This is a genomic window from Actinacidiphila sp. bgisy160 (genome assembly GCF_057707815.1).
Window position 1 is genome coordinate 57,672 of sequence record NZ_JBYIQW010000003.1, and the last position, 108,399, is coordinate 166,070.

Below are 108,399 nucleotides of genomic sequence, written 5' to 3' on the forward strand. Positions count from 1 at the left end.
TCGCCTACCCCGAACGCCTGCGGCCCGCGGTGATGGCCGCCTTCGCCGCGTCCTGGGTGCTGCCGTCCATCGTCGGGCCGCTCGTGGCCGGCACGGTCACCGAGCAGTTCGGCTGGCGCTGGGTCTTCCTCGCCATCCCCGTGCTCGTCGTCCTCCCGCTCCTCATCGGCCTGCCCGCACTGCGCCGCACCTCCCTTCAGCGTCCGCCGGACGACCGCGCGGCCCCCGACGGCCGCCGGCTGCGCCTCGCGCTCGCCGTCTCCGCCGGCGCCGGACTGCTCCAGTACGCCGGGCAGGACCTGCGACCGCTGTCCCTGGTCCTCGCGGCGGCCGGTGCCGCGCTCGTCGTCCCGGCCGCGCTGCGGCTGCTGCCCCGGGGCACCTTCCGCGCGGCCCGCGGCCTGCCATCCGTGGTGCTGCTGCGCGGTGTGGCCTCCGGCACGTTCCTCGGCGCCGAGAGCTTCGTGCCGCTCATGCTCGTCACGCAGCGGCACATGTCGCCGACCCTCGCCGGGCTCTCCCTGGCCGGCGGCGGCGTCACCTGGGGCATCGGCTCCTGGATCCAGGGCCGCCCCCGCCTCGAACGCCACCGCGAACGCCTCGTCGTCCTCGGCATGTTCCTCATGGCCGCCGCGATCGCCGGCGCCGCCCTGCCGTTGCTGGACGCCGCCCCCGCGTGGAGCACGGCCGCCGCCTGGGCCGTGGGCGGCCTCGGCGCGGGCCTGGTCATCTCCTCCCTGAGCGTCATCCTCTTCAAGCTCTCGCCGCCCTCCGAGGCCGGCGCCAACTCCGCCGCGCTCCAGGTCTCGGACGCCCTGTCCAGCGTCGTCCTCGTCGCCGCCGCGGGCACCGTCTTCGCGGCCCTCGGCGGAGCGGGCGGAGCCTTCACGGCCGTCCTCCTCCCCATGGCCGCCATTTCCCTCGCGGGCGTGGGCGCCGCGGCCCGGCTCCGCCCGAAAACCGGGTGAGGCGGCCGCGGCGGGGAGTTACCGTCCCGGTGTGAAAGAGCTGACCGTCGTCTTCACCGACACCGAGTGGGAGTCCCTGAGCGACCTCGCCGACGCGCACGGCGTGCCGGTCGCGGAGTTCGTGCGCACCGCGGTGCGGGCGTACGAGGCGGCCGAGGCCGCGCGCGTGCGCGCCGCGGGGGAGGCGTACACCGTCGCCCACGCGGACCTGCTGCGCAGGCTGGGGGAGTGAGGTGACCGTGCGCCACCTGACCCTCGACGAGGTCACGGAGCTCGCCCGCCTGGCCGCCCGCGGCGAACGGCCCGCGGTGCGCGAGCCCGGGCTGCTCGCGTCGGCCGTGCACCGGCCGCGGGCGCGGATGTTCGGCGTCGAGGCATACGGGGACGTGTACGAGCGGGCGGGGGCGCTGCTGCACGCGATCGCGGCGAACCACCCCCTGGTCGACGGGAACAAGCGGACGGCGTGGCTGGCGGCGGCGGTGTTCCTGGGGCTGAACGGGGTCGACCTGCGGTCGGCCGACCAGGACGCGGCGTACGACCTGGTCGTGTCGGTGGCGGCGGGAACCGTTTCCGCCCCCGAGGCGATCGGGCAGGCCCTGTCCCGCCTCGCCGCCGCCTGAACGGGGCTCCTCCCGGCTCCTTCGGCCCGAAACAGCCGGTACGGCCACCGTCCCCGCCACGCCGCAGGCGCAACGCGCCCGCACACGGCAACCGGCCCTCACAGACGCGCCCCCGATCGCGCCGCAGGCGGGGGCACGCGCCGCGCGCCAGTAGGCTGTGACGGTTGTCGTACCCGACCCGTCACCGGAGACCGTGACTACCACCGCCCCGCACAGCGCCAGCAACTCGCACTCGCACCACCTGTCGCCCGCCTTCCCCGGCCGCGCCCCCTGGGGCACGGCCGGCAAGCTGCGCGCCTGGCAGCAGGCTGCCCTGGACCGGTACATCGCGACGCAGCCGCGTGACTTCCTGGCCGTCGCGACCCCCGGAGCGGGCAAGACGACCTTCGCGCTCACCCTGGCCTCGTATCTGCTCCACAACCACCTCGTGCAGCAGATCACCGTCGTGGCCCCCACCGAGCACCTGAAGAAGCAGTGGGCGGAGGCCGCGGCCCGGATAGGCATCAAACTGGACCCGGAGTACAGCGCGGGGCCGGTCGGCAAGGAGTACCACGGGGTCGCGGTGACCTACGCGGGCGTCGGTGTGCGCCCGATGCTGCACCGCAACCGCTGCGAGCAGCGCAAGACGCTGGTGATCCTGGACGAGATCCACCACGCGGGCGACAGCCGGTCCTGGGGCGAGGCGTGCCTGGAGGCGTTCGAGCCGGCGACGCGGCGCCTGGCGCTGACCGGGACGCCGTTCCGGTCGGACACGAACCCGATCCCGTTCGTGACGTACGAGGAGGGCAACGACGGCATCCGCCGGTCGTCCGCCGACTACACCTACGGCTACGGCAACGCGCTCGCCGACCACGTCGTGCGCCCTGTGATCTTCCTCTCCTACAGCGGCAACATGCGCTGGCGCACGAAGGCCGGCGACGAGATCTCCGCGCGGCTCGGCGAGCCGATGACCAAGGACGCGATCGGCCAGGCCTGGCGGACCGCGCTGGCGCCGACCGGCGAGTGGATCCCGAACGTGCTGCGCGCCGCCGACCAGCGGCTGACGGAGGTCCGCAAGTCCATCCCGGACGCCGGTGCCCTGGTGATCGCCACCGACCAGGACACGGCCCGGGCGTACGCCAAGCTGATCCGGGAGATCACGGGGCACAAGGCGACCGTGGTGCTCTCCGACGACACCGGGGCGTCCTCGCGGATCGAGGAGTTCAGCGCGAGCGACGACCGCTGGATGGTCGCGGTCCGCATGGTGTCGGAGGGCGTGGACGTCCCGCGGCTGGCCGTCGGGGTCTACGCGACGACGATCTCCACGCCGCTGTTCTTCGCGCAGGCGGTCGGCCGCTTCGTGCGGTCGCGCAGGCGCGGCGAGACGGCCTCGGTCTTCCTGCCGACCATCCCCACGCTGCTGGAATTCGCCGGCGAGATGGAGGTGGAGCGCGACCACGCCCTCGACAAGCCCAAGAAGGAGGGCGAGGAGGACCCGTACGCGGAGTCCGAGAAGGAGCTGGAGGAGGCCGAGAAGCAGCAGGACGAGGACACCGGCGAGCAGGACATGCTGCCCTTCGAGGCGCTGGAGTCCGACGCCGTCTTCGACCGGGTGCTGTACGACGGCGCCGAGTTCGGCATGCAGGCGCACCCGGGGAGCGCGGAGGAGCAGGACTACCTGGGTATTCCGGGCCTTCTGGAGCCGGACCAGGTGCAGTTGCTGCTGCAGAAGCGGCAGGCCCGGCAGATCGCGCACAGCCGGAAGAAGCCGGACAGCGAGGCGGACCTGCTGGAACTGCCCGCCGAGCGGCGGCCGATCGTCACGCACAAGGAGCTGCTGGAGCTGCGCAAGCGGCTGAACACGATGGTCGCCGCGTACAACCACCAGAGCGGCAAGCCGCACGGTGTCATCCACAACGAGCTGCGCCGCGTGTGCGGCGGGCCGCCGAGCGCGGAGGCGACGGCGGGGCAGCTCCACGAGCGCATCAAGAAGGTCCAGGAGTGGGCCACCCGGATGCGCTGAGCGGCGGCCGGACTCGCAGCCGGGATGTCCGGGACGTCTGCTGATGGTGCGTCAGGAGAGCTGTGAATCTTGCGGCGTGAGAGGTGATTCGACGCAAGATTTACGTCGGGCGCCCCAGCTGCCCCGGTCACGTGACCGGATTGTGGACGAAGTCTTCCGCTGAGCGGTACGCGTCGCTACCGTTCCGGTCACGCAACGCGCCGTGGCAGAGCAGCCTCGGGGCGCCAGCCGGTACCGCCAGACCGGTGGCCTCTCCGCGCTCTGCCGCGGGACCGGCAGGTGCTCCCGCCGTGAGAGATGAGCCGCCACTCACACGAGAAGGGGGCGTCGTGACCGCGGAGACCTCTCAGACGCTCGATAGGGGCCTGCGGGTCCTGAAGCTGTTGGCCGACACCGACCACGGACTGACCGTCACGGAACTGGCGGCGAAGCTGGGCGTCAACCGAACGGTGGTCTACCGCCTCCTGGCCACACTGGAGCAGCACTCCCTGGTCCGCCGCGACCTCGGCGGACGTGCCCGGGTCGGCCTCGGCGTACTGCGGCTGGCGCACCAGGTGCACCCGCTGCTGCGCGAGGCCGCGCTTCCCGCCCTGCGTTCCCTCGCCGAGGACATCGGCGCCACCGCGCACCTCACCCTGGTCGACGGCACCGAGGCGCTCGCCGTGGCCGTCGTCGAGCCGAGCTGGACCGACTACCACGTCGCCTACCGCACCGGTTTCCGGCACTCCCTGGACCGCGGCGCCGCGGGCCGGGCGATCCTCGCCGGGCGCAGCGTGCAGCCGTACGAGCCCGATCCGCGCTGCTCCGAGGGCCCCGGCTACGTGCTCACCCACGGTGAGCTGGAGGCCGGGGCGAGCGGCGCGGCGGCCCCGCTGGTGGGCGTGCCGGGCATCGAGGGCAGTGTCGGTGTGGTGATGCTCGCCGACGTGATACCCGAACGGGTGGGTCCCCGGGTGGTCGAGGCGGCGCTGGAGGTCGCCGACGCCCTGCGCTAGCGGCCGTGCCGGGGCCGGGGTGCCCCGGGCCCCGGCACGCCGGGGCGCCGCCGTGAACTACATTCACCCCATGCCTTTCGCCTCCGCCCGGAACCGGATCCTCGTCGTCTGCGCCGCGCTCGTGGCCGCGCTGCTGGCGGTGGCCCTGTTCGCGCCGCTGCCGATCTCGATCGTCGTGCCCGGGCTGACGGCGGATGTCCTCGGCGCCGACCGGGGCAGGCCAGTGATCACGATCACCGGCACCGAGACCCGCGACACCTCGGGGCAGCTGCGGATGACGACCATCGCGGCGACCAACCCGGACGCGACCGTCCGCTTCGGTGACGTCCTCACGGCCTGGTTCGCCACGGACCAGGCCGTGATGCCGCGCGACGCGGTCTACCCGACCGGCGGCACGGTCAAGGAGATCGAGCAGCACAACCGGGCGGAGATGACCGAGTCCCAGCAGGACGCCACCACCGCGGCCCTCCGGCAGCTGCGGCTGTCCCCCTCGGACGTCAAGGTCACCCTCCACCTCGCGGACGTCGGCGGGCCCAGCGCGGGGCTGATGTTCAGCCTGGGCATCATCGACAAGATCGAGGGCAACGGGCGCGGCGGCGACCTCACCGGCGGCCGAAGGATCGCCGGTACGGGGACGATCACCGCCGGCGGCAAGGTCGGCCCGGTCGGCGGCGTCCCGCTCAAGGAGCAGGCCGCCCGGCGCGACGGCGCGACCGTCTTCCTCGTTCCCAAGGCCGAGTGCACCGACGCCAAGGCCGAACTCCCCAAGGGGCTGCGGCTGGTGCCCGTCACCACCCTCGACGGCGCGATCGACGCCCTGGACGCCCTCGACCGCGGGGGCGAGGTCCCCGCCTGCTAGGGCGTGTTTCGAAAGTCCCGCCTGTCCCGCGACGCCTGGCACGGCACCCCGCTGCGTTGTCGAATCGTCCGAGTAGCCCACTACGAGGACGACTCTCCGCCTTGCGATGCACCGCACCAGACGCCGCGGGACCCGCCCTTCGGGCGGCCGGCGCTACTTTCGAAACACGCCCTAGTGGCTCGGCTCGGATGGCCGACCCGGTGATCGATCGACTGTCGGTCTCCGGGAGGGCCGTAGCACGCGTTCGTCGCACACGCGTTCCATCCCGGATCGCGGAGCCTGACGGCTCGTCCTAGCCTGATAAGGGGTGCTTCAGCGCCGGCGTGGAACGAGCCGAGGCATTCTTGGCCGACACCGATTGCCGAGGCGGTCCTTGACGCCATCGCGGGTTTCCCGCACGGATCCGTTGGACCACGGTCCTGAGCCGCGCCGTCGTGATGACGTCCTGTCACCCGTTTTCGTCTACTCCCACAACAAGGTTGGGAAGCCATGAACGCAAAGCGACTCGCTGTCCTTCTCGTTGCCCCAGTGGCCGCCACCGTACTCGTTCTTCCTCAAGCCGCCACGTCGCACGCCCTGACCGCAGGACCGGCTCCGGCGGCCGGGCAGCCTCGGTCTCCGAGCGCCACCCCCTACGACCAGGGATACCAGGACGGATACCGGAACGGCCTGGTCTACGCCCGCGACTGACATTCGCGGCGACAGCCGTGGGCGCACGGGACGGACCGGATACTCTGCCGAGTACAACCGCGGCTACGTCGCCGGGATCATCGCTGCCTATCAGTACGGCCACCGGACCTACTGCGGGTTCGGGCCCGCGTGATGGCTCCACCCCCGGTGTCCAGCGCGTCAACCGCCGCTCGTCGAAGGCGTGGCTGACATCGCGCACGTAATCCGCGCTGACCTGTGACAACGAGACGATGTCCGTCACCGACCGGCCCTGGGCGGACAGCATCACCACGATGGCCCGCCGCAGCCTGACCGGGTCCTTCGAGGACCGACCGATCCGCTGCAGACGCCGGCCCTCCTCCATGGTCACCGGCCGGACGAACACTCCCGCGGACGACGCCCCACAACCACCTCCGAGATCAAGTCCTGGCGGCAGCCTGCCCGGAGACCGACAGTCGGCCAATTGGCCAGGTCGACCATCCGAGCCGAGCCGCCGGCCGGAGCTCAGGCGTCCCGCCGGGCGTCCATGCGGCGCCAGGAGGGGAAGACCAGGGGGCTCAGCGTGGCCAGGAAGTACGTCCCGCCGATCAGCAGCAGCGCGCCGGTCAGGCCGATGCCGTCCACCAGGTAGCCTGCGGCGAGCCCGCCCACGGGGGTGGTGAGCAGCACTCCGGCGCCCAGGGTGCCCAGGGCGCGGGTGCGCAGCTCGTCGGGCACGTGCTCGAAGGTCACTGTCGCCAGGATCGGGTTGAGCGCCCCCGCCGCGATGCCGCCGGCCACCATGGTCACCGCCAGGGCGCCCCATCCGGGCACCCACGCGGCGACCAGGAACCGGGGCGCGCCGCACAGCAGGAAGCACAGCGTGTAGACCGGCCACCGCGGCATGCGGTGGCCCACCGCGCCGTACAGCAGCGCCCCGGCGAGCGCGCCGGCCCCGAAGAGGCCGGAGAGCAGGCCGAGCTGGACAGCGCCGCCGAGCTCCCGCTCGGCGTGCACGGGCAGCAGCACCGAACTCCAGCCCGCGTCCAGGCCGTTGGTGACCATGACCATGAGGGTGATGGCGAGCAGCAGCCGGTTGCGGATCAGGAAGGCGTAGCCCTCGCGCAGTTCGGCCCGGTAGGTGCGCAGGGAGACCGGTGCCGCGTCCTTCGCCGGTTCGGTGCCCGGCAGTCCGCGGACGCCGAACGCGATCAGGGCCGCGGAGACGCCGAAGGTGGCGGCGTCCAGCAGCAGCACCGCCTCCGCGCCCAGGACGGCGATGAGCACGCCCCCGGCTGAGGCGCCGAGCATCCGGGCGCCGCGCGAGGCGCCGTCGAAGTAGCCGGCGGCGCGCCCCAGCGGCGTCCCGGCCCGCTCCGCCAGTACGGGCAGCAGCACCTCGCGCGCGGTCTCACCGGGGGCGTGGAAGAGCCCGCTGACGGCCATCAGCGCGCACAGCTGCCAGAACCGCAGCACGCCCGCGAAATGGAGCAGCGGGATCGCCACGACGGCCACCGCGCACACCGCGTCCGACAGGACCGACGACCTGCGCCGTCCGAAGCGGTCGATGACCGGCCCGCCGACGAGTGCGGAGACCACGACCGGCAGCGTCGCGCAGAAGGCCACCAGGCCCGCGCGGGCGGCGCTGCCGGTGGTCTGCAGCACGAACCACGGGACGGCCAGCACGGTGAGCGAGTTGCCGCTGATCGACACGACGTTGGCGGCGAGGACCAGGCGCAGCGGCCGCGGATCGGGTGGCCGCGGGCCTGGCGCGGTGACCGCCGTGCCGTCGGATATGCCGGTCCCGGTGTCCATGTGGGTTCCCCCGTGGTGGTCGGTGCGGTCAGTCGGCGGCGCGCGGAAAGGCGTGCAGATGGACGCGGACGTGCGCGGCGTCCTCGGCGGACCCGGGCTCGCCGCCCTCCTGGGCCCGGTAGCGCTCCAGCACGGCGTGGAGTTCCTCGCACAGGGCGCGGGTCCGGGCGGGGGTGAGCCGCAGGGCGAAGTTGCTGAGGTCGAAGCTGTCGCGCCACTCCTCGGACCAGTCGCCGACGGTGGCGAGCCAGGTCTCCAGTTCCGCGGTGTGGATCGCGGCGATCTCCCGGCCGAACAGCCCGACCGCCGCCCGCACTTCGGGGTCGTCGTGGGCCAGGAGGCTCCCGGCGTCGAAGCGGGTGCCCCGGTGCGCGGCCTTCCACCAGCGCTCGCGGGCGGTGCCGCGGCCCGGGTCCTCCTCCACGAAGCCGTACGCCGCCAGCTGTCGCAGGTGGTAGCTGGTGGCGCCGCTGGACTCGCCGAGCCGGGCCGCCAGGCCCGAGGCGGTGGCAGGCCCGTACTCGCGCAGGGCGGCGAGCAGCCGGATGCGCAGGGGGTGGGCGAGTCCGCGCAGGGTGCGCGGGTCGAGGCTGATGACGCCGGGGTCGGGTGCGCCGGCGGCGGGTTCGTCAGGCACGGGTTCACCGTAGAGCGCGCAAAGGTTCCTTTGCAATGCTTTCTTTGCATGAATCGCGGCGGCGCTCCGGTGGCACTCCGGCGGCACTCCGGGGCTACGTGTCCGCGTCCTGTGCCGCCTGCTCGACCAGCGGGATGATCCGCAGCGGGACCGGGTTCTCCATGACGATCGCCGTGGAGGCCCGCACGATGCCATCGAAGCCCACAACCCGGTCGATCACACGTTGGAGATCGGCGTTGGAGCGGGCCACCAGCCGGCACAGCATGTCGCCCTGCCCGGTCGTGGTGTGCAGTTCCAGCACCTCCGGGACGCCGGCCAAGTGGGCCCGTACGTCCGGACCTTGCCCCTGCTTGATCTCCAGCGTCGCGAAGGCCGTCACCGGGTAGCCCAGCGCGGCCGGGTCCACCTGCGGCCCGAAGCCCCGGATCACCCCATTGGCCTGAAGCCGGTCCAGCCGTGCCTGCACGGTGCCGCGCGCCACCCCCAGGCGGCGCGAGGCCTCCAGCACGCCGATCCGGGGCTCCTCGGCGAGCAGCTTGATCAGCCGTCCGTCCAGCGCGTCGATCCCCATGCCACCCCAGTCCCTCCTGTGTCGGTGGTCACCATGCACAGAATGCCGCCCATTTTCCGTGAACTGCTGTACAGAGTGCTCAGCCGTTCCGGAAACTATTGCGCACCTTGAGCTGCCGGGCGAGGCTGCTGCCATGACTGAGACCCTGGATCACACTTCCCCCACCCCCGGCGACGCGGACCCGTTCCCGGTCAAGGGAATGGACGCGGTCGTCTTCGCGGTGGGCAACGCCAAGCAGGCCGCCCACTACTACTCGACCGCGTTCGGCATGAAGCGCGTGGCCTACTCCGGACCGGAGAACGGCAGCCGCGAGACCGCGTCCTACGTCCTGGAGTCCGGGAGCGCCCGCTTCGTCTTCACCTCCGTCGTCAAGGCCGCCACCGACCGCGGCCGGTTCCTGGAGGAGCACGTCGCCGCCCACGGCGACGGCGTCGTGGACCTCGCCCTGGAGGTGCCGGACGTCCGCGCCGCCTACGACTACGCCCTCGCGCACGGCGCCACCGGCCTGGAGGAGCCGCACGAGGTCGGCGACGAGTACGGCACCGTCGTGCTGGCCGCCATCGCCACCTACGGCCAGACCCGCCACACCCTGGTCGAACGCGGCGCCTACAAGGGCCCGTACCTGCCCGGCTACGTCGCCGCCGAGCCGATCGTGGAGCCGCCGGCCAAGCGCTTCTTCCAGGCGATCGACCACTGCGTCGGCAACGTCGAACTCGGCAAGATGAACGACTGGGTGACCTTCTACAACCGCGTCATGGGCTTCACCAACATGAAGGAGTTCGTCGGTGACGACATCGCCACCGAGTACTCGGCCCTGATGTCCAAGGTCGTCGCGGACGGCACGCTGAAGGTCAAGTTCCCCATCAACGAGCCCGCGATCGCCAAGAAGAAGTCCCAGATCGACGAGTACCTGGAGTTCTACGGCGGCCCGGGCGTCCAGCACATCGCCCTCGCCACCAACGACATCGTCGCCTCGGTCCGCGCCATGCGCGCCGCGGGCGTCGAGTTCCTCGACACCCCCGACTCCTACTACGACACCCTCGGCGAGTGGGTCGGCGACACCCGCGTCCCGATCGACACCCTGCGGGAGTTGAAGATCCTGGCAGACCGGGACGAAGACGGCTACCTGTTGCAGATCTTCACCAAGCCTGTCCAGGATCGCCCGACCGTCTTCTTCGAAATGATCGAGCGGCACGGTTCGATGGGCTTCGGCAAGGGCAACTTCAAGGCGCTCTTCGAAGCGATCGAGCGCGAGCAGGAGCGTCGCGGCAACCTCTGATCGCCACCACCGCGGACCCCGGCGCCGGACCATGCCTCCACGGGGGAGGGGCGTGGACCGGCGCCGGCCCGCGGGTCAGAAGACGATCCGGAAGTCCCGGAGGGCCATCGCGAGCGTCCAGGCCCCGAACGCCCACAGCGCCAGCGCCCCCAGCACCATTCCTGTCGCGGCCCACAGCCCCGTGCGCGGCGGCCGCCGCAGCGCCCCGGCCAGAGCGCCGGTCACCGCCCCCGCCACCGGCAGGCCCACGATGAGCAGGGCGGCATTCTCCAAAGCCACCTTGGTGCGGTGGTTGCCCATCCAGTCCGTGGGGCTCTTGTGCTGCGCGGCGTCCGCCGCGCCCATGACCCACAGCACCACCGGCGGGGCGAGCAGCACGACCGCCCACACGCAGCGCACCGCGACCCTGCGCCCGTCGTGCCGCCGCGCCTGTGCCGCGCTGCCCGCGTCCGTCGTATCCGTCACGGCCGTCATCCTCGCCGCGCCCCCGCCCGCGCCACCATCCGTACGGATACTCAGACGGCCGCGAGCCGCGCGATGACGTGATCTTCCCCGGGCGGCCGCGCGGTGCGAAGCTGGACGCATGGGCGATCTCATCGACCGGCTGCTCGCCGGACTCCCCGGCGAGGCCATCCTCGCCGATCCCGACGTCACCGCCTCGTACGCCAACGACATGGCCGGCTTCTGCCCGGCCGGGGCGCCCGCGGTGGTCGTCCTGCCGCGCACCGTGGAGCAGGTCCGCCACGTCATGCGGACCGCCACGGCGCTGCGGGTGCCCGTCGTGCCGCAAGGGGCCCGTACCGGCCTGTCGGGCGCCGCCAACGCCTCCGACGGCTGCATCGTGCTCTCCCTGACCAAGATGGACCGCATCCTGGAGATCGACCCCGTCGACCGCGTCGCCGTCGTCGAACCGGGCGTCGTCAACGCCGTTCTCTCCCGCGCCGTCGCCGAGCGGGGCCTGTACTACCCGCCGGACCCCTCCAGCTGGGAGCAGTGCACCATCGGCGGCAACATCGGCACCGGCTCCGGCGGCCTGTGCTGCGTGAAGTACGGGGTCACCGCCGAGTACGTGCTCGGCCTGGAGGTCGTCCTGGCCGACGGACGGCTGCTGCGCACCGGCCGGCGCACCGCCAAGGGCGTCGCCGGGTACGACCTGACCCGGCTGATCGTCGGCTCCGAGGGCAGCCTCGGCATCGTGGTGCGGGCCGTGCTGGCGCTCAAGCCCGCACCGCCCGCCCAGTTGGCGCTGGTGGCGGAGTTCCCCTCGGCCGAGGCGGCCTGCGCGGCGGTCTGCGACATCATGGCCGGCGGCCATGTGCCCTCGCTGCTGGAGCTGATGGACGGCACGACCGTGCGCGCGGTCAACGACATGACCAGCATGGGACTGCCCGAGTCGACCGAGGCCCTGCTGCTGGCCGCCTTCGACACCCCCGACCCGGCCGCCGACCTGGCCGCGGTGGGGGAGCTGTGCGCGGCCGCCGGGGCGACGCAGGTGGTGCCCGCCGAGGACGCGGCGGAGTCCGAAATGCTGCTCCAGGCACGGCGGATGGCGCTGCCGGCACTGGAGCGGGTCTCCACGGCCACGATGATCGACGACGTGTGCGTGCCGCGCGGCAGACTCGCCGCGATGCTCGACGGGGTCGCGGCGATCGCCCGCAAGCACGACCTCACCATCGGCGTGTGTGCGCACGCCGGGGACGGCAACACCCACCCCGTGGTGTGTTTCGACGCCGCCGACCCCGAGGAGTCCGGCCGGGCCCGCGAGTCCTTCGACGAGATCATGGCGCTCGGCCTGGAGCTCGGCGGCACGATCACCGGCGAGCACGGCGTGGGGGTCCTGAAGAAGGAGTGGCTGGCGCGCGAACTCGGTCCGGTGGGCGTGGAGATGCAGCGCGGCATCAAGGCCGTCTTCGACCCGCTCGGCATCCTCAACCCGGGCAAGGTGTTCTGAGCACCCGGGCCCCGGCCGCCGGGCTCGCGGGCCGTCGCCCTACGCGTCCGGCGACTCGTCGGAGCCGTGCCAGGGGTCGCGCGTGCGGCGCTCGTCGCGCGCGGCGCCCTCGCCGGCGGCCGGGGCCAGCAGCTCGTCCAGCCGCTCGTCCATGGCCAGGTGGTCCAGCTCCGTCCCCGGCGGCACCGCCCGCAGGGTGCGCTCCAGCCACGCCGCCACCGGGTGCGAGGACGCCTCCAGCAGTGCGGTGCCGTCCGGCGAGCTGAGGGCCATGCAGATCACGCTCCGCCCGTCCGTCTTGGTCGGCCAGATCCGTACGTCACCGTGCCCGCTCGGCCGGAACACCCCCTCGACCAGCAGCTCCCGGGCGAAGGTCCAGCTGACGGGGCGATTGGAACCGATGTGGAAGGTGATGTGCACGGCGAAGGGATCCTGCGCCCGGTAGGCCAGCCTGGCCGGGACGGCGACGCTGCGCTCGGGCGACAGCACCAGGTGCATCTCCAGCTCGCGTTCGACCACGGTGTGCATCTCGTCGTCCTTTCCTCGGCGCGAAGGACCCTGGCGGTGCTGCGCGGCGGGTGCCGCGGGGGGCCCGCACCGGGAGAGAGAGCGCATACGGCCTTCACCATTACGCGGGTTCCGGCGATCGGGAGGACTTTTCCCGAAGGGCCGGCACACGCGAGATGGATGCGGTACACACGGAACGTCGCCGTCCGCCCCCGCCTGAGGTCGTCCGGCCGTGCGACGGCCCTCCCGTTCCCGCCCCGCCGCGCCCACGGTTCCGCGGCGCGCACGTCCCCGTCCGTCCGATGCGGTGTCAGTTCGGAAGCGTATCGGTTCGGTCGCCGGGATTTGCCCCGGAATGCCGATCCTCGCCCATGGATCGTTTCTTTCGTCCGCCCGCCGCGTTCTTCGTTAGTGTCCTCCTTGCACGCCGGGGACGGCGGGCTGGTCGAGCGTGTCGGTCGTGAGGGGAGTTGTCACGGATGACCTCCGGTAGCAGCGACGGGAGTCTGCCCGGTCCCGGGTATTACCCGGACCCGTCCATCCCGGGCTACATCCGGTACTGGAACGGGTCCTCGTGGGTGCCCGGCACGAGCCGCCCCGCGCCGCGGCCGGGGGAGGACCTCGCGCCGCCCTCCGGCGCGGCCGTGGCCGCGGCCGGGCCCGCGCTGGCGCCGCCGCCCGCGCCCCCCGTGCCGCAGGCCCCGGAGGCGGTGGCGACGCCGCGGACCCCCGCGCTGGAGGAGTCCGGGCCGATGTTCCTGGACGAGGACCCGCGGGCGCCGCGGGCCGAACGCGGACCCGAGACCGTCACCGGGCCGCAGGCGCAGCCGCAGCAGCCGCGGCAGGGGTCCCCGGGGCCCGCTCCGGAGCGGGCGTGGGCCGCCGACCCGGCCCGGCAGGACCCCTCGCCCCGCGTCTCGTGGGGCACCCCCGAGCGCGCGGAGCAGCCCGCCGCGCCCGCCCGGGCCCAGGCCCCCGCTCCGGCCTCCACGCCGACGACCGCCCCCGCCGCCGCTCCTTCGCCGGCCCCGGCACCCGCGCGTGCGGCCGCCACGTCCGCGGCAGGGGCCACGGCGTCCGCGCCGACCGAGAGCGCCGTGCCCGTGCAGCAGCCCGCTCCCGTCCCATGGGCACAGCAGGTGCACGACCTGGCCCGCCAGGTCCCGTCCCAGGGCGGGGAGGGCGCCGCCCCCACGCCGTGGCGGCCGGTGGCCGACGACCCGTTCGCCTCGGCGCAGGAGCAGGCGCGCCCCGCGTCGCCGGGGAAGCGGCTGGTGGCCCGGTTGATCGACACCGTGGTGGTGGGCGCGGTCGTCGCGGCCGCCGCGGTGCCGCTGGGAACGTCCGCGTACGAGCACCTGCGCGACAAGGTGGACGCCGCCCGGCTGACCGGCGAGGAGATGACGGTCTGGCTGATCGACGGCACGACGGGCGTGCAGCTGGGCATCGTCGCCGCCGTCGCGCTCGTCACCGGGCTGCTGTACGAGGTGCTGCCCACCGCCAAGTGGGGCCGCACCCTGGGCAAGAAGCTGCTCGGCCTGCGCGTGCTGGACATCGAGAGCCAGTACGAGCCCGGCTTCGGGCAGGCGCTGCGCCGCTGGCTCACCCACACGGTGCTGGACGCGCTCGTGATCGGCTTCCTCGGCCTGGCGTGGTGCCTCTTCGACCGGCCGTGGCGGCAGTGCTGGCACGACAAGGCGGCGCGCACCTTCGTGGCCCGGGAGCGCTGACACCCGAACGGCCCCCGCCGGAGGCGCGGCCGAATCGTCCGGGTTTCACTCGGGGCATGAGCACCGACGAGCCCGAGGACCCGTTCGCCAAGCCGCCCCGGGAGCCGTCCGGGCCCGCGCAGCCGCCGCCCGGGCAGTCACCGCCGCCCGGGCCGCAGCCCCCGGGTCAGCAGCCCCCGGGTCAGCAGCCGTACCCGCCGCCCCCGTACCGGCAACCACCCGGCGGCTCGCCCTACGACCAGCCGCCCCCGGGCTACGGCCGCGGCGACCCGTACGCGAGCGGTCCGTACGGCGTGGGCGAGCCCGATCCCCTGGCCGGGATGCCGCCGCTGGCCAACCGCGGGCGCAGGCTGGTCGCCCGTATCGTCGACGCGCTGATCATCGGCATCCCGGTCTACGGCCTCACCGGGCTGATCTGGAACTACGACTACAACGCCACCGGGGCGGTGTTCTCCCAGGGCGTGATCTACGCCGTGGTCTACCTGGCCTACCAGGTGTTCATGCTCACCCGGTCCGGGCAGAGCCTCGGCAAGAAGCTGCTCAGGGTGCGCGTGGGCATGCTCGCTGACGGCGCCAACCCGACGACCCCGGCGGCACTGAAGCGGGAGTCGGTCTACTCGCTGGTGCCGATCATCCCGTGCTGCGGGGAGATCTTCTGGATCATCGAAGTGCTCTGGTGTACCTGGGACAAGCCGTACCGTCAGTGTCTGCACGACAAAGCGGGGCAAACAGTGGTGGTTGCGGTGGACTGAGGCACACTGTGGGGTGATCGTCGCAGGGCCGTGACCATTCTCGTCTATGCGCTGTCATGCCCGGCTGATTTACTCACTCCATGAGTTCGAATCAACCGCCCGGCTACGGTTACCCGCAGGGCGGCTCGGGGGGCCAGGACCCGTACGGGCAGAACCCGTACGGACAGCAGCCGCACCCCCAGGGCCAGAACCCTTACGACCAGCAGCCGTTCCCGCAGCAGCAGCAGCCCTACGCCTATCCGCAGCAGGCGCCCGGCTACGGTCAGATGCCGACGGACCCGGCCCTGGCGGGCATGCCCCCGCTGGCCGGCAGCGGCCAGCGCTTCGTCGCGCGCCTCATCGACGGCGGCATCTTCCTCGTCGTGCTCATCGTGCTGATGGCGGCGACGAGCACCTCCTTCACGGACACCGGGGCGTTCCTCGGCATCGAGCTGCTCGTCTTCGCGGGCGCGTTCGTGTACGAGGGCCTGATGCTCCAGTCCACGGGTCAGACCATCGGCAAGAAGGTCATGAAGATCCGCGTCGCCAAGCTGGCCGACGGCAGCCCGCCCGGCGGTGCCGCCTGGGGTCGCGCCGCGGTGTACTCCTTCGTCGGCGTCGTGCCCTGCGTGGGCTTCATCCTGTCGCTGCTGAACGTCCTGTGGCACCTGTGGGACAAGCCGTACCGCCAGTGCTGGCACGACAAGGCGGCCAAGACCGTGGTCGTCCAGGCCTGACACGCACCCTGAACGTGAACGACGGCCCCGGAGCGGACGCTCCGGGGCCGTCGTCGTGTTCAGCGGGAGGCGCGGCGGTCAGCGCCGCAGCGAGTGCTCGCCCAGCCGGGCCTCGGCGGTGCCGCGGACGCGGGGCCGCGGGACCGGCTGCCGGGCGACGGGCAGTTCGCGCTTCGTGCGACGCGTGCCGGCCGGGATCGCCGCCGTCACGGCGACCAGGACGCCGAGCGCGAGTCCCGCTGCGGCGATGACCGCCACAGCGACCCCCGATCTCGCCTCCGAGAGCAGCAGCATCGCGAGGGTGGAGAGCATCACGGTCGCGGAACCGTAGGTCAGCTGGGCGGGGGTGGGACGTGGCATGGCTGATCCGTCCTCATATGCGTCGATTGTGGCGGAGCTTCGGCCAGGGCCGTCTTCCGGGTGGTTCAGACGTGGCACGCCAACCACCGACTCTACGGTCCGAGATGCCCGCACGGAACGCCCGGTAAGCGTGACCTAACCCACGGTGCGGAAGCACGGGGGGCGCACGGGGTCGCATCGCGATCTCCCCGGAGGCCAACGAATCGACGGTCACGGGAACTTGGGCGCGTCGATGTGTCCGCTATGCGCAACGGACCGGTCGCTCACCGTACTTGTCGGTCATGGCCAAGTCAAGACCTGTCTTTTCATGCGTCACTCCGGTGCAATGGCTTCACCCTAGGGAGGTCAATACATCGTGATAAGCCAACGACGGACCATCAGATCCGCCGCTCTGGCCGTGGCGATCGCCGCAATAGGCGCCACCGCCTTCCCCGTCGCGGCAGCCCAGGCCGACTCGCAGGCCAGTCGTGTCGTGCGGCACGACCCGGCGAAGGCGGAGCGTGTCGAGCACGATCTGAAGGGCCCGCTGAGCGAGCGTCAGTCCGCACAGCGCCAGCAGGCGATCGAGCAGGTCATCTCCGGCAAGTCCAAGGTCGAGAACCGCGGCGCCTCGGACGTGGTGAAGCTCGGCCGGAACAAGTACGTCGAGCTCGCGCGCGAGAAGACCGACAAGATCTTCGTGATCCTCGCCGAGTTCGGGGACAAGACCGACCCCGCGTACGGCGGCACGGCCGGTCCCGCGCACAACCAGATAGCCAAGCCCGACCGCGGCAAGGACAACAGCACGGAGTGGCAGGCGGACTACAACCGCCAGCACTTCCAGGACCTGTACTTCTCGAAGGCCAAGGGCACGGAGTCCATGGCCAAGTACTACGAGAGGCAGTCCTCCGGCCGCTACTCGGTCGCCGGCGAGGTCGCCGACTGGGTCAAGGTCGACTGGAACGAGGCCCGGTACGGCAGCAACAAGTGCGACACCTGCACCTGGAACCTCGTCGCGGACGCGGTGAACAAGTGGGTCGACGCGCGCAAGGCCGCCGGTGACAGCGCCGCCACGATCAAGGCGAAGCTGGCCGAGTACGACCAGTGGGACCGCTACGACTACGACGGCGACGGCAACTTCAACGAGCCCGACGGCTACATCGACCACTTCCAGATCGTGCACGCCGGTGAGGACGAGTCCGCCGGCGGCGGCGCGCAGGGCGAGGACGCGATCTGGGCCCACCGCTGGTACGCGTTCGGCACCGACGCCGGGGCCACCGGCCCGGAGGGCAATCTGCTCGGCGGCACCCAGATCGGCGACACCGGCGTCTGGGTCGGCGACTACACCGTCCAGCCGGAGAACGGCGGCCTCGGCGTCTTCGCCCACGAGTTCGGCCACGACCTCGGTCTGCCGGACCACTACGACACCACCAACACCGCCGAGAACTCCACCGGCTTCTGGACGCTGATGTCGTCCGGTTCGTGGCTCGGCACCGGCAAGGACGCCATCGGCGACCTGCCCGGCGACATGACGGCCTGGGACAAGCTGCAGCTGGGCTGGCTGAACTACGCCACCGCCAAGGCCGGCAAGACCTCGGTCAGCACCCTGGGTGTCGCGGAGTACAACACCGCGAAGAAGCAGGGCCTGGTCGTCACGCTCCCGAAGAAGACCGTGACCACCGAGCTGGCGACCCCCGCCGAGGGCGTGAAGCAGTGGTGGAGCAACAAGGGCAACAACCTGAGCAACACGCTCACCCGTGACGTCGACCTCACCGGGAAGACCTCGGCGAGCCTGTCCCTCAAGGCCTGGTACGACATCGAGCGCAGCTACGACTACCTCTACACGGAGGCGTCCACCGACGGCGGCGCGACCTGGACGCCGCTCGACGGCACCATCGGCGGTGCCCCGCTCCCGCGCGACGCCAGCGACAAGCCGGCCCTGACCGGCAGCGCGACCACCTACCAGGACATGGTCGTCCCGCTGGACGCCTACGCGGGCAAGTCGTTCAAGCTGCGCTTCCGCTACCAGACCGACGGCGGACTGGCGATGAAGGGCTTCCTCGCCGACGCGATCACCGTGACCGCGGACGGGACGACCCTGCTCAGCGACGGCGCCGAGGCCGGTGACAACGGCTGGACCGCGAACGGGTTCTCGATCAAGGGCTCCACGTTCTCCGAGGACTACGCGCAGTACTACATCGCGGAGAACCGGCAGTACGTCTCGTACGACAAGACCCTGAAGGTCGGCCCCTACAACTTCGGCTTCGTCGCGCCCAAGGACAACTGGGTCGAGCACTACGCGTACCAGAACGGCCTGCTGATCTGGCTGTGGGACACCTCGCAGGACGACAACAACGTCAGTGAGCACGCAGGTTCCGGCCGGGTCCTGCCGATCGACGCCCACCCCAAGGCGCTGAAGTGGAAGGACGGCACGCTGATGCGCAACCGCGTGCAGTCCTACGACTCCACGTTCACCACGGGCCGGACCGACGCCGTCACCCTGCACAAGGCGGGTGTCGCCACCCGGATCCCGAGCCTGCCCGGCAACCCGGTCTTCGACGACAAGTACTCGTACTGGTCCTCGGAGAATCCCACGGGCAGCGTGAAGGTCAGCCCGACCAACACCCGCATCACGATCCTCCACGAGGCCCGGGACGGCAGCACGGTCACCATCAAGATTGGCCCGTCCAAGAAGTGATGAAGTGATCACGCACCGCGTGAAGTGACCTGATCGGCCCCCGTCCCCTGGTGGACGGGGGCCGATCTGCCGATCATGTGCTTATGGCCAGCGGCGGTTTCACCAGGCTTCCGAGCGGCGTCGTCGTCGTCGCGCTCCGACTGCCCTCGCCCGGCGGGTTCCCGGACGAATACATCAGGGTGCTCGTCGTCGCGGTCAACCGTCAGCGCGCGCTGACCCGGCTGCGGAACCTCGGCTTCCGTACCGTCCGCCTCGTCGGCAACATGGAGCCGCCCACGTCGGACGAGATCAACGCCGTCCTCCACCACCCCGACGGCCTCGTCTGGCGCCGCATCCCCTCGGCCCCGGCCGCCCCCTGGCAGTCCATCGCGGCCCTGCTGGGCCCGACCGTCCGCCGCTGAACCCGGGCACGGCCCGGCCGTCAGGCCTGTTCGCGAACGACCGGCTTCCCGGACAGTTCGGCTCCGGCCGCGCGCAGCTCCTCCAGCGCCCGCTCGGTCGTCGCCGGCATGACGCCCGCCGTCAGGTCGAGCAGCACCCGGGTACGGAAGCCCTCCCGCACGGCGTCCAGCGCGGTCGCCCGTACGCAGTGGTCGGTGGCGATGCCGACCACGTCGACCTCCGCCACGCCGCGCTCGCGCAGCCACTGGGCCAGTCCGGTGCCGTTCTCGTCGGCGCCCTCGAAACCGCTGTACGCGCCCGCGTACGCGCCCTTGTCGAAGACCGCCTCCACCGCGCCGGAGGCGACCGCCGGCGCGAAGTTGGGGTGGAAACCGGCGCCCTCGGTGCCCGCGACGCAGTGCGGGGGCCAGGTGTGGACGAAGTCGGGGTGCTCGGCGAAGTGGCCGCCGGGGGAGACGTGGTGGTCGCGGGTGGCCACGACGTGCCGGTAGCCGGCGGTGGCGTCCCCCACGAGGTCGGTGATGGCGGCGGCGACCTCGGCGCCGCCGGCGACCGGCAGGCTGCCGCCCTCGCAGAAGTCGTTCTGCACGTCCACGACGATCAGTGCGCGGTGCATGGCGGTCGGTCCCTTCCGGTCGCTTCGCTTGTCGACTGTAGTGAGCGGCGCCCCGCCGCGGCAGGGGCCCCGGCAGATCAGTGGGTGATGTACTCGGTGGGCAGCACCGGTTCGCCGCGCGACAGCTGCGTCGCGGACAGCGGCAGCCCGGCGCGTGCCTCGATGTGGCGGGTGCGGGCGGCGTCCAGCGGCTCCCGGTGCACGATCTCGCCGCCCAGCACCAGCGGCACCAGCAGCTGCCGGTCCGCCAGCGGCCCCGGGACCGGCCCGGCGCCGATCACCTCGGCCTCGGCGATCCCGTCGGCGTCCAGCCGCCGGGCCGCCCACTTGCGCCCGCCGACGCTGGTCTTGCCGCCCATGGACTTCTTGGCGACCGGCACCAGGGGCGCGCGGGGATCGTCGGAGGTGGCGCGGGCGACCAGCTTGTAGACCATCGAGCAGGTCGGCTGCCCGCTGCCGGTCACCAGGGACGTGCCGACCCCGTACGCGTCGACCGGCGCCGCGGCCAGCGAGGCGATCGCGTACTCGTCCAGGTCCGAGGTCACCACGATCCGGGTGTTCTTCGCCCCCAGGTCGTCCAGCTGCTGCCGCACCCGGTGGGCGAGCAGCAGCAGGTCCCCGGAGTCGATGCGCACCGCCCCGAGCTCGGGGCCGGCGATCTCCACGGCGGCCCGGACGGCCGAGGCCAAGTCGTAGGTGTCGACCAGCAGCGTGGTGCCGCGGCCGAGGGACTCGACCTGGGCGGTGAAGGCGTCCCGCTCGTCGTCGTGGAGCAGGGTGAAGGCGTGCGCGCTGGTGCCGATGGTCGGCAGGCCGTAGCGGAAGCCGGCGGCGAGGTTGCTGGAGGAGGCGAAGCCCCCGACGTAGGCGGCGCGCGAGGCCGCCACCGCAGCCAGCTCGTGGGTGCGTCGGGCACCCATCTCCATCAGCGGCCGTCCCGAGGCGGCCACGGCCATCCGGGAGGCGGCGGCCGCGATCGCCGAGTCGTGGTTGAGGATCGACAGCACCACCGTCTCCAGCAGCACCGCCTCGGCGAAGGTGCCCTCGACCCGCATGATCGGCGAGCCGGGGAAGTACACCTCGCCCTCGGGGTAGCCGAGGACGTCGCCGCGGAAGCGGTAGCCGGCCAGCCATTCCAGGGTGGGCGCGTCCACCATCCGCTCGCGTTCCAGGAAGGACAGGATGCCGTCGTCGAAGCGGAAGTTCTCCACGGCGTCCAGCACCCGGCCGGTGCCGCACACCACCCCGTACCGGCGCCCCTCGGGGAGCCGGCGGGTGAACACCTCGAACACGCAGCGGCGGTGGGCGGCGCCGCTGCGCAGCGCGGCCTGCAGCATCGTCAGCTCGTACCGGTCGGTGAACAGCGCGGTGGAGGGGACCGTGACGGGCAGCCCCAGGTCTGCAGTGCTCATGTCTGAGGATGCTACCCCCAAATCTCGTCAGAGTGACGATTTCTCGGAGGGCCGGTTTCCCTGTCGGCACGGTGTGGTGACAGCATGGGTCACGTGAGTGTCGCCCCCGCAGAGATCGAACGGACCGAGTCGCGCGAGGCCCCCTTCGAGGTGCCGTCCCCGGACGTTCCCTGGGTGACCGTCGTTCACAACGACCCGGTCAATCTGATGAGCTACGTCACCTACGTCTTCCAGGCGTACTTCGGCTACCCGAAGGACAAGGCCACCAAGCTCATGCTCGACGTGCACCACAAGGGCCGGGCCGTGGTGTCCAGCGGCACGCGCGAGGAGATGGAGCGCGACGTGCAGGCCATGCACGGCTACGGGCTGTGGGCCACTCTGACGCAGGACCGCTGAGGCCGCGAGACCACACCGAGACCACCGAGCCCCTGAGGGACGGCTGATACAGACATGCCCGGGTATTTCCAGACCGCGTCCGGAGGCGGCGCCGCCGTCGCGCTCGACGAGGTCGAGATCTCCATCCTGCGCAGCCTGGCCGTGCAGCTCCTGGAGCTGATCGGCCCCGGCGACGCCACCGTCGGCGGCGAACCGGCCGACCCGCTGGCCGGGCTGTTCGCCGAGGGGCCCACCCGGCCCCCGCAGGACCCGGCGCTCGCCCGGCTCTTCCCGGACGCCTACGAAGAGGAGGCGGACTCCTCGGAGTTCCGCCGCTACACCGAGATCGACCTGCGCGCCCGCAAGCGCGACGACGCGCTCGCCGTCGTCCGCAGCCTCGACGCGCTGACCCCCGGCGGCGACGGGGGAGCGGTGCTGACCCTCGACCCCGAGCAGGCGCGCCAGTGGCTCGGCACCCTCAACGACCTGCGGCTGACCATGGGGACCCGGCTGGAGGTCAGCGAGGACGAGGACAGCGAGCTGTACCGGCTGCCGGACTCCGACCCGCGCAAGCCGCTCGTCATGGCCTACCTCTGGCTCGGGGCGCTCCAGGAGAGCCTCGTGGAGACCCTCATGCCGTGATCCGGAGGGCGTCCATTCGCTCAGACGACGCTCAATTCCGGATAACGATCACGTCACCCGAGCGGACCGCATTCCCATTCGGCGCACCTTTTGTCCGCTTCTCCCTGTGCTGTGTGCCACATTTGCGCTGCGTGCCCGACGCACACCCCGTGATACGAATCCTCGACCACCGGCCGTGACGCCACCCCTGTCGCGGTCGGTCGCGTGGCCGGCCGACCCCGGCGTGCACCTCCACCATCCGGGGGGATCGGAACCCGATCCGGGCCGTTGCGGCCGGACGGGCATGGAGAAAGGCACAGCACCATGACCTCGACGCAGGTCGAACAGTACGAATCCGGCGGCGGCGCCACGGGGACCGCGCCGGAGGAGGGCTACAAGCGCGGACTCACCGCCCGCCAGGTCCAGATGATCGCCATCGGCGGAGCCATCGGCACCGGCCTGTTCTACGGGTCCAGCAAGGGCATCGCCGCCATCGGGCCCAGCCTGATCGCCTGCTACGCGGCCGCCGGCATCGTGATCTTCTTCATCATGCGGGCCCTCGGCGAACTCCTCACCTACCGCCCCACCTCCGGCAGCTTCGCCGACTACGCCCGCGAGTTCTTCGGGCCGTTCGCCGGCTTCGCCACCGGCTGGTCGTACTGGGCCCTGTGGGTCACCGCCTGCATGTCCGAGGTCACCGTCGCGGGCGCCTACATCAACTTCTGGTGGCCGTCGGTCCCGGTCTGGTCCACCGCCGCCGTCGCCCTGGTGGTGCTCTTCGGCGCCAACCTCGTCTCGGTCAAGATCTTCGGCGAGCTGGAGTTCTGGTTCTCCACGATCAAGGTCACCGCGATCGTCGCGATGATCGTCATCGGCGTCGGCATCCTGACCTTCGGCTTCTCCTCCGCAGGCGACACCGCCTCCGTCGCCCACCTGTGGTCCGACGGCGGCTTCGCCCCCAACGGCGCCTGGCAGGCCATGCTCGCCATGCAGGGCGTGATCTTCGCCTACCTCGGTGTCGAGCTGGTCGGCATCACCGCGGGCGAGGCGGAGAACCCCAAGCAGACCCTGCGCAAGGCGATCAACACCCTCCCGGTCCGCATCGGCATCTTCTACGTCGGCACGCTCATCGTCCTGCTGTCGGTCTTCTCCTGGACCAAGTACGACCCGGGAGTGAGCCCCTTCGTCGAGGTCTTCGTCCGGGTCGGCATCCCCGGCGCCGCCGGGATCATGAACTTCGTGGTCCTCACCGCCGCCCTGTCCTCCTGCAACTCCGGCATCTACTCCACCGGCCGCATGCTGCGCGGCCTGGCCGTCAACGGCGAGGCTCCCAAGGCCGTCGCCAGGCTCAGCGACCGGCAACTCCCGCTGCCCGCGCTCGTCATGTCCAGCCTCGTCATGGGCATCGGCGTGATCGTCAACGTCGTCTCCCCGGACAAGGCGTTCGTCTACATCACCTCCGTCGCGACCTGCGCCGGCCTGTGGACCTGGATCATGATCCTCGCTGCGCACCTGCGCTACCGCGCCAAGGTCCGCGCCGGCCTGCTGCCCCCCTCCGACTTCCGGATGCCGGGCGCCCCGGTCACCAACTGGATCGCCATCGTGGCGCTGCTGTCCGTCGTCGTCCTCATGGCGACCGACGCGGACACCCGGCTCGGCCTGTACGTCTGGCTCGTCTGGTCGGCCCTGCTCTGCGCCGGCTATCCGGCACTCAAGCGCCGCACCCCGGCCGACGCGACGCCGGCGCTCGCCCAGGAGTAACCCCGGGACCCCGTCACCCCGTCTCGACAGGTGGCTGCCGTACACCCCGTACGGCGGCCACCATCCTCGCAACGGGTGCCGCGCCGACTCCCCTTTATCCTGACGACCATGCTGACCATCACCCGTGCCCTGCACGACGCGCTCGTCGCCCACGCGCGCGCCGACCACCCGGACGAGGCCTGCGGCGTGATCGCGGGACCGGCCGGCACCGACCGGCCCGAGCGGCACATCCCGATGCTCAACGCGGCCCGCTCGCCCACGTTCTACGAGTTCGACTCCACCGACCTGCTGAAGCTCTACCGCGAACTCGACGACCGCGACGAGGAACCGGTGGTCGTCTACCACTCGCACACCGCCACCGAGGCCTACCCCTCGCGCACCGACATCTCCTACGCCAACGAGCCCGGCGCCCACTACGTGCTGGTCTCCACCGCCGACACCGACGACGCCGGCCCCTTCCAGTTCCGCTCGTTCCGCATCGTGGACGGCGAGGTCACCGAGGAGCCCGTCGAGATCGTCGACTCCTACATCTGAGACGCGACGGTCCGCATCCTGGGACACCCGTCTCTGGGGCCCCGGGGGAATCGATACGATGACCCCATGGTTTCCCACGACGTGAGCGACAAGGCGCCGGGCACGCTGCTCGTGGCGCGGCTGCACGTCGACCTGTGCCGCCTCGCCAGCGCGGCATGTCCGTGCGCCTGAGCACCGTCAGCCCGCGCATCCCCGCCTTCCCGCCGTACTCACGCACCCACTGGAGCCGACGCATGGCCATCGAGGTCCGCATCCCGACCATCCTCCGCACCTACACCGGCGGCGCCAAGGCCGTCGAAGGCAGCGGCAGCACCCTCGGCGAACTCTTCGCCGACCTCGACACCCGCCACACAGGCATCCGCGAGCGCATCGTCGACGGCGGTGAGCTGCGGCGCTTCGTGAACGTCTACCTCAACGACGAGGACGTCCGCTTCCTCGACGGCATCACCACCAAGCTCACCGACGGCGACAGCGTGACGATCCTCCCGGCCGTCGCCGGCGGCAGCGGCCTGCCGGCCGGCCGCGTCGGCGTGCGCTGATGCGGTACGACAGCCCGCTGGCAGCCGTCGGCAACACCCCGCTGGTACGGCTGCCGCGCCTGTCCCCCTCCACCGAGGTCTCCGTCTGGGCCAAGCTGGAGGACCGCAACCCCACGGGCTCGGTCAAGGACCGCCCGGCCCTGCACATGATCGAGCAGGCCGAGCGCGCCGGACGGCTCACCCCCGGCTGCACGATCCTCGAACCCACCTCCGGCAACACCGGCATCTCGCTCGCCATGGCGGCCCGGCTCAAGGGCTACCGCATGGTCTGCGTCATGCCCGAGAACACCTCGTCCGAGCGGCGCGAGCTGCTCACGATGTGGGGCGCCGAGATCATCCCCTCCCCGGCCGCCGGCGGCTCCAACACCGCCGTCCGCGCCGCCAAGGAACTGGCCGAGCAGCACCCCGACTGGGTGATGCTCTACCAGTACGGCAACCCGGACAACGCCGGCGCCCACTACGCCGGCACCGGACCCGAGATCCTCGCCGACCTCCCCTCCGTCACCCACTTCGTCGCCGGTCTCGGTACCACCGGCACCCTCATGGGCGTCGGCCGCTACCTGCGCGAGAAGGTCCCCGGCGTACAGATCGTCGCCGCCGAGCCCCGCTACGACGACCTCGTCTACGGACTGCGCAACCTCGACGAGGGCTTCATCCCCGAGCTGTACGACGAGTCCGTCCTCACCACCCGCTTCTCCGTCGGCTCCGTGGACGCGGTCCGCCGCACCCGCGAACTGCTCCAGCAGGAGGGCATCTTCGCCGGCGTCTCCACCGGAGCCGCCCTGCACGCCGCCCTCGGCGTGGCCCGCAAGGCCGAACGCGCCGGAGAACGCGCCGACATCGTGTTCGTCGTCGCCGACGGCGGCTGGAAGTACCTGTCGACCGGCATCTACACCGCCGAGTCCACCGAGGCGGCCGTCGCCGCCCTGCACGGCCAGCTCTGGGCCTGATCCGCACCCCACGGCGCCCTCGTCCCGTCGGACTTCCGGCGGCGAGGGCGCCGTACTGGTGATTCCGCCCACAACGGGGCTCCGCGAAGGAGCACGCGCACGCCGTGCGCCTTACGCTCAAGAACACATGGCGAGTCGCTCCCGCCCCCTCCCCCCTCCCCCTGCGGAGCGGGGGCGCCGTGGCGCGCCATCGCAAGACCCCCGGAACAATCCACGGAGGTTTCTGCACATGAAGCTCACCGTCGTCGGCTGCTCGGGGTCGTTTCCGTCCGCGGAATCGGCCTGCTCGAGCTACCTCATCGAGGCCGACGGCTTCAGGCTGCTCCTCGACATGGGCAACGGCGCCCTCGGCGAGATGCAGCGCCACTGTGGTCTGTACGACCTCGACGCCATCCTGCTCAGCCATCTGCACGCCGACCACTGCATCGACATGTGCGGGTACTTCGTCGCGCGCTACTACCGGCACGAGGGCGGCCCCGCCCACGCCATCCCCGTCTACGGGCCCGAGGGCACCGAGCGGCGGCTGGCCAGCGCGTACGGGGACGTGCCCGACGAGAAGTGCATGAGCGAGGTCTTCGACTTCCGCACCCTCGAACCCGGCACCTTCCGTCTCGGCCCCTTCACCGTCACCGCGGACGTCGTCAGCCACCCCGTCGAGGCATTCGGCTTCCGTGTCGAGCACGCCGGTCGCGCCATCACCTATTCGGGGGACACCGGCCCCTGCGACGCGCTGCTGAACCTCACCGAGGGCACCGACCTCTTCCTGTGCGAGGCCTCCTTCACGTACGGCAAGGAGGACATCCCCGAGCTGCACCTCAATGGCCGCGAGGCCGGCCAGTACGCGGACCGCGCGGGGGCCGGGCGGCTGGTGCTCACCCACATCCCGCCGTGGACCGACCCGCAGACCGCCCTCGAGCACGCCCGCGAGGTCTACGACGGCCCGGTCGAGGTGGCGAAGGCCGGCGCGGTCTACGAGGTCTGACCGTCCTCACGCCCTCCCCGAGCAGCACGAGGCCCCCGGAACCAGGCGGTTCCGGGGGCTTCGTCGTGTGTCGCGCCGGGCGTTACGCCTTGGCGGCGTCCTCGAGCTCGTCGTCTGGCTCGCGGCCAGGAGTGGGGAGGTTGAACTTGGTGATCGCGAAGCGGAAGACCACGTAGTAGATCACCGCGAACACCAGGCCGATGGGGATGATCAGCCAGGGTTTCGTTGCGAACGTCCAGTTCATGCCGTAGTCGATGGCACCAGCCGAGAACGTGAAGCCGTGATGCACACCGAATCCCCAGGTGATCGCCATGGACAGCGCCGTGAGTACGGCGTGGACGGCGAACAGCAACGGGGCGATGAACATGAACGAGAACTCGATCGGCTCGGTGATGCCGGTCAGGAACGAGGTAAGCGCCAGCGACATCATCATGCCGAGCACGGCTTTCCGGCGCTCGGGCCGGGCGGAGTGTGCGATGGCGAGGGCGGCGGCCGGCAGGCCGAACATCATGATCGGGAAGAAGCCGGACATGAACTGCCCGGCAGTCGGGTCGTGGTCAAAGAAGCGGGTGAGGTCACCGTGGACGACCTCGCCGGCGCTGTTGGTGAAGTCGCCGAGCTGGAACCAGGCCACCGAGTTGACGAACTGGTGCATGCCGATCGGGATCAGCCCTCGGTTGATCAGGCCGAAGAGGCCGGCGCCCACGCTGCCGAGACCGGTCATCCACTCGCCGAAGTCACTGATGACCTCACCGATGGGTTCCCAGACCAGACCGAAGAAGATGCCCACGAGCGTGCCGACGAAGGCCATGATGATGGGCACGAGACGGCGGCCGTTGAAGAAGCCCAGCCAGTCCTTGAGCCGCGTGCGGTGGAACCGCTGCCAGAGGACGGCCGAGAGCAGCCCCATCAAGATGCCGCCGAGGACGCCCGGATTGTTGTAGGTCGCGGGGATGTCCGCGCCTGCCTGGATCTTGGCCTCGGTGACCGGGAAGGCCTTCAGGACGTTGCTGTAGACCAGGAAGCCGACGAGGGCCGCCAGTGCGGTGGAGCCGTCCGCCTTCTTGGCGAAACCGATCGCCACGCCGATGCAGAAGAGCAACGGCAAATTGTCGAAGACCGCGCCGCCGGCCGTTCCGAAGATCTCGACCAGCTTGGTCGGGAAGTGCCACTTCTCGTGCACGTCGGGCTGGCCGAGACGCAGCAGAATGCCCGCCGCCGGCAGGACGGCGATCGGCAGCTGCAGGCTGCGGCCGACCTTCTGCAGGCCCTGGAAAAGGCCGGAGCCCCGCTTCTTCGCTGCGGGGGCCGCCGATGCGGTGGCGGTTGTCATGGGGGGGGTTCCTCCTGGTCTAAACCACCGAGTGGTGTAGACCAGTATTAACATGTAAGCGGCGCGTCAAGGAAAGGCTCCTCCGATGTGGTCTAGACCACACTCCCGAGCGTGGTGCTCTCGCTACGCCCTGACGTTGCCCCGCTCCATCTCCTCCGCGATCTCCTCCGGCTCACGCCCCGGTGTCGCCAGGTCGAACCTGGTGATCACGAAGCGGAAGAGCGTGTAGTACACCGCCGCGAAGACCAGCCCGATCGGGACGATCAACCACGGCTTCGTCGCGAGGTTCCAGTTGATGACGTAGTCGATCAGCCCCGCCGAGAACGTGAAGCCGTCGTGCACCCCCAGGCCCCATGTCACCGCCATGGACACCCCGGTCAGCACCGCGTGGATCGCGTACAGCGCCGGCGCGATGAACAGGAACGAGTACTCGATCGGCTCGGTGATGCCCGTCACGAACGAGGTCAGCGCCACCGACAGCATCAGGCCCCCCACCTCCTTGCGGCGGGCCGGACGGGCGCAGTGCGTGATCGCCAGCGCGGCGGCCGGCAGCGCGAACATCATGATCGGGAAGAACCCGGAGGTGAACTGCCCGGCCGTCGGGTCGCCCTGCAGGAAGCGCGTGATGTCCCCGTGCACCACCGTCCCGTCCGGCTTGGTGAAACTGCCGAACTGGAACCACACGAAGACGTTGAGGAACTGGTGCAGCCCCACCGTCAGCAACGCCCGGTTCGCCACACCGAAGATCCCCGCCCCGTACGAGCCCAGGTCCGTGAGCCACTGACTGAACGCGGTGAGTCCGGAGCCGACCGGCGGCCAGACGAACACGCACAGCACCGCGAAGACGATCCCGACGAACGCCATGATGATCGGTACGAGCCGGCGCCCGTTGAAGAAGCCCAGCCAGTCCACCAGCCTCGTCCGGTGGTAGCGCTGCCAGAAGAACGCGGTCAGCAGCCCGATCACGATGCCGCCGAACACCCCCGGGTTCTGGTACGCCGCCGGAGCCGCCGCTGACGGCGTCCCCGGCGGGATGCACGCCCCGCTGATGGTGCTCGTCGCCAGGAACGCCGTCCCCCGCGGACAGTCCTGCGGGAACTGGTGCAGCACCCCGTAGTAGACGAGGAAACCCGCCACCGCCGCCAGCGCCGTCGAGCCGTCCGCCTTCTTCGCCATGCCGATGGCCACGCCCACCGCGAACAGCAGCGGCAGCCCCAGCGAACCGTCCAGCAGCGCGCCGCCCGCGCCGTTGAACACCTTGGCCACTCCGTCCCAGCCCAGCCCCTCCGGGCCGAAGACGTCGTCCTGCCCCAGCCGGTTCAAGATGCCCGCCGCCGGCAGCACAGCGATCGGCAACTGCAGACTGCGCCCCATCTTCTGCAGCCCCTGGAACAGCACGGAGCCCCACTTCCGGCTCGGACGCGGGGCGGCTGCGGCGGCGTCCGGACCCATGGGACTACCTCCCGGCAGGTAATGTGGTGTAGACCAGTTGCGGCACGGCTGCGTCACCCATGCATCCCCGCAAATACGGTCCACCACTGCATTACGGTGTGAAATCGGACCGAACGGCCGAGACCAACCAGGAGTACAGATGGCCAGCAAGGCAGAGAAGATCGTCGCCGGGCTCGGCGGGCTCGACAACATCGAGGAAGTCGAGGGCTGCATCACCCGTCTCCGCACGGAGGTCAAGGACGCCTCGCTCGTCGACGAGGCCGCGCTCAAGGCCGCCGGAGCCCACGGCGTCGTCAAGATGGGCACCGCCATCCAGGTCGTCATCGGCACCGACGCCGACCCCATCGCCGCCGACATCGAGGACATGATGTGACCCGGCACTGACCGCCGGGCCACCCCACCTCACCCGCAAGGGGCCCGTTCCCGGACCGGCACGGGCCCCGGGCCGCGCTACGACTAGGCTCGACGCCATGTCTCGTATCGACGGCCGCACCCCCGAAGAGCTCCGCCCCGTCACCATCCACCGCGGCTGGAGCAAGCACGCCGAAGGATCCGTCCTCGTCTCCTTCGGCGACACCAAGGTCCTCTGCACCGCCTCCGTCACCGAGGGCGTCCCCCGCTGGCGCAAGGGCAGCGGCGAAGGCTGGGTCACCGCCGAATACGCCATGCTGCCCCGCGCCACCAACACCCGCGGCGACCGCGAGTCCGTCCGCGGCAAGATCGGCGGCCGCACCCACGAGATCAGCCGCCTCATCGGCCGCTCCCTGCGCGCCGTCATCGACTACAAGGCACTCGGCGAGAACACCGTCGTCCTCGACTGCGACGTCCTCCAGGCCGACGGCGGCACCCGCACCGCCGCCATCACCGGCGCCTACGTCGCCCTCGCCGACGCCGTCACCTGGATGCACGGCCGCAAGCTCGTCCGCCCCAAGGCCCAGCCCCTCAGCGGCACCGTCAGCGCCGTCAGCGTCGGCATCATCGACGGCGTCCCCATGCTCGACCTCTGCTACGAGGAGGACGTCCGCGCCGAGACCGACATGAACGTCGTCTGCACCGGCGACGGCCGCTTCGTCGAGGTCCAGGGCACCGCCGAGGGCCAGCCCTTCGACCGCAAGGAACTCAACAGCCTCCTCGACCTCGCCGTCGCCGGCTGCACCGAACTCGACGCGCTCCAGCGCGCCGCCCTCACCGAACTCGAACAGATCACCAAGGGCTGACAAAGAGAAGGTCTGGAAAACGCAACCCGAGGACGGCGCGGTGCGTATGTAAAGGTATGCACCCACGCACCCGCCGCCTCGCAGCGCTCGCCACCGCGGCCGCCCTCGGCACCACCGCCCTCGTCGGCTGCAGCGCCGTGGACGCCGTCGACAAAGCCCTCGACTGCGCCAACGTCGCAACCCAGGTCGCCACCGACGTCCAGAACCTGCAGAACGCCGTCAGCAACGCCGGCAACAGCCCACAGGACGCCGCCAACGCCCTCGACCAGATCGCCGACGACCTCGCCGAACTCGGCGACAAGACCGGCAACGCCGACGTCGACACCGCCGTGGGCGACCTCCAAAAAGCCGTCGAGAACGCACAGAAGGCCGCCGAGAACGGCGAAGTCCCCGACATCACCCCCGTCGCCGACGCCGCATCCGAACTCTCCAAGGTCTGCACCCCCGGCTGACGGGATAATCGGACCATGCCGCACACCCGCCTGGTCCTCGCCACCCGCAACGCCCACAAGGTCGCCGAACTCCACGCCATCCTGGCCGACGCCGGACTCGGCGTGGAGCTCGTCGGCGCCGACGCCTACCCCGAGATCCCCGACGTCCGCGAGACCGGCGTCACCTTCGCGGAGAACGCCCTCCTCAAGGCCCACGCCCTCGCCCAGGCCACCGGCCACCCCGCCGTCGCCGACGACTCCGGCCTCTGCGTCGACGTCCTCGGCGGCGCCCCCGGCATCTTCTCCGCCCGCTGGGCCGGCAAGCACGGCGACGACCGCGCCAACCTCGAGCTCCTCCTCGCCCAGCTCTCCGACATCGACGCCCCCCACCGCGCCGCCCACTTCGCGTGCGCCGCCGCCCTCGCCCTCCCCGACGGCACCGAACGCGTCGTCGAGGGCCGCCTCCTCGGCACGCTGCGCTTCGAGCCCCACGGCGCGGGCGGGTTCGGCTACGACCCGATCCTCCAGCCGCTCGGCGAGTCCCGGACCTGCGCCGAGCTCACCGCGGAGGAGAAGAACGCCATCAGCCACCGCGGTCAGGCCTTCCGGGCGCTGGTGCCGGTGGTGGGGGAACTGCTGGGGTGAGAGCGTTGCGGCCTGCGCACCCAATTCGTGGATTCGCAGGCCGCAAGGGGTGCGGCGGAAGGGATTCGAACCCTCAAGCCCGATCAAGGGCCACAGATCCTAAGTCTGCTGCGTCACCTCTGCGCCACCGCCGCTAGCCGCCACCCATGGTAACGGGTGGCGGCTGCGGAATCGTAGGTGGTTTACCTGACTGCCGGGCGTCTGCCCCCACGGCACCAGGTGTCGGTGACGGCATGACAGTTCGGACACAACAGCCGCAGATTCTCCGCTCGGTCGTCCAGCGGGTCGCCGTTGATATGATCCACTTCCAGCGTCATCGGCCTGCCGAGCCAGCGCTCGCCGGTGCCGCATTGTGCGCACTGGGACGGCACGCCGATCTCGGCGAGGGCCCTTCGCAGGAGTACCGCTTTGGTGCGGTAGCCGTCGCTGCGCGCGACGAGGATGGCGGCTGCGGGCTTCCTGCCCCTGGTGCTGTTCCGGTTGCCGTGTGCCTGCCCGAGGAAGTGCCCGGTATCCAGTCCGTCCTCGGCCAGCCAAGCACGGAACAGCGCGCGGGTGCGCGTGTTGTCGGGCCTGCTCAGTCGACGGAGGGTCTCGGCCACCGACACGGAAAGCGCCACGGCCTCGCGGAGTTCTGTGGGCGTGGGTCGAGGGCGCTTGCGGCCTGCGCCGTAAGTGAGCCCGCGGAAATGGGAGATGTCGATGCCGAAGTCACCGAACCGCTTGTACAGGTAGCGGTGCAGCTTTTCGTAGGGAACCCTGTCGAGAAACGCCACGACCTCCTTCATGGAATGGCATCGAGCCGCCGCTTCCTCGAGCAGTTCGCGGGTGTACGGGGTCCCGGCGCTCACTGGGTGGTGCTCCGGTCGTGCCGCTTGCCCCGGCCCCGGTACGTATCGGTCGTCGCGTGGCAGTTCGGGCACAGCAGACGGAGATTGCGGAGGCGGTTGTCCCGCCAGTTGCCGTCGATGTGGTCGACCTCCAAGGGCAGCGGCCGGCCGCACCACACGGGCTCCGTACCGCAGAGCGCGCAGCACTCGGCGACGCCCTTCGCCAGCAGCGCGCTCTTGAGCCGGTCACTGTGAACGCGACGGGCCGTCCCTGCTTCCTGCCTGACCAGGAGTTCGTCATGCGACCGTCGGCCCTTGCTTCGCGCTCTGGTCACGAAATGCGAGATGTCGATGCCGAACCCGCGGATGCGTCGACTGATGTGCGTGTGCTGGCCGCCGACGGCGTCCACCCCCAGGTGGCTGAGTACCTCATACATGTTTGTCGACGCGGCGACCGCCTCGGTGAGCAGTTCGCGTGTCCAACGACCGCCTTCTCGTTCGAAATGCGATGTGTCCACGTGCAACCGTCTCATCCGCTCACGGAGGTAGCCCCTGGTCGGGCTCTTCGGGTCCAGCCCGAGCTTGATCATCGCCTCGGTGAGCGTACGCGACGACGCGACGGCGTCGGACAAGAGATCGCGGGTGTAGGGGCTTGCGCGCACTGATTTCCCCCGTGCGGTCGTGTGTTGCACTTTCGCACGCTTTAACGACGCACTTGTACGACGGTTACGCCGTCCGGATGCGGCGAGGGCGCCCGGCGTGTCGTGCCGGGCGCCCTTCGGCGGGGGGTTGGGGGGCTACGCGTCCTTGAGGACCTGGCGCTGGTGGCCGAGCCCGTCGATCTCGAGCTCGACGACGTCGCCGGCCCGGAGGTAGGGCTTGGGCTCGGGGCGGCCGAGGGCGACGCCGGCCGGGGTGCCGGTGTTGATGACGTCGCCGGGGTAGAGCGTCATGAACTGGCTGACGTAGCGGACGACTTCGGCGACCGGGAAGATCTGCTCGGCGGTGCTGCCGTCCTGCTTGAGGTCGCCGTTGACCCACAGCCGCAGGCCCAGCGCCTGGGGGTCGGGGACCTCGTCGGCGGTGACGAGCCAGGGGCCGAGGGGGTTGAAGGTCTCGCAGTTCTTGCCCTTGTCCCATTGGCCGCCGCGCTCGATCTGGAAGGCGCGTTCGGAGACGTCGTGGGAGACGGCGTAGCCGGCCACGGCGGCGAGGGCCTCCGATTCGCCGGCCGCGTAGCGCAGTTCGGCGCCGATGACGACGGCGAGTTCGACCTCCCAGTCGGTCTTGAGGCTGCCGCGGGGGACGAGGACGGTGTCGTCGGGGCCGACGACGGTGTCGGGGGCCTTCATGAAGAGGATGGGCTCGTCGGGGACGGCGGCGCCGGTCTCGCGGGCGTGGTCGTGGTAGTTGAGGCCGATGCAGACGATCTTGCCGATGCGGCTGAGCGGCGGGCCGACGCGCAGGTCGTCGGGGTCGAGGGCGGGGAGGGTGCCGTCGGCGGCCGCGGCGCGGATGCGGGCGAGGGTGTCCGCGTCGGCGAGCAGGGGGCCGTCGATGTCGGGGGTGAGGGAGGACAGGTCGCGCAGGGTGCCGTCCTGGTCGAGCAGGGCCGGGCGTTCGGCTCCGGCGGGGCCGACTCGCAGCAGCTTCACAAGACTCTCCGGGTGTGGTCGGGGGTGGTGGTCATGTCGGTGGTCGTGTCCGGGGTCATGTCCGATGGGGGCGGTCATCGGAGGTCTTGGTTGATCCTCCAGCCGCGGGGGCGGCGTCCGCAACCCCTTGCCCACGGCGTGGCCTGTGCAGATAGGCGCGTTCGGCGACGGTCCAGGCGGCGGAGGTGGCGATGTAGAGCCCGGCGGCCGGGGGGACGACGGCGGCGGTGACCAGGGTGCCGAAGGAGAGCAGCGGGAGGTGCTTGGCGAGGCCCTGGGCGTCGGGGGAGGCCTTGCGGGCGCGGCGGTAGGACCAGTAGGCGACGGCGGCGACCACGACGAGGATCGCGACGTGCAGGGCGCCGGTCCGGTCGTCGGCGATCCGGGCGGTGGAGGAGGCGTGGTAGAGCACGAAGAAGGCGGGCAGTTGGAGGAGGGTCGGGAGCATGCCGGCGAAGGGGGAGGCGCCCTGCTGGGTGTAGAGGCCGTTGAGGGCGCGCTGGAGTTCCTGGGGGTCGCGTGCGTGCTTGCGGCGCAGTTCGGCGACGCGTGGGGCGAGTGCGGTGCGGGCCTTCTCGCCGCGGGCGGCGGCGCGGGCGAGGGGGTGGAGGGCGAGTCGTACCAGGAGGGTGACGAGGACGATCGCGGCGGCGGGTGCGGCGGCGCGTCCGGTGAGGGGGGCGAGGTTGTCGGTGAGGGTGAGCAGGGCGTGCGTGAACACGGACATGGGGGTGGGACCCTCCGCGGGTGTCGTCGTGCCGGTCGGTCGGGTGGGCGCGGCGTGACGGGGCGCGGTGGGGCAGCGGGTGCCGTGTGGTGCGGTGGCGGTGGCGTTGCCCCTAGGCGGCCGTCGGGAGGGGGCGGCCGGGAGCCCTGGGGCGTGGGCGGCCGGAGGCGTCGGGGTCGCGCTGGGGGAGGAAGGCGGTGCGGCGTTCCCGGTCGCGCAGCGCGGTGCGGACGCGTCCGCGGGGTACGGAGGGTGCGGTGGCCGAGAGGCGGAGGGCGCTGCCGAGCAGGAGGGCGAGCGTGGCGGTGGTCGCGGCGGCGGCGACGGTGGTGGTGAGGCCGCTGTGGGTGAGCAGGAGGCCTGTGAGGAGGAGCAGGAGGGCGGCGCCGTGCACGCGTGCGGCTGCGGCGGTGCTTCGCATCATGGGGACTCCTCCTTCCGTTCGTTCCGCAGGGGATGACGTACGGGGGGTCGGCGTGGTTCCGCTGCGGCGAGTCGCCCCAGTGGTGTGGGTGATGTGGTGGCCGGGTCCGGTCATGTGGCGGCGGGGGTGGACGGTGTTGCGGGCGTCGGCGCCGCCGGCTGCGGGGTCGGCTCCTGGGTGCGGTGCCGCCGGCTGGTGCGGATTCATCCGATGTCTTGGGGGTGGGGGTGTCGGAGGGGCCGGTGTGGTCCCGTTGCCGCTCCAGGGTGGTGACCCGGTGCGCGCCGCCGCCTGGGCCACGTGACGGGACGGCGCCGAGGGCGAGGGCGGTTTCGCCGGGGCCCGGCAGCGCGCGTCCCTGCCGGCGTGGCGGAACGTGGGGCGGGTGGCCATGCCGGCCGGGCAGGTGACGTGGCGTCAGTTTCCTGGTTCCGTGGCCTCCCCGCTTCACGCCACCGCCCCGCTACCCCGTCAGAAGCCGTGACACGGTGTAGATGACCAGCCCCGCCAGGGAGCCGACGACGGTGCCGTTGATCCGGATGAACTGCAGGTCCCTGCCGACGTTCGCCTCGATCTTGCGGGTGGTCTGCTCGGGGTCCCACCCGGCGATGGTGTCGGTGATCAGCGCGGTGATCTCGTCGCGGTAGGTGGTGACCACGTACGTGGCGGCGTCCTCCAGCCAGCCGTCGATCTTGGCGGTGAGCCGGGGGTCCTCGGTCATCCGCGCGCCCAGCGACAGCAGCGAGGCCCGGGCCCGCAGCCGCAGTTCGCTGCGCTCGTCCTCGGCGGCGGCGACGATCATGCCGCGGACCGAGCCCCACGCGGACTCGATGAGGTCCTGGACCTCGTCGCGGGCGATCAGGTCCTTCTTGAGCCGTTCGACGCGGGTCCGGGTGTCGGGGTCGGACTGCAGTTCACGGGCGAAGTCGGCCAGGAAGCGGTCGATGGCGCCGCGGGCGGGGTGCTCGGGCATGTCCCGCATCTCGGCGGTGAAGCGCACGAGTTCCTTGTAGACGCGTTCGCCGACCCGGCGGTCCACGAAGCGCGGGGTCCAGCCGGGGGCGCCCTCCTGGACGGCGTGCATCACCGAGTCGGAGTGCTCGACCAGCCAGTCGTGCGCCCGGACGCAGACCAGGTCGACCACTCGCCGGTGCCCGCCGTCGGCGACGACGCGCTCCAGCATCTTCCCGATCCCCGGGGCGATCTCCTGGGCGTCGGCGCGCCGGGTGATGGCCTCGCCGACCACCGCCTGGACGTCGGAGTCGCGCAGCACGGTCAGGGCGCCGCGCAGGGCGGCGGCGCCCTGTTCGGTGACGCGGTCGGCGTGGTCGGGGTGTTCCAGCCAGGCGCCGAGCCGCCGGGCGATGCCGACCTTGCGCAGCCGGGTGCGGACGACCTGCGGGGACAGGAAGTTCTCGCCGACGAAGTCGCCGAGGGTGCGGCCGAGCGCGTCCTTCTTGGTGGGGATGATCGCGGTGTGCGGGATGGGCAGGCCGAGCGGTCTGCGGAAGAGCGCGGTCACCGCGAACCAGTCGGCGAGGGCGCCGACCATGCCCGCCTCGGCGGCGGCCGCGACGTAGCCGGACCACGCGCCGACCCCCGCCGACTCGGCCCACTTGGCCAGCCCGTACACGGCTGTTGCCACCAGCAGCAGGCCGGTGGCGATCACCTTCATGCGTCGTACGCCGCGCCGCCTGCCCTCGTCGGCGGGGCTGTACGAGAACGCCGGAGTCGGGTCTTGGTCCGATCCGGTCACCGCAGCCGTTTCCATCCGCCGCATCCACTCCTTCCGCGTATCGTCCACACCACACTCTTCGAGTGGAACGAACAACGAGTTCCCGGCGTCCGACAATGCAGACGGGCAGGCCCGACGCCTCCATGGGATCATGGCGGCAGCGGATCGCGCCGGTTTCCCGCCCTTTGATCCCAGGAGTGAAGCGCCGCATGGCCAGATCGACGGGTTATGCACTGCTCGCCGGAATTGTCGCGCTGGTCGCGGTTCTCTCCGCCGCGATCTTCGTCACCGCCGGCCGCGGCGACTCCTCCGGCCGTTCCGGGAGGCCCGCGGTGGCGGCCGGACTGCCCGGTGTCCCCAACCAGGCCGCGCCCGCGGCGTCCGGTTCTTGGGTGGGCACCTGGTCGGCATCCCCGGTCGGGGGCGAGCCGAACGTGCCCAAGGGCTACGCGGGGTGGTCGATCCGCAACGTGGTGCACACCAGTGTCGGCGGCACCTCGGTGCGCATCCACCTCTCCAACCTCTTCGGCCGGACGCCGCTGCTGATCGGCCGGGCGACGGTCGCCGTCGCGGCGGCCGAGGGGTCGCCGGCCGCGGCGCGCGGCACGATGCGGTCGCTGACCTTCGGCGGGCGGACGCAGGTGCGGATCCCCGCGGGCGGCGGCGTCGTCAGCGATCCCGTGCAACTGGCCGTGCCGCAGGCGGCGGACCTCCTGGTGACGACGTACACGCCGCAGGCCTCGGGCCCGGTGACGTACCACCCGCGGGCGCGGCAGACCTCGTTCATGGCGCTCGGCGAGCGCACCGCGCGGACCGACGGCGCCGCTTACACCGCGCGGACCCCCTACTGGCGCTATGTGACGGGGGTGGACGTCTTCACGCGGCAGGCGGCCGGGTCGGTGGTGCTGTTCGGTGACTCGATCACCGACGGCATCACCTCCACGTCCGGCGCGAACCACCGCTGGCCGGACCGCCTGGCGGCGCGGCTGCGCGGCTCCGGTGACCGGGGATTGCGGCTCGGCGTCCTCAATCAGGGGATCAGCGGCAACCGGGTGCTGCGCGACGGCGAGAACGGCGGCAATCCCAGCGGCCTGAGCCGCCTCGAGCGCGACGCGCTCTCCCAGACCGGCGTCCGCACGCTCGTCGTCGAGCTGGGCATCAATGACGTGATCAGGCCGCCGCAGCGGACCGGTGCGCGCGAGATCCTCTCCGGGTTGCGGGAGATCGTGGCGCGCGGCCACGAGCGCGGGCTGCGGGTGCTGGGCGCCACGCTGATGCCCAGCGGGGGCCATGCGGGCTTCAACGCGCACACCGAGGCGGTGCGGCAGCAGGTGAACGCCGCGATCCGGGCGGGCACGGTGTACGACGACGTGATCGACTTCGACCGGGCGCTGCGCGACCCGCGCCGTCCCTCCGCGCTGCTGCCCGCCTACGACTCCGGCGACCATCTGCACCCCAGTGACGCCGGCTACCTGCGCATGGCGGAGACTGTGCGGTTGTCGCTGCTCAAGGGCGGCGCGGCGGCCAAGGTGTGACGAGTACGGACGGACGGCGAGACCCATGACGGACCACACGGGCGGTCTGCCCGGCTACGCCGGGCACTTCAGCGAGCCCGAGGGCTACCTGGACTTCGCACGCTACGGCCCGCCCTCGCGGGACGTCCTGGACGCTACAGCGGCCGCCCTGGCGGCGTCGGCCGAGGCCGACCACACCACCGTCAACGAGCTGATGCGGGCTGAGCCGCGCGCCCGGGCCGCGGCGGCCCGGCTGGCGGGGACGGACACCGGGCACGTGGCGCTGCTGCCCAACGCCTCCACCGGGCTCTTCCACGCCGCTTTCGGTGTGCCCGCAGGCGCCGTCCTGGTGCCGTCGGCCGACTTCCCCGCCAACCACTACCCGTGGCGGCGTACGGCCGCTCTGGGCCGGGCGGTCCCGCGCTGGCTGGACGGCGCGCCGACCCCGGACGCGGTGCGCGCTGCGCTGACGGACGACGTGGTGGCGGTCTCGGTCAGCGCCGTGGACTTCCGCACCGGGTACCGGGCCGACCTCGCCGCGCTGCGCGAGGTCGTCGGCGACCGGCTGCTCGTGGTGGACGCGATGCAGGGCTTCGGCGTCGTCGAGCTGCCGTGGCAGGCGGCGGACGTGGTCGTGGCGGGCGGCCAGAAGTGGCTGCGGGCGAGCTGGGCGACCGGTTTCGCGGCGCTGTCGGACCGGGCCCTGGAGCGGCTGGAGCCCACGCTGACGGGGTGGACCGGGGTGGAGGACGTCGCCGTCTTCGACGACACCGAGCACCCGGTCGCGCCGGACGCGCTGCGCTGGAGCATCACCAATCTGAGCCCGGTGACGGCCGCGGCCTTCGCGGTGGCGCTGGAGCTGGTCGAGGGCGTCGGGGTGGCCGCGATCGAGGCGCATGTCGCGCGCCGGGTCGACGAGCTGATCGACGTGGTCCGTTCGGCGGGCGGGCAGGTGCTGTCCCCGGTGGCGCGTGCCGAGCGGGCGGGCATCGTGTCCTTCGCGGTGCCGGACGTGGACCCGGCCCAGGTCGCCAAGGCACTGCACGCGCACGGGGTGACCCCGTCGGTGCGGACGGACTCCGTCCGGCTGTCGGCGCACGCGTCGACCACGGCGGGCGCGGTGGAGCGGGTACGGGCGGCGCTGACCTCGCTGCGCTGACCCCCGGGCGGGACGACGCGGTCCGGCCCGCGCTCCCGGTCGGGAACGTCCCCGTGCCGGGGAGGACTCCGTCGATTGCGGCCCCCGTCCTCATGGCGGCCCGGGGTGCCCACGCGCTCTGCGGGGCCCAACGAGCCTGCCGGGCAAGTACGGACCGGGGTCGGGGAGCTCGCCGCAGATGACCCGCGGCGCCGGTCGCCGGTACGCCCGTGGGTGGCGCCGGCGGTCGGGAAGGGTGCCGGTGCGGGGGCGAGCGGGCCGGGCCCGTGACGATCGCGTCGGGGTGGGCTGCCGGACGGTGGTGCGGCCGTTGTCGGGCCGGTCACGTGATGGCCGCACATCGTGCCCATCGCGCAGTCGGGGGCGGTTTGCCCAAGTCTTCCCGCAGGGCCGGCCCGGCGGTCGTGGACGCCGTGGGCCGGTCGCCGGTACGCCCGTGGGTGGCGTCGGCGGTCGGGGAGGGTGCCGGTGCGGGGGCGAGCGGGCCGGGCCCGCGACGATCGGGGCCCGGGCACCCGTTCCGGGCGCGTCGCCGGCCGGCTCGGCACGCACACCGGCCCCCGCCCCCGTGGCACCGTCGGGGCGGCTGCGGTCCGTCAGGCCGGGGCGGTGCTGCTCGCGGTGTACATGCGGGCGATGACGTCCTCGATGGTCGGTTCGCGCACCGACAGGTCGACGACGCCGTGCCGCGCGGTGAGTTCGGCGACCAGGGGCGCCGCGCTGGCGGCCGCGGGGAAGGCGATCCACTGCCGGGGTCCTTCGACGCGCTCGCAGCGGGCGCCCGGGAGTTCCACGGGCGGCAGTTCCCGTTCGAAGTCGACGACGAGGGTGCGTTCGCTCTCGCCCGCGGCGTGCAGCCCGTCGAGCCCCCCGTCGTACACCAGGCGGCCGTGGTCGATCACCATGACGCGGCCGCACAGCTGCTCGATGTCGGTGAGGTCGTGGGTGGTGAGCAGGACGGTGGTGCCCTGCTCGGTGTTGACGGCCCGCAGGAACGAGCGCACCTTCGCCTTGCTGACGACGTCCAGCCCGATGGTGGGCTCGTCGAGGTAGAGCACCTCGGGGTCGTGGAGGAGCGCCGCGGCGATGTCGCCGCGCATGCGCTGGCCGAGCGAGAGCTGCCGTACGGGGACGTCCAGGAGCGGTGCGAGGTCGAGCAGGCCGACGCAGCGGTCGAGGTTGCGGCGGTAGCGGGCGGCGTCGACGCGGTACATGCGGCGCACGAGTTCGTAGGAGTCCCGCAGCGGCAGGTCCCACCACAAGGTGGTGCGCTGCCCGAAGACGACGCCGACGCGGCGGGCGAGCCGGGTGCGCTCGCGGGAGGGGTCGATGCCGGCGACGCGCAGCCGGCCGCCGCTGGGGGTGAGGATGCCGGTGAGCATCTTGACGGTGGTGGACTTGCCGGCGCCGTTGGGCCCGATGTACCCGACCACCTGGCCGGCGGGGACGGTGAAGGAGAGGCCGTCCACGGCGCGTACCCGGCGGCGTTCGCGGCGCAGCAGGCCGGCGCGGCGGCGTACGTCGAAGACCTTCTCGACGCCGTCGAGTTCGATGAGGGAGGTCATGTCGGGCATCAGCTCCCGGTGCTCCGGTACGAACGCAGGCCCGCCCGCCAGGCGGCGCCGGCCAGGGCGCAGCAGGCGACGGCGACCAGCGGTGGGGCGAAGTCCACCCAGCCGGGCAGGCCGAGGGGGTCCTGGCGGCCGAGGATGCGCAGCGCGGGCAGCCAGTTGACGAAGGCGAGCGGCACCACGAAGGTGACGCCGCGTACGAGGTCCTTGGCGAAGACCGACGGCGGGAACTGCAGCAGGGTGGCGCCGCCGTAGGTGAAGGAGTTCTGCACCTCCGAGGCGTCGCCGGCCCAGAACTGGAAGGCCGCGCCGGCGACGAAGACCGCGCCGAAGATCCCGGCGCCGCTGAGCAGCATCACCGGCAGCAGCACCAGGTCCAGGGCGGTCCAGTGCAGTTCCAGGCGGGTCACCGACCAGCCCAGGACGAGCAGTCCCTGGACGATACGGCCGATCCGGCGCAGGGCGAAGCGGTCGGCGGCGACCTGGGCGAGCACGGGCACGGGCCGCACCAGGAGGGTGTCGAGCGTGCCGTCGCGGACCCGGTCGCCGAGCCGCTCCATGCTGCCCAGGGCGAGGTCGGCCATGCCGAAGGCGATGCCGGCGGTGCCGTAGAGGAAGGCGACCTCGGGCAGGGAGAAGCCGCCGAGCCGGTCGATCTGGGAGAACATCAGCAGGATCGTGAGGAAGTCCAGCCCGGTGGCGGCGAAGTTGACGGCCGCGGTCATCGCGAACGACGCCCGGTACGCCATGGTCGAGCGGGTCCACATCCACACGATCAGCCCGTAGGCGCGCAGTGCCTCAGCCACCCTGGACCACCACCTTGCGGGTGGCCGCGGACTGCAGCAGCCGCCCCGCGCCGAGCAGGAGCACCGCCCAGACGGCCTGGAAGCCCAGGGCGGCGGCGAGGGCGGCGCCGGTGTGCCGGCCGAGCAGGATGTCGGCGGGGACCTGGAGCAGTGCTGACCAGGGCAGCAGCAGGGTGATCGCGGCCAGCTCGCCGGGGAAGGCGTTGAGGGGCAGCAGCATGCCGGAGAAGAAGAGCGTGGACAGGCCGGAGACAGCCACGATCCCGGTGCCGTCCATGAGCCAGAAGACGCTGAGGACGACGAGATAGCGCAGGGCGAAGCTGACGACGACCCCGAGGGCGACCGACAGCAGGAAGCAGGCCCAGGTGGCGGGGGAGGCCGGGAGGGCGAGGTCGAAGGCGAGGGCGCCGCAGGCCATGGGCACCACGCCGCGGGCGATCAGCTGGTAGCCGGCCCGTCCGAGGTCGGCGGCGAGCCACCAGGCCTGCAGGTCGGCGGGGCGGTGGAGGTCGACGGCGATGTCGCCGCTGCGGACGCGCTCGATCAGCTCGTCCTGGAACCCGCCGCCCATGAGGGAGGAGGTCGCGAACAGTGCCTGCCCGATCCAGACGTACGTCAACGCCATGGACTGGTCGTAGCCCCCCAGGTGGGGCCGTTCGTGCCAGAGGGCGATGTAGGTGTATGCGGTGATGAAGCCGAAGACCGTGTTGGTGAATACGCCGGCCGCGGTGGCCACCCGGTACGTGGCGTGGCGCCGGAAGCCGCTCGCCGCCACGGTCGCGTACAGGTGCATGGTCCCTCCTCCCGGTGATGGGGAACGGGTCCGCCCGTTCGCGCGCAAGCGCCCGACCTTACTCGTGGTGACCTCCCGATGCCATGGAGTTTTCACCCGGCGGGGTGGTGGGTGTCACGCTTTCGGCCTGTCACAGGCTTGTCACGGATGCGCAGCGATGACCCGTTTTGTCCTGATGGTGGGAGGGTGTCCGGCGGGTCGTACGGCACGATTGACCCAAGATGTTCCGCCGCGGCACAACCCTCGGCGGCCGCGGAGGAGTCAGTACAGACATGAGCAGCAGCAACGCTTCCCCCGGCGGCTGGGAGAACCGGCCCTCCGGCAAGAAGCCGAAGCGCACCGGTGCCCGCAGACTCATCCCGAGCTGGCGCGGGGTGCTCGGCGCGTTCCTGTTGGTCGTGCTGGCGTGCGCGGGGGCGTTCATCATCGGTTACCAACTGGTCGACATCCCCAAGGCGAACGCGGGCGCGGTCGCGCAGAGCAACGTCTACCTGTACTCCGACGGCACCCAGCTCGCCCGCGACGGCGCGGTCAACCGCGAGAACGTGGGCCTGGACCAGGTGTCCGAGGTCGCCCAGCACGCCACCCTGGCCGCCGAGGACCGGAACTTCTACCACGAGTCCGCGGTCAGCCCGAAGGCGATGCTGCGCGCGGCGTGGAACACGGTCACCGGCAAGGGCAAGCAGTCCGGTTCGACCATCACCCAGCAGTACGTCAAGAACTACTACCTCAACCAGGAGCAGACGGCGGTCCGCAAGGCCAAGGAGTTCTTCATCGCGATCAAGCTGGACCGCGAGAAGACCAAGGAGGAGATCCTCGAGGGGTATCTCAACACCAGCTACTACGGCCGCAACGCCTACGGCATCCAGGCCGCCGCCCAGGCCTACTTCGGCAAGGACGCCGACGAGCTCGACGCCGCCGAGGGCGCGTACCTGGCGACCCTGCTCAACGCGCCCAGCGAGTACGACATCGTGGCCCATCCGGAGAACAAGGCCAAGGCGCGGGCCCGCTGGGACTACGTGCTGGACGGCATGGTCAAGGAGGGCTGGCTGAGCGCGGGCGAGCGCGCCGGGCTGAAGTTCCCGGAGCCGCACAAGGCCAAGGCCGCCACCGGGATGTCCGGCCAGCGCGGCTACCTGGTCGAGGCCGTCAAGGACTACCTGTACGGGGCGAAGATCCTGGACGAGGAGACCCTGCGCTCCGGCGGTTACCGCATCACCACCACCATCGACCGCAAGAAGGAGAAGGCCTTCGTCAAGGCGGCCGAGAAGCGGCTGCTGGACAAGCTCGACCCCAAGGCGCACCCGGCCGACAGGTTCGTGCGGGTCGGCGGGGCGTCCATCGACCCGGCCAGCGGCAAGGTCGTCGCGATGTACGGCGGCGTCGACTTCACCAAGCAGTACGTCAACAACGCGACCCGCTCCGACTACCAGGTGGGTTCCACCTTCAAGCCGTTCATCTTCGCCTCCGCCGTGCAGAACGACGCCACCACCCAGAACGACCGGCGCATCACCCCGTACACCGTCTACGACGGCCGGAACAAGCGCGAGGTCATCGGTCCGGACGGCCCCACCGGCTACGCCCCGGAGAACGAGGACGGCGTCTCCTACGGTCCGATCACGGTCACCAAGGCCATGGACAAGTCCGTGAACTCGGTCTACGCCCAGATGGCGCAGGACGTCGGGGCGGGCGAGGTCAACGACACGGTGCGGGCCCTGGGCATGCCGGAGAAGGTGAAGCTGGTGACCACCCCGGCGATGGCGCTCGGCACGATGACGGCGAGCCCGCTGGACATGGCGCAGGCCTACGCGACGCTCGCCAACCACGGCCGGTACGTCCCGTACACCATGGTGGTGAAGATCACCAAGAACGGGCAGGAGGTGCAGCTGCCCGTGCGCCGGCCCACGCAGGCCGTGCACCGGGAGGCCGCCGACACCACGACGTCCATCCTGCGCTCGGTGGTTCGCGGCGGTACCGCGACCGCCGCGCAGGCCTCCGGCCGGCCCGCCGCGGGCAAGACCGGCACGGCGGAGGAGGACCGGGCCGCCTGGTTCGCCGGCTACACCCCGGACCTGGCCACCGTCGTCGCCGTCATGGGCCAGGACCCCGAGCCGCCGTACGGCCAGAAGAAGCTGTACAACGTCACGGGACTGCCCCGGGTCAACGGCGGCGGCTACCCCACGCAGATCTGGGCCCAGTACACGGCCGACGCGCTGGAGGGGAAGCCGGTGAAGAACTTCAAGCTGCGGCTGGCGCCCGGCGCCCAGGCCCCGCCGACCACCGCCCCGCCGGCCAGCTCCGCGCCGCCCACCACGGCCCCGCCGACCGCCCCGGCCCCGCCGCAGACGTCCGAGCCGCCCGGCACGGAGGAACCGCCGGTCAGCGAGGAGCCGACCGAACCCGGCGGCCCGTCCAGCCCCGGCACGGACGGCGGCCCCGAGGGCGGCGGACTGCCCATCGGCGGCCTGGACGGCGACCCCGGTGGCGGGGACGACTTCCCGTAGGCCGGACCGGGCGCCGCCGGGGGTCTCCGGCGGCGCCCGGAGCGGGCCCGGTGCCTCAGTGCCCCGAGGTCGCCTTCAGGCCGACCACGGACACCAGCAGCAGGCAGATGAAGAAGATCCGGGCGGCGGTCGCCGGCTCACCCAGCACGACGATGCCGAGCACCGCCGCGCCGGCCGCGCCGATACCCACCCACACCCCGTAGGCGGTGCCGATCGGCAGCGTCCTGGCCGCGTACGACAGCAGCAGCATGCTCGCCACGATGCCGAGCCCCGTGCCGACGCTGGGCCACAGCCGGGTGAAGCCGTCGGTGTACTTCATGCCGACCGACCAGCCGACCTCGAGCAGGCCGGCGGCACACAACAGGACCCATGCCATGACGGGCACCTCCACGATCCTCGAGGGGTTCAGGGGGTGCGTCGTCTTTGCATGGGCCCTGGTACGGCGCGTCTCGTCAGGGGGACGAAGCCGACGATAACAAATCAGAGGTAGAGGCCGGTGGAGTCCTCCGAGCCCTGCAGCCGCTCCGCGGCCACCGCGTGCAGGTCCCGCTCCCGCATCAGCACGTACGCCGTGCCGCGCACCTCGACCTCGGCCCGCTCCTCCGGGTCGAAGAGCACCCGGTCGCCGACCTCCACGGTCCGTACGTTCTGTCCCACCGCGACCACCTCGGCCCAGGCGAGCCGCTTGCCGACGGCGGCCGTGGCGGGGATCAGGATGCCGCCGCCGGAGCGCCGCTCGCCCTCGGGGACGTCGGAGCGCACCAGCACGCGGTCGTGCAGCATGCGGATGGGAAGCTTGTCATGCGTATTCGAACTCACAGGTACGACGTTACCGGCGACGCCGGCGCAGTGAGAGCCCGGCCACCACGGCGACCAGCGCCACCGCCGCCACCGCGACCGGCACGATGCGCTCCACGCGCGGCGCGCCGTCCTCCGACACGAAGTGGCCCCGCAGCTCGGTCACACCGCGGTTCACCGCGACGTAGGCACGGCCCGCGGTGCGGTCCACCGCCGAGGCGACCTTCGCCTTGGCGTCGGCCGCGATCGTGCTGGGGTGCACCCGCACCGCGATCTCGTCCAGCGTCGCGGCCAGCGCCTGCCGCTTGAGGGCGATGTCCGCCTCGATCTGAGCAGGGCTCCTGCCATCCGACACTGCTCCGCCTCCATCGTCCTAGTCGACCGGTACCGTGCAGACAGTCTGTCAGCCCGTCCGTGCCGATGCCCGTCGGCACCCCGAATCGGAGAACTGCACCATGAGCGAGCGCCTCCAGCCCGGCGACACCGCCCCCGCCTTCACCCTTCCCGACGCCGACGGCAACGAGGTCTCCCTCGCCGGCCACGCGGGCCGCAAGGTCGTCGTGTACTTCTACCCGGCCGCCCTCACGCCCGGGTGCACCAAGCAGGCCTGCGACTTCACCGACAACCTCGACCTGCTCGCGGGCGCCGGCTACGACGTCATCGGGATCTCGCCCGACAAGCCGGAGAAACTGGCCAAGTTCCGCGAGAAGGAGTCCCTGAAGGTCGCCCTGCTCGCCGACCCCGACAAGTCGGTGCTGAGCGCGTACGGCGCCTTCGGCGAGAAGAAGCTGTACGGCAAGGTGGTGACGGGGGTGATCCGCTCCACCGTCGTCGTCGACGAGCAGGGCAACGTCGAGCACGCCTGGTACAACGTCAAGGCCACCGGCCACGTGGCCAAGCTCATCCGCGACCTCGGAATCTGACACCCCGTCGGGCCTGTGCCGGTCATGCCCGGGTGTGCGAGCCGGTCAGCGCCGCGTACACCACGACGTTAGCCGAGTAGGACTGGGTGGCGTGGTCGAAGGTGCCGCCGCAGGTGATCAGCCGTAGCTCGGGGCGGACCCCCGAGCCGTACACCCGGTCCGGGCGGAAGCCCGTCTTGTCGACGATCTCCACGCCCTCGACGGCGAACTCGGCGATCGAGCCGTCGGAGCGGGTGACCTCCACCAGGTCGCCCTGCCCGACCGTGCTCAGGGCGTAGAACACCGCCGCCTTGGTGCGGGTGTCGACGTGCCCGACGATCAGCGCCGCCCCCGCGTCGCCGGGGGCGGGACCGCGCCCGTACCAGCCCGCCACGTCCGGGGTGCTGAACGGCGGCGGGTCCACCGCGCCGTCGGCGGTGAGCCCGCGCTCCACCAGCTTGGCGTGGATGCCGGCCGAGGGGATGTCGATCCGCAGCGGGCGCGCCGGGGGCAGCGGCGTGTGCGCCGCGTACACCTGGGCGGGCCGCCCGGCGGCCCCCGCGGTCGCGGCGGGCGCGGGGGCGCCCAGTCCGGAGCCCGGCTGGCCCGGGTGGATGTACCCCTTCAGCCACGCCGCGCAGAGCACCACGGCGGCCGCGAGGGCCGCGACGGTACGTCCCTGCACCGGGTCAGTCCCTGGTGCGGCGGCGGTGCACGACCAGCCCCGCCGCCCCTGCCACGGCCAGCACCCCGGCCGCCACGACGCCCGGCACACCCGCCGGCCGCTGCTCCGCGGCGGCCTGGTGGGCCGCCATGGCGCCGCCGCCCGCGGGGACCGGCGCGGACGGGAAGCCGGGGACGGCCTCGGTGACCTCCAGCGTGCCCTCCTGGGACTTGCCGTCGCAGGTGACGGCGACCCGGTAGGAGCCCGGGGTCAGCCCGGAGCGGACCACCGCGGAGGCGTACATCCCGCCGTCGCTCGCCGGGGCGAGCGTGACCGGAGTGACGAACGCCGAGGAGCTGACGGTGCCGGTCTTGGCGCGGTCGCACTGGTCGGTGCGGACGTCCACGTCGCCGCCGGGGCCGGCCGTGCCCGGGGTGATCTTCACCGGGCCGCTGCCCACGCCACCCACGCCCCCGGTGCCGCCGACCCCGCCGACGCCACCGACGCCGCCGCCGTTGTCGTCCGGACTGTTGTCAGGGCCGTCGCCGGGGCCGCTGTCCTGGCGGTTGTCGTCGTCCTGCCCGGAGTTGTCGCGGCCGCTGTTGTCACGGCCGGAGTCCTCGTGGTCGTCGTCGTTGTTGTTCTGCCGGCCGTTGTCGCGCCCGTTGTCATCCTCGCCGTCATCGTCGCTGTCGACGTTCTGCCGGCCGTTGTCCTGGCGGTCGTCGTCGCCCTTCGAGCCGAACTGCAGGAGGGGGTTGTTGCCACCGCCGTCCTCGTCCCCGTCACCCCCTCCGCCGCCTCCGCCGAAATGGAACGTGGTCCCGCTGGATTCGTCCGACCCGTCGTCGGCCAGGGCGGCGGGACCGCAGAACACGATCAGCGTGGCCGCGGCGGCGGCGCACAGGGGAACGCGGGCGGCTCCCATGACAGAGCCCATGATCACAACCTCCACTCAACCGGGCTCAGGTCATCGGATTGGTCGGCCCCGGTGTTTCGAAGGTCCCTTCCCTCGCGGGCCCTCGCATGCGGTGGTGCTCCGGACGGGTCGGGAGGTCGCCCGGACCGGGGAACCAGGGGCGGACCCCGCCCGCGTGTGCACAGCTCACCCGCCCGGACTAGAGTCCGCAGCCATGACAGCGCGCAAGCCCATCGAATCCTGGCTCACCGACATGGACGGCGTCCTCATGCACGAGGGCATCCCGGTGCCCGGCGCGGACGCCTTTATCAAGCGGCTGCGGGACTCGGGCCGCCCGTTCCTCGTCCTGACGAACAACTCGATCTACACCCCCCGCGACCTGGCGGCGCGGCTCAGCCGTATCGGCCTGGACGTGCCGGCGGAGAACATCTGGACCTCGGCGCTGGCCACGGCCCGCTTCCTGGACGACCAGCACCCGGGCGGGACGGCGTACGTCATCGGCGAGGCCGGCCTCACCACGGCCCTGCACGACGCGGGCTACGTGCTGACCGACCACGAGCCCGATTTCGTGATCCTGGGCGAGACCCGGACCTACTCCTTCGAGGCCCTCACAAAGGCCATACGCCTGATCAACGCGGGGTCCCGGTTCATCGCCACCAACCCCGACAACACCGGGCCCTCGCCCGAGGGCGCGCTGCCGGCCACCGGCTCGGTGGCCGCCCTGATCACGAAGGCGACGGGGAAGGACCCGTACTTCGTCGGCAAGCCCAACCCGCTGATGATGCGCACCGGCCTCAACACCATCGGCGCGCACTCGGAGACCTCCGCCATGATCGGCGACCGCATGGACACCGACGTGCTGGCGGGCCTGGAGGCCGGGATGCAGACCTTCCTGGTGCTGACCGGCCTGACCGAGAAGGGCGACATCGACCGCTTCCCGTACCGGCCGACCACCGTCGTGGACTCCATCGCGGACCTCGTCGACCTGGTCTGACGACGGTGCGCCCCCGGCCGCCACACGCCGGGGGCCTTTCACGGTCCCGGGCGGTGCGGCGGCGCCGCGCCGTGAGACGTTCACCGGACGCCCGTCTCGCGGGCCGCGGGAGCCGGTGACCGCGGCGACCTCAGGCATCCCCAGGGGCGGCGGTCCCGCACCGGTTCACCCTCGGCGGCTGAACCGCAGGGCCGCACCGCCCATGACCAGCAGCACCCCGGCGCCCGTGAGCATCAGCGCGGGCGCCCGGTGCCGGTCGCCCGTGGCGGCCAGTCGGGGTGCGGTGCCCGGGGCGGCCTCGTCGCCCTTGCCCGGTACCGTGCCCGGGTCTGTGCCCGGTCCAACATCCGCGGAGGAGTCCGGTGCCGGGGACCCGCCCGGTCGTGCCCCCGGTCCGGTGCCGTCGCCGTCCCCGCCCTCGCCGCCTTCCTGCCGTCCGTGCTCACCGGTCCGGCCGGGGCGCGGGGACTGCGGCCGGGGCGTGGCGTTCCGGGGCGGGACGATGTCGAAGTCGTAGCCGACGGACTCCCCGACCCAGTCGCCGTCCGTGCCGCGGCGCTCCATGATCGTGGCCGACGCCGTGACCGGCCCGGCGGGCGTGGGCGCGGTGAAGCGCAGCCGCAGCGCGATCGTCACCTTGCGGTGCGCGGGCAGCGTGGTTCCGGGCCCGTTCTTGCCGCCCACCACGGCGATGTTCTCGTCGTTGTCCGTGCGCTCGACGGCCACCGGCCGCCACGAGCGGTCCCGGGTGCCCGCGGCTCCCGCGATCGGGGCCGTGGTCCGGTACTCCAGGCGGATCTGATCGGGCGCCAGCTTCCGTGCCCGGTCGACGAAGACGAGGACCGGGTGCACGTCACGCAGCGGCGCGCGCGCGGTGTTCTCCAGTTCCACCCGGAACTCCCGGGGGCCGGCCCCGGCCGCGTAGGTGTGGGGGCCGCCCAGCAGCAGGGCGGTGACCGGGAAGGGTTCCGCGGCCGCCTGGGGGGCCGCCGCCACGACCGCGGCGGCCGCGACGGCCAGAGCGCTGCACCACCTCATGGACAGCGAAGCTCTCACGGTCATCCGCTGATATCACCGCGCGACGCGGCGGCGGCCGGTCCCCGTACCCGTACGGGCGGCTAGCGCACCGCCGTCTGGCCGAAGAGCGGCGCCAGCGCCAGCAGCGCGGCCCCCTCGGCGACCACGCGCCGCCCGGCAGGGGCGACGGTGACGGGCACCGTGCGGCCGGCCGCGCGCAGGGTGCGCGGGTCCATGGCGGCGGCCACCTCGCGCGCGAACAGCGCGGGCTCCGCCAGCACCGTACGGCCACCGAGCACGACCCGGTCGATGTCCAGCAGGGAGACCAGGTTGGCGGCGCCGACCCCGAGCAGCCGCGCGGCCCCCACCGTGTCGCCGCGGCCGACGGCGGCCAGGCACAGCGCCTCCAGGCAGCCCCGGTTGCCGCAGGCGCACACCGGGCCGTCCAGGGCGACCGCCTGGTGGCCGAACTCCCCGGCGCCGGTACGGGCGCCGCGGTGCAGCGCGCCGCCGAGCACGAGGCCCGCGCCGAGCCCGGTCCCCAGGTGCAGATAGCCGAACGAGTCCCCGGCGTCCGCGGCCGGTCCGGCGCCGGCGGCCGCGCCCCCGTCGCCGTCCCCGCCGGGCCGGAGCACGGCGAGCGCCGCCGCGTTGGTGTCCTTGTCCAGCACGACCGGCAGCCCGAGGCGCCCGGCCAGCGCCTCGCGCAACGGGTAGCCGTCCCATCCCGGCAGGCCCGTTACGCGGTGCAGCACCCCCGCGGTGTGGTCGAGCGGGCCCGGGCAGGCGAGCCCTGCGCCGAGCACCGCCCCGTCCGCGCCGGGGGTCGCGCCGACGGTCTCCCGGACCAGTCCCGCCACGGCCTCCAGCACCTCCCCGGCCGGGCGGCGCAGGTCCAGGGGAACCGTCCTGGCGTCCACCACGCCGCCCGCCAGGTCGGCGAGCACCACGGTCAGCTCGTCGCGGTCCAGGTGCACCCCGGCGGCGTACCGGGCGCGGCGCGCCAGCCGCAGCAGGGTGCGGGGCTTGCCGCCGGTGGGGGCGCCGCGGCCGGCCTCGTCGACCAGGCCGTCGGCCCGCAGCCGCGCGGTGATCTTGCTGACGGCCTGAGGGGTGAGCCCGGTGCGCTCGGCCAGTTCGAGACGGCTGATGCCCGCGCCCCCGCCCACCGTCGCCGTCCGCAGCAGACCCAGGACGAGGGCGGCGTTGTGGCTGCGCAGCGCGGGCAGGTTGGCCCCGGAGATTCCCCTGTTCACATCTCCCATTGTCAGGCTCGCTTGCGCTTTGGCAACAGCGTTGCTTAAGTGTGTCCCATGGCTCCCGCACCCCTTCGCGTCGGACTGGTCGGCTACGGTCTGGCCGGCTCGGTCTTCCACGCCCCGCTGATCGCCACCACCGACGGCCTCGTCCTGGACACCGTCGTCACCAGCAACCCGGAGCGCCAGGCGCAGGCCCGCGCCGAGCACCCGGACGTCCGCCTGGCCGACCACGCGGACGAGCTGTGGAAGCGCGCCGGCGAGCTCGACCTGATCGTCGTGGCCTCGCCGAACAAGACCCACGTCCCGTTCGCGACCGCCGCCCTGGAGGCCGGGCTCGCGGTCGTCGTCGACAAGCCGGTGGCCGGCACCGCGGCCGGGGCGCACGCCCTCGCGGACCTCGCCGACGAACGCGGCCTGCTGCTCTCGGTCTTCCAGAACCGCCGCTGGGACAACGACTTCCTCACCCTGCGCGGGCTGCTGGAGCGCGGCGAACTGGGCGAGGTGGGGCGCTTCGAGTCCCGCTTCGAGCGGTGGCGGCCGAGCCTGAAGGGCGGCTGGCGCGAGTCCGGAGACCCCGCCGAGATCGGCGGCCTGCTCTACGACCTCGGCAGCCACCTCGTCGACCAGGCCCTCACCCTCTTCGGGCCCGCCGTCTCCGTGTACGGCGAGCTGGACGCGCGCCGGCCCGGTGCCCAGGTGGACGACGACGCCTTCGTGGCCGTCACCCACGCCGGGGGTGTCCGCTCCCACCTGTGGATGAGTGCCACCACCGGGCAGCTCGGCCCCCGTTTCCGGGTGCTCGGCAGCGCCGCCGGATACGTCAAGCACGGCCTGGACCCGCAGGAGGCCGCGCTGCGCGACGGCGCCCGCCCCGCGCCCGGCACCGCGTGGGGCACCGAGCCGGAGACCGGGTGGGGCGTCCTGGGCGCCGGCGACGACGTACGCCCCGTGCCGACCCTCCCGGGCGACTACCCCGCGTACTACGCCGCCGTCGCCGCCGCCCTGCGCGACGGCACCGCGCCGCCGGTCACCGCGCGCGAGGCCGCAGACGCGCTCGCCGTCCTGGAGGCGGCCGCCGTCTCGGCCCGCGAGGGCCGGACGGTGCGGCTCACGCCGACGGCCTGACCGCACCCCGGGCCTGCCGAGGCGTACAGCGCCCGGCCCGCGGTCCGCTCCTCCTCGGAGCCGCCGGCCGGGCGCTCCTCACCCTCGGGCGCCGGGACCGCGGGAGTGGTCCGGCGCGTCAGGGGGGAGACGGTGGGCCGGCCCGGCCGCCCGGCCCGGGCGGCCGGGCACGGAAGCGCACCGGCGCCGTGCCGTCCGCGGTGGGCTGCCGGCCGCGGCCGGGGTCCGTCAACGCCCGGAGCGGACAGGGACAGCGTGGCGAGGTCGCGAGCTCGGCCATGGCCGGACCAGGTCCTGGAGATGGAGGAAGTCCTTCCGGCGACCGGGGTCCTGGGCCGCCCTGCCAGGCTGGAACACCCGAACGCGGCCAGGCCAGGGCGTGTCGGGGCGCGCGCGTCGGCGCGCGTCAGTCCGCCTGCTCCGGCCAGTCCGGCAGGATGGTGAAGCACCGGGTCAGCCGGGTCGCCCGCAGCGTGCGCAGCGTGAACTCGTCCCGGCACACCAGCCGTACCCGCCCCGCGTGCTCCTCGGCGCGGCGCCGGGCGCGCACCAGCGCCGACAGGCCACTGCAGTCGATGAACTCCACCGGTCGCAGGTCCACCACGATGTCCGGGCGGTCGGCCCCGGTCAGCGCGTCGAGCGCGGCGGACACCCCCGGAGCGGTGAGCGCGTCCACCGCGCCGCCGAGCGTCACCAGGGTGCTGGACCCGTTGGTGCGCCGGTGGATCCGGGGCATGGCGTCTGTGGCGTCGTCGGACATGGGACGTCTCCGGGAACGGGAACCTGGCGAGTGCGGCACGCGGACGGGGAACAGGACGGGACGCCACCGGGGTCCGGGGTGGTGGGGCCCAGCCTATGCCCGACGCGCCGTCACCCGCCCGGCCGAGGAGGAAGCCGAGGAGGACGAGGTGACGTCCCCGCCGCTCTGTCAGCCGCCGGCCTCCCGCAGCGCGCCGGAGTCCACCGTGCCCGTCACGACGCCTTGCGCCAGTTCCGCCAGCCGCACCCGGTGGGTGCGCGCGTACCGACGCAGCGCCGTGAACGCCTCGTCGACACCGACACCCCAGCGCTCCGCCAGCACGCCCTTTGCCTGCTCCAGGACGACCCGGCTGTCCAGCGCCGCCTGCAACTGGGCGGCCAGCACCTCCCGTCGCTGCCGGGCCCGTTCCTGGAGTATCCCGACGGCGGCGGCGTCCGCGAACGCCCGCGCCAGCGCCACGTCCCCGCCCGGGGGATCCCCGGGCACCCCGCGGAACAGGTTCAACGCGCCGATCACCTCCGCCCGGCGCCGCAGCGGCACGGCGTACGTCGCGCGGAAGCCCCGTTCGAGGGCGAGCGGGGCGAAACTCGGCCAGCGGTCGTCGCAGCGTGCCAGGTCCGGGGCGGTGACCACGTCCGAACCCCGGTAGCAGTCCAGGCATGGCCCCTCCTCCGGCTGCCGCCCGAGGAGCTCGCCCGCGCCCCCGCGGCCGGCCGCGGTCCTCAGCCGGCCGCGCCCGTCGTCCAGCAGCAGCCCGGCCGCCGTCACGTCCAGCAGTTCCACGCAGCGGTCGGCCACCCGCTCCAGGAAGACAACCAGGTCGAAGTCGCCGTCCAGGGTGTCGGCAAGTTCCACGAAGACCTCGGCGAGCCGCAGCTCCCGCGCACTGTGCGTCCTTCCGGCCTGTGGGTCGGTCCTGTACTGCGGGGCGCCCGGTGTCGGCGGCATGTGGATGCTCCCCCCGAAGCATGTCGCGCCGCTCTCGCGGCGATATCGGTGCCCCGGGCGCTGCGGCCCCCTGCCCCGAGGCATGCGTGGGCGTTCTGTGGCCTCCAGCTCGCGTGAGGCCGGCTACGACTCGTCAACGACCGGACCACCGTGAGGTAACGCCTGGATCCACCCCCTCGCCCCTGGGGGCCGTCCCCTGGGTACGAAAGAGCCGCCGAAACCGGACCCGTTGGCTCACCGGTAAGGGCGCATGGGTCCGTTCCCCGGATGCCCGTCTTGATCGCAAGGCGTGAAACGAGTTGTTAACCGGCCATGTGAGCGATTTGGTCCGATGGTGGACGGGCCATCAGCAGCAGGACCGCGTCGGAGTCGGCCGCCGACATGCAGCGCACGGCCACCCGCAGCCCGCCGACCCCGGGCCCCCGTGGGGCAGCAGCGCCCGCTGGGCGGCCTCGGCCCCCGAGTGCACGGCTGCGCCCGCGGTCGCCGACGGCTCAGGGTTCGCCCGCCACCTCGTCGTCGGCCGCGGGCGCCCCCATCCGGGCGAGCAGCAAGGCGACATCGTCGTCGGGTGACTGGAGCCCGGCGCTCAGGACGACGTCGCAGGTGTCCTCCAGCGTGCGGTGGCGGCTCTTGAGCTTGAGGACGCGCATCAGCGTGCGCAGCCCCACGTCGATCGCCTGCCGGCGGTCCTCGACCAGCCCGTCGGTGAACAGCGCCAGCAAGGTGCCCTCGGCGAGCTTCCGCTCCACCGTGCGGAAGCGGATCCCGCCGACGCCCAGCGGTACCGCGCTGGGCAGGTCGATCAGCTCGGCGCGGCCGCCGGGCGGCACCAGCACCGGCGGCAGGTGCCCGGCGGTGGAGAACTGGCAGCGGCCCGTGGCGGGGTCGCAGACGGCGTAGACGCAGGTGGCGATGAAGTCGCCCTCTGCGCTGCCGGTGATGCTGTCCAGGTGCGCCAGCACCTCGTGCGGCGGCAGGTCGAGCCGGGCGAAGGCCCGGGTCGCCGTGCGCAGCTGGCCCATGATGGCGGCCGCGTGCAGGCCCTTGCCCATCACGTCCCCGACGATCAGCCCGACCTTGCCGTCCCGCAGCTGCAGGACGTCGTACCAGTCCCCGCCGACCTCCCGGACGGCGGGGATGTAGCGGGCGGAGATCTCCATCCCGTCCACACGCGGCGGCTCGTGCGGCAGCAGGCTGCGCTGGAGGGTGAGCGCGGCGTTGCGCTCGCCGGCGTACAGCCGCGCGTTGTCGATGGAGATGGCGGCCCGGGCGGCCAGCTCCACCGCCAGGGTCCGGTCCTCGTCGTCGAAGGGCTTCTGGTTGCGGGTGCGGAACATCCCGACCGCCCCCAGCACCTCGCCGCGGGCGATGAGCGGCGCGGCGAGGTAGGAATGCGCCCCCGCCCGTTTCAGCTGGGCGGCGGCTCGTTCGTCGCGGGCTATGCGGCGCAGCATGCGGCTGCTCACCCGGTGCACGACCACCGGCTGGCCCTCCCGCACGGTCTTGGTGATCAGCCGGTCGCCGGCGTACCGGGCCAGCTCCCCGACCGGGAAGACGGCGCCGATCGCCTCGCCGGACTCGGCGGCGGCGACGGCCAGCGCCCGGAACTCGGCCGACTGCTGGGCGCGCACCTTGGGCACCGGGCCGCCGCGCAGCACCTCGTCCAGGACGTCGACGGTGGCGATGTCGGCCAGCGTCGGCACCACCACCGAGGCCAGCTCCCGCGCGGTCTGCTGCAGGTCCAGCGTGGTGCCGATCCGGGTGCCGGCCTCGGCGATCACCGCGAGCCGGCCGCGGGCCTCGGCGATCTCCTCGGCGGCCTGGTGGCGCTCGGTGAAGTCCGCGATCGAGGCGGCCAGGCCCAGCACCCGCCCGGTGGGGTCCTGGATCCGGTAGTACGAGATCGACCAGGTGTGGTCGTGCTCCTGGTCGGCGTAGGTACTGACCACCGTCTCCATGTCCAGCAGCGGCTCCCCGGTCTCCAGCACCTGCCGCATCCGGGCCTCGATCGCCCGGAACTCCGAGCCCCGCGAGATCTCGCGCACCCGGCGCCCGATCATGGCGGCCGCGGGCAGGCCGTGCAGCTCCTCCATGGCCCGGTTGACGCGCACGATCCGCAGGTCGGTGTCGAAGACGGCCAGCCCGATGGGGGACTGGTCGACGAGGCTGCTGGACAGCGCCATGTCCGTCTCCACGCGCCGCACCGTGGACAGGTCGGCGCCCAGGCCCAGCGCGTAGAGGCCGCCGTCCACGTCGTGCATGCGCATGTTGCGGAACTCGACGTCCCGGGTCGTGCCGTCGGCGTGCACGATCGGGAACACGCCCTGCCAGATCGCACCCGCCATGACCTGCTTGAACAGCTCGGTGACCAGCTCCAGCTTCTCCGGCGCCACCAGCAGCAGCCCGGCGTTCTGGCCGAGGGCCTCGGCCGCCGAGTAACCGAACAGACGCTCGGCCTCCGGGCTCCACAGCACGATGTGGCCGGTGCGGTCCAGCACCATCGCCGCGACCTGCAGGAGGTCGAGCAGCCCCCCGGGCGGGGCGGCCCCTGGACTCGGCCGGGCCTCCCTGCCCGTGCCGGGCGGCGGCGGATCGTGCGCGCGCATGGCCTCCTCGTGAGCCCTCGCAGAGCTCTCACATCATCGCTAGGGGATATTTTCGCACCGAGTCACCGGGGGCGCCGCCCTTCCCACACAAATGAGCGAGGGCGCCCTTCCCGCAGGAAGGACGCCCTCTCGCTGTGCGCCGCCAGGGACTCGAACCCCGAACCCGCTGATTAAGAGTCAGCTGCTCTGCCAGTTGAGCTAGCGGCGCTCACCGACAGAGAGGATCCTACCTGACCAGCGGGGGTGCTTCCGACCGCGTCCTCCAGGAGTGCCGGATCGTCGTCCAGCCAGCCGAGGCGGACCATTCTCACCCCGGCCTGGAAGCGGCTGTCGGCCCCTATCTGCTGCATCAGCTCGGCCACTATCCGCCGCACCGTCCGGTCGGACAGGCCCAGCTTGCGGCCGATGGCCTCGTCCGTCAGCCCCGACGCGAGCAGCCGGACGACCTCCCGGTGCCGCGCGGCGGGCGCGGCGCCGACGTCGTCGGTGAACAGGTCGGAGGCCGCGGCCCAGCAGTGCTCGAACATCTGCCGCAGCACGGCCACCATGGCGGGGCTGCGCAGGACCATGGCGGAGCCCTCGGCCCCCTCGCCGGCCCGGTCGTCCAGGCCCAGGGCCGGCACGACGGCGAGCGTGTGGTCCACGATGATCAGCTTCATGGGCAGCGTCGCCGCCGTCCGCACTTCGCCGCCGTCGTTGGCGTAGGTCCGCAGGTGGGCGCGGACGTTCGGCACGGCCGCCGCGGTGGCGAGGTAGATCGATCGCTGCCGGACCCCGCGGTTGAACAGTTCGCGATTGCGGTCGTCGGCTTTGAACAGGGGAATCTCCCCCGGCACGGTGGGGTGCATCGAGAGGATCTCGGTCGTGGCGGTGCTGGCCCCCTCGTCGAGGATCGCGGCGATCTGCGCGGGCTGGGCGGCGACTTCGATCCGGGCCTCGGCCAGGTGCCGCATGTGCACCGGCTGGAATTCACCGGCCACTTGGCTGAGCGCGGCGTGCGCGTCCGTGATCGTCCTGACCAGTTCCTCGGTACGGCGCCGGCTGCCCTCGACCAGCTGCGCCATCGCCGTCGCGGGGGAGTGCACCGACCAGCCGCTGCGGGAGGAGGGGAACCTGGTCGTGAGGCCGAAGGACGCGAGCGTGTGCAGGGCGTCGTCGAGTTCGGCGCGGGACCAGCCGGTGAGCGAACAGACGCTTTCCGGTGTCCAGTCGGCGTCGGCCAGCGCCAGGGCGTAGAGTTCCTGCGCCCGGGCGCGCAGAAGGTCGTCGTCGGTCACTGCACGCACCCCCAATGCTTCACGTCACCCCCGGCTTCGATCAGGTTAAGGGGCGGGGCTCGTGTATGGACCCTTCGGGGCCCATCCGGTCCCATGTGTCCGCATAGGGCCATGTCCGAATCCGGAACGCGAAAACTACAGACCAGCGGCTTGTGATCCGACAGAATTCAGTCAGCCGTACGGTTCCTCCAGACCGGAGTAGCGCCCTCGGTCCCGTAAAACCCCAGCTCACACCTCCTGGACAGGCCTGCCATGTCATCGATTCGCCGCAACGTCATTCGTGCCGTAGTGGGTGTCGTCGCCGCCATCTCCTTGGGGCTGATCGGAGCGGCTACAGCTTCCGCACAGCCCATGCCCGGTGACCTCACCTGGGCGGTCGCCAACGACCTCACCTGGTAAATCCGGCGGGCAGACCCCCGAAGACAACAACACCCCCCATATAGCCACACCCCCTCCCCCCACGCTGATGGGCCCGGCATACCTCCCCCCTCTTGCCGGGCCCCTCAGCATGCCCACGCGCGGGGGGCGGCGGGTATCCGCCACGGCGGTTTCACGCCGCACGGAAGCGGTGCGCAAGCGGTTTCCGCGCCGGTGGACCTCCTGTGCATGGCATTCGCCCACCCTCCAAGTGCCCAGAGCGCACGACCTGTTCGGGGTGCCCGCCATGCCGTGCTGACCGCGACCGCCACCGCGTGCGCGCTGGTCGGTGGCACCCTTCTGCTGCCCGCCACGACCGCCGCGGCAGCCCCTGCCCAGGACGGGGCGGCGTCCGTGCCGCGCGCCGTCGACCACGACATCACCCTGGTCGCCGGTGACGTCGTGCACTTCACCGACCGCACCGGTACCGCGCAGGACGCCGTCACCGTGGACCGCCCGAAGGGCGCGACCGGGGGCGTGAAGATCCGGCAGAGCGGCGGCGGCACGGTCGGGCAGGAGATCGTCCGGGCGTTCGGCCTGGGCTGACGGGTCCGGTTCCGCGGTCGGAGGGGGTGGTCACGAGCACCCCCTCCGACCCCGTATGATTGTCCTGAACGCGCCGCTAGCTCAACTGGCAGAGCAGCTGACTCTTAATCAGCGGGTTCGGGGTTCGAGTCCCTGGCGGCGCACAGCATGAGGGCGCCCCTCCTCCGGGAGGGGCGCCCTTCGTGGTGTTCCGGTGTACGGCGCGTGCCGGGCGGCCTCAGATGGCCAGCGACAGCAGCACCGGCGCCGCGCGTTCGTTGAGCGTGTCGGCCGCGCCCTTGAGGCGGTGGGCCTGGGTGACGGGGAGGGAGAGGGCGAGACAGCCGACCGTCTTCCCGACGGTGATCGGGATGGCGGCGCAGACCGTTCCGATCGCGTACTCCTGCAGGTCCAGGGTCGGGGCGCTGGCCGGCTGGCTCTCCAGTTTGGTCAGCAGCACCTTCTCGCTGATCGTGGTCCTGGAGGTGAGCCGTACCGTCTTGTGCCGGGACAGGTGGTCGCGGCGCCCGTTGTGGTCGAGCTGAGTGAGCAGGCACTTGCCGACCGCGCTGGCGTGGGCGGCGGAGCGGAAGTCCACCCACTCGTTGACCTTGGGCGCTTCCGGGCCGTCGGCGAAGTCGATGATCTTGACCTCTCCGTCGTCGTAACGGCTGAAGTAGACGGCTGCTCCGACCTCGTCGCGCAGTGCCGCCAGGATCTTCTTGATCTTCTCGCCGAGCGCCAGGTCGCGGCTGGCGCTGCCGAGCAGGACCAGCGATTCACCGACCGCGTAGCCGCCGCCGGGCAGGGCGTTGAGATAGCGCTCGCGATTGAGCATGGCCAGGAGCTGACCGAGGTAACCGATGGGTACCCCGATCTCGCGGGCGAGCTGCTCGGCGGTGACGCCGTTCCTGTGCTTGTCCACGGTCTCGAGCACGCGAAGCGCGTGCTGGACCGCGTAGACCGGCGCGACCTGTCGGTGCTCAAGCGCCACGGTGTCCCCCTACAGGTGTGACCGTTTGCGTCCTTGCTGTAGCTGCTGGTCACGACTGCCGGGCGCGGCAGGCGTGTCCGGCAGCTGGGCCGCATTCCACGATAGCCTCAATGTGCTTTCCCGTAGAGCCCGTTGGAGCTTTATGTAGGGGGCGGCAGGCGTATACGCAGGAACGGGCCACTCTGGCATATGCCAAAGGCACGGACCAATTTTCCGCGGAGCACGCATTGAGGAATTCCCGGGTCCCGGCATGCTCCGGGGAACCGAGGATCCGCTCCGGCGGACCAGCACCTCCGTCGCGGCGCCCTCGTCGGTGCGGGCCGGCCGGCGCGGCGAGTTCCGGTCGGCGCGCGGGCGTCGATCCGCCCGGCGAGCGGCGCGTCCGCCCTGTCCTACTGCGGCCAGGGACCTCACCGAGGTCAGCGGCCCCCCGGCGCCGACCACGTCGACGGCCGTCAGGGCCGGTATGAGCGCGCCGAAGTCGGTGAGCGTGGGCCGCAGTTCCGGTACGCCGAGTCGGTGACCATGCCAGGGCCGCGCCTCCCCGGCGCAGTGGGGGCATCCATGCGAATCTGGTGGGGTACCCGATGTCCGGAACGTCCGCGGGAGGCAGGGAGCTGCCATGAGCGACAGCACCGAAGGGAACGGCAAGCGCGAGCAGCTGGTCGTGGAGCGGGTGCCGAAGGCACTGCTCGTCGGCGGCCACTGGCGGCCCGCGAGCGACGGGCGCGAGTACGAGGTGGAGGACCCGTCGACCGCGCGACCGCTGTGCGCCGTGCCGGACGCCGGGGCCGAGGACGCCAAGGTGGCGATGGACGCCGCGGCCGACGCGCAGGAGGGATGGGCGGCCACGCCGCCGCGTGACCGCGGGGAGATCCTGCGCCGGGCCTACGAGCTCATCGTGGAGCGGCAGGAGGAACTCGCCCTGCTGATGACCCTGGAGATGGGCAAGCCGGTCGCCGAGTCCCGCGGCGAGATCCTCTATGCCGCCGAGTTCTTCCGCTGGTTCTCCGAGGAGGCGGTGCGGATCGAGGGCGGCTGGCGCACCGCGCCCGACGGCTACGGCCGGATCTGGGTGATGCGCCAGCCCGTGGGCCCGGCGCTGCTGATCACCCCGTGGAACTTCCCCATGGCGATGGGCACCCGCAAGATCGGCCCCGCCGTCGCCGCGGGCTGCACCATGATCGTCAAGCCGGCCCACCAGACGCCGCTGTCCATGCTCGCCCTCGCCGAGATCCTCGGGCAGGCCGGGCTGCCGGACGGCGTGCTGAACGTCCTCACCAGCTCAAGGCCCGCGGAGATCAGCGGCCCCCTGACGGAGGACCCGCGCCTGCGCAAGCTCTCCTTCACCGGCTCCACGGGCGTCGGGCGGAAGCTCATCGAGCTCAGCGCGCGGCAGGTGCTGCGGACCTCCATGGAGCTGGGCGGCAACGCCCCCCTCATCGTCTGCCGTGACGCGGACCTGGAGAAGGCCGTGGAGGGCGCGGCCATCGCCAAGATGCGCAACATCGGCGAGGCCTGCACGGCGGCCAACCGGATCTACGTCCACCGCGACCTGGCCGAGGCCTTCACCGGGCGCCTCGCCGAGAAGCTGGGCTCGATGGTGGTCGGCCGCGGCACCGAGCCCGGCACCCAGGTCGGGCCGCTCATCGACGGCGCCGGCCTGGACAAAGTGGATGGCCTGGTGCGGGACGCCGTCTCGGCCGGGGCCCGCGCGGTCACCGGCGGTGCCCCGCTCGCCGACCGCCCCGGGTACTTCTACCCGCCGACCGTACTGGCCGACGTGCCGCCGGATGCGGCGATGCTCCGGGAGGAGATCTTCGGCCCCGTCGCGCCGGTCGTCACCTTCGAGGACGACGAGGAGGCGATCCGGCTGGCCAACGACACCGTGTTCGGACTGGTCGGCTACGTCTTCACGGAGAGCCTGCGGCGCGGGATCCGCTACGCCGAGGAGCTGGAGACGGGCATGCTCGGTCTGAACAAGGGCGTCGTCTCCACCCCCGCGGCGCCCTTCGGCGGGGTCAAGCAGTCCGGGACCGGCCGCGAGGGCGGCGCCGTGGGGATCGACGAGTACCTGGAGATCAAGTACGTGGCCGTGGACGTCTAGGGTCCGGCCCGAGCGGACCGGGCGGGGCGTGGGCGGGGCCCACGCCACCGGTCAGGCGCCGCCCGGCAGGCCGTACGCGTCGGCGACCAGCTCGTAGGAGCGCAGCCGTGCGGAGGGGGTGTGGGCGTTGGCCGTGAGCATCAGCTCCTGCGCCCCCGTGCGGCGCACCAGCGCGTCCAGGCCGTCCCGGACCGCGTCCGGTGTGCCGTACACCACGTTGCCGAGCCAGGCGCCGACGAAGTCCCGCTCGGCCGGGCTGAAGTCGTACGCCTCCGCTTCCTCCGGGGACGGGACCAGGCCCGGGCGCCCCATGCGCAGGCGCAGCATGGCCAGGGCGCCGCTGAGCACCTGCCGGTGGGCGTCCTTCTCCTCCTCCGCCGCCAGTGCCGCCACGCCGATCAGCGCGTAGGGCTCGTCCAGCACCTCCGAGGGCCGGAAGGACCTGCGGTACATCTCCAGCGCGGGTTCGGTGTTCGCCGCGGAGAAGTGGTGCGCGAAGGCGAAGGGCAGCCCCAGGGCCGCGGCCAGCCGGGCGCTGAAGGTGCTGGAGCCGAGCAGCCAGATCGGCGGCCGCGCGGGGGACTGCACGCCGCCCGGAACGGTGCCCTGCACGGGACCGGGGATGGCGTGGATGCGTGCGTAGGGGTGGCCGTCGGGGAAGTCGTCGTCCAGGAAGCGGATGAGCTCGGTCAGCGCCTGCGGGAACTCGTCGGTGCCCTCGTTCAGCCGGTCGGTGCGGCGCAGCGCGGCGGCGGTGGCGCCGTCCGTGCCCGGGGCGCGGCCGAGTCCGAGGTCGATCCGGCCCGGTGCCAGGGCCTCCAGGGTGCCGAACTGCTCGGCGATGACCAGCGGCGCGTGGTTGGGCAGCATGACGCCGCCGGAGCCGAGGCGTATGCGCTCGGTGTGGGCGGCGAGGTGGGCGAGGATCACGGCCGGCGAGGAGGACGCGACCCCGGGCATCGAGTGGTGCTCGGCGACCCAGTAGCGGTGGTAGCCGCGGGCCTCGGCGAGCCGGGCCAGCGCGACACCGGCGGCCAGGGCGTCGCGCGCGGTCAGTCCGCTGCCGACGCCCGCCAGGTCGAGGACGGAGAGCGGGACGGGTGCGCTGCCGAGGGCGGTGCCTCGTACCGGGTCGTTCGTGTCCACGTGCCTGCGTCGCCTCCTGCGGCCGGTGCCTTGCCTACGGCAACGGGCAACCGGCGTGCGGCTCCGGCTATTCCCCGGGTCCGGTGCCGGGTCCTGCGCCGGGGCCTGCGCCGAGGCCGGGCCCGTCGGCCGGCCCGTAGCCGCGCAGCGCCGCGATCCCCTCGGCCGGCACGGGCCGCGAGTACAGCCACCCCTGACCGGTGTCGCAGCCGATCCGGCGCAGCCGCTCCGCCTGCTCGGCGTTCTCCACGCACTCGGCGGTGACGGTCAGCCCGAGCCGGTGGGCGAGCTGCACCAGTGCCTCGACGATCGTCTCGTCGGCCGGATTTGGGTGCAGGCTGTCGCGGAAGCCGCGTACGAAGCTGCCGTCGAGCTTGAGCGCGGAGACGGGCAGCCGGCTGAGGTAGGCGAGGTTGGAGTAGCCGGTGCCGAAGTCGTCGATGGCGATGCGCACGCCCATCTCCTGCAGGGCGTGCAGTGCCTGCAGGGGCCGGCCTGCCGAGCCCATCACCGCCGACTCGGTGAGCTCCAGCTGCAGCAGCCCGGCGGGCAGCCCGGTGTCGTCGAGGATCTCCGCGACGTCGGCGACCAGGTCGGAGTCCCAGACCTGGCGCACGGCGACGTTGACGCTGACGAAGATCGGGTCGTCGGGCCAGTCCTTCTGCCACTGCCGGGCCTGGCGGCACGACTCGGCGAGCACCCAGCGGCCGAGCTGGACGATGGAGCCGTTCTCCTCCGCCAGCGGGATGAACCGGTTCGGCCCGAGCAGCCCGAAGTGCGGGTGCCGCCAGCGCACCAGGGCCTCCACCCCGCGCAGGCAGCCGCTGCCGAGTTCCACCAGGGGCTGGTACTCCAGCGCGAACTCCCCGCGCTCCACGGCCTGCCGCAGGGTGCTGGACAGCGCCTGCTTGGTCATCCGGTGGGCGTTGCGCTCGGGGTCGAAGAGCGTCCAGCGGGCCTTGCCGTCGGCCTTGGCCCAGTACAACGTGGTGTCGGCGGCCTGCATGATGCCCGTGGCGGTGGCCCCGGCGGCCTCCCGCTCGACGACACCGATGCTGGCCGAGACCGCCAGGCGCTGCCCGGCGAGGTCGAACGGCAGCTGCAGCGCGGTGAGTACGGATTCGGCGAGCCCGGTGGCCTGCCCGGTGCCGGTGGAGTCCTCGACGAGGACGGCGAACTCGTCGCCGCCCAGCCGGGCGACGAGCGTCCCGCTCCGCCCGAGGCGGGCCGCGCAGTCCGACAGCCGGCCGGCTACGGCCTTGAGCAGCCGGTCGCCGACCCGGTGGCCGAGGGTGTCGTTGATGGCCTTGAAGCCGTCGAGGTCGAGGTAGCACAGGCCGATCCGGCCGGTGCGGCTGTCGGCGCCCTCCAGCGCGGTGGCGAGCCGCTCGAAGAACAACTGCCGGTTGGGGAGCCGGGTGACCGGGTCATGCATCCGCAAGTGGCGTAGCTGCTCGCGCAGTTCGCGGGTCTCGCCCAGGTCCTCCACCGACATCAGGACGCCGCCGGGGACGGGCACCACGACGACCTCGGCCCAGACCGTGCGCCCGTCCGGCCCGCGCACGGTTCTGGTACGGCGCAACTCGCCGCGCCTTCCGGTCAGCACGTCCTCGTACTCGGCGTACTCCGGGCTCTCCGCGAGCGGGGGCACCTCGCCGCCGGCGCCGGCGAGGCCGACCAGCTCCGCCGCGGGGCGGGTGGTGAGCAGCAACGGGTCCGCGCCGAGCAGCGCGCCGAGTGCCGGATTGGCCTCGCGCACCCGGCCGTCGGAGTCGACCAGTGCCATCGGCAGCCGGGCCACGTTGAAGGCGGCGCGGTAGTCGCGTACCTCCGAGGCTGTCCGTTCCGGGGCCGAGACGTGACGTTGAGTGACCGTCGTGGCCGTCGCCTCGGGTTCGAGGTCCGGGCCTCCCGAGGGTGCGCCCACCGCTGGCTCCCGCATAGCTGTCGTCTCGCACATGTGGTCGTGGAGGAATCGAATGACCGCCAAGAGGCGGCGTTCATGCTGGAAATGTGCCGATCATAGACGTTGCGGAATTGCCGCTGCCACCGCCGTCGTGGTGATTCTCGGCACGCCGGATGCGATCTTGATCATTTGTGTTTGGCCGCTGAATTCCATTGACCGCTTTTCGTCACTCATTACGCACTGTAGTGATCGGACGGTCACCCGAGCGGCTCATCATAACGGGGCAAAACATAGCAAACCGTAGCAGCGTGATGTGGGCGTCCCGACCCCGTACGAGAGGTCCACGTGCCGCTGTCAGGGCTACCCATACGTGCGCACCGGCGGTTCCGCCGGAGCGTTCGCGGGCATGCCCCCGACGGGCTCCGGGCGGTCGTCGCCGCCGTCAGCGTCTTCGCGGCCGTTGTCGCGTGGACGCTGGTCACCGGCCCCGCGGCCGGGGGTTCCGACTCCTCGCTGTGCGCCCTGCCGCGGACCCGGGCACACCACTCCGAGGGCGTCAGCGGCTGGAACCAGGCCTATCCGCGGGCCCGCGGCGATGTTGACGCCCTGATGGTGTTCCTGGCGTTCCCCGACGCCGCCCCCACCATCAGTCCCGGCGAACTGGCGGCCGATCACTTCCCGGCCACCACGAACTTCTTCGCCCGGGCCTCGTACGGCACCTTCCGGCTGCGGCCGCGCATCCTGCCGCACTGGCTGCGCATGCCCGCGGCGTCCACGGCGTACGGCATCGGCCGGGACTGGAGCCCCGCCCTGCGCGCCCGCTACCTGCGGGACGCCGTGGTGGCGGCCGACGGGCAGGTGGACTTCTCCCGGTACGGGGTCGTCTACCTGGTCGCCGACCCCGACGCGCCCGGCGTCGACCCGGACGCCACCAAAGTGGTCAACCTGGGCAGACCGGTCCGCGTCGACGGCACGGACCTGCACCGCTTCGTCACCGTCTTCGAGGGCCACCCGCCGGACATCAACGTGCTGGCCCACGAGACCGGGCACGCCTTCGACCTGCCCGACCTCTACTACCGGCCGCCCCTGGGCAGCAACGCCGACTGGGACACCCACGTCGGCGACTGGGACCTCATGGGCAGTCAGTTCGGGCTGGCCCCGGACTTCTTCGCCTGGCACAAGTGGAAGCTGGGCTGGCTCGGGCCGTCCCAGGTCCGCTGCGTCACCGAGGGCGGCACCCACACCTTCCGCCTGAGCCCCGTCGAGCGGCCCGGCGGCGTCAAGCTGCTGGTGCTGCCCGCGGGCGTGGAAGGTGTCGTCGCCATCGAGGCCCGCGCCGCCCTCGGCAACGACCGCCTCACCTGCGGCCAGGGCGTGCTGATGTACCGCGTCCGGGCCGACGTCTCGTCGGGCGACGGCCCCGTCGACGTCGTCGACGCCCATCCGGGCAGCGGCGCCTGCTGGGAGTCCTCGGTGTACCCGCCGCTCGCCGACGCGCCGCTGCGGCCGGGGGAGACCTACGCCCTCGGCCGGTCGGCGCGCGTCCACGTCGCCGATCGCCACTCCGACGGATCCTGGACCGTCCAGGTCACCCAGGGCTGAGGCGATGCGCGGTCCCCGGGCGCTCGCGGTCCTGGCCTCGCTGCTCCTCTTCGCCGCCGGCGGCACCGCCGCCACCGAGGGGGCGCCCGCGGCGGCCCCGCCGGCCGACCGTCCCTGTGCGCTGCGAGCAGCGCCGGGCGTCACGATGTCCGAGGGGTTCGGCGGCGCGGACGGCCGTCAGTTCGCCCGTGCCACCGGCGAGGTGCGGGCGCTCACCCTGCTTGTCGACTTCCCCGACAAGCGCGCCCCGTACAGCGCCGCCGAGCGCTACCGCGAGTTCTTCCCCGCCGTGCGGCACTGGTTCTACCGCGCCTCGTACGGGAAGCTGCGCTACGTCTCGACGCCGGTGCTGCGCTACATCCGCATGCCGCGGCCCTTCCACTCCTACGGGATAGGGCGCGGCTACGGCTGGCGTACGCACACGGCCATGATGCGGGACCTGCTGCGCGTCGCCGACCGGAAGATCGACTTCTCCGGGTACGACCTGGTCAACGTCCTCGTCACGCCCAACGCCGGGCCGCCCGCCGAACAGGCCGTCCTCTCGGTGACCTGGACCGGCGCCTCGGCCGCCACCACCGACGACGGCACCAGCCTGGACCGGGTCTCGCTGGTCTACGGCCACGACCAGTCCGGCGCCCGGGTGCTGGGCCACGAGAACGGCCACGCCTTCGGGCTCCCCGACCTGTACTCCGTGAAGGACTTCGGCCACACCGACACCCTCGCGGGCCAATGGGACAGCATGTCCCTGGACTGGGGGCTGCAGGGCGATCTCTTCTCCTGGCACAAATGGCGCCTGGGGTGGCTCGACGACTGGCAGGTCGCCTGCGTCCGCGACCCGGGCGCCCGCTCGGTGCACCTCACGCCGGTCGAGGTGCCGGGCGGCCGCAAGGCGGTCGTCATCCCCCTCGGCCGGACCCGCGCGTACGTCGTCGAGGCGCGCGCCGCCCGCGGCAACGACAGCGAGGCCTGCCGCGAGGGGGTGCTGATCTACCAGGTGCGCACCGACGTCGATTCCGGGCAGGGGCCCGTCGCCGTCGAGGACGCCCATCCGCGCACCACCGCCTGCGAGTACAGCAGCGCCACCTTCAACGCCCTCAACGACGCCCCGTTCTCCTCCGGTGGCCGCTTCACCGACCGCGCCCGCGGCCTCACCGTCGACGTCCTCGGCCGTGACCCGGACGACGAGGGCTGGACCGTGCGGATCACCACCTCGCGCCCGCTGTGGGACGGCCCGTAGCGCATACGACGGGACGCATGACGAAGGCGCCCTTCCCGTAGGAAGGACGCCCTCTCGCTGTGCGCCGCCAGGGACTCGAACCCCGAACCCGCTGATTAAGAGTCAGCTGCTCTGCCAGTTGAGCTAGCGGCGCTCGCTGACGTCGTAGACATTAGCATCCGCTTGCGGGCGGGTGAAAATCGATAATCAACCGGCCTCGGCTCGGGCAGCCCGGACGCAGGCCCACAGCAGCACGTCGGCCCCGGGGAGCCACGGACGGCGTGTGTCGGGGGCGACCAGCCAGCGGGAACGCCCGTGGCCGGTGTCGCCGTACGGCGGGGGCAGGGCCACCGAGTCCCCGTCGCCGTGGCACAGCACCGGCGGCAGCCTCAGCCCCCACTCCTCCCAGGCCAGCAGCGAGGGGAGGCGCGTGGCCGTGCCCGGCTCGGCGAGCAGCAGCACCCGGCCGCGCAGCACGGCGGCCGGACCGGAGCCGGGGCCCGAGGACCACAGGTGCTCCAGGACCCGGCGCCCGAACAGGGCCGGCAGATTCACCGCGTCGAAGGCCGTGCCGCAGGGCAGCGCGCTCGGCGCCGTGGGCCGTGCGGACCACAGGGCCCGCACGCTGCGCGGGAAGGCGCTGGCGGAGGCCAGCCAATCGGCCCCGTCAGGGGTGGGGTACTGCGCGTACGGATATGGGCGGGAGGCGGACTCCGGCACGCCCCCCGGCCATGTGTGCCACTGCCAGTCACTCATGACCCATACAACTACCGTGAGTGAACGTTTCGCTACGCGACATCACGCGAAGGCCGGACACGCCTGCCATGTGTCGGGTACCGTGCCCCGCACGCATATGCCACGTGCGTCGTCAGGACAGCGCTGCGTCCCCGCCCCGCATCAGGCCCTCGCCGAACTCGATCATCCGCTTGGCGTAGTCCTCCGACCAGCCCGCCTGCTCGCCGATGGCGGCGGGAGTCAGCCGGTCGAAACGCTTGGGGTCGGCGAGCTGGGCCGCGGCTATGGCCTGGAACTCCGTCGCCCGGTCCGCGGCCGCGCGGAAGGCGAGGGCGAGCTCCGAGGAACGGGCCAGCAGCGCCCTGGGGTCCTCGATGGACTCCAGGTCGAAGAAGTGCTCCTCGTCCTCGGCCAGGGCGGCGGGCTCGAACAGCAGCTGGGCGGGTTTCAGGCGCGGGGCGGGCTGCTTGTCCGCCGCGCTGTGAGCCGACTGCGGCTCGGACATGAACGTACCTCCAGGATCGTCAGCGCCTTCCATTGTCCCGCCCCGCGCAAGAGTGCCCGGAGCGGACGGCGGGCGGGCTACGGCCGCCAGGTCACGCGGTGCTCGGACAGATGGGCCAGCACCGCGTGGTTGGCCTCCCAGCCGTCCGGGAACTTCACGGTCACGCCGAGCTGCACCGGCTCCGTCGAGGGGTGCTCGTCCAGCAGCTCCGAGACCCCCGCCCGGCACACCACGATGCACGCGTGCCGGTGGCGCGAGGCCAGCACGCACAGCCGCCCGGTCTCCAGGTGGAACGCGGTGGCGTCGGGACGTCCCGACAGGGGGTGCAGCACCACGGTGACGTCGAACTCCCGGCCCTGCAGCCGGTTGGCGGTGTCGACGGTGACCCCGGTCACGCCCAGGTCCGCCAGCGCCGCGCGGACCGCTGCCGCCTGGTCCCGGTGGGCGGTGCCCACGGCGATCCGGTCCGGGCCCACCGGCGCGGTGCCCCGCTCGGAGACCGCCACGCCGCCGCGGTCCAGCAGCCGCCGGACGACCAGCGCGACCGCGCGCACCGCCTCCGGGTCGGTCCGCGGGGTGCGCCGTGCCGGCAGTTCCAGCAGGCCCCAGCCGGACGCGGCGGCCTCGTCCACCACCCGGTCCGGGCCCGAGCCGTCACCGGGCACGCTGAAGGAGAGCCGCCGGTCCCCGTGGTCGGTGCCGCTGCGGAACGGGGTGTAGGGGTAGAAGGCGTGGGAGACCAGCGGCGCGGCGGAGGCCGGCAGCCGCCAGGAGACCGGCAGCCGGTGCTGCGGCAGCCCCGGGTTGTGGGCCAGCAAGGTGACCACCGCGCTCGCCGAGGGGTCATGGCTCAGCCCTGCCCACTGCTCGGCGCCGACCACGCTGAACGGGTCCAGCTGGCCGGGGTCGCCGACGAACAGCGCCCGCTCGAACAGCCCGGCCACCTGCAGCAGCGCGTCCGAGCGCATCTGGTACGCCTCGTCGACGATGGCGTGCCGCCAGGGCTCGGCGTCCTTCACGAAGGCCCACTTCGCGGCGGTGGCGATCACCACCTTGGCCCCGGCGAGGTCGGCCGCCTTGGTCGACTTCAGCACCGCCTCGTGGCGGTCGAGTACCGGGTCCGGCGGCGAGTCGCTGCCGTGGAGCCGGCCGATCGGCAGCTTGGGGTCGGCGGTGGCCAGCCGGTCCACCAAGTCGTCCACCTGCGCGTTGGTCTGGGCGACCACCATCAGGGACTCACCCGCCGCGACCAGCTCCTGGGCGGCGCGCACCACCAGCGTGGACTTGCCGGCGCCGGGCGGCGAGTCGACGACGACGCCGCGGAACGCGCCGTGCAGGGTGTCGTGCAGGATCCGCTCGGTCGCGGTGCCGGCCGCCTGGGCGGCGTCGCTCACCGGGCTCACAGATAGTCCTCCGTGGTCGCGGGGTCAGGGCTCTCGGCGACGGCGGCGACGCCGCCGGCGGTGGCCGCGGTCGTGCCCGCGGTCGCGGCGCCCGGGGGCCCGCCGTGGGTCCACGGGGTGTCCTCCGGATCCGGCAGCCCGGCGCCGCCGCGCGGCGCGTGCTCGAACAACGTCCAGCACACCTCGTCCCCTTCCGCCGGCACCGTGCCGGGATCGGGGACCTTGCCACGGCCCATGCCGTTCACCACCCGCAGGAGCACCGCCCCGGGTCCGGCCCACTCCACGAACTGCGCCTGCTGCGTACGTCCGTCCGGCAGCGCGCGGTAGAGCTTGGCGGCCTCGTCCAGATGCGGCCGGTCCTGTGTGAGGATCGTCACCAGGGGACGCGGCTTGGGCACCTTGCCCTCGCTCATCGCCATCTCCACCCGGTCCACCCGGCCCGCGAAGGCCTCCCCGGCCAGCCGCCGCACGGCCATCACCAGCGGGTCGTCCAGCGCCTCCTGGGCCTCCAGCCGCACCTGCGCGGTCTCCCGGCCGGCGAGCTTCTGCGCCGCCGACACGGCGTCGTCGCGGCGCGGCTGCGGCGGCTCCCCGGCGCGCACACGGTCCCGGTGCGAGGTGTACGACCACCGGTCGCGCTTCCAGCGGTCCGCGACGTGGTCGCCCTCGGGCAGCTCGCGCAGCAGGTCCAGCGACCGCCACACCGCGTCCCAGGTGGGACGCATCTGGCCGGCCAGCAGGTGGGCGATCTCCTCCCCGGCCCCGCTGATCCCGGCGTCGTAGCGGGCGGTGGCCGGGGCGAGCACCGTGTTGTCGAAGACCGGGTCCGTCGCGGGACCGGCGGGCGGGTGAAGCAGCAGACCGTCCGGACCGCGGTGGGACTCCGCCCGGCGGGCCGCCTCGGCGCCCGTCGTGCCGTCCGGAGGGTCGATCCAGGCCAGCAGGGCGCCCAGGTGCTGGTCCTCCAGGTTGCTCTGGCCGGTCGCCCAGTGCCGGGTGAGCAGTTCCGTCGCGGACAGCAGCAGGGCGGAGCCGGGGGTGCGGGCGCGTTCCCCGTAGTGGGTGAGCCAGCGGCCGAGCAGCGGCACCCTGGCCGGCACCGGATGCGGCTCGTCGGGGTCGTCCTCGGTGGTGCGGCGGAAGCGGGTGGAGCGTCCGAGCAGGCGCACGTACTCCACGGCGGGGGCGTTCGCGACCACGATCTGGGGTGCGTCGGCGCAGACCTCCGGCTCTCCCCCGGCCTGGGGGCCGGGCGGCGCCCCCACCCGGGTGCGGGTGGCCGGCTCGGTCTCGGTGTCGTCCGCGTAGGACTCCAGGTAGGGCAGCACGACCTGCGCCAGCTCGGCCAGGAAGGCGAAGCGCAGATCGCGGTCGCGCGGCTGCGGCACCGCCAGCAGCCGGGGCTCGTCCCGGTCCGTGCCGACGAGGGCGCCCAACGGGGCGCCGACCTCGCCCGCGGTGGTCAGCGGGACGAGGACCAGCGGCCGGTCCGACAGATGGCGATGGCGCACCGTCGCGAGCGGTGTCGCCCGGCCGGTCGCCATGGCCTCCGCCCGGGCCAGCACCGAGATCAGCGACATCCCAGCGCCTCCGCCCGCAGGGCCTGCGCCCGCCGCAGCGCGGCGACCGCGGGATCCGTGGGGGTCCCCCCGGCGGAGCCAGGGGGAGGATCGCCCTCGGTGCCCCGCGCGGCCGCCAGCACCTGCTCCACCTCGGTCAGCGCGCCCAGTTCACCGCGCACGCCGCGGCCGAGGACCTCCACCGCGCCGCACGCCCGGGCCTGTTCGCGGCAGTGGAAGGACAACTCGCAACTGGCCAGGCACTCGGGCGCGTACGCCGCGGGCAGCCGGTCCACCGCGTCGGAGAGCTCCGCGGCGGGGCGGGTCGCCGTCCGTCCGTCGTCCGCGAGCCGCAGGTCGAAGGTCGTGCCCTCGGGCAGGGAGGCGGCGATGTCCTCGATCCGGGTCAGCCGGGTCAGCTGCCGCCGCGTGACCGCCAGCTGCTTGCGCACGTCGACGAACTCGGCGGCGGGAAGGTTGGAGAAGTCCTTGGGGCACACCAGCAGCACCCGGTGCTCCGGGGTGCCGAACCCCAGCCGCTCCAGCGCCAGGACGTACACCGCGGCCTGGCGGGCCGCCGCGCCGACCTTCACCGCGTCCGCGGAACCGTCGAGGATGGGGAAGGACTTGACCTCCACCACCGTCCACGAGCCGTCCGGCCGCACGGCGATGGCGTCCGGCTCGAGGTAGACCGGGGAGTCCGCGACCTCGAGCACGAGCAGGGGGTGGTCGAGCAGCGTCCACCGGCCCGCCGCGGTCGCCTCCTTGAGCGCGAGGCGGGTGCGGGCGACCCGGCCCTCGGGACCCGGGGCGGACAGGTCGGGCAGCACGGCCTCGGCGGTCCCGGGCGCGCCCAGCAGGCGCAGCAGTTCGGCGCAGTCGTCGGCCTTCACCCGGGCCTCGAAGGCATGGCCCCGTACGAAGGCGAACTGCGACTGCCCGAAGGGCGCGGGGTTGCCCAGGACGCGCGCCACCGCCGCCTTGTCCACCCCGGCGGCGTCCAGCAGCGCCCGGCGCCGGCACCCGGGGTTCGCGGCGAGCGCCGCCAGGGCGCGCGCGTCCATCGGGCGCGGCACGGTCGTCGGGCCGCGCAACGCGGCCAGCCGCTCTCGCAGATCGTGCGTAGTGCTCACCCGCGCAAGTCTCGCACCCCCCACCGACAGCGTGGGCCACAATGCGGACGCCGGCGGTCCGCGGCCCCGGCCGGAGCCTCAGCGCCGCGGTTCGACCGCCGCTCCGGGGAGGATCCCCACGTCCGCCGGAGCGACGTCGCGGGAGGTCGCGACGACCGTGGAGGAGGCGGGCCGCGGTGTCGCGAACCGGATGCGCGCGGCGTCCCGTATGAGGTCCACCACACGCAGCGCCGGGGGTGCCAGCAGGAGCCCGATCCCCATCACGGCGGCGCCGGCGAGGGCGTCCAGCAGGTAGTGGTTGGCGGTGCCCATGACCACGAGGGCCGTGCCGAGGGGGTAGAGGACGCCCACGGCGCGGACGAAGGACGTGCGTCCGTGGCGCCAGAGCATGATGCCGCACCACAGGGACCAGCCGACGTGCAGGCTGGGCATGGCCGCGTACTGGTTGGTCATCCCGCCCAGCCCGCGCGGCGCGCTCGCCTCCGCGCCCCACCAGCCGTACGAACCGTACTGCGCCATGGTGTCGATGAAGCCGTGGCCGGCCGCCAGCAGCCGCGGTGGCGCGGTGGGCATGAGCGTGAAGCCGATCAGCCCGATGAGGGTGGACACCAGCAGCCAGGTGCGCGCAAGGCGGTAGACGGTCGGCCGCCGGCGCCACAGCCAGACCAGCACCAGTGGGGTGATCAGGTAGTGGAGCGAGGCGTACCAGAAGTCGGCGGGAACACCGAGCGCCCGGTAGCGGCTGAAGAGGGAGTTGATGGAGCGCTCCGGGTCGATGCGGAGCGCGCGTTCGAGGTGGAGTATGGCGATGCCGTGGTCGGCTGCCCGGCCCACGTCGCCGCGTACGAGGAGGCGGCCCGCGGTGTAGAGGCCGTAGACCACCGCGATCAGCGGCAGCTCGGTCCACCAGCGAAGACCGCCCCGGTAGGCGGACGCCCGCGGGGCGGTGATGCTCATGGTCATCCGGCCGTTCTCCCCCCATCTCTCCCTGTGAGAGTCATTTCGGTCTACCGTACGACGTACGCTAACCAACCCGGGCACCGCCCCCGCCTATTCCCTTCACCCCCGATTCGTCCAGGGTTCAGACAGTTGTGCTCGGGAAGACGTGCGAAAAGACGCCCCGCCACCTCGCCGGGTTGCCCGGGAACGCGGGAGAATCAAGGAACCCGCTCAACCCGCCGACCGCTCACCCACGATCCCCCGACCGGACACACATCCCTCATGACTGTCACCCCGCCGGCCCGCTCCCCACGGCGCCGCGTCCCCCGCAACACCTTGAACCCGGACCGCATCCTCGACGCGGCCGTCGCGCTCCTCGACCGCCACGGGCCCGAGGCCTTCACCATGCGCGCGCTCGCCCAGGAGCTCGGCGTCGGCACCATGGCCGTCTACTCCCACTTCAAGGGCAAGGACGAGATCATCGACGCGGTCAACGAACGGCTGCTCGGCGAGATCGAGCTGCCCTCCGGCGGCTCCGGCCCGCCCCGCGGGCAGCTTATTGAACTCTGTGTCGGTGTGTACCGGCTTTTCAGTGAGCACCCCTCCGCGCTCCAGCTGCTGACGAGCCGCCCGCTCCGCGGCGACGAGGCCATCGCCGTCATCGACCGGATGCTCTGCCTGCTGATCGAGGCGGGACTGGACCCGTCCGCCGCCGCGCGCGCCCAGGTGGCGCTGATGCAGTACACGGTCGGCGCCGCGTTGTGGGTGGTGCGCCGCAAACGCGCCGAGTGCGAGGAGGCCGAGGCCGGACTGCGCGAGCGGATCCGCGGCCGGCTCGCCGACCTGCCGCCGGACAGCTATCCCTCGCTCGTGGGGCTGGCCCCCGAGCTGGTCGCCGCGCAGCAGTCCGGCCGCGCGCAGTACGAGGGCGGGCTGTCCGCGCTGCTGGACGGTCTGCTCCGCACCTGAGCGCGCGGCGCGCACGGGAGCGCCCCGGCCGGGGCGGGGTGCTGAACTGCCGGCCGGGGCGCCCGTGTGGGGGGAGGGGGGTGGTCGCGTGCGGCCTCAGCCGCGGTAGGCCGCGAAGGCCCTGGAGAAGGCGCCCGCCTCCTGGACGATCGAACTGCACGTCGCGTCGGCGGCGTTCCTGGCGCCCCCGGCGCACTGCTTGTCCCGCGTGCCCGACCACATCGACAGCCGGCCCAGGCCCTTGGACCGGGCGAAGGTCACCAGCTGCGTCGCGTCGTCGACCTTGAAGACCTCGGTGGCCACGTCGTTCACGCCGATCATCGGGGTGACCGCGACGGCCCTCCAGGCGGCGGCGTCCGACAGGCCGAGCACGCCCTTGAGTTGTCCCTGGGTGGCGGTGGCGGCGTCGATCGCGTAGCCGCCCATGTCGCCGCTGAAGGAGGCGCCGTAGTCCATCGCCATGATGTCGACCGCGGCGATCCGCACCCCGTGGGACCTGGCGTCCGCGAGCAGGCCGACACCGTCCTGGGTGAGACCGGTCGGCATCACCGGCAGGGTGTAGGAGACCTCCAGGCCGCCGTGGCTCGCCTGGAGTCGCGCGATGGCCTGCGCCCGGCGGGTGTTGGCGGCCGTGTCGGCGATGGCGCCGCCCTCGACGTCGAAGTCCACCTTGGTGAGCTGGTAGGTGTCGACGACCTCGGCGTACGCCGCGGCCAGCGCGGAGACCGAGGAACAGGTCGTCGCCAGCTCCGAGCCGGACGCGCCGCCGAAGGAGACCCGGACATCGCCGCCGGCCTTGCGCAGGTCGCCGATCTGGGCCGCGACGCCGTCGTTCGCCAGGTCGCCGACCCCGCCCCACTTGGGCGTGCAGCCGCCGCCGTCGGTGACGAAGGCCAGGTTGTACTGCTTGACGCCGGTCGCCCGGGAGTGGGCGAGCAGGTCGAAGGCCGGGTAGAGCGAGGTGTCGACGTACGGCGCGAAGCCGGCGGAGGACGGCGAGCCGGTGCCCGCGGTGGGGCTCGCGGTCGCGGACGGGGTCGCGGTGGCCGTCGGCGACGCCGTCCTGGTGGGGGTGGCGGTGGGCGTCCTGCCGGAGCCCGGTGCCGTCGGGCTCGCGGTGGCGGTGGGGCGTCCGCTCGGGGAGGCGGTCACGCCGTCGTCGACGGAACATTTCACGCCGTTGATCAGGCAGTTGACCGGGTCGCCCGCCTTCGTGGCGGACTTCGTCACGAAACCGACCTCGGCCGCCTTCCCCGCGGCGATGTCCTGGTTCCAGCTCGCCGGGCGCACGGTGACGTGCTGCCCGGACACCGTGTAGGTGGCGTTCCAGAGCGAGCTGATGCTCGTGCCCGCGGGCAGGTCGAACTTCAGCGTCCAGTCGGAGAGCGTCGCGTCCGAGGAGTTGGTGATCTCGTACCGGCCGGTGTAGCCGGTGCTCCAGTGGCTGGTCCTGCTGTACGCGGCACCGACGGTGGCGGCCTGGGCCGAGCCCGCGAGCGCGAAGGCGCCGGCCGCGGCGACCGCGCCCGCGGTCACACCTGCGAGGAGGGCGGCCTTGCGGGTGGGACGACGACGATGTGAGTTCCTCATGGAGCGGCACGCTAGCGATGCCGATTCAGGCAAATGCCCAGAGATGGGCGGGCGTTCGATCTTTTATGACGCGCTTAAGGGAGCCATCGGGGCCGGTTAATGGTTCAGACCTCTGGGGGGGCGTTCGGGCGCGGCGGTGAGTCGCCGCATGTCAAGCCCCGAAATTCCGGGAAGTGACGTGGCGCGCCGGGCCGGGGTCAATGGAGGCATGGGTTCACGCGGAACGCCTGACCCGGGGGAATCGTCCGGCGGGACCGTCCGGCCGGTTCCCGCACCGCAGCAGACAATCACCGAAGGAGAACTCCCATGACTCACACACTTCGCACCCGGCGCCTGCTGGTCCTCACCGCTTCCGCCGCCCTGGCCGCCGGCGGCGCGCTGATCCCCACCACCGCGTCCGCGGCCCCGGCGCCGGCGAAGGCCGAGACCGCGGTCACGCAGACCTCGCACCAACGGGCCGGCGCCGTGCACGGCTACGTCAATGACGACTACTGCTACGCCGGGGAGGACGCCTACTACGTCTATTACGACTACTGCGACGTCTACTGGGGGTGACCGGCGGCGTGGGATCCGGCCAGGGACGTCCGGCCGGGTCCCAGGGGCAGCGGAGCCATCGGGCCCGGTGGGTGGATCAGCCCTCCGTGGCCGCGGCGGAGCGCTTCAGCCGCCTGCGGCGCACCACCCGGTGGTTCCGCTTGCCGCCCGCGGCGAGTGGCCGCAGGGCGATCCACACCCGGATCTCGGCACCTCCGAGCACCGAGGAGCCGAGCCGTACGTCGCCCCCCGTCGATTCCGCGAGGCGCCGTACGATGTCCAGCCCGAGGCCCGTCGAGCCGTCTCCGCCCGCGCCCTGGCCGCGCCGTAGCGCGGCCGCCGGGTCCTTGATTCCCGGGCCTGCGTCGGAGACCAGCACGATCACCGCCTCCTGGCTGCTGTGGACGTCCACCGCGAAGGCCGTGCCCTCGGGGGTGTGCCGGAAGACGTTGCCGAGCATGGCGTCCAGGCAGGCCACCAGGTCGGTCCGCGCCACCGGCACCCGCACCGGGCGTTCGACGCCCGCGGTGCTCACCTCGCGGCCCTGGTCCTCGGCGAGCGCCGACCAGAAGGCCATCCGCTCCCGGATCACCTCGGCCGCGTCGCAGCCCACCGTGACCGGCTGGCTCTGCGCCTGCTGGGCCCGGGCGGTGCGGATGATCTGGTCAACCTCGCGTTCCAGCTGGGCCACCGCGTGCCGGGTCTGATCCCCGGCCGGACCGTCACCGAGCGAGGCGGCGTTGAGCCGCAGCACCGTCAGCGGGGTCCGCAGCCGGTGCGAGAGGTCGGCGGCCAGCTCCCGCTCGTTGGCGAGCAGTTGCACCACCTGGTCCGCCATGGCGTTGAACGCCGCCGCGGCGGAGCGCAGTTCGGCCGGGCCGTCCTCCGGGACGCGTACGGTCAGGTCGCCGCGCCCGAGGCCGTGCGCGGCGTCCGCCAGTCGCTTGGCGGGGCGCACCATGCGGGTGCCGAGCCGGTCCGCCACCGCCACCGCGCCGACGATCAGGCCCAGGCCGACCAGGGCCAGCACCGCCCAGGCGGTGGTGACCCCGCGGCTGACCTCGCCGTCCGGCACGAACACCTCGACCACCGCCACCGAGCCCGAACCGACCGCGGTCGGCTGCAGCAGGGCGTAACCCCCGGCCACCGGGACGGTGGCGGCCCGGCCCAGTTCCGACGCCCGGTCCAGGTCGGCGTCCGGCGCGTGCGGGTGGCCGATCTCCACCCCGGCGGTGCCCTCCGTCGCGGGCACCCGCACCGCGATCCGGCCGTCGGCGCCCGCCTGCGTCGAGGCCACCGCCCGCTCCAGCTGGGTGCGGTCGGTGGTGATCGCCAGCGCCGGCCCTATGGCCGCAGCCTGCCGCTCCGCGTTGCCGATCGCCCGGTCCCGGGCCATCTCCTTGACGGTGAGTGCCAGCGGCACCGCGAAGGCGACGACGACCATGGCCGTCACCGCGACGCAGACCTTGACCAGCGCCCACCTCACCGCGGTGGCTCCAGCTTCACTCCCACCCCGCGCAGCGTGTGCAGATAGCGCGGGCGGGCCGCCGTCTCGCCCAACTTGCGGCGCAGCCAAGACAGATGGACGTCGATGGTCTGGTCGTCACCGTACGACTGCTGCCACACCTCGGACAGCAGCTCACGCCGCGCCACCACCACGCCCGGCCGGGCCGCCAGGAAGGACAGCAGGTCGAACTCACGGCGGGTCAGGGCCAGCGGCGTCCCGTCCAGGGCGGCCTGGCGGCGCAGCACGTCGATCTGCAGCCCGCCCACCCGCAGCACCCGGTCCGCCTCGCGGGTGCGGGAGCGGCGCAGCACCGCCGCCATGCGCGCCGACAGGTGCTCGACCGAGAACGGCTTGACGAGGTAGTCGTCGGCGCCCGCGTTGAGCAGCCGCACGATCTCCGACTCGTCGTCCCGCGCCGTCGCGATGATCACCGGCACGTCCGTGATGCCGCGCAGCATCTTCAGCGCCTCGGCCCCGTCCAGGTCCGGCAGGCCGAGGTCCAGGATCACCACGTCGAATCCGACCTGCGCCACCTCCCGCAGTGCCTCCAGGGCCGTGCCCACGCTCCGTACGGCGTGCGCGGCCTCGGTGAGGTGGCGGATGAGGGCGGAGCGCACGAACTGGTCGTCCTCGACCACGAGCACACTTGCCATGGCCCGCAACCTAGCCCATCTGGGGGATACCGGGTGGGCGCGAGCACGTCAGACCGGGAAGCGCAACCCCCGGCTCCGTTTCGGGGGTGCGTCCGGCACTATGGGCGGATGCGAAGAGCACTGGCGCACGCCGGAGCGTGGACGCTCGCCACGAGCGCCGCCGTCGCGCTGTCGTGGTTCGGCGTCCACCACGTGCTGGCGGGCACGGCCTACGACCCGCCCCGGGCCCTGCCCATCTCCGAGCCCGTCTCCGACAAGGTCGCCGCCCCCACGCAGTCCGCGAGTCCCGCGGCCGGCCACCGCGCCGAGGCGCGGGGCTCCGCGCCGGCGCGGAACGCCAAGGCGTCGCCGCGCGCCCCGTCCACGGCACCGGCCCGCCCGCCGGGTTCGCCCACTCCCGCCACGTCCTCGTCCGCCGACACCGGCAACGTGCACAGCTACACGGTCGAGGGCGGCCGGGTCGTGCTCGACCTGGGTGAGCGCTCCGCGACGCTGGTCTCCGCGACGCCCGACTCCGGCTGGGAGATGAAGGTCTGGAAGCAGCCCGAGTGGATCCGGATCGACTTCGTCTCGGCCACCACGACCTCTTCCTTGTTCTGCACCTGGAACGGGCATCCGCCCACCGTCGACACGTACATCGCGCAGAACTCCGGGGGCTAGTCGGGCAGCCGGGCCTAGCGGAACACCGACTCCGGGGGAGCGGGCGAGGCCGCCGCCGTGGTGTCCGTGACCGGAGCCGCGCCGCCCGCGAAGGCGTCCAGCTCCCTGCCGTGCTCGACCCGGCCCGGATGCGGGTCCGAGGCCACGCGCCGGGTGAACTCCGCCACGGGCAGTTCGCTGTCCGCGGCCACCAGGATGACGTTGCCGAAGCGGCGTCCCCGCAGCACCGCGGGGTCCGCGGCCAGGCACGCGTGCGGGAAGCACGCCCGAAGCGTCGCGATCTGCGCCCGCAGGAACTCCAGCCGCCCGCCGTCCGCGACGTTGGCGGCGTACAGTCCGCCGGGCGCCAGCGCCCGCCGCACCTGCGCGAGGAAATCCGTACTGGTCAGATGGGCGGGCGTACGGGCCCCGCCGAAGACGTCCGTGATGACCAGGTCCGCCCAGCCCTCCGGCACCTTGGCCAGGCCCTCGCGGGCGTCGCCGCCGCGCACCTTGATGCGCCAGGTCCGGTCCCAGGGCAGTTCCCGCCGCACCAGCTCCACCAGCGCGGTGTCCAGCTCCACCACCTGCTGCGTCGAGCGCGGCCGGGTCGCGGCGGTGTAGCGGGCCAGGGTCAGCGCCCCGCCGCCGAGGTGCAGCACGTGCAGCGGGCGGCCGGGCGGGGCCGCCAGGTCGACGACGTGGCCGAGCCTGCGCTGGTAGGAGAAGTCCAGGTACCCCGGGTCGTCCAGGTCGACGTGCGACTGCGGTGCCCCGTCGATCAGCAGTGACCAGCCCCGCGGCCGGTCCCGGTCCGGCACGAGCTCGGCGAGGCCTCCGCCGACCCGCTCGCGTATGCCGTCCGGTGCCTTCGTCGTCCTCGTCCTGCGCGCTGCCATGCCACCCAGTATGGGCGGCGGCCGAGGCGCGGACTCAGAGCCGGTCGGCCAGCTCGATCATCCGGGCAGCCTCGCCCAGCGCGTCACGCAGCACCGCCGGGTCCGTCACGGCGCTGTCATCGTGCGGCGGCACCAGCCAGCCGGTGCCGGCCACCGGGGGCTCGCGCAGTTCGCCGGGGACGGTGAGGCCGCCGCCCGCGGTCTGCGTGCAGGCGCTGCCCGGCATGTCCCAGCCGTCGGCCGTGCCCCGCGGCACCAGGAAGCCGAGGCTGTCGCCCGAGCTGTCGTGCAGCACGGGTCCGAGACCGGTCCGCATGCGCAGGATGTCCACGGCCTCCAGCCCCTGCCGGGCCGGGACGGTGACCAGATCCCATGGCTCGTCCAACAAGGCGAATCCTCCTTGGGGTCGGACGGTGGGGGTTGCAGGATGTCCAACGCGCGCGGACGTCAACAGCTACGCCCCCGCGACGCCGCCAGGGGTGGCGTTTCATGGCGAATGGAGGGTGAGATATCCCTTTTGTAGCCAAACCACCGGTACTCGGGCCCTCACAGCGAGTACGGTCGTCGCGCCGCCACCCGGCACCGCACCGACCGTCCAACGGGAGCCCGGCGATGCACTCGTCACCTTCCACCCCCAACACAGCCTTCCGGCGCCTGCGCGGAGACCGGTCCCCCGGTGAGTTCGCCGCCGCCGTGCGCCGCGCGGGGCGGGACATCGGCGAACAGGTCAGCTGCGACGCCCGCTACATCGGCCGCGTGGAGTCGGGGGAGATCCGCTGCCCCAACTACGCCTACGAGCGGGTCTTCCGGCACATGTTCCCCGGCCGCGACCTGGCGGACATGGGCTTCGAGCCGCGCGAACTGGTCCGCGGCCGGCGCGTCGCGGCGGCCCCGGCCCCCCGGCCGACCCCGTACGAGACCGAGACCGAGACCGACGAGGAGAGCGACGTGCTGCGTCGCGCGTTCATGACCGGCGGCCCGGCCGCCATCGCCACGACCCTGGTGCTGGGGCCCGCCGCCGCGGCGGAGACGGTGCGGAAGGTCGGCAGACCCCAGGCCCGCGCCGTCCGCGCGGCCGTTCGCGAGATCCGCCTGCACGACGACCGGCACGGCGCCGGCGCGCTCTACCGGCAGGCCGGCCACTCCCTGGGGGCCGCCTACCGCCTCCTCGACGAGGGCACCTACAGCCAGGCCGTCGCCGGGGACCTGATGGGCGGCGCCGGCGAACTCGCCATCTCCGTGGGATGGCTGGCCCACGACTCCGGGCGCCTGGCCGACGCCCGCTCCTTCTACGGCGAGGCCCTCGCCACCGCCCGCATGGCCGGCGACCGCGCCCTGGAGGCGCACGCCTTCTGCAACGCCTCCTTCCTCGCCCGTGACGCCGGCCGGCCCCGCGAGGCCGTCCGCGCCGCCCAGGCCGCCCAGCAGGCCGCCCGCCACCTCGGCTCGCCCCGCCTGCTCTCGCTGCTCGCCCTGCGCGAGGCGGGCGGCTGGGCCGGCCTCGGCGACCGCGCCGGCTGCGAGCGCGCCCTCGCCCGCGCCCAGACCCTGTTCGGCCGCGGCCCCTGCGCCGCGGACCCGGAGTGGATGACCTTCTACGGCGAGGCCGAACTCGCCGGGCTGGAGGCCCAGTCCTGGTCCGCCCTCGGCGACCACCACCGCGCGGTCGAGCACGCCCGGCGGGCGGTCGGCCTGCAGGCGCCGCACTTCACGCGCAACGCCGCGCTGTACACCGCGGAACTCGCGGGCAACCTCGCCTCCGCCCGTCGCGTCGACGAGGCCACCGACGCCGGCATCCGCGTCCTCGACCTGCTGGGCCGCGTCCAGTCCCCGCGCGTGCGGGGCATGCTCTCCTCCGCCGCCCAGACTCTCCGGCCGTACTCCCGGCGCCCGGACGTGGCCGAATTCCTGCGCCGGCAGGCGGAGTCATGGCCCGCGTGAACCGGCGTGGTCCGGCGTCGACGGGGCCGCGTCAGGCGTAGAGGTCCTCCGCGTCCCGCAGAGTGCTCCCGGAAAGGCGGCGGGCGAAGGCCTCGTAGACGTCGTGGCCCAGGAAGTACGGCCCGCTCCAGTGCCGGTAGAACACCCGGCCCAGGTCGTCCGCCAGCACGATCCCGAGCTCCGACGTCTCGTACCCGACGGGGAGGACCGGTCGGCGCAGGCCGCCGGCCGGCTCGGCGAAATCCTCGGCGTCGCCCTCGTAGCCGACGTCGGGCCGGACGACGAGGGCGATCTCGGGGGCTTCCCGCGTACGGTTCGCCCACCGCTACGTCCACAGCCGGTCGAAGTGGAGCCGGAGGCCGTACGTCCCGCCGGGGCCGGTGACGGTGAGGGCGCCGTCGGGCGTGAGGGCGATGCCGTCGGCCCGGTGCAGCAGCGGAAGAGGGTGGACGCGGGCGCCGAGCAGGTCCCAGACGCCGGCCCGGCCGTCGGCCCAGGCGGCGACGGCGACCGGGCCGTGGGCGGGGGTGTCGGCGGCGGTCAGCGCGGTGATGACGGAGTCTCGCCGCTCCACGGGCTCCGGCATCGGTTCGTCCGAGGTCGCCCACAGGCGCAGGGTGCCGTCCAGCCCGCCGCTGAGGCAGAACGACAGGTCGTGCCGGGCCGAGTGGACGTGGGCGACCGCGGAGACGGGGGCCTGGTGCAGGGGGCGGCTGAGGGGTTCGGGGTCATACGCGGGGGAGCGCCAGACGTGGACGCGGCCCGCGGCGTCACCGACGACCAGGAGACCGGAGGCGGGCACCGAGGCCAGGGCCGAGGGGCCGTCCGGGTTGTGGCGGTGGGCGGCCTCGCCGAAGGCGACCGTGCCGGGCGGGACGGCGTGCAGAAGCCGGTCGCGGTCGAGGAGCAGCAGGCCGTCGCCGAGGGCCGCCAGCGCGAGGGGCCGTAGCTCGGTCGGGGAGGGCACCCTGCGCAGGTCCGCGCCCGTGGCCGGGTCGAGGGCGTGCAACCGGCCGAGGGGATCGGCCGCCAGCAACTCCCCTTCGACCGTGCCGGGGCCGAGCGCGGTGAAGGACTCGCCGGGGCGGAACCACTCGGCGGTCCAGGTGTGCCGCTCGGCGATGGGACGCAGCAGCGCGGCCATCTGCGGCGCGGCGGCGAGCGCGGCGGCCTGCAGGACGGCGGCGCGCTCGGGGTCGCTCATGCCGGGCGTCGTCAGCACGGGCGCCGCGCGGCGCCACACGGGGGCCAGCGCCGCGGGGGCCGCCGTCGCGGTGTCCGGGTCCGAGAGGGCCGCCGTCAGGGCGGTCGCGGAGCCGTGGACGAGGAAGCCCGCGTCGCGCAGCAACCGGTCCGCCGTACCGGCGCCGACGGCGTGGCCGAGCACGTGCTCCCGAGCGTAGGAGCTGGTCGGGGCGCGGGACTTGAGGACGTCGACGATGCGTTCGTCCAGGCCCGCGACGACGGGCCCGCCGGGCGGCGCCTCGTACCCGGCTCCCTCGGGCAGGCGCTCCACGGCGGCGGCGACGGCCGCCCGTGCCGCCGGGTCGCCGGTCAGGTGCGCGTGCAGCAACTCCCACACGTCGGCGGGGACCGGGCCGCGCAGAGCGGCCAGCGTGTGCAGCGCGGGACGGGCCGGCTCGGGCAGCCGCGCCCACCACAGGGCCGGTACGTCGCCCTCGGCGGGAGGCCCGGGGACGGTCGCGGCGAGGCGGGCCGTCGCCGGGTGCGGGAACACCTGGTCCGCGGTGAAGGCGGCGCCGGCGGGGACCAGCCCGGCGTACCAGGCGGCGAACGCCGCGCGGTCGGTCAGCGCGGGGTCGTCCAGGTCGACCACGAACGCGCCGTCCGGAACGCTTTCGGCGTCCCGGGCCTCGAGCAGCATGCGCACGTGCGGGAAGGCCAGCAGGGGCTCCACCAGGGCCTCCCGGCAGCCCGGCCGGGCATGGTGCAGGTCGGCGAAGCCGAGGGTCAGCGGACGCGGATCGGCATGGATGTGACCCAGCAGGTCCTCCGGGGAGAGCGGCCCGTATCCCAGCTGCCGCCCCAGTTCCCAGGACACGGCGTCCGCGGTCAGTCCGCGGGCCGGGGTCAGCCCGTGCACCATGGTGCCGGGGTCGCGCTGCGCGCCGGCCACGAACCACGCCAGCAGATGGCTCTTGCCGGACCCGGGGGAACCGGTCACCGCCAGCGGTGCCATGGCGCCCGACGTCGCCCACTCCAGGACCCGCCGCGCGGCGGGCCCTCGGCCGGCCCCGAGAGCGGGCCGGTCCGCCGTCCCCAGTTCCCCCGTCATGTCCCTCAGCCCTCCTGTGCCGCCGCCTCGCGCAGCTTGCGGATGCCGGTGGCCCGGGACTCGGCCGTCTCCCCGTAGGGGAAGTTGTGCGTCAGCCCGGCCTCCGGGAAGAGACGCGCGAGCGTCATCGAGCAGTAGTGCCCCGGCATGAAGCACGACTCCAGTTCGGTGTGGATGCGCCTGACCTGCTCCGGTTCCACCCCGGCCGCCCGCAGGTTCGCCCACAGCCGCTCCTCGGGGTGCACGCAGATCCCGCCCGAGGAGGTCAGGATCTTCGCCTCCCCGTCGGCGTCCACGACCTCGAACGCCGCGAACCACTCCGCGCTCGCGGTGTCCCGGATGTCGTCCAGCACCTGCGGCCACCAGTCCTCGCGGTCCGCGAACGCCGTCCCGTCCAGTTCCCGCAGCCGCGTCTCCAGTGTCGCGAACGCCTGCGACGCCGCCTCGGGCCGGTCGGTGCCCGCGATCGCCGTGAGGGCCTCGTCCAGCGCCACCAGGCCCCGGGTGAACGCCTCCAGCGTGCCGTTCACATGCCGCTCGGGCTCGTCGTAGCCCACGAGGACTCCGCGCACGGCGCCGTCCGGGGCGAGGCAGATCTCGTACCCCCGGTCGGTGCCCAGGCGCAGGTACTCCCGCGCGCGCTCGGGCACCTCCTCTTCCTGCGCGTCCGCGAAGGCGACCAGGGTCTCCGGTTCCTCGGGCGACGTGGCGAAGTACGGCCCCACCTGCAGCGGGACGACCACCCCCGGAGCACTCGCGAAACGGCGGACGCCGCCCTCGCCGAACCGCGCCACCACGCTTGCCGTCACCTCTGGGCGGCCGTCCATTGCCTGTCGTCTCCTTCTTCTGGTCCTCCGGCGCCGCCTCAGCCGGCCACGCCGTCGAAACCCTTCGAGGCATCCTGGAGGAACAGGGACCACGGGCTGTTCTCGTTTTCGAACGCCATGGGCTCCAGTGGACGCAGCTCTGCGAGGAGCCGGTCCGCCGCCCCCCGCGGGTCCCAACGCGCCGCGCGCACAGCGGCGTCCGGGAACTGCGGGTCGTAGGCCGGGCGTTCGCGTTCGGCGGCGCAGAGGAAGTACGCGAGCGAATGCAGGTCCTCGTGGAGGGGGAACATCTCCGGCTCCGCCTCGGGCAGTGCCCAGACCCGCCCGGACGCCCCGTCCAGGACCACGTGGTCGTAGTGCAGCTGGGCCAGGTACAGGAAGCCCGCGGCGCCCGGAGGGGCGTCGTCACCCAGGTGCCAGTCGTGGATGGTCGTCATGTGCGTCGGGAAGTCCGGGTCCAGCACGAACAGGCCGCTCTCCTGGAGGGGCAGGCCGATGCTCCGCAGGAACGCGCGGGAGGGCCCGTGGGCGATGAGGGACATCGCCGGGTCGTCCAGGGTGACCAGCTCACCTGGAGGGAAGACGGACTCCAGCATGGCGCGTGTCACCGTCGGCGGCATGATCCCCTCTCCTGCACATCATGGGTGTGGGCGGTCGTTCGCGGGCTGCCGATCCTACCGGCGGCCCGCCCTGAGGTCGTCGAGGTACCCCTTCATGATCGCGTTGCCCCTGTCCTGGGATGCGGCGTCCCCGTACTCCACGCTGTGGCTGACATCGACGTGCGGCATGTACCCCTCCAGCCAGTAGGCGCAGGTGGGCGACTTGTCGTAACAAGGTTCCCGCTCCGTGTACATGTGCGTGACGTGTCCGTCCATCCCCCTGTCCAGGAACGGTGTCGCCAGGCGCTTCTCCGAGTGGTAGGGGCGATCGCTGTAGGCGACCAGTACGAACTCATGGTCGTTCGCGTCGTCACGGTAGTGGGCGGCGGCGAAGTTGTTGCTGGTGAAGGTCTCGTCCTTCGTGCCCTGCTTGTCGTACGTCCCGTAGTGGCCCTTCGCGTGGCGTGCCCTGCGGGTGGCGTCCGCCAGGGGGGTGGACGACAGCGGGACCTCGGTGGACTCCTTCTTCTTGGCGGGCTTGCCGCCGGGCAGCTGGCGCACGGTCCGCTTGCCGGGCTGCGGGATGCTCGTCCGGTCCGTGGTGTTGCCGTCACGGTCCTCCAGGAGCCGTGTGATACCGGACTTCTTGTCCTCGTCGGTCAGATCCACGAGCCGGCCCTGGTCGTCCAGGCGCCTTATCTGTCCGTCCGACTCCAGCACGTAGACCGGCTTGCCCCTGCCCGTCTTCTGCAGCTGCTGCAGCTCGGTCGCGATGCTGTCATCGTTGTCGCGGTGGTTCTGGTGCATCTGCTTGAGGCCCTTGCGCATGTCGCCGCGCACATGGCCCACGGCCTTCTCGGCCGCCTCGCCGATGCCGTCCACGATCTTCGTGGCGATCGGCATGATGTGCTCGGCGATCTCGCCGCGGCCGCTGGTGCGGCCCTTGGCGTTGCGTGCCCGGCCTATGTGCCCCTTCGACTTGCCGTGCAGGGAGCCGGTGATGCCGTCGAGCTGGGTGTCGATCCGGTCGAAGCTGTCCCCGTCGCTCTGGAAGTGAGTGCCGCCACCACCCCCACCCCCACCCCCACCGCCACCGCCACCCCCGCCGCCTCCGGCGCTGGCGAGGGTGAAGCTGTCGGCCTGCTTCTTGGCCCCGTCGACGCCCTCGCCGAAGCCCTCCTTGCCGGCGTCGGCGGTCCGGCCCAGGTCGACGCCCTTCTGCAGGCCCAGGGCGTTGGAACCGACCTGGATGATCAGGTCGGCGGCCATCGACTCCAGGGCGGCGTAGATCGGGGCGGTGGCGATGGACATCAACTGGTCGACGACCTGGTTGATGACCTCGCGGAAGATCTTCTTCACGATCATCCGGGTCGCCTGGGTCGCGGCGGCCCCGGCGAAGCTCGACAGGCCCAGCGTGAAGGGGGCGGAGGCGATGGTCGAGGCTATCTCCACCGCCAGGATGCCCAGTTGGATGATCGCGGCACCTTTGGCGACCTCGATTGCGATTGCCACCCCGTCCAGCGCGACGGCGCCCATCCGCGCGGCCTCGGCGAGATTGGCCAGATGTGTGCCCTTGACCTTGCCCCAGTGGGCCTCGAAGGCGTCCATGGCGGCGCCCGCGTTCGCGCCCAGCAACTCCTGCACGGCGGTGTGGGCGTCCATCGCGCCGCCGTCGACGTCGTCCGCGAAGTCCCGCAGCGACGTGGCCATCTCGCGGTAGTCGTCCTCGTCGACGTTCGGCCAGGCAACGCCGATCAGGTCGAGCACGTACGCCAGCTCGTCGGGCAGCACGACGCCCACCGTGGACACCCCCGTGTCTTTTCTTGACTGCAGCAGCAGAGATTTTGACGCTACGTGAGAGGCATCAGTTCCTCAACTACCGGGGTTATGACGGACTGTGTATCGGACGCGCCACCTAAGCACGCTGTCGTCGCGCACGGTGATCCGGGCTCACGGCGCGGTGGTACGGCCACGGCCGCCCCCTACCGCTTCGGCCGCACCACGACGCCCGCTCGGTGGTAGGCGCCGTAGGACATGGCGTCGCTCCCGTCGAGCAGGATCACGTGCGCGCCGCCGCGGGACCAGCGGATGTGCCGAGTGGCGTCGATGTCCTTGTACGGCCAGGGGCCCGCGGGTTCCGGCTCCCCGAGGCGGTCGCGCAGCAGCGCCGCCACACGCCGGTACTCGGCGTCGTAGTCCTCCGCCGTCGCATCGCGCCGCACGTCGGGGCGGCTGTGCCAGGGCCCGAACTCGTTGTCCCACTCGGCCGGGTCGTCGGGGTCGGCGAAGTACGCGAAGGGGTGCAGGACGTAGCTCCCCTCACCGCACCCGGCGTGGGCGCACACGGCGTCGGGGGAGCCGTCGTCCATGCAGCCGGGAGGTTCGCCGAGTTCCAGCCACCAGTCGTCGACGCCCTCCTCGCGCCCCGGGAGGAACTGGACCTCCCACCAGCCGATGACGGGTCCTTCCTCCTCGTCCTCCGGGACCTCCCAGCCGTTGGCCACGAACGCGTCCTCGACCGCCCGGCGGCTCCACGGCAGTCCGGCCAGCGCGACCATCCGGTCGGCGAAGTCGCCGTCGGCCTGGAACAGTTGCATCGCCATGGGCCGTGACCCTAGCGGTCCCGCCTAGGCTGCCCTCATGTCAGCACCGGAAATGCCGCGGATCCGCGCCTTCGTGGCGGCCTTCGCCCGCCGCCAGGCGGCGCGCACCGTCGGCCTCCCCGGCGGCTTCGCCGCCCTCGACGACGCCTACGCGTACTCGCACGGCAACAACCACGTGGTCGTGGACGGTGCCGTGGATCCCGGGGCGCTGCCCGCCCTCGCCGACGAGGCGCTGGGCCACCTGAAGCACCGCGCGATCACCGTCCTGGACGACGCGACGGGCACCGCCTGCGCCGGGACCCTGGTCCGCGCGGGCTACACGGATTCCGTCGAGCTCGTCATGCTGCACACCGGCCCGGTCCCGGACGGCGGCCCCGCGGAGGAAGTGGACCTCGACGCCTTCCGGGAACCCCTCGCACGGCGTTGGCGCGGCTTCCTCCCGGAGGCCGACGACGAGGCGGTCCGGCAACTCGTGGACCGCCGCGAGGCCCGGCGCCGCGGCGCGGACGTCGTCCGCTTCATCGGCGCGCGGACCCCGGAGGGCGACGTCGCCTCCTGGGCGGATCTCTACATGGACCCCGCCTCCGGCATCGCCCAGATCGAGGACCTCGTCACCTCCGAGGCCCACCTCGGGAACGGCTACGCCGACGCCGTCCTGTCCACGGCGTTGCGCCAGGCCGCCGACGCCGGGTGCGCCACCCGTTTCCTCGTCGCCGACGCGGACGACTGGCCCCACCGCTGGTACGCGCGCCGTGGGTTCACCGTGATCGGCCGCTTCCACAGCTTCGCGCGCGACTGACGGTGCCGTTCCGTAGTCTTGTCGGCACGGAGAGTGTGGGGGTGGATGTGGATGACCGACGAGGTGACCCAGCCGCCGATGGCGTGGCGGTACTGCGGCAACCAGGTCAAGCTGTGGCGTGAGCAGGCGGGCGTCACCCGCGAGCAGTTGGCCCGCGAGGCGGCGTACGGTTACGAGACGGTGAAGTCCATGGAGCAGGGCCGCCGCCGGCCCAGCTCCCGTTTTCTGCAGATCGCGGATCAACTGTGCGGTGCCCAGGGGAAGCTCGCCGCGGCGGAGGCGTACCTCAAGCCGGAGAAGTTCCCGGCGAGGTCGCAGAACTTCTTCCGTTACGAGGCGGAGGCGGTCAGCCTCTGGTCGTACGAACCGCTGCTGATTCCCGGGTTGCTCCAGATCGAGGCCACCGTGCGCGCGCTGCTCGGCGCGCACCGGCCGCCACTGGACGACGCGGTCCTGGAGGAACGGGTCCTGGCGCGGCTGGAACGCCAGGCACTGTTGCGGCGCAGTCCGCCCGTCGAGTTCAGTTTCGTGGTGTACGAGGCGGCCCTGCGCTGTCCCGTGGGCGGCTCGGCAACGACGAAGCGGCAGCTTCTGCACCTGCTGGAGGTGGCCGAGCTGCGCAACGTCTCCCTGCAGGTGCTGCCCTTCGCTGCCGGTGCTCACCCCGGACTCAACGGGCCCATCGTGCTGCTGGAGACCCGGGAGCACGAACGGCTCGCCCTCACGGAGGGGCAGTCACTCAGCCTGCTGACCGCGGACCCGGAACAAGTGGGTGCGCTGACACAACGGCATGGCATGATCCGGACGGAGGCCCTCGGAGCCGACGAGTCGGCGCGATTCATCAAGCGGATGGCGGGTGAGGTATGAGCGGCGAACCGTCCTGGCGCAAGTCGACGTACAGCGACACCGAAGGCAGCAACTGCGTCGAGGTCGCCACCACCCCCCACGGCGTGCGCGTCAGGGACAGCAAGGACCCGGACGGCCCCTCCCTCTCCTTCACCCCCGCCGCCTGGACGGAGTTCCTGCGCGACGTGGGACGGGACGCGGCGCCCCCCTCCGAATAGTGCGCCGCGTCCCGCCGGTCCGTCACGACGCGGCGTCGGTCTCCGCCGTGTCGGGGAGCGCGCCCGTGCGGGCGACGCCCGCGTACCAGTGGGCGCTGGACTTCGGGATGCGCTCCTGCGTCTCGTAGTCGACCCACACCGCGCCGAAGCGCTTGCCGTACCCGTACGCCCACTCGAAGTTGTCCATCAGGGACCACAGGAAGTAGCCGCGCACGTCAACGCCGGCGCGCATGGCGCGGTGGACCGCCTCCAGGTGGACGCGCAGGTACTCCACCCGCTCGGGGTCGTGCACCGCGCCGTCGGGGCCCACGGAGTCCTCGTAGGCCGCGCCGTTCTCCGTGATGAGCAGCGGCAGGTCGGGGAACTCGCGGTTCAACCGGGTCAGCAGGTCGTACAGGCCCGTGGGGTCGACGGACCAGCCCATCGCCGTCCGCTCGCCCGGGGGCTGGTGGAACGCGACGTCGTCCGCGCCCGGCCAGGGGGAGAACTCGCTGGCGCCGTGGCTGTCGCTGCGCGGCCCGTCGACGGAGTCGCCGGACGACACGAGCGTGGGCGTGTAGTAGTTGATGCCCAGCACGTCCAGCGGGTGGCGCTTGATCGTGGCGAGGTCGCCGTCCTGGACGAAGGACCAGTCGGTCAGGCGGCGGGTGTCCTGGAGCAGGTCCTGCGGGTACGCGCCCTTGAACAGGGGGCCGGTGAAGACCCGGTTGCCGACGGCGTCGATGCGGCGCGCGGCGTCCACGTCGGCGGGGGAGCTGGTGAGCGCGCGGACCTGGTGCAGGTTGAGCGCGATGCCCAGCTGGGCGCGGGCCGGGAGGACCGAGCGCAGCGCCTCGGCGGCGCGGCCGTGGCCGAGGTTGAGGTGGTGGGCGGCGCGCAGGGCGGCGACCGGGTCGGTGCGGCCGGGGGCGTGCACGCCGGAGCCGTAGCCGAGGAAGGCGCTGCACCAGGGCTCGTTGAGGGTGGTCCACAGCTGGACGCGGTCGCCGAGGGCCCCGGCGACGATCCGCGCGTACTCGCCGAAGCGCTCCGCGGTGTCGCGGGCGGGCCAGCCGCCGGCGTCCTCGAGCTCCTGCGGCAGGTCCCAGTGATAGAGGGTGACGGCCGGCTGGATGCCGTGCTCCAGCAGCTCGTCGGTGAGCGCGCGGTAGAAGTCCAGGCCGCGCTCCACCGCCGGCCCGCGGCCGGTGGGCTGGACGCGGGACCAGGAGACGGAGAACCGGTAGGCGCTCAGGCCGAGGTCGGCCATGAGCCGGACGTCGTCACGGAAGCGGTGGTAGTGGTCGGCCGCGACGTCGCCGGTGTGCCCCTCGAAGACCTTGCCGGGGGTGTGGCTGAAGATGTCCCAGATCGACGGGGTGCGCCCGTCCTCGGCAGCGGCGCCCTCGATCTGGTACGCGGCGGTGGCCGCACCCCACAGGAAGCCGGGCGGGAACCGGTGGCCGCTCACCGCGGCGGTGCGGCTCGGTGCGGGACGCATGTCGGAAGCTGTCATACGGGAGCGCTCCCATCGGGACGAGTGAACAGGATAAGGAGAGGGGAAGGGGCGCGGCCGCGGCCGGGGGAGGGCTCAGCCCTTGACCGCGCCCTGCATGATGCCGCCGACGATCTGCTTGCCGAAGATCACGAAGACCAGCAGCAGCGGGAGCGTGCCGAGCAGCGCGCCGGCCATGATCACGGACTCGTCGGGGATGTAGCCGCGGCCGAGGCTGGTGAGCGCGACCTGTACGGTCGGGTTCTCCTGGGTCAGCGCGATGATCGGCCAGAAGAAGTCGTTCCAGGCCATGACGAAGGTCAGCATGCCCAGGACCGCCATCGCGGGGCGGGCGGCCGGGAAGACCACGTGCCAGACGATCCGCAGGCTGCTGGCGCCGTCGACGCGGGCGGCCTCGATGAGTTCGGTGGGCAGGGCCTGGGAGAGGTACTGCCGCATGAAGAAGACGCCGAAGGCGCTGACGAAGGTCGGCAGGACGACCGCCTGGAGGTGGTTCGTCCAGTCCAGGTCCGCGATCCACAGGAAGAGCGGCACCACGCTGAGCTGGGGCGGCACCATCATGGTGCCGATGGTCAGCATGAGCAGGAAGGTCTTCAGCTTGAAGTGCAGTTTCGCGAAGGCGAAGCCCGCGATCGTCGAGAACAGCACCGTGCCGACGGTGATGCTGCCCGCCACGACGACCGTGTTCAGCAGCGCCGTGCCGAGGTTGGCGTCCGTCCATGCCGTCCGCATGTTGCTGAAGAGGTTCGCGCCGAACCAGAACGGCGGCGGGGTCTGCGCCAGCCGCGTGTTCGTCCGGGAGGCGGCTATCGCGGTCCACACCAGGGGGAAGAGCGATATCGCCGTGAAGACGATCAGTACGACGTAGGTGACCGGGCCGGCGTGCATCTGCCGTCCGGCCTTGGGCGCCCCGGGGGTGTGGCGCTTCGCCTTGCGGGGTGCGTCAGCCGTGCGGGCCGGGGCCCGCTCCGGCGGGTTGGTCGAGATGGTGGCCATCGCCGTCACCCCTCCTGGCTCTTGTGCAGCCGGCGGGCGACCAGCCCGTTGACGGCGGCGATCAGCAGCAGGAGCAGGAACATCGCCCAGGCGATGGCCGAGGCCCGCCCGAGGTGGTAGTTCGTCCAGCCCTGCTCGTACAGGTACAGGCCCAGCGTCTGGAACTGGTGGGAGGAGCCGCCCTTCTCGCCGCCGGGGCCGCCGAAGAGGAACGGCTCGCCGAACAGCTGGGTGGCGCCGATCGTCGAGACCACGATCGTGAAGAGGATCGTGGGCCGCAGCATCGGGATGGTCACGTGCAGGAACTGCTGCCGGCGCGAGGCGCCGTCCAGCGCGGCGGACTCGTACAGATCGTGTGGCACGGACTGCATCGCGGCCAGGTAGATCAAGGTGTTGTAACCGGTCCAGCGCCAGATCACGATCGAGGAGACGGCGATCTGCGAGGACCAGGTGCCCGCCCGCCAGTCGATGTGGTGGCTGAACCCGAGGTGCTCCAGCGTCCAGTTGATCATGCCGTAGTCGGTGCCGAACATCAGCGTGAAGACCAGCGTCGCGGCGGCGACCGAGGTGGCGTACGGGGTGAGCATCGCGACCCGGAAGAAGGTCGAGCCGCGCAGCCTGTAGTTGAGCAGGTGGGCCAGGCCCAGCGCGATCAGCAGCTGCGGGACGGTGGAGATCACACCGATGGTGAACGTGTTCTTCAGGGCGTTCCAGAAGAACTCGTCCTCCAGCAGACGGGTGTAGTTGTGGAAGCCGACGAACTCGCGCGCGTCGAGGTTGGTCAGCTCCACCCGGTAGAAGGAGGACCAGCCCGTGTAGATCAGCGGGAAGAGGCCGAAGGCGGCGAAGAACAGGAAGAAGGGCGAGACGAAGGCGTACGGCATCGCCTTGACGTCCCACCGGTAGCGGCGGCTGCGCCGGCGGGCGCGTCGCTCGTCACGTGCGTCGCGCGGCCGGCCGGAGCCGTCGCGCGGGGCCGCGCCCCCCTTGGAGGGGGGCGCGGTCACCGCGGCCATGCCGGAGATCTCCGAAGCCATGCGGATCTCACTGGTCCAGCGCGTTGTCGATTTCCTTCTCGGCAGCCGCCCAGCCGGCAGCAGGCGACTTGCCCTGCTGCTCGACCTGCAGGATGCCGACGTCGGTGATGGCCGTGTAGATCTGCTGGTCCTTCGGACCGATCACCAGGGTCGGGATGCTCTTGGCCGCGTCGGCGAAGATCTGGCCGATCGGCGCGTTGTTGAAGTAGGCGTGCTTGGCGTCCCTGACGTCGGGCAGGTCGTAGGCGCCCGGGGCGCTCGGGAAGCTCGCCTGCTTGGCGAAGACCTTGGCCTGCTGCTCCGGTGCGGTCAGCCACGCGGCCAGCTTGACGGCCTCTTCCCTGTTCTTGCCGGCCGAGGGCACACCCACGAAGGAGCCGCCCCAGTTGGCGGGCTTGGGCGCCGCGGCGACGTCCCACTTGCCCTTCCCGGCGTCGCCGGCCTTCTCCTGGATGTAGCCGAGCATCCACGACGGGCAGGGGAGCGACGCGAAGCGGCTGTTGGCGAAGCCCTGGTCCCAGGCCTTGTCGAAGAGCTTCAGCTTGGCGGTCATCTTGCCGGTGGTGGCCTCCATGGCCAGGTCCCAGGCCTCCTTCACGGAGGGGCTCGTCTTGTAGATGACCTTGCCGCTGCTGTCGTAGTAGCGCTCGGAGGCGGAATTGCTGATCGCCTGGTACAGGCCCGCGGCCGAGTCCAGGAAGGTCGTGCCCTTGGGCGCGTTCTTCGTGTAGGTCTGGCCCGCGTCCAGGTACTTGCTCCAGTCACCGGCCCACAGCTTGCCGACCTCTTCGCGGTCGGTGGGCAGACCCGCCTGCTTGAACAGGTCGGTGCGGTAGCAGATCGCCATCGGGCCGATGTCGGTGCCGAGGCCGACGGTCTTGCCGTCGGAGGTGGTGGCCTGCGCCCACTTCCAGTCGAGGTAGTCCGATTTCTCGACGCCGGCGGCCTTGGAGAGGTCCTCGAACTTCGCCGCCTGGGTGGACACGATCTCGTTGATGTTGCCGACCTCGATGGCCTGGATGTCGCTCAGGCCGCTGCCCGCGGCGAGGTGGGTGAGAAGCTGCGGGTAGTAGGCGTCGTTCCGCTCGATCACGTTCTCCTTGATTGTGATGTTCGGATGTGCCTTCTCGTACTCCTCGTACAGGCCGGCCTGCTTGTAGCCGAAGACACCGAAGGTGCCGACCGTGAGGGTGATCTTGCCCTTGGCGTCACCCTCCGAGCCACCGGCCTTGGCCGGCTCGTCGCTGTCCTTGGAGCAGCCGGCGAGCAGGCTGACTCCCAGCGCGGTCACCGTGGTTATCGCGACGGCCGCGGTACGGCCTCGCGGCCGGGACGACTTCCTTGTCGTGCGCATTCGGATCCTCCGAGTACGTGCGGGAAGTGTACGTTTTCGCTAGGGTGGGAGCGCTCCCATATGTGATGTGTTGAAGAGTCTCCGTTCCCCGATGAGGTGTCAAGGGAGTGGACGCTCTAAGTTGGCGCGGTTACCACCTCGTGATTGGGAGGCCGACATGGTGTTGGGTGGACGGCGCAGCGGCAGACCGACGCTTGAAGAGGTCGCCGCGCGCGCCGGAGTGGGCCGGGGCACGGTCTCCCGGGTGATCAATGGATCACCCCGGGTGAGCGACCGCGCCAAGGCCGCGGTGGAGGCTGCCATCGCCGAACTCGGCTACGTCCCCAACCGCGCGGCGCGCGCCCTGGCGGGCAACCGGACGGACGCGATCGCCCTGGTCATCCCCGAGGCGGAGGCCAGGCTCTTCGCCGAGCCGTACTTCTCCCACATCATCCGCGGCGTGGGCGCCGAACTCGCCGACACCGACATGCAGTTGCTGCTCACGCTGCTGCGGACGCCCAAGGAGCGGCAGCGTTTCGCGCAATACCTGGGCGCCCACCGCGTCGACGGTGTCCTGCTGGTCTCGGTCCACGAGGACGACCCGCTGCCCGACCTGCTGGAGCAGCTGGAGATGCCGACCGTGCTGAGCGGCCGCCGCTCCGACCTGGAGTCGGTGTCGTACGTCGACTCCGACAACGTCGGCGGCGCCCGCTCGGCCGTGGCCCACCTGCTCGGACTCGGACGCAAGGCCGTGGCGACCATCACCGGGCCCCTGGACATGTACGTCGCCCGCTGTCGCCTCGACGGCTACCGCCAGGCGGTCGATGCCGCCGGGCTGGTGTACGACCACGCGCTCGTCGCGGCCGGCGACTTCACCGAGGAGGGCGGCCGCGCGGCGATGCGGGCGCTGCTGGAGCGCCGGCCCGACGTCGACGCGGTCTTCGCGGCCTCGGACGTCATGGCCAGCGGCGCACTGCAGGTGCTGCGCGAGCGGGGCCGGCGCGTACCCGACGACGTGGCGCTGATCGGTTTCGACGACTCCGCCATCGCCCGCCACACCGACCCGCCGCTGACCAGCGTGCGGCAGCCGATGGAGGAGATGGGCCGCACCATGGCGCGGGTGCTGCTGGAGGAGATCGCGGCGAGCACCGCCACCCGCCGGCACGTCGTGCTGTCGACCGAGCTCGTCCGCCGCGAGTCCGCGTGAGCACCGTCCGGTACCGGAGGGCGGACGCGCGGAGCCGGATCCGCACGCCCGCCCGGCCTGGTGGCGCGCGTCCCCGCCGAGGGGCCGGGGCGCCGGTCAGGGGCGTGGGCGCGCTCGCGGCGGTCCTGGCCGACCGTAGCGCCACGTGAGGTGTGCGCGCGGCCGGAGGAGTCGGCGCGGACTTCGGGAGTGAGCCCCGCCACGTGAGGAGGCTCACGGTGTGACTTGGGCCCACGGGGGCGGCATCCGCGGTTCCTTGTCACACCCCTCTCCTAAAATCAGGGCATGCCACCGACCGTTCTGGACCGTCGATCCGTCGAAGCCGCCAATGAGGCCATACGGCGGTACGTCGCGGGCCGGCGCACCTGGTCGCGCGCCGAACTGGCCGAGCTGGACCGCCTCCGCGGGATCTGGCAGGCCGCCCGCCAGGGCCAGGGCGACGTCCCGGGCCGCCGCCTTCCGGGCGAGGGGTGATCCCGCCCCGGCAATGCCGACAGAGGATGTCGGGTATGCCGGGGAGCATGGCGGCATGACGACCAGCTGGACAGACTTCCAGGAAGCACAGCCCGGCCTCGCGCAGGCCGTGCGCACCCGATTCGGCGGCTACAAGCACCACGTCCTCGGCACCCTCCGTGCCGACGGCTCCCCCCGGCTCAGCGGCATCGAGGCCGAGTTCCGGCTCGGCGAGCTGTGGCTGGGCATGATGCCCCGCTCCCGCAAGGCCCTCGATCTGCGGCGCGACCCGCGCTTCGCGCTCCACGTCAATCCCGGCCCGGACACCTCCATGGACGGGGGCGACGTACGGATCTCCGGACGCGCCGTCGAGGTCACCGACCCGGCGGCGATCGCCCGCTTCACCGGCGAGGTGACGGTGCCCGAGGGGCCCTTCCACCTCTTCCGCGCCGACATCGCCGAGGTCGTGCGCGTCTACGTCGAGGACCCCGACCTCGTCCTGGAGGTGTGGCGGCCCGGCGGTCCGCTGCGCACGGTGCGCCGCGGCAACGACGAGGCGCCCCCGCGCACGGATGTTTGACGTACCGTCAGATCTCTGTGAAGGGACTGTCACCGCGCGCCACGGCCGCGAGGAGCCCGGCGAAGTACCGCTGGACCATCTGGTGGAGCTGATGGCCGAAGCTGATCCGTGCCACCCCCAGTTCCGCCAGACGGCCCGGTGAGGGCCCGCCGGGCCAGGACAGCACGTTGACCGGGCGGCCGTCCACGCCCTCGACCACGGCCCGGACGGTGGGCTCGTCCAGCGCCCCGATCGGATAGACGCAGTCCGCGCCGGCCTCCAGGTACGCCCGGGCCCGGGCCACCGCGTCCGCCAGCCGATCCGCGGGAGCGGCATCGGCGCGGAGGAAGGAGTCCGCCCGGGCGTTGATCACCAGCTCCGGATCCGCCGCGCGCAGGGCGGCGATGTACGCCGCCTGTTCCTCCGGGCCGACCAGCTGTCCCGAGCGGGGGTCGGTGTCCTCCAGGTTGCAGCCCACGGCGCCGGTCGCGGCCAGCCGCTCCGCCAGCTGCGCGGGCGCCAGCCCGTAGCCCCGCTCCATGTCGGCGGTCACCGGTACGGGGACGGCCCGGGCGATGCGCGTGACCGCGGCGAGCATCTCCTCCCCGGGCGTGCCCTCCCGGTCCTCGTAGCCCAGGGCGGGCGCCACGGCCGCGCTCCCGGTGGCGACCGCCGGGAAGCCCGCTTCGGTCACGGCACGCGCCGAGGCGGCGTCCCAGACGTTCGGCAGGACCAGCGGGCGGCCCGGCACGTGCAGGGCGCGCAGACGGGAGGCGAGGGCCTTACGGGAGAGCTCGGTGTTCATGCCCTCCACGCTACGAGCGCGGGCGCGGGACGCCGAGGGCCATTCATCCGTCGGGCGGCAGGGCCACTTCGGGTGCGCCGCGTGCCGGGGTGCCGCAAGCTGGACGGGTGAGCCCGACCACCCCGATCGTCGTGTCCCCCGTCCAGGCCGGCGACCCGCCGTTCCGCATCGTGCAGATCGACGGGGAGCCCGTCGGCATCGCCCATGACCTGCTCGACGTCGTCCGCATCGCCCACGACGCCGGGCGGGAGCACGTCGACTTCGACGACCCGCAGGCCGTGCGCTGGCTCGGCGGGGGCAAGTACCACTGGGCCCCGTGAGGCCCGCCGGGCGACCGGTCCTCCGTACGGTTGCGTAAGATCCATTTCCCGCGATTGGGTGGTCCGTATGACTCGGACCCTCTACCTCTTCGCCGGTGCCGCCCCGCCCGTCTTCGACATCGCGCGGGTCATCGAGGACGCCCAGGTGCGCGGCTGGGACGTCTGCCTGGGCCTGACGCCCACCGCGGCCCGCTGGCTGGAGCCGAGCCTGGACGGACTGGCCGCGCTGACCGGCCGCCCGGTGCGCCACGAGTACCCGCTGCCCGGCCGGCCCGAGGTCTGGCCCCCGGCCGACGTGATCCTGGTGGCCCCGGCCACCTTCAACACGATCAACGGGTGGGCACTCGGCCTGACGGGGACGTTCGTCACCGGAACCCTCGCCGAGGGCATCGGCAAGCGCGTCCCGATGGTGGCGATGCCGTCCGTGAACGCGGCGCTCACGCAGCACCCGCAGTTCGAGCGCTCGCTGGAGACCCTGCGCGCCGCCGGGGTAACGATCTTGTTCGGCCACACCGGGACCGGGCCCGAGTACCCCTGGCAGCCGGCGCTCGCCGCCGCCGAGGCGGTCGCCGGCTGACGCGCCACGGCCGGGGCCGCGTGGTCCCGGCCGACGGCTCCGGTCGCCCGGGGCGCTCGTTCGCCCGGGGCGCTCGTTCGCCCGGGGTGACCGGCCCCTCGTCGATCAAGGTGAGTGACGGGACTCGAACCTGTTTCGTATGGCGATGGATGCGCATGAGCGGGGGAGAACGTGCCCATGCCGCACCACGTGCCGGATGGAGATCCGGAGTCACCCGTGCGCAGGCGGTCCGCAGTCAGACCGCGGCCGACCTGGCATGGCTGATCTTGCTACGGAACGCGTGACCGAGGCTTCCGGCCCGCCGACTTCGCCCGGTGGACGGGCGGCCCGTTCAGCGGTCCGCGCTGCCGGGCGGTACGACCCATTCGGCGGGTTGTCCCGTCAGGGAGGCGATCATGTCGAAGTCGCCGTCGTAGTGGAGGACCGTCCGCTGGTGCCGTTCTGCCGTGGCGGCGATCAGTAGGTCGGGGAGGGACAGTGCCCGGTGGAAGCCCGCGTTGAGAGCGTGGCGCTGGACTTCCAGGGCGCGGACGAAGGTGTGGTCGTCAGCGCGGATGTAGTCGAAGGCGTGGAGCCAGGTGCTGATCCGGGTCGCCTCGGAGCTGTCCCGTGCAGAGTGGATCATCTCGTACTCGGTGGGCTGGCACACTGCAAGGAGGTAACGCTCGTGCAGGGGCGCGAGCACCTCCTTGACACTCGGTTTCGTCCAGCGGGCGAGGGCGGACTTGTCGATCAGGTAGCGGTCCTGCATCAGGCGGCTGGGCGTCCGTCGCGGTCGCCGTCGTGCTTGAGAGAGCCGTCGGCGTTGCGGGGGCCCGTGTTCTCGACGATCTCACTGAAGTCGAACTCGCCGGCCTCCATGGCGTCGAAGCCCTCCTGTCGCAGGTGCCTCTTGACGGCGTCTTCCATGGCGAGGCGGACGGCTTTGGCCTTTGTTTTTGCTCCGAAGATGCGCATGGCTTCGGTGACCATGTCTTCATCGAGGTCGATGACTGTTCTGGCCATGCGAATGGTCCCTCCGCTGCTAGCCCTGCCAATTAAACGATACCTTTTATTGCCGAAGACAGATGTCGTTTCGGTTGGAGGTCTCATCGTGGATGGCCGACCCCGACACCGCGGCAGGGCTGGGTAAGGCGGGCCGAAGCGAGGTGTCGGCGGTCTCTGAACACGGTTCACGGAACGGCGACACGCGACTACTCGAACGCATGTCACCCTGTCCGAGGAGTTCCTCCCTCCTCGCGTTCCCGGTCTGAAGGAGGCACTGGCGAGCATCGACGGGCGCGGTGACCTGCTGATGGACGGGTCCATGGCTCTGATCAGGCCCCGTCACTCGGTGGGCGGATCGATGCACGAAAACCACACAGCATGTGACTGGGTACTTATGTCGAGCGAAGCTCCATGTGGACTTACGGCCATCGCTCCTTCCCGGGCGACTCAGATCGCGGGGGGATGGGCCGTGGTGTGGCCGCGGCCAAACGGCAGCCGGGCCCATGACCCGCGTTTGCGCAGGTCATGGGCCCGGCCCATAGGGTGAGTGACGGGACTCGAACCCGCGACATCCTGGACCACAACCAGGTGCTCTACCAGCTGAGCTACACCCACCACGACCGGTGCTTTGTGCTGCTCCGTACCGGCCGAGAAAAAGTGTACAGGGTCCGGGAGGGTGCTCGCTGCCACGTTTCCCGTGGCTCGCTCACTCCGCCGTTTCCGCAGGCAGGACGTACTTCGCGGCGATCGAGCGCGCCGTTTCGGTGTCGGGTCCCGGCTGGGGCACGAAGACCGCCTCGCGGTAGTAGCGCAACTCCGCGATGGACTCGCGGATGTCGGCCAGGGCGCGGTGGTTGCCGTTCTTCTCCGGGCTGGCGAAGTAGGCGCGGGGGTACCAGCGCCGGGCCAGTTCCTTGATGGAGGAGACGTCCACGATGCGGTAGTGCAGGTGCTGTTCGAGCGTGGGCATGTCCCGGGCGATGAAGCCGCGGTCGGTGGAGACCGAGTTGCCGCACAGCGGCGCCTTGCGCGGCTCGGCCACGTACTGGCGGACGTAGTCCAGGACGAGCTTCTCCGCCTCCTCCAGCGTCACGCCGCCGTCCAGCTCCTCCAGCAGGCCGGAGGCGGTGTGCATCGTGCGGACGATCTCCGGCATGCTCTCCAGGGCCTCGGCCGGCGGACGGATGACGATGTCCACCCCATCCCCGAGCACGTTGAGCTCCGAGTCGGTGACGAGCGCCGCCACCTCGATCAGAGCGTCCTGGGCCAGGGAGAGCCCGGTCATCTCGCAGTCGATCCACACCATCCGGTCGTTCATACGTCTCACCCTACGGGGCGATCCCGCGGAGCAGGCATAGTCGCGCTGCGACTGCGTCCGTCGCGGCCCTCCCGGTCACCGCGTGGCCGCCGGGCGCCGTGCGGCTCGCGGGGGTCGAAACGGCTGCCGGGCTGCTCCGGGATGCGCGCCGCGTAGGGCGGCTCGGCGTCGGTCTTGAGCGCGCCCGGGCCGGCGCCGGGACCGGCCTGGCCCACGATCTGCTGCAGCACCCCGCCGTGTCCGCGCTCCGCGGGGCCGCGGCGCGGGGCCGGCACCGCGCCGCCACCCGCCTCGGGACCGCGCGGTTCCCGGGTGGCGGGCAGCACGGGGTCCGGCTCGTCCTGTGGGCGCCGGGCCCGGAAGGCGGCCCGGTACGAGGCGGGGGAGGAGCCGAGCTGGCGGCGGAAATGGCCGCGCAGGGCGACGGGCGAGCGGAAGCCGCAGCGCGCGGCGACCTCGTCCACGGAGTAGTCGGAGGTCTCCAGCAGCCGCTGTGCCTGCAGGACGCGCTGAGTGATCAGCCACTGCAGCGGCGCGCTGCCGGTCAGCGTGCGGAAGCGGCGGTCGAAGGTGCGGCGGCTCATGTAGGCGCGGGCGGCCAGGGTTTCCACGTCGAACTGCTCGTGCAGGTGCTCCAGCGCCCAGGCGACGACCTCGGCGAGCGGGTCGCCGCCGATCTCCTCCGGTAAAGAGCGGTCGAGGTGCCGGGGCTGGCCGCCCCAGTCGCCGCGCCGCGGGGGTACCACCAGCCGGCGGGCGAGCGCGTTGGCGGCCTCGCCGCCGTGGTCGCTTCGTACGACGTGCAGGCACAGGTCGATGCCGGCGGCGGTGCCCGCGCTGGTGAGTACGTCTCCGTCGTCGACGAACAACTCGCGCGGGTCGACGTGGACGGACGGGTAGCGCTTGGCGAGGGTCGGCGCGTACATCCAGTGCGTGGTGGCGGGGCGGCCGTCCAGCAGCCCGGCGGCGGCGAGCACGAAGGCACCGGTGCACAGCCCGATGATGCGCGCGCCCTCCTCGTGGGCGCGGCGCAGCGCGTCCAGCGCCTCGGCGGGCGGGGGCTGCGAGATCGAGCGCCAGGCGGGCACGACGACCGTGCCGGCCCGCGACAGCGCCTCCAGGCCGTAGGGGGCCGACAACTCCAGCCCGCCGGTGGTGCGCAGCGGGCCGTCCTCGCCGGCGCAGACCAGCAGCCGGTAGCGCGGGACGCCCGCGTCCTGGCGGTCGATGCCGAACACGGAGAGCGGGATGGAGCTCTCGAAGATCGGGCCGCCGCTGAACAGCAGTACGGCGACCACCTCCTGACGGCGTCGCGCCGACAACTTGCGTGGTCCGCGGCCCTGTTGTGCGGTGACGGACGGGCCTGACGGAACGGAGGTGCTCACCGCGGCGCCAGACGCTCCCGGGACGTGCGGGACGCCCGGTGTCCCCGTCGACGTGGACGGTGCGGTGGACATGCCGGCGGCCGACTGGATCTCCGCCATGGTGCCGGTCCTGGACTCCTGTGTCATGGAGCTCAAGCCCCCCTCGGTCGTCTGGTCCTCTCGGTCCTGCACGGGTCCCCCGCCGTTGTCGCTCAAGATCGAATCTACTCGTTCCGCTGTACCCGCAGTGGCAAGTTCACCACCTGCCGGTATGTCGACATGACCACGTGGCGTGAAGCATTCGATCACGAAGCGTTCCCCTCGTGAAGTGTGCCTTCCGGGAGTGATACCGGCGCACAACGCCCGTGCGCCCCCTCATTCCGCTTCCGCCCTGGTGGCGGCGGGGGTTGCGGTACAGGATCCCAAGTCCCTTTCCCTGATGGGAAATTGGCCGAAAATAATGGGAAGTCCTGTACGCGCCCCTGGTCAGCGCCCCGTCGTACGCCCCTTGTGTGGCCGGGGAACGCGCGCGCCCCCGGCGTCCCGCGGGGCCGGGAGGACGATTCCGGATATGGCCGGAGGCGGACAGCGGGACAGGGCCGGACGCGGGGTGACTTGTCCGATTGGCGGCGGGGCGTTGCGCTCGGCGGCCGGCTCCGGCATTCTCCTGGAAACTCCGGGGTAGGGGGACGCTGTGAGGGCGCCTGCGCATCTGTGCAGGGGCCCCCAGTCGCCGTACTCTGGAGTCAGCGGGAAGGGCAGCCCCTTACCGGTCGAAATCAGGCCGGTCCCGCGGCCCCCGCACTGTTGTTGTCCGCCCACTCGGCGCCCCCGGCGCCGACCTTGCCGAGAAACCGCATCATGGCCGGTTACGAGCTCCCCGAGCCCGCCGACGGAAAGCCGCTCGCCGAATCGGCGGCGGTGCCGGAGGCGGCCTGCGAGCCGCGCACTTCCTGTGATCCCGCGTTCCGGCACGGCGTGGTCGTCGGTTTCGACGGCTCCGTGTCCAGTGAACGGGCCCTCGCGTACGCCATCGGCATGGCGCGCCGGTCCGGTTCCGCGCTGATCATCGTGCACGTCGCCAACCGGCTCCCGGCGACGGTGTGGGCGGGCTGCGAGCCGCCGGTCTTCGTCGATGTCCCCGACCACCGCACCGAGGTGCTCGGCCTGGAACTGGCCTGCGCCGACCACCTGACGGAAGTGCCGTGGATCCTGGTGGAGCGCGGCGGCGACATCTGCCACGAGCTGGAGGAGGTCGGCCGGGAGTACGAGGCCGACGCCATCGTGGTGGGTGGGACGCACGGGATCATCGGCAAGATCTTCGGGTCGGTCGCCGGACGCCTCGCCCGCCGTGCGCAGCGTCCTGTCGTGGTCATTCCATAACGATTCGGTGCACGAAGCCGTGAATCCGGCCCCCGCGGGATTGCTTGTGCCCTTGTGAAGGGTATCTCGTCAGCAGTTTCTTCCCTCGTACACGAAGGGGGCCCGCGGTGGACAACGACGTCTCCACGGCACGCACCGCAGGAGCCGGCGCCACGGCTCTGGGATATCTGGCACTCGGCCTGACACTGATCGCCTTCGGGCTGCTCAGCACGGGCGTATTCGACAACACCGCGGCGGCCGACGCCGCGGGACTCGCACTCGTCGTCGGCGGCGTCACGCAATTCGTCGCCGGCATGTGGGAGTTCTACGGTGGCAACGGCTTCACCGGCACCGCCTTCGCCCTGCTGGGCGCCTTCTGGGTGACCTGGTCGGCGGAGTCCGGCGCGGGCGCGAGCAAGGAGGTCACCGGGCTGTTCATGCTCCTGTGGGCGCTGCTGGCGCTCAGTCTGACCATGGCCGCGTGGCAGATGGGCGGCGTGGCGCAGGCGGCCTTCGGGCTGCTGACCGTGTCCACGGCTCTGTTCGGCATCGCGGCACTTGCCTCCAACGGTGGCCTCGGCAAGGCGGCCGGCTGGGTCGGCCTCGCGGCCGGCGCGGTCGCCTGGTACGGCGGGACCGCACTGCTCACCAACGCCACGTGGGGCCGGCGCGCGCTCGCCGACGGCTGGCGGCTGGCCATGCCGCACCGCGGGCACGCGGCCTGACCACCGGGGAGGGCGGCTCCGAGGCCCCCCGCGCCCTCGGGCGCGGGGGGCCTCGTCGTCCGACGGCGGGTCCCCCGGGGGCCTACTCGACGGTGACGGACTTCGCGAGGTTGCGCGGCTTGTCGATGTCCCGGCCCAGGGCGAGCGCCGTGTGGTAGGCCAGCAGCTGGAGCGGGATGCCCATCAGGATCGGGTCGAGCTCGTCCTCGTTCTTCGGGACGACGATCGTGTGGTCGGCCTTCGCCTGTTCCTGGTGCGCGACGGCCAGGATGCGGCCGCTGCGGGCCTTGATCTCCTCCATCGCGGCGCGGTTCTTCTCCAGCAGCGAGTCGTCCGGGACGATCGCGACGGTCGGCATCGCCGGCTCGATCAGGGCCAGCGGGCCGTGCTTGAGCTCGGAGGCCGGGTACGCCTCGGCGTGGATGTAGGAGATCTCCTTCAGCTTCAGCGACGCCTCCAGCGCCACCGGGTAGCCGCGCACCCGGCCGATGAACATCATCGACTTGGCGTCCGCGTACTCGGCCGCCAGCTTCGCGATGTCCTCCTCCTGCGCGAGGATCTCCTGGATCTGCTCGGGCAGCCTCCGCAGGCCCTCGATGATCCGCTTGCCGTCGGCCACCGAGAGGTCGCGGATTCGGCCCAGGTGCAGGGCGAGCAGCGCGAAGGAGACGACGGTGTTGGTGAAGCACTTGGTGGAGACGACACAGACCTCCGGGCCGGCGTGCACGTACACGCCGCCGTCGGTCTCCCGGGCGATCGCGGAACCCACCACGTTCACCACGCCGAGGACGCGGGCGCCCTTGCGCTTGAGTTCCTGCACCGCCGCCAGCACGTCGTAGGTCTCACCGGACTGCGAGACGGCGATGTAGAGCGTGTCGGGGTCCACGACCGGGTTGCGGTAGCGGAACTCGGAGGCCGGTTCCGAGTCCGCCGGGATGCGGGCCAGGCCCTCGATCAGCGAGGCACCGATCAGACCGGCGTGGTAGGAGGTTCCGCAGCCGAGGATCTTCACGCGGCGGATGCCGCGCGCCTCGCGGGCGTCCAGGTTCAGGCCGCCCAGGTGCACCGTGGAGAACTTGTCGTCGATCCGGCCGCGCAGCACGCGGTCGACCGCGTCGGGCTGCTCGCTGATCTCCTTGTGCATGTAGGTGTCGTGACCGCCCATGTCGTAGGAGGCGGCCTCCCACTCCACGGTCTCGGGGGTGGCCGTGGTGCGGGTGCCCGAGGTCGTGTACGTGCGGAAGTCGTCGGCCTTCAAAGTGGCCATCTCGCCGTCGTCGAGGGTGACGACCTGGCGGGTGTGGGAGATCAGCGCGGCGACGTCGGAGGCGACGAACATCTCCTTCTCGCCGATGCCGAGGACCACCGGCGAGCCGTTGCGGGCCACGACGATCCGGTCGGGGAAGT

At 72.4% G+C, this 108,399-nt stretch carries 111 protein-coding genes, 5 tRNA genes, 1 pseudogene and 1 riboswitch (2 of these 118 running past the window's edge); of the genes and pseudogenes, 53 read left to right on the forward strand and 64 right to left on the reverse strand.

Annotation, left to right across the window (positions count from 1 at the left end; all coding sequences use genetic code 11):
- From AC3EUJ_RS04690 to AC3EUJ_RS04715, 6 genes are all read left to right on the forward strand, one after another.
- A protein-coding gene (locus AC3EUJ_RS04690; RefSeq protein ID WP_431959825.1) for an MFS transporter crosses the window boundary here: on the forward strand, nt 1-968 show its 3' portion. It extends 400 nt beyond the left edge of the window; the window shows 968 of its 1,368 coding nt (coding positions 401-1,368); its start codon lies beyond the left edge, outside the window; it ends in the stop codon at nt 966-968.
- A 31-nt stretch (nt 969-999) separates the two neighbouring features.
- On the forward strand, nt 1,000-1,200 hold the full coding sequence (locus AC3EUJ_RS04695) for a hypothetical protein (protein WP_431959641.1): 201 nt from the start codon (nt 1,000-1,002) through the stop codon (nt 1,198-1,200).
- Between the two features lies 1 nt (nt 1,201).
- The gene (locus AC3EUJ_RS04700) at nt 1,202-1,588 is read left to right on the forward strand and encodes a type II toxin-antitoxin system death-on-curing family toxin (RefSeq protein ID WP_431959642.1); all 387 of its coding nucleotides are present in this window, start codon (nt 1,202-1,204) and stop codon (nt 1,586-1,588) included.
- A gap of 193 nt (nt 1,589-1,781) precedes the next feature.
- Nucleotides 1,782-3,590: a DEAD/DEAH box helicase gene (locus AC3EUJ_RS04705; RefSeq protein ID WP_431959643.1), complete on the forward strand. Its 1,809-nt coding sequence runs from the start codon at nt 1,782-1,784 to the stop codon at nt 3,588-3,590.
- Between the two features lie 329 nt (nt 3,591-3,919).
- Nucleotides 3,920-4,585: an IclR family transcriptional regulator gene (locus AC3EUJ_RS04710; RefSeq protein ID WP_431959644.1), complete on the forward strand. Its 666-nt coding sequence runs from the start codon at nt 3,920-3,922 to the stop codon at nt 4,583-4,585.
- Nucleotides 4,586-4,655: 70 nt separating this feature from the next.
- Nucleotides 4,656-5,444 (forward strand): S16 family serine protease, encoded by a 789-nt coding sequence (locus tag AC3EUJ_RS04715; RefSeq protein ID WP_431959645.1) that lies wholly within the window; start codon nt 4,656-4,658, stop codon nt 5,442-5,444.
- 1,173 nt (nt 5,445-6,617) lie between these two features.
- Here AC3EUJ_RS04715 and AC3EUJ_RS04720 read toward each other — a convergent pair.
- From AC3EUJ_RS04720 to AC3EUJ_RS04730, 3 genes are all read right to left on the reverse strand, one after another.
- Nucleotides 6,618-7,907, reverse strand: coding sequence for an MFS transporter (locus tag AC3EUJ_RS04720; RefSeq protein WP_431959646.1), 1,290 nt, complete (start codon nt 7,905-7,907; stop codon nt 6,618-6,620).
- Between the two features lie 28 nt (nt 7,908-7,935).
- A complete protein-coding gene (locus AC3EUJ_RS04725; protein WP_431959647.1) occupies nt 7,936-8,544 on the reverse strand; it encodes a helix-turn-helix domain-containing protein in 609 nt (202 codons plus the stop codon).
- A gap of 94 nt (nt 8,545-8,638) precedes the next feature.
- Nucleotides 8,639-9,115, reverse strand: a complete 477-nt coding sequence (locus AC3EUJ_RS04730) for an Lrp/AsnC family transcriptional regulator (protein WP_431959648.1) — start codon at nt 9,113-9,115, stop codon at nt 8,639-8,641.
- A gap of 133 nt (nt 9,116-9,248) precedes the next feature.
- On the opposite strand from AC3EUJ_RS04730, the gene hppD reads away from it, so the two are divergent.
- Nucleotides 9,249-10,394 carry a 4-hydroxyphenylpyruvate dioxygenase gene (gene hppD, locus AC3EUJ_RS04735; protein WP_431959649.1) on the forward strand — a complete coding sequence of 382 codons (1,146 nt, stop codon included), beginning with the start codon at nt 9,249-9,251 and terminating at the stop codon, nt 10,392-10,394.
- A gap of 75 nt (nt 10,395-10,469) precedes the next feature.
- Here the strand turns inward: hppD and AC3EUJ_RS04740 are convergent, their stop codons facing one another.
- On the reverse strand, nt 10,470-10,859 hold the full coding sequence (locus tag AC3EUJ_RS04740) for a hypothetical protein (protein WP_431959650.1): 390 nt from the start codon (nt 10,857-10,859) through the stop codon (nt 10,470-10,472).
- 118 nt (nt 10,860-10,977) lie between these two features.
- Between AC3EUJ_RS04740 and AC3EUJ_RS04745 the strand changes: the two genes are divergently transcribed.
- Complete coding sequence (locus AC3EUJ_RS04745; protein ID WP_431959651.1) at nt 10,978-12,345, forward strand: FAD-binding oxidoreductase; 1,368 nt, start codon at nt 10,978-10,980, stop codon at nt 12,343-12,345.
- 39 nt (nt 12,346-12,384) lie between these two features.
- Here AC3EUJ_RS04745 and AC3EUJ_RS04750 read toward each other — a convergent pair whose 3' ends face one another.
- Nucleotides 12,385-12,873, reverse strand: coding sequence for an SsgA family sporulation/cell division regulator (locus tag AC3EUJ_RS04750; protein ID WP_431959652.1), 489 nt, complete (start codon nt 12,871-12,873; stop codon nt 12,385-12,387).
- Nucleotides 12,874-13,331: 458 nt separating this feature from the next.
- Between AC3EUJ_RS04750 and AC3EUJ_RS04755 the strand changes: the two genes are divergently transcribed.
- The 3 genes from AC3EUJ_RS04755 to AC3EUJ_RS04765 all read left to right on the forward strand — a co-directional run bounded on the left by AC3EUJ_RS04755 (nt 13,332) and on the right by AC3EUJ_RS04765 (nt 16,050).
- Complete coding sequence (locus AC3EUJ_RS04755; RefSeq protein ID WP_431959653.1) at nt 13,332-14,582, forward strand: RDD family protein; 1,251 nt, start codon at nt 13,332-13,334, stop codon at nt 14,580-14,582.
- Nucleotides 14,583-14,638: 56 nt separating this feature from the next.
- Entirely contained in the window at nt 14,639-15,334 is a 696-nt protein-coding gene (locus AC3EUJ_RS04760; RefSeq protein WP_431959654.1) for an RDD family protein, read from the forward strand.
- An 80-nt stretch (nt 15,335-15,414) separates the two neighbouring features.
- Nucleotides 15,415-16,050 carry an RDD family protein gene (locus AC3EUJ_RS04765; RefSeq protein ID WP_431959655.1) on the forward strand — a complete coding sequence of 212 codons (636 nt, stop codon included), beginning with the start codon at nt 15,415-15,417 and terminating at the stop codon, nt 16,048-16,050.
- A gap of 78 nt (nt 16,051-16,128) precedes the next feature.
- Here AC3EUJ_RS04765 and AC3EUJ_RS04770 read toward each other — a convergent pair whose 3' ends face one another.
- A complete protein-coding gene (locus tag AC3EUJ_RS04770) occupies nt 16,129-16,410 on the reverse strand; it encodes a hypothetical protein (RefSeq protein WP_431959656.1) in 282 nt (93 codons plus the stop codon).
- 355 nt (nt 16,411-16,765) lie between these two features.
- On the opposite strand from AC3EUJ_RS04770, the gene AC3EUJ_RS04775 reads away from it, so the two are divergent.
- Nucleotides 16,766-19,087, forward strand: a complete 2,322-nt coding sequence (locus AC3EUJ_RS04775) for an immune inhibitor A domain-containing protein (protein WP_431959657.1) — start codon at nt 16,766-16,768, stop codon at nt 19,085-19,087.
- Between the two features lie 83 nt (nt 19,088-19,170).
- A complete protein-coding gene (locus AC3EUJ_RS04780; RefSeq protein ID WP_431959658.1) occupies nt 19,171-19,488 on the forward strand; it encodes a hypothetical protein in 318 nt (105 codons plus the stop codon).
- Nucleotides 19,489-19,508: 20 nt separating this feature from the next.
- On the opposite strand, the gene AC3EUJ_RS04785 is transcribed toward AC3EUJ_RS04780, so the two are convergent.
- A complete protein-coding gene (locus AC3EUJ_RS04785) occupies nt 19,509-20,105 on the reverse strand; it encodes an isochorismatase family protein (protein ID WP_431959659.1) in 597 nt (198 codons plus the stop codon).
- Between the two features lie 77 nt (nt 20,106-20,182).
- Nucleotides 20,183-21,517, reverse strand: a complete 1,335-nt coding sequence (locus tag AC3EUJ_RS04790) for a nicotinate phosphoribosyltransferase (protein WP_431959661.1) — start codon at nt 21,515-21,517, stop codon at nt 20,183-20,185.
- Between the two features lie 84 nt (nt 21,518-21,601).
- On the opposite strand from AC3EUJ_RS04790, the gene clpS reads away from it, so the two are divergent.
- The 8 genes from clpS (at nt 21,602) to AC3EUJ_RS04830 (ending at nt 27,279) form a co-directional block, all read left to right on the forward strand.
- Nucleotides 21,602-21,913 (forward strand): ATP-dependent Clp protease adapter ClpS, encoded by a 312-nt coding sequence (gene clpS, locus AC3EUJ_RS04795; RefSeq protein ID WP_431959662.1) that lies wholly within the window; start codon nt 21,602-21,604, stop codon nt 21,911-21,913.
- Between the two features lie 54 nt (nt 21,914-21,967).
- Nucleotides 21,968-22,534: a DUF2017 domain-containing protein gene (locus tag AC3EUJ_RS04800; RefSeq protein ID WP_431959663.1), complete on the forward strand. Its 567-nt coding sequence runs from the start codon at nt 21,968-21,970 to the stop codon at nt 22,532-22,534.
- 303 nt (nt 22,535-22,837) lie between these two features.
- Nucleotides 22,838-24,274, forward strand: coding sequence for an amino acid permease (locus tag AC3EUJ_RS04805; protein WP_431959664.1), 1,437 nt, complete (start codon nt 22,838-22,840; stop codon nt 24,272-24,274).
- Between the two features lie 108 nt (nt 24,275-24,382).
- Nucleotides 24,383-24,808: a M67 family metallopeptidase gene (locus tag AC3EUJ_RS04810; protein ID WP_431959666.1), complete on the forward strand. Its 426-nt coding sequence runs from the start codon at nt 24,383-24,385 to the stop codon at nt 24,806-24,808.
- A 66-nt stretch (nt 24,809-24,874) separates the two neighbouring features.
- On the forward strand, nt 24,875-24,979 hold the full coding sequence (locus tag AC3EUJ_RS04815) for a putative leader peptide (RefSeq protein ID WP_431959667.1): 105 nt from the start codon (nt 24,875-24,877) through the stop codon (nt 24,977-24,979).
- A 62-nt stretch (nt 24,980-25,041) separates the two neighbouring features.
- On the forward strand, nt 25,042-25,347 hold the full coding sequence (locus AC3EUJ_RS04820; RefSeq protein WP_431959826.1) for a MoaD/ThiS family protein: 306 nt from the start codon (nt 25,042-25,044) through the stop codon (nt 25,345-25,347).
- Nucleotides 25,347-26,297 carry a PLP-dependent cysteine synthase family protein gene (locus AC3EUJ_RS04825; RefSeq protein ID WP_431959668.1) on the forward strand — a complete coding sequence of 317 codons (951 nt, stop codon included), beginning with the start codon at nt 25,347-25,349 and terminating at the stop codon, nt 26,295-26,297. The genes AC3EUJ_RS04820 and AC3EUJ_RS04825 overlap by 1 nt, the downstream gene beginning before the upstream one ends.
- Before the next feature lie 229 nt (nt 26,298-26,526).
- Entirely contained in the window at nt 26,527-27,279 is a 753-nt protein-coding gene (locus tag AC3EUJ_RS04830) for an MBL fold metallo-hydrolase (RefSeq protein ID WP_431959669.1), read from the forward strand.
- Nucleotides 27,280-27,361: 82 nt separating this feature from the next.
- Here the strand turns inward: AC3EUJ_RS04830 and AC3EUJ_RS04835 are convergent, their stop codons facing one another.
- Both AC3EUJ_RS04835 and AC3EUJ_RS04840 read right to left on the reverse strand, forming a co-directional pair.
- On the reverse strand, nt 27,362-28,612 hold the full coding sequence (locus tag AC3EUJ_RS04835) for a PTS transporter subunit EIIC (protein ID WP_431959670.1): 1,251 nt from the start codon (nt 28,610-28,612) through the stop codon (nt 27,362-27,364).
- A gap of 123 nt (nt 28,613-28,735) precedes the next feature.
- On the reverse strand, nt 28,736-30,064 hold the full coding sequence (locus AC3EUJ_RS04840; RefSeq protein ID WP_431959671.1) for a PTS transporter subunit EIIC: 1,329 nt from the start codon (nt 30,062-30,064) through the stop codon (nt 28,736-28,738).
- A 139-nt stretch (nt 30,065-30,203) separates the two neighbouring features.
- Between AC3EUJ_RS04840 and AC3EUJ_RS04845 the strand changes: the two genes are divergently transcribed.
- From AC3EUJ_RS04845 to rdgB, 4 genes are all read left to right on the forward strand, one after another.
- Nucleotides 30,204-30,437 carry a PTS sugar transporter subunit IIB gene (locus AC3EUJ_RS04845; protein WP_018564026.1) on the forward strand — a complete coding sequence of 78 codons (234 nt, stop codon included), beginning with the start codon at nt 30,204-30,206 and terminating at the stop codon, nt 30,435-30,437.
- Nucleotides 30,438-30,534: 97 nt separating this feature from the next.
- Entirely contained in the window at nt 30,535-31,281 is a 747-nt protein-coding gene (gene rph / locus AC3EUJ_RS04850) for a ribonuclease PH (RefSeq protein ID WP_431959672.1), read from the forward strand.
- A 56-nt stretch (nt 31,282-31,337) separates the two neighbouring features.
- The gene (locus AC3EUJ_RS04855; protein WP_431959673.1) at nt 31,338-31,733 is read left to right on the forward strand and encodes a hypothetical protein; all 396 of its coding nucleotides are present in this window, start codon (nt 31,338-31,340) and stop codon (nt 31,731-31,733) included.
- A 15-nt stretch (nt 31,734-31,748) separates the two neighbouring features.
- The gene (gene rdgB, locus AC3EUJ_RS04860; protein ID WP_431959675.1) at nt 31,749-32,357 is read left to right on the forward strand and encodes an RdgB/HAM1 family non-canonical purine NTP pyrophosphatase; all 609 of its coding nucleotides are present in this window, start codon (nt 31,749-31,751) and stop codon (nt 32,355-32,357) included.
- Between the two features lie 50 nt (nt 32,358-32,407).
- Here the strand turns inward: rdgB and AC3EUJ_RS04865 are convergent.
- The 7 genes from AC3EUJ_RS04865 to AC3EUJ_RS04895 form a co-directional block, all read right to left on the reverse strand.
- Nucleotides 32,408-32,491 (reverse strand) — tRNA-Leu (locus tag AC3EUJ_RS04865).
- A gap of 48 nt (nt 32,492-32,539) precedes the next feature.
- Nucleotides 32,540-33,208, reverse strand: a complete 669-nt coding sequence (locus AC3EUJ_RS04870) for an HNH endonuclease (protein ID WP_431959676.1) — start codon at nt 33,206-33,208, stop codon at nt 32,540-32,542.
- Complete coding sequence (locus tag AC3EUJ_RS04875; protein ID WP_431959827.1) at nt 33,205-33,849, reverse strand: HNH endonuclease signature motif containing protein; 645 nt, start codon at nt 33,847-33,849, stop codon at nt 33,205-33,207. The genes AC3EUJ_RS04870 and AC3EUJ_RS04875 overlap by 4 nt, the downstream gene beginning before the upstream one ends.
- 135 nt (nt 33,850-33,984) lie before the next feature.
- A complete protein-coding gene (locus tag AC3EUJ_RS04880; protein WP_431959677.1) occupies nt 33,985-34,842 on the reverse strand; it encodes a fumarylacetoacetate hydrolase family protein in 858 nt (285 codons plus the stop codon).
- Nucleotides 34,843-34,897: 55 nt separating this feature from the next.
- Nucleotides 34,898-35,569 (reverse strand): YidC/Oxa1 family membrane protein insertase, encoded by a 672-nt coding sequence (locus AC3EUJ_RS04885; protein WP_431959678.1) that lies wholly within the window; start codon nt 35,567-35,569, stop codon nt 34,898-34,900.
- Nucleotides 35,570-35,681: 112 nt separating this feature from the next.
- Nucleotides 35,682-35,993: a DUF6412 domain-containing protein gene (locus AC3EUJ_RS04890; RefSeq protein ID WP_431959679.1), complete on the reverse strand. Its 312-nt coding sequence runs from the start codon at nt 35,991-35,993 to the stop codon at nt 35,682-35,684.
- A gap of 463 nt (nt 35,994-36,456) precedes the next feature.
- Nucleotides 36,457-37,764, reverse strand: a complete 1,308-nt coding sequence (locus tag AC3EUJ_RS04895) for a DUF445 domain-containing protein (protein ID WP_488180941.1) — start codon at nt 37,762-37,764, stop codon at nt 36,457-36,459.
- Between the two features lie 173 nt (nt 37,765-37,937).
- Between AC3EUJ_RS04895 and AC3EUJ_RS04900 the strand changes: the two genes are divergently transcribed.
- Together AC3EUJ_RS04900 and AC3EUJ_RS04905 are read left to right on the forward strand one after the other, a co-directional pair.
- Complete coding sequence (locus AC3EUJ_RS04900; RefSeq protein WP_431959680.1) at nt 37,938-39,263, forward strand: SGNH/GDSL hydrolase family protein; 1,326 nt, start codon at nt 37,938-37,940, stop codon at nt 39,261-39,263.
- Between the two features lie 25 nt (nt 39,264-39,288).
- Nucleotides 39,289-40,401 (forward strand): aminotransferase class V-fold PLP-dependent enzyme, encoded by a 1,113-nt coding sequence (locus AC3EUJ_RS04905; RefSeq protein ID WP_431959681.1) that lies wholly within the window; start codon nt 39,289-39,291, stop codon nt 40,399-40,401.
- A gap of 596 nt (nt 40,402-40,997) precedes the next feature.
- On the opposite strand, the gene AC3EUJ_RS04910 is transcribed toward AC3EUJ_RS04905, so the two are convergent.
- The 3 genes from AC3EUJ_RS04910 to AC3EUJ_RS04920 are packed head-to-tail and all read right to left on the reverse strand — an operon-like array spanning nt 40,998 to nt 43,571.
- Complete coding sequence (locus AC3EUJ_RS04910) at nt 40,998-41,975, reverse strand: ABC transporter ATP-binding protein (RefSeq protein WP_431959682.1); 978 nt, start codon at nt 41,973-41,975, stop codon at nt 40,998-41,000.
- Nucleotides 41,975-42,778, reverse strand: coding sequence for an ABC transporter permease (locus tag AC3EUJ_RS04915; protein WP_431959684.1), 804 nt, complete (start codon nt 42,776-42,778; stop codon nt 41,975-41,977). Before AC3EUJ_RS04915 ends, AC3EUJ_RS04910 begins: the two co-directional genes overlap by 1 nt.
- A complete protein-coding gene (locus tag AC3EUJ_RS04920; protein WP_431959685.1) occupies nt 42,771-43,571 on the reverse strand; it encodes an ABC transporter permease in 801 nt (266 codons plus the stop codon). The genes AC3EUJ_RS04915 and AC3EUJ_RS04920 overlap by 8 nt, the downstream gene beginning before the upstream one ends.
- 272 nt (nt 43,572-43,843) lie before the next feature.
- Between AC3EUJ_RS04920 and AC3EUJ_RS04925 the strand changes: the two genes are divergently transcribed.
- Nucleotides 43,844-46,075, forward strand: coding sequence for a transglycosylase domain-containing protein (locus AC3EUJ_RS04925; protein ID WP_431959686.1), 2,232 nt, complete (start codon nt 43,844-43,846; stop codon nt 46,073-46,075).
- Nucleotides 46,076-46,130: 55 nt separating this feature from the next.
- Here the strand turns inward: AC3EUJ_RS04925 and AC3EUJ_RS04930 are convergent, their stop codons facing one another.
- The 3 genes from AC3EUJ_RS04930 to AC3EUJ_RS04940 form a co-directional block, all read right to left on the reverse strand.
- Nucleotides 46,131-46,451: a DMT family transporter gene (locus AC3EUJ_RS04930; RefSeq protein WP_361002094.1), complete on the reverse strand. Its 321-nt coding sequence runs from the start codon at nt 46,449-46,451 to the stop codon at nt 46,131-46,133.
- 35 nt (nt 46,452-46,486) lie between these two features.
- Nucleotides 46,487-46,551, reverse strand: a riboswitch (guanidine-III (ykkC-III) riboswitch).
- Nucleotides 46,552-46,555: 4 nt separating this feature from the next.
- Entirely contained in the window at nt 46,556-46,894 is a 339-nt protein-coding gene (locus AC3EUJ_RS04935; protein ID WP_431959687.1) for a GroES family chaperonin, read from the reverse strand.
- Between the two features lie 10 nt (nt 46,895-46,904).
- Nucleotides 46,905-47,228, reverse strand: coding sequence for a DUF3618 domain-containing protein (locus AC3EUJ_RS04940; RefSeq protein WP_431959688.1), 324 nt, complete (start codon nt 47,226-47,228; stop codon nt 46,905-46,907).
- Nucleotides 47,229-47,328: 100 nt separating this feature from the next.
- Between AC3EUJ_RS04940 and bcp the strand changes: the two genes are divergently transcribed.
- The gene (gene bcp, locus AC3EUJ_RS04945) at nt 47,329-47,796 is read left to right on the forward strand and encodes a thioredoxin-dependent thiol peroxidase (RefSeq protein WP_431959689.1); all 468 of its coding nucleotides are present in this window, start codon (nt 47,329-47,331) and stop codon (nt 47,794-47,796) included.
- Between the two features lie 22 nt (nt 47,797-47,818).
- Here the strand turns inward: bcp and AC3EUJ_RS04950 are convergent, their stop codons facing one another.
- A complete protein-coding gene (locus tag AC3EUJ_RS04950) occupies nt 47,819-48,460 on the reverse strand; it encodes a class F sortase (protein WP_431959690.1) in 642 nt (213 codons plus the stop codon).
- Nucleotides 48,461-48,464: 4 nt separating this feature from the next.
- Nucleotides 48,465-49,379 carry a hypothetical protein gene (locus AC3EUJ_RS04955; RefSeq protein WP_431959691.1) on the reverse strand — a complete coding sequence of 305 codons (915 nt, stop codon included), beginning with the start codon at nt 49,377-49,379 and terminating at the stop codon, nt 48,465-48,467.
- A 193-nt stretch (nt 49,380-49,572) separates the two neighbouring features.
- Here AC3EUJ_RS04955 and AC3EUJ_RS04960 point away from each other — a divergent pair, with 193 nt between their 5' ends.
- A complete protein-coding gene (locus tag AC3EUJ_RS04960; protein WP_431959692.1) occupies nt 49,573-50,352 on the forward strand; it encodes an HAD-IIA family hydrolase in 780 nt (259 codons plus the stop codon).
- Nucleotides 50,353-50,517: 165 nt separating this feature from the next.
- On the opposite strand, the gene AC3EUJ_RS04965 is transcribed toward AC3EUJ_RS04960, so the two are convergent.
- A complete protein-coding gene (locus tag AC3EUJ_RS04965; RefSeq protein ID WP_431959693.1) occupies nt 50,518-51,414 on the reverse strand; it encodes a hypothetical protein in 897 nt (298 codons plus the stop codon).
- A gap of 56 nt (nt 51,415-51,470) precedes the next feature.
- Complete coding sequence (locus AC3EUJ_RS04970) at nt 51,471-52,634, reverse strand: ROK family transcriptional regulator (protein WP_431959695.1); 1,164 nt, start codon at nt 52,632-52,634, stop codon at nt 51,471-51,473.
- A 48-nt stretch (nt 52,635-52,682) separates the two neighbouring features.
- Here AC3EUJ_RS04970 and AC3EUJ_RS04975 point away from each other — a divergent pair, with 48 nt between their 5' ends.
- Complete coding sequence (locus AC3EUJ_RS04975; RefSeq protein ID WP_431959696.1) at nt 52,683-53,753, forward strand: Gfo/Idh/MocA family oxidoreductase; 1,071 nt, start codon at nt 52,683-52,685, stop codon at nt 53,751-53,753.
- A gap of 406 nt (nt 53,754-54,159) precedes the next feature.
- On the opposite strand, the gene AC3EUJ_RS04980 is transcribed toward AC3EUJ_RS04975, so the two are convergent.
- From AC3EUJ_RS04980 to AC3EUJ_RS05000, 5 genes are all read right to left on the reverse strand, one after another.
- Nucleotides 54,160-54,513, reverse strand: a complete 354-nt coding sequence (locus AC3EUJ_RS04980) for an STAS domain-containing protein (RefSeq protein WP_431959697.1) — start codon at nt 54,511-54,513, stop codon at nt 54,160-54,162.
- Between the two features lie 168 nt (nt 54,514-54,681).
- A complete protein-coding gene (locus AC3EUJ_RS04985) occupies nt 54,682-55,461 on the reverse strand; it encodes a GAF and ANTAR domain-containing protein (RefSeq protein ID WP_431959699.1) in 780 nt (259 codons plus the stop codon).
- Nucleotides 55,462-55,955: 494 nt separating this feature from the next.
- A complete protein-coding gene (locus tag AC3EUJ_RS04990; RefSeq protein WP_431959700.1) occupies nt 55,956-58,070 on the reverse strand; it encodes a SpoIIE family protein phosphatase in 2,115 nt (704 codons plus the stop codon).
- 135 nt (nt 58,071-58,205) lie between these two features.
- A tRNA-Lys gene (locus tag AC3EUJ_RS04995) sits at nt 58,206-58,278 on the reverse strand.
- Nucleotides 58,241-58,564, reverse strand: coding sequence for a LuxR C-terminal-related transcriptional regulator (locus tag AC3EUJ_RS05000; protein WP_431959829.1), 324 nt, complete (start codon nt 58,562-58,564; stop codon nt 58,241-58,243). Before AC3EUJ_RS05000 ends, AC3EUJ_RS04995 begins: the two co-directional genes overlap by 38 nt.
- Between AC3EUJ_RS05000 and AC3EUJ_RS05005 the strand changes: the two genes are divergently transcribed.
- From AC3EUJ_RS05005 to AC3EUJ_RS05025, 5 genes are all read left to right on the forward strand, one after another.
- Nucleotides 58,476-58,775, forward strand: a complete 300-nt coding sequence (locus tag AC3EUJ_RS05005; RefSeq protein WP_431959701.1) for a hypothetical protein — start codon at nt 58,476-58,478, stop codon at nt 58,773-58,775. The two genes, AC3EUJ_RS05000 and AC3EUJ_RS05005, sit on opposite strands and share 89 nt — an antisense overlap.
- 159 nt (nt 58,776-58,934) lie before the next feature.
- On the forward strand, nt 58,935-59,306 hold the full coding sequence (locus AC3EUJ_RS05010) for a hypothetical protein (RefSeq protein ID WP_431959702.1): 372 nt from the start codon (nt 58,935-58,937) through the stop codon (nt 59,304-59,306).
- Nucleotides 59,307-59,599: 293 nt separating this feature from the next.
- A complete protein-coding gene (locus AC3EUJ_RS05015; protein ID WP_431959703.1) occupies nt 59,600-59,746 on the forward strand; it encodes a hypothetical protein in 147 nt (48 codons plus the stop codon).
- 270 nt (nt 59,747-60,016) lie between these two features.
- The gene (locus AC3EUJ_RS05020; protein WP_431959704.1) at nt 60,017-60,310 is read left to right on the forward strand and encodes a hypothetical protein; all 294 of its coding nucleotides are present in this window, start codon (nt 60,017-60,019) and stop codon (nt 60,308-60,310) included.
- 70 nt (nt 60,311-60,380) lie between these two features.
- A tRNA-Lys gene (locus AC3EUJ_RS05025) sits at nt 60,381-60,453 on the forward strand.
- Between the two features lie 74 nt (nt 60,454-60,527).
- On the opposite strand, the gene AC3EUJ_RS05030 is transcribed toward AC3EUJ_RS05025, so the two are convergent.
- On the reverse strand, nt 60,528-61,283 hold the full coding sequence (locus tag AC3EUJ_RS05030) for an IclR family transcriptional regulator (protein ID WP_431959705.1): 756 nt from the start codon (nt 61,281-61,283) through the stop codon (nt 60,528-60,530).
- Nucleotides 61,284-61,905: 622 nt separating this feature from the next.
- Between AC3EUJ_RS05030 and AC3EUJ_RS05035 the strand changes: the two genes are divergently transcribed.
- The gene (locus tag AC3EUJ_RS05035) at nt 61,906-63,390 is read left to right on the forward strand and encodes an NAD-dependent succinate-semialdehyde dehydrogenase (RefSeq protein ID WP_431959707.1); all 1,485 of its coding nucleotides are present in this window, start codon (nt 61,906-61,908) and stop codon (nt 63,388-63,390) included.
- A 51-nt stretch (nt 63,391-63,441) separates the two neighbouring features.
- On the opposite strand, the gene AC3EUJ_RS05040 is transcribed toward AC3EUJ_RS05035, so the two are convergent.
- Nucleotides 63,442-64,536, reverse strand: a complete 1,095-nt coding sequence (locus tag AC3EUJ_RS05040; protein WP_431959708.1) for an LLM class flavin-dependent oxidoreductase — start codon at nt 64,534-64,536, stop codon at nt 63,442-63,444.
- A 67-nt stretch (nt 64,537-64,603) separates the two neighbouring features.
- A complete protein-coding gene (locus AC3EUJ_RS05045) occupies nt 64,604-66,496 on the reverse strand; it encodes a putative bifunctional diguanylate cyclase/phosphodiesterase (RefSeq protein WP_431959830.1) in 1,893 nt (630 codons plus the stop codon).
- A 291-nt stretch (nt 66,497-66,787) separates the two neighbouring features.
- On the opposite strand from AC3EUJ_RS05045, the gene AC3EUJ_RS05050 reads away from it, so the two are divergent.
- Together AC3EUJ_RS05050 and AC3EUJ_RS05055 are read left to right on the forward strand one after the other, a co-directional pair.
- Nucleotides 66,788-68,044 carry a M6 family metalloprotease domain-containing protein gene (locus AC3EUJ_RS05050; RefSeq protein WP_431959709.1) on the forward strand — a complete coding sequence of 419 codons (1,257 nt, stop codon included), beginning with the start codon at nt 66,788-66,790 and terminating at the stop codon, nt 68,042-68,044.
- 4 nt (nt 68,045-68,048) lie between these two features.
- Nucleotides 68,049-69,281, forward strand: a complete 1,233-nt coding sequence (locus AC3EUJ_RS05055; protein WP_431959710.1) for a M6 family metalloprotease domain-containing protein — start codon at nt 68,049-68,051, stop codon at nt 69,279-69,281.
- Nucleotides 69,282-69,341: 60 nt separating this feature from the next.
- Here AC3EUJ_RS05055 and AC3EUJ_RS05060 read toward each other — a convergent pair.
- The 7 genes from AC3EUJ_RS05060 to AC3EUJ_RS05090 form a co-directional block, all read right to left on the reverse strand.
- A tRNA-Lys gene (locus AC3EUJ_RS05060) sits at nt 69,342-69,414 on the reverse strand.
- A gap of 53 nt (nt 69,415-69,467) precedes the next feature.
- Nucleotides 69,468-70,016, reverse strand: coding sequence for a bifunctional DNA primase/polymerase (locus AC3EUJ_RS05065; RefSeq protein ID WP_431959711.1), 549 nt, complete (start codon nt 70,014-70,016; stop codon nt 69,468-69,470).
- Between the two features lie 112 nt (nt 70,017-70,128).
- Nucleotides 70,129-70,500 (reverse strand): hypothetical protein, encoded by a 372-nt coding sequence (locus AC3EUJ_RS05070; protein ID WP_431959712.1) that lies wholly within the window; start codon nt 70,498-70,500, stop codon nt 70,129-70,131.
- Between the two features lie 77 nt (nt 70,501-70,577).
- Nucleotides 70,578-71,903, reverse strand: a complete 1,326-nt coding sequence (locus tag AC3EUJ_RS05075) for an AAA domain-containing protein (protein WP_431959713.1) — start codon at nt 71,901-71,903, stop codon at nt 70,578-70,580.
- The gene (locus tag AC3EUJ_RS05080) at nt 71,900-73,483 is read right to left on the reverse strand and encodes a hypothetical protein (protein ID WP_431959714.1); all 1,584 of its coding nucleotides are present in this window, start codon (nt 73,481-73,483) and stop codon (nt 71,900-71,902) included. The genes AC3EUJ_RS05075 and AC3EUJ_RS05080 overlap by 4 nt, the downstream gene beginning before the upstream one ends.
- Nucleotides 73,474-74,526 carry a hypothetical protein gene (locus tag AC3EUJ_RS05085; protein WP_431959831.1) on the reverse strand — a complete coding sequence of 351 codons (1,053 nt, stop codon included), beginning with the start codon at nt 74,524-74,526 and terminating at the stop codon, nt 73,474-73,476. Before AC3EUJ_RS05085 ends, AC3EUJ_RS05080 begins: the two co-directional genes overlap by 10 nt.
- A 147-nt stretch (nt 74,527-74,673) precedes the next feature.
- Nucleotides 74,674-75,558, reverse strand: coding sequence for a phosphatase PAP2 family protein (locus AC3EUJ_RS05090; RefSeq protein WP_431959715.1), 885 nt, complete (start codon nt 75,556-75,558; stop codon nt 74,674-74,676).
- Nucleotides 75,559-75,816: 258 nt separating this feature from the next.
- On the opposite strand from AC3EUJ_RS05090, the gene AC3EUJ_RS05095 reads away from it, so the two are divergent.
- Nucleotides 75,817-76,503 carry a TetR/AcrR family transcriptional regulator gene (locus AC3EUJ_RS05095; protein ID WP_431959716.1) on the forward strand — a complete coding sequence of 229 codons (687 nt, stop codon included), beginning with the start codon at nt 75,817-75,819 and terminating at the stop codon, nt 76,501-76,503.
- Nucleotides 76,504-76,599: 96 nt separating this feature from the next.
- Here AC3EUJ_RS05095 and AC3EUJ_RS05100 read toward each other — a convergent pair whose 3' ends face one another.
- Nucleotides 76,600-78,093: a cellulose binding domain-containing protein gene (locus AC3EUJ_RS05100; protein WP_431959717.1), complete on the reverse strand. Its 1,494-nt coding sequence runs from the start codon at nt 78,091-78,093 to the stop codon at nt 76,600-76,602.
- A gap of 306 nt (nt 78,094-78,399) precedes the next feature.
- Between AC3EUJ_RS05100 and AC3EUJ_RS05105 the strand changes: the two genes are divergently transcribed.
- Entirely contained in the window at nt 78,400-78,648 is a 249-nt protein-coding gene (locus tag AC3EUJ_RS05105) for a hypothetical protein (RefSeq protein WP_431959719.1), read from the forward strand.
- A 76-nt stretch (nt 78,649-78,724) separates the two neighbouring features.
- Here the strand turns inward: AC3EUJ_RS05105 and AC3EUJ_RS05110 are convergent, their stop codons facing one another.
- Together AC3EUJ_RS05110 and AC3EUJ_RS05115 are read right to left on the reverse strand one after the other, a co-directional pair.
- Entirely contained in the window at nt 78,725-80,113 is a 1,389-nt protein-coding gene (locus tag AC3EUJ_RS05110; RefSeq protein ID WP_431959720.1) for a sensor histidine kinase, read from the reverse strand.
- Nucleotides 80,110-80,787 (reverse strand): response regulator transcription factor, encoded by a 678-nt coding sequence (locus AC3EUJ_RS05115; RefSeq protein ID WP_431959722.1) that lies wholly within the window; start codon nt 80,785-80,787, stop codon nt 80,110-80,112. The genes AC3EUJ_RS05110 and AC3EUJ_RS05115 overlap by 4 nt, the downstream gene beginning before the upstream one ends.
- A gap of 108 nt (nt 80,788-80,895) precedes the next feature.
- On the opposite strand from AC3EUJ_RS05115, the gene AC3EUJ_RS05120 reads away from it, so the two are divergent.
- Complete coding sequence (locus AC3EUJ_RS05120; protein ID WP_431959723.1) at nt 80,896-81,447, forward strand: hypothetical protein; 552 nt, start codon at nt 80,896-80,898, stop codon at nt 81,445-81,447.
- Nucleotides 81,448-81,461: 14 nt separating this feature from the next.
- Here AC3EUJ_RS05120 and AC3EUJ_RS05125 read toward each other — a convergent pair whose 3' ends face one another.
- Both AC3EUJ_RS05125 and AC3EUJ_RS05130 read right to left on the reverse strand, forming a co-directional pair.
- Nucleotides 81,462-82,325: a spermidine synthase gene (locus AC3EUJ_RS05125; protein WP_431959724.1), complete on the reverse strand. Its 864-nt coding sequence runs from the start codon at nt 82,323-82,325 to the stop codon at nt 81,462-81,464.
- A gap of 34 nt (nt 82,326-82,359) precedes the next feature.
- Entirely contained in the window at nt 82,360-82,779 is a 420-nt protein-coding gene (locus tag AC3EUJ_RS05130; RefSeq protein WP_431959832.1) for a hypothetical protein, read from the reverse strand.
- Nucleotides 82,780-82,937: 158 nt separating this feature from the next.
- Here AC3EUJ_RS05130 and AC3EUJ_RS05135 point away from each other — a divergent pair, with 158 nt between their 5' ends.
- Nucleotides 82,938-84,266, forward strand: a complete 1,329-nt coding sequence (locus tag AC3EUJ_RS05135; protein WP_431959725.1) for an NsdA family TPR-like regulatory protein — start codon at nt 82,938-82,940, stop codon at nt 84,264-84,266.
- A gap of 31 nt (nt 84,267-84,297) precedes the next feature.
- Here the strand turns inward: AC3EUJ_RS05135 and AC3EUJ_RS05140 are convergent.
- From AC3EUJ_RS05140 to AC3EUJ_RS05165, 6 genes and pseudogenes are all read right to left on the reverse strand, one after another.
- Nucleotides 84,298-84,561, reverse strand: a pseudogene (locus AC3EUJ_RS05140) (SUKH-3 domain-containing protein); the annotation flags it as partial.
- Between the two features lie 30 nt (nt 84,562-84,591).
- Nucleotides 84,592-86,562 (reverse strand): hypothetical protein, encoded by a 1,971-nt coding sequence (locus tag AC3EUJ_RS05145; RefSeq protein WP_431959726.1) that lies wholly within the window; start codon nt 86,560-86,562, stop codon nt 84,592-84,594.
- 5 nt (nt 86,563-86,567) lie between these two features.
- A complete protein-coding gene (locus AC3EUJ_RS05150; RefSeq protein ID WP_431959727.1) occupies nt 86,568-87,389 on the reverse strand; it encodes a nucleic acid/nucleotide deaminase domain-containing protein in 822 nt (273 codons plus the stop codon).
- Between the two features lie 38 nt (nt 87,390-87,427).
- Nucleotides 87,428-88,009 carry an SUKH-4 family immunity protein gene (locus AC3EUJ_RS05155; RefSeq protein WP_431959728.1) on the reverse strand — a complete coding sequence of 194 codons (582 nt, stop codon included), beginning with the start codon at nt 88,007-88,009 and terminating at the stop codon, nt 87,428-87,430.
- Nucleotides 88,010-88,063: 54 nt separating this feature from the next.
- Nucleotides 88,064-89,797: a WXG100-like domain-containing protein gene (locus AC3EUJ_RS05160; RefSeq protein WP_431959729.1), complete on the reverse strand. Its 1,734-nt coding sequence runs from the start codon at nt 89,795-89,797 to the stop codon at nt 88,064-88,066.
- Nucleotides 89,798-89,970: 173 nt separating this feature from the next.
- A complete protein-coding gene (locus AC3EUJ_RS05165; protein ID WP_431959730.1) occupies nt 89,971-90,591 on the reverse strand; it encodes a hypothetical protein in 621 nt (206 codons plus the stop codon).
- Nucleotides 90,592-90,628: 37 nt separating this feature from the next.
- Here AC3EUJ_RS05165 and AC3EUJ_RS05170 point away from each other — a divergent pair, with 37 nt between their 5' ends.
- The 3 genes from AC3EUJ_RS05170 to AC3EUJ_RS05180 are packed head-to-tail and all read left to right on the forward strand — an operon-like array spanning nt 90,629 to nt 92,454.
- Nucleotides 90,629-91,390: a GNAT family N-acetyltransferase gene (locus AC3EUJ_RS05170; protein ID WP_431959731.1), complete on the forward strand. Its 762-nt coding sequence runs from the start codon at nt 90,629-90,631 to the stop codon at nt 91,388-91,390.
- Between the two features lie 51 nt (nt 91,391-91,441).
- Nucleotides 91,442-92,257 (forward strand): helix-turn-helix domain-containing protein, encoded by an 816-nt coding sequence (locus AC3EUJ_RS05175; protein ID WP_431959732.1) that lies wholly within the window; start codon nt 91,442-91,444, stop codon nt 92,255-92,257.
- Nucleotides 92,254-92,454, forward strand: a complete 201-nt coding sequence (locus AC3EUJ_RS05180) for a DUF397 domain-containing protein (protein WP_431959733.1) — start codon at nt 92,254-92,256, stop codon at nt 92,452-92,454. Before AC3EUJ_RS05175 ends, AC3EUJ_RS05180 begins: the two co-directional genes overlap by 4 nt.
- Before the next feature lie 22 nt (nt 92,455-92,476).
- On the opposite strand, the gene AC3EUJ_RS05185 is transcribed toward AC3EUJ_RS05180, so the two are convergent.
- From AC3EUJ_RS05185 to AC3EUJ_RS05200, 4 genes are all read right to left on the reverse strand, one after another.
- Entirely contained in the window at nt 92,477-93,949 is a 1,473-nt protein-coding gene (locus AC3EUJ_RS05185; protein WP_431959734.1) for a GH1 family beta-glucosidase, read from the reverse strand.
- Between the two features lie 75 nt (nt 93,950-94,024).
- Nucleotides 94,025-94,945 carry a carbohydrate ABC transporter permease gene (locus AC3EUJ_RS05190; RefSeq protein ID WP_431959736.1) on the reverse strand — a complete coding sequence of 307 codons (921 nt, stop codon included), beginning with the start codon at nt 94,943-94,945 and terminating at the stop codon, nt 94,025-94,027.
- A gap of 5 nt (nt 94,946-94,950) precedes the next feature.
- Nucleotides 94,951-95,982, reverse strand: a complete 1,032-nt coding sequence (locus tag AC3EUJ_RS05195) for a carbohydrate ABC transporter permease (RefSeq protein ID WP_431959737.1) — start codon at nt 95,980-95,982, stop codon at nt 94,951-94,953.
- A gap of 7 nt (nt 95,983-95,989) precedes the next feature.
- The gene (locus tag AC3EUJ_RS05200) at nt 95,990-97,336 is read right to left on the reverse strand and encodes an ABC transporter substrate-binding protein (RefSeq protein WP_431959738.1); all 1,347 of its coding nucleotides are present in this window, start codon (nt 97,334-97,336) and stop codon (nt 95,990-95,992) included.
- A 157-nt stretch (nt 97,337-97,493) separates the two neighbouring features.
- Here AC3EUJ_RS05200 and AC3EUJ_RS05205 point away from each other — a divergent pair, with 157 nt between their 5' ends.
- The 3 genes from AC3EUJ_RS05205 to AC3EUJ_RS05215 all read left to right on the forward strand — a co-directional run bounded on the left by AC3EUJ_RS05205 (nt 97,494) and on the right by AC3EUJ_RS05215 (nt 99,555).
- Complete coding sequence (locus AC3EUJ_RS05205; protein ID WP_431959739.1) at nt 97,494-98,522, forward strand: LacI family DNA-binding transcriptional regulator; 1,029 nt, start codon at nt 97,494-97,496, stop codon at nt 98,520-98,522.
- A gap of 285 nt (nt 98,523-98,807) precedes the next feature.
- A complete protein-coding gene (locus AC3EUJ_RS05210; RefSeq protein WP_431959740.1) occupies nt 98,808-98,996 on the forward strand; it encodes a hypothetical protein in 189 nt (62 codons plus the stop codon).
- Between the two features lie 55 nt (nt 98,997-99,051).
- Nucleotides 99,052-99,555 (forward strand): pyridoxamine 5'-phosphate oxidase family protein, encoded by a 504-nt coding sequence (locus AC3EUJ_RS05215; RefSeq protein ID WP_431959741.1) that lies wholly within the window; start codon nt 99,052-99,054, stop codon nt 99,553-99,555.
- A 7-nt stretch (nt 99,556-99,562) separates the two neighbouring features.
- On the opposite strand, the gene AC3EUJ_RS05220 is transcribed toward AC3EUJ_RS05215, so the two are convergent.
- Nucleotides 99,563-100,339 (reverse strand): isocitrate lyase/PEP mutase family protein, encoded by a 777-nt coding sequence (locus AC3EUJ_RS05220; protein ID WP_431959743.1) that lies wholly within the window; start codon nt 100,337-100,339, stop codon nt 99,563-99,565.
- A gap of 107 nt (nt 100,340-100,446) precedes the next feature.
- Here AC3EUJ_RS05220 and AC3EUJ_RS05225 point away from each other — a divergent pair, with 107 nt between their 5' ends.
- Together AC3EUJ_RS05225 and AC3EUJ_RS05230 are read left to right on the forward strand one after the other, a co-directional pair.
- Nucleotides 100,447-100,659: a hypothetical protein gene (locus tag AC3EUJ_RS05225; RefSeq protein WP_431959744.1), complete on the forward strand. Its 213-nt coding sequence runs from the start codon at nt 100,447-100,449 to the stop codon at nt 100,657-100,659.
- Nucleotides 100,660-100,726: 67 nt separating this feature from the next.
- Complete coding sequence (locus AC3EUJ_RS05230) at nt 100,727-101,236, forward strand: flavoprotein (RefSeq protein WP_431959745.1); 510 nt, start codon at nt 100,727-100,729, stop codon at nt 101,234-101,236.
- A 331-nt stretch (nt 101,237-101,567) separates the two neighbouring features.
- On the opposite strand, the gene AC3EUJ_RS05235 is transcribed toward AC3EUJ_RS05230, so the two are convergent.
- The 5 genes from AC3EUJ_RS05235 to AC3EUJ_RS05255 form a co-directional block, all read right to left on the reverse strand.
- Nucleotides 101,568-101,987 (reverse strand): PIN domain nuclease, encoded by a 420-nt coding sequence (locus AC3EUJ_RS05235; protein WP_431959746.1) that lies wholly within the window; start codon nt 101,985-101,987, stop codon nt 101,568-101,570.
- Nucleotides 101,987-102,241 (reverse strand): type II toxin-antitoxin system VapB family antitoxin, encoded by a 255-nt coding sequence (locus AC3EUJ_RS05240; protein WP_431959747.1) that lies wholly within the window; start codon nt 102,239-102,241, stop codon nt 101,987-101,989. The genes AC3EUJ_RS05235 and AC3EUJ_RS05240 overlap by 1 nt, the downstream gene beginning before the upstream one ends.
- A gap of 524 nt (nt 102,242-102,765) precedes the next feature.
- Nucleotides 102,766-102,838: transfer RNA gene (locus tag AC3EUJ_RS05245), tRNA-His, on the reverse strand.
- Nucleotides 102,839-102,929: 91 nt separating this feature from the next.
- Nucleotides 102,930-103,541, reverse strand: coding sequence for an oligoribonuclease (gene orn, locus AC3EUJ_RS05250; RefSeq protein WP_431959748.1), 612 nt, complete (start codon nt 103,539-103,541; stop codon nt 102,930-102,932).
- 5 nt (nt 103,542-103,546) lie between these two features.
- Nucleotides 103,547-105,052: a helix-turn-helix domain-containing protein gene (locus AC3EUJ_RS05255; protein ID WP_431959834.1), complete on the reverse strand. Its 1,506-nt coding sequence runs from the start codon at nt 105,050-105,052 to the stop codon at nt 103,547-103,549.
- A gap of 714 nt (nt 105,053-105,766) precedes the next feature.
- Here AC3EUJ_RS05255 and AC3EUJ_RS05260 point away from each other — a divergent pair.
- Together AC3EUJ_RS05260 and AC3EUJ_RS05265 are read left to right on the forward strand one after the other, a co-directional pair.
- Nucleotides 105,767-106,288 (forward strand): universal stress protein, encoded by a 522-nt coding sequence (locus AC3EUJ_RS05260; RefSeq protein WP_431959749.1) that lies wholly within the window; start codon nt 105,767-105,769, stop codon nt 106,286-106,288.
- A gap of 107 nt (nt 106,289-106,395) precedes the next feature.
- A complete protein-coding gene (locus AC3EUJ_RS05265) occupies nt 106,396-106,992 on the forward strand; it encodes an acetate uptake transporter (RefSeq protein ID WP_431959750.1) in 597 nt (198 codons plus the stop codon).
- 82 nt (nt 106,993-107,074) lie between these two features.
- On the opposite strand, the gene glmS is transcribed toward AC3EUJ_RS05265, so the two are convergent.
- On the reverse strand, nt 107,075-108,399 hold the 3' portion of the coding sequence (gene glmS, locus AC3EUJ_RS05270; RefSeq protein WP_431959751.1) for a glutamine--fructose-6-phosphate transaminase (isomerizing). The gene runs 490 nt beyond the window's last position; only the last 1,325 of its 1,815 coding nucleotides appear in the window; its start codon lies beyond the right edge, outside the window — the gene reads right to left on this strand; the stop codon is at nt 107,075-107,077.

Coding starts and splice junctions, on each gene's coding strand:
- AC3EUJ_RS04715 (WP_431959645.1), top strand. CDS start 4,656: ATGCCTTTCGCCTCCGCCCGGAACCGGATCCTCGTCGTCTGCGCCGCG.
- AC3EUJ_RS04720 (WP_431959646.1), bottom strand. CDS start 7,907: ATGGACACCGGGACCGGCATATCCGACGGCACGGCGGTCACCGCGCCA.
- AC3EUJ_RS04730 (WP_431959648.1), bottom strand. CDS start 9,115: ATGGGGATCGACGCGCTGGACGGACGGCTGATCAAGCTGCTCGCCGAG.
- hppD (WP_431959649.1), top strand. CDS start 9,249: ATGACTGAGACCCTGGATCACACTTCCCCCACCCCCGGCGACGCGGAC.
- AC3EUJ_RS04745 (WP_431959651.1), top strand. CDS start 10,978: ATGGGCGATCTCATCGACCGGCTGCTCGCCGGACTCCCCGGCGAGGCC.
- AC3EUJ_RS04750 (WP_431959652.1), bottom strand. CDS start 12,873: ATGCACACCGTGGTCGAACGCGAGCTGGAGATGCACCTGGTGCTGTCG.
- AC3EUJ_RS04755 (WP_431959653.1), top strand. CDS start 13,332: ATGACCTCCGGTAGCAGCGACGGGAGTCTGCCCGGTCCCGGGTATTAC.
- AC3EUJ_RS04760 (WP_431959654.1), top strand. CDS start 14,639: ATGAGCACCGACGAGCCCGAGGACCCGTTCGCCAAGCCGCCCCGGGAG.
- AC3EUJ_RS04765 (WP_431959655.1), top strand. CDS start 15,415: ATGAGTTCGAATCAACCGCCCGGCTACGGTTACCCGCAGGGCGGCTCG.
- AC3EUJ_RS04770 (WP_431959656.1), bottom strand. CDS start 16,410: ATGCCACGTCCCACCCCCGCCCAGCTGACCTACGGTTCCGCGACCGTG.
- AC3EUJ_RS04780 (WP_431959658.1), top strand. CDS start 19,171: ATGGCCAGCGGCGGTTTCACCAGGCTTCCGAGCGGCGTCGTCGTCGTC.
- AC3EUJ_RS04785 (WP_431959659.1), bottom strand. CDS start 20,105: ATGCACCGCGCACTGATCGTCGTGGACGTGCAGAACGACTTCTGCGAG.
- AC3EUJ_RS04790 (WP_431959661.1), bottom strand. CDS start 21,517: ATGAGCACTGCAGACCTGGGGCTGCCCGTCACGGTCCCCTCCACCGCG.
- clpS (WP_431959662.1), top strand. CDS start 21,602: ATGGGTCACGTGAGTGTCGCCCCCGCAGAGATCGAACGGACCGAGTCG.
- AC3EUJ_RS04800 (WP_431959663.1), top strand. CDS start 21,968: ATGCCCGGGTATTTCCAGACCGCGTCCGGAGGCGGCGCCGCCGTCGCG.
- AC3EUJ_RS04805 (WP_431959664.1), top strand. CDS start 22,838: ATGACCTCGACGCAGGTCGAACAGTACGAATCCGGCGGCGGCGCCACG.
- AC3EUJ_RS04810 (WP_431959666.1), top strand. CDS start 24,383: ATGCTGACCATCACCCGTGCCCTGCACGACGCGCTCGTCGCCCACGCG.
- AC3EUJ_RS04815 (WP_431959667.1), top strand. CDS start 24,875: ATGGTTTCCCACGACGTGAGCGACAAGGCGCCGGGCACGCTGCTCGTG.
- AC3EUJ_RS04820 (WP_431959826.1), top strand. CDS start 25,042: ATGGCCATCGAGGTCCGCATCCCGACCATCCTCCGCACCTACACCGGC.
- AC3EUJ_RS04825 (WP_431959668.1), top strand. CDS start 25,347: ATGCGGTACGACAGCCCGCTGGCAGCCGTCGGCAACACCCCGCTGGTA.
- AC3EUJ_RS04830 (WP_431959669.1), top strand. CDS start 26,527: ATGAAGCTCACCGTCGTCGGCTGCTCGGGGTCGTTTCCGTCCGCGGAA.
- AC3EUJ_RS04835 (WP_431959670.1), bottom strand. CDS start 28,612: ATGACAACCGCCACCGCATCGGCGGCCCCCGCAGCGAAGAAGCGGGGC.
- AC3EUJ_RS04840 (WP_431959671.1), bottom strand. CDS start 30,064: ATGGGTCCGGACGCCGCCGCAGCCGCCCCGCGTCCGAGCCGGAAGTGG.
- AC3EUJ_RS04845 (WP_018564026.1), top strand. CDS start 30,204: ATGGCCAGCAAGGCAGAGAAGATCGTCGCCGGGCTCGGCGGGCTCGAC.
- rph (WP_431959672.1), top strand. CDS start 30,535: ATGTCTCGTATCGACGGCCGCACCCCCGAAGAGCTCCGCCCCGTCACC.
- AC3EUJ_RS04855 (WP_431959673.1), top strand. CDS start 31,338: ATGCACCCACGCACCCGCCGCCTCGCAGCGCTCGCCACCGCGGCCGCC.
- rdgB (WP_431959675.1), top strand. CDS start 31,749: ATGCCGCACACCCGCCTGGTCCTCGCCACCCGCAACGCCCACAAGGTC.
- AC3EUJ_RS04885 (WP_431959678.1), bottom strand. CDS start 35,569: ATGTCCGTGTTCACGCACGCCCTGCTCACCCTCACCGACAACCTCGCC.
- AC3EUJ_RS04890 (WP_431959679.1), bottom strand. CDS start 35,993: ATGATGCGAAGCACCGCCGCAGCCGCACGCGTGCACGGCGCCGCCCTC.
- AC3EUJ_RS04895 (WP_488180941.1), bottom strand. CDS start 37,764: ATGGAAACGGCTGCGGTGACCGGATCGGACCAAGACCCGACTCCGGCG.
- AC3EUJ_RS04900 (WP_431959680.1), top strand. CDS start 37,938: ATGGCCAGATCGACGGGTTATGCACTGCTCGCCGGAATTGTCGCGCTG.
- AC3EUJ_RS04905 (WP_431959681.1), top strand. CDS start 39,289: ATGACGGACCACACGGGCGGTCTGCCCGGCTACGCCGGGCACTTCAGC.
- AC3EUJ_RS04910 (WP_431959682.1), bottom strand. CDS start 41,975: ATGCCCGACATGACCTCCCTCATCGAACTCGACGGCGTCGAGAAGGTC.
- AC3EUJ_RS04920 (WP_431959685.1), bottom strand. CDS start 43,571: ATGCACCTGTACGCGACCGTGGCGGCGAGCGGCTTCCGGCGCCACGCC.
- AC3EUJ_RS04925 (WP_431959686.1), top strand. CDS start 43,844: ATGAGCAGCAGCAACGCTTCCCCCGGCGGCTGGGAGAACCGGCCCTCC.
- AC3EUJ_RS04930 (WP_361002094.1), bottom strand. CDS start 46,451: ATGGCATGGGTCCTGTTGTGTGCCGCCGGCCTGCTCGAGGTCGGCTGG.
- bcp (WP_431959689.1), top strand. CDS start 47,329: ATGAGCGAGCGCCTCCAGCCCGGCGACACCGCCCCCGCCTTCACCCTT.
- AC3EUJ_RS04955 (WP_431959691.1), bottom strand. CDS start 49,379: ATGGGCTCTGTCATGGGAGCCGCCCGCGTTCCCCTGTGCGCCGCCGCC.
- AC3EUJ_RS04960 (WP_431959692.1), top strand. CDS start 49,573: ATGACAGCGCGCAAGCCCATCGAATCCTGGCTCACCGACATGGACGGC.
- AC3EUJ_RS04965 (WP_431959693.1), bottom strand. CDS start 51,414: ATGACCGTGAGAGCTTCGCTGTCCATGAGGTGGTGCAGCGCTCTGGCC.
- AC3EUJ_RS04970 (WP_431959695.1), bottom strand. CDS start 52,634: ATGGGAGATGTGAACAGGGGAATCTCCGGGGCCAACCTGCCCGCGCTG.
- AC3EUJ_RS04975 (WP_431959696.1), top strand. CDS start 52,683: ATGGCTCCCGCACCCCTTCGCGTCGGACTGGTCGGCTACGGTCTGGCC.
- AC3EUJ_RS04980 (WP_431959697.1), bottom strand. CDS start 54,513: ATGTCCGACGACGCCACAGACGCCATGCCCCGGATCCACCGGCGCACC.
- AC3EUJ_RS04985 (WP_431959699.1), bottom strand. CDS start 55,461: ATGCCGCCGACACCGGGCGCCCCGCAGTACAGGACCGACCCACAGGCC.
- AC3EUJ_RS04990 (WP_431959700.1), bottom strand. CDS start 58,070: ATGCGCGCGCACGATCCGCCGCCGCCCGGCACGGGCAGGGAGGCCCGG.
- AC3EUJ_RS05005 (WP_431959701.1), top strand. CDS start 58,476: ATGGCCTCGTCCGTCAGCCCCGACGCGAGCAGCCGGACGACCTCCCGG.
- AC3EUJ_RS05015 (WP_431959703.1), top strand. CDS start 59,600: ATGTCATCGATTCGCCGCAACGTCATTCGTGCCGTAGTGGGTGTCGTC.
- AC3EUJ_RS05035 (WP_431959707.1), top strand. CDS start 61,906: ATGAGCGACAGCACCGAAGGGAACGGCAAGCGCGAGCAGCTGGTCGTG.
- AC3EUJ_RS05045 (WP_431959830.1), bottom strand. CDS start 66,496: ATGTGCGAGACGACAGCTATGCGGGAGCCAGCGGTGGGCGCACCCTCG.
- AC3EUJ_RS05055 (WP_431959710.1), top strand. CDS start 68,049: ATGCGCGGTCCCCGGGCGCTCGCGGTCCTGGCCTCGCTGCTCCTCTTC.
- AC3EUJ_RS05065 (WP_431959711.1), bottom strand. CDS start 70,016: ATGAGTGACTGGCAGTGGCACACATGGCCGGGGGGCGTGCCGGAGTCC.
- AC3EUJ_RS05070 (WP_431959712.1), bottom strand. CDS start 70,500: ATGTCCGAGCCGCAGTCGGCTCACAGCGCGGCGGACAAGCAGCCCGCC.
- AC3EUJ_RS05080 (WP_431959714.1), bottom strand. CDS start 73,483: ATGTCGCTGATCTCGGTGCTGGCCCGGGCGGAGGCCATGGCGACCGGC.
- AC3EUJ_RS05085 (WP_431959831.1), bottom strand. CDS start 74,526: ATGGACGCGCGCGCCCTGGCGGCGCTCGCCGCGAACCCCGGGTGCCGG.
- AC3EUJ_RS05090 (WP_431959715.1), bottom strand. CDS start 75,558: ATGACCATGAGCATCACCGCCCCGCGGGCGTCCGCCTACCGGGGCGGT.
- AC3EUJ_RS05095 (WP_431959716.1), top strand. CDS start 75,817: ATGACTGTCACCCCGCCGGCCCGCTCCCCACGGCGCCGCGTCCCCCGC.
- AC3EUJ_RS05100 (WP_431959717.1), bottom strand. CDS start 78,093: ATGAGGAACTCACATCGTCGTCGTCCCACCCGCAAGGCCGCCCTCCTC.
- AC3EUJ_RS05105 (WP_431959719.1), top strand. CDS start 78,400: ATGACTCACACACTTCGCACCCGGCGCCTGCTGGTCCTCACCGCTTCC.
- AC3EUJ_RS05115 (WP_431959722.1), bottom strand. CDS start 80,787: ATGGCAAGTGTGCTCGTGGTCGAGGACGACCAGTTCGTGCGCTCCGCC.
- AC3EUJ_RS05120 (WP_431959723.1), top strand. CDS start 80,896: ATGCGAAGAGCACTGGCGCACGCCGGAGCGTGGACGCTCGCCACGAGC.
- AC3EUJ_RS05125 (WP_431959724.1), bottom strand. CDS start 82,325: ATGGCAGCGCGCAGGACGAGGACGACGAAGGCACCGGACGGCATACGC.
- AC3EUJ_RS05135 (WP_431959725.1), top strand. CDS start 82,938: ATGCACTCGTCACCTTCCACCCCCAACACAGCCTTCCGGCGCCTGCGC.
- AC3EUJ_RS05145 (WP_431959726.1), bottom strand. CDS start 86,562: ATGACGGGGGAACTGGGGACGGCGGACCGGCCCGCTCTCGGGGCCGGC.
- AC3EUJ_RS05150 (WP_431959727.1), bottom strand. CDS start 87,389: ATGGACGGCCGCCCAGAGGTGACGGCAAGCGTGGTGGCGCGGTTCGGC.
- AC3EUJ_RS05155 (WP_431959728.1), bottom strand. CDS start 88,009: ATGCCGCCGACGGTGACACGCGCCATGCTGGAGTCCGTCTTCCCTCCA.
- AC3EUJ_RS05165 (WP_431959730.1), bottom strand. CDS start 90,591: ATGGCGATGCAACTGTTCCAGGCCGACGGCGACTTCGCCGACCGGATG.
- AC3EUJ_RS05170 (WP_431959731.1), top strand. CDS start 90,629: ATGTCAGCACCGGAAATGCCGCGGATCCGCGCCTTCGTGGCGGCCTTC.
- AC3EUJ_RS05175 (WP_431959732.1), top strand. CDS start 91,442: ATGACCGACGAGGTGACCCAGCCGCCGATGGCGTGGCGGTACTGCGGC.
- AC3EUJ_RS05180 (WP_431959733.1), top strand. CDS start 92,254: ATGAGCGGCGAACCGTCCTGGCGCAAGTCGACGTACAGCGACACCGAA.
- AC3EUJ_RS05185 (WP_431959734.1), bottom strand. CDS start 93,949: ATGACAGCTTCCGACATGCGTCCCGCACCGAGCCGCACCGCCGCGGTG.
- AC3EUJ_RS05190 (WP_431959736.1), bottom strand. CDS start 94,945: ATGGCCACCATCTCGACCAACCCGCCGGAGCGGGCCCCGGCCCGCACG.
- AC3EUJ_RS05195 (WP_431959737.1), bottom strand. CDS start 95,982: ATGGCTTCGGAGATCTCCGGCATGGCCGCGGTGACCGCGCCCCCCTCC.
- AC3EUJ_RS05200 (WP_431959738.1), bottom strand. CDS start 97,336: ATGCGCACGACAAGGAAGTCGTCCCGGCCGCGAGGCCGTACCGCGGCC.
- AC3EUJ_RS05205 (WP_431959739.1), top strand. CDS start 97,494: ATGGTGTTGGGTGGACGGCGCAGCGGCAGACCGACGCTTGAAGAGGTC.
- AC3EUJ_RS05210 (WP_431959740.1), top strand. CDS start 98,808: ATGCCACCGACCGTTCTGGACCGTCGATCCGTCGAAGCCGCCAATGAG.
- AC3EUJ_RS05215 (WP_431959741.1), top strand. CDS start 99,052: ATGACGACCAGCTGGACAGACTTCCAGGAAGCACAGCCCGGCCTCGCG.
- AC3EUJ_RS05220 (WP_431959743.1), bottom strand. CDS start 100,339: ATGAACACCGAGCTCTCCCGTAAGGCCCTCGCCTCCCGTCTGCGCGCC.
- AC3EUJ_RS05230 (WP_431959745.1), top strand. CDS start 100,727: ATGACTCGGACCCTCTACCTCTTCGCCGGTGCCGCCCCGCCCGTCTTC.
- AC3EUJ_RS05235 (WP_431959746.1), bottom strand. CDS start 101,987: ATGCAGGACCGCTACCTGATCGACAAGTCCGCCCTCGCCCGCTGGACG.
- AC3EUJ_RS05240 (WP_431959747.1), bottom strand. CDS start 102,241: ATGGCCAGAACAGTCATCGACCTCGATGAAGACATGGTCACCGAAGCC.
- orn (WP_431959748.1), bottom strand. CDS start 103,541: ATGAACGACCGGATGGTGTGGATCGACTGCGAGATGACCGGGCTCTCC.
- AC3EUJ_RS05255 (WP_431959834.1), bottom strand. CDS start 105,052: ATGACACAGGAGTCCAGGACCGGCACCATGGCGGAGATCCAGTCGGCC.
- AC3EUJ_RS05260 (WP_431959749.1), top strand. CDS start 105,767: ATGGCCGGTTACGAGCTCCCCGAGCCCGCCGACGGAAAGCCGCTCGCC.